Origin of the sequence: Haloferax elongans ATCC BAA-1513 (assembly GCF_000336755.1) — an archaeon.
GTDB lineage: Archaea > Halobacteriota > Halobacteria > Halobacteriales > Haloferacaceae > Haloferax > Haloferax elongans.
The window spans coordinates 54,187-165,796 of sequence record NZ_AOLK01000012.1 but is presented as its reverse complement, the minus strand read 5'-3'; the positions used below and the strand labels follow the sequence as shown (position 1 = coordinate 165,796).

At 63.8% G+C, this 111,610-nt stretch carries 120 protein-coding genes (1 of these 120 cut by a window edge); 58 read left to right on the top strand and 62 right to left on the bottom strand.

Annotation, left to right across the window (positions count from 1 at the left end):
- The 4 genes from C453_RS06215 to C453_RS06200 all read right to left on the bottom strand — a co-directional run.
- Window positions 1-566, bottom strand: the 5' portion of a protein-coding gene (locus C453_RS06215) for a glycosyltransferase family 4 protein (RefSeq protein WP_008323392.1). It extends 493 nt beyond the left edge of the window; 566 of the gene's 1,059 nt are visible here — the first part of the coding sequence; its start codon is at window positions 564-566; the stop codon falls past the left edge of the window.
- A 91-nt stretch (window positions 567-657) separates the two neighbouring features.
- Complete coding sequence (locus C453_RS06210) at window positions 658-1,287, bottom strand: DUF420 domain-containing protein (RefSeq protein ID WP_008323390.1); 630 nt, start codon at window positions 1,285-1,287, stop codon at window positions 658-660.
- 78 nt (window positions 1,288-1,365) lie between these two features.
- Window positions 1,366-1,830, bottom strand: coding sequence for a GNAT family N-acetyltransferase (locus tag C453_RS06205; RefSeq protein WP_008323389.1), 465 nt, complete (start codon window positions 1,828-1,830; stop codon window positions 1,366-1,368).
- A 230-nt stretch (window positions 1,831-2,060) separates the two neighbouring features.
- On the bottom strand, window positions 2,061-3,107 hold the full coding sequence (locus C453_RS06200; RefSeq protein WP_008323388.1) for an NAD(P)-dependent glycerol-1-phosphate dehydrogenase: 1,047 nt from the start codon (window positions 3,105-3,107) through the stop codon (window positions 2,061-2,063).
- Window positions 3,108-3,264: 157 nt separating this feature from the next.
- Here C453_RS06200 and C453_RS06195 point away from each other — a divergent pair, with 157 nt between their 5' ends.
- Entirely contained in the window at window positions 3,265-4,137 is an 873-nt protein-coding gene (locus tag C453_RS06195; RefSeq protein ID WP_049907546.1) for an alpha/beta hydrolase, read from the top strand.
- A 71-nt stretch (window positions 4,138-4,208) separates the two neighbouring features.
- Here C453_RS06195 and C453_RS06190 read toward each other — a convergent pair whose 3' ends face one another.
- The 4 genes from C453_RS06190 to C453_RS06175 form a co-directional block, all read right to left on the bottom strand.
- Window positions 4,209-4,856, bottom strand: a complete 648-nt coding sequence (locus C453_RS06190; RefSeq protein ID WP_008323386.1) for a LysE family translocator — start codon at window positions 4,854-4,856, stop codon at window positions 4,209-4,211.
- A 99-nt stretch (window positions 4,857-4,955) separates the two neighbouring features.
- Window positions 4,956-5,651 carry a TMEM165/GDT1 family protein gene (locus tag C453_RS06185; protein ID WP_008323384.1) on the bottom strand — a complete coding sequence of 232 codons (696 nt, stop codon included), beginning with the start codon at window positions 5,649-5,651 and terminating at the stop codon, window positions 4,956-4,958.
- Window positions 5,648-6,352 carry a metal-dependent transcriptional regulator gene (locus tag C453_RS06180; RefSeq protein ID WP_008323383.1) on the bottom strand — a complete coding sequence of 235 codons (705 nt, stop codon included), beginning with the start codon at window positions 6,350-6,352 and terminating at the stop codon, window positions 5,648-5,650. Before C453_RS06180 ends, C453_RS06185 begins: the two co-directional genes overlap by 4 nt.
- A gap of 100 nt (window positions 6,353-6,452) precedes the next feature.
- Complete coding sequence (locus C453_RS06175; RefSeq protein ID WP_008323382.1) at window positions 6,453-7,622, bottom strand: threonine synthase; 1,170 nt, start codon at window positions 7,620-7,622, stop codon at window positions 6,453-6,455.
- Between the two features lie 94 nt (window positions 7,623-7,716).
- Here C453_RS06175 and C453_RS06170 point away from each other — a divergent pair, with 94 nt between their 5' ends.
- From C453_RS06170 to C453_RS06160, 3 genes are all read left to right on the top strand, one after another.
- Window positions 7,717-8,997, top strand: coding sequence for an NAD(P)/FAD-dependent oxidoreductase (locus C453_RS06170; RefSeq protein WP_008323381.1), 1,281 nt, complete (start codon window positions 7,717-7,719; stop codon window positions 8,995-8,997).
- A 167-nt stretch (window positions 8,998-9,164) separates the two neighbouring features.
- Complete coding sequence (locus C453_RS06165; RefSeq protein ID WP_049907545.1) at window positions 9,165-10,136, top strand: glycine betaine ABC transporter substrate-binding protein; 972 nt, start codon at window positions 9,165-9,167, stop codon at window positions 10,134-10,136.
- Window positions 10,133-12,472, top strand: coding sequence for a methyl-accepting chemotaxis protein (locus C453_RS06160; RefSeq protein WP_008323379.1), 2,340 nt, complete (start codon window positions 10,133-10,135; stop codon window positions 12,470-12,472). The genes C453_RS06165 and C453_RS06160 overlap by 4 nt, the downstream gene beginning before the upstream one ends.
- A gap of 56 nt (window positions 12,473-12,528) precedes the next feature.
- On the opposite strand, the gene C453_RS06155 is transcribed toward C453_RS06160, so the two are convergent.
- Window positions 12,529-13,221, bottom strand: a complete 693-nt coding sequence (locus tag C453_RS06155) for a metallophosphoesterase (protein WP_008323378.1) — start codon at window positions 13,219-13,221, stop codon at window positions 12,529-12,531.
- Window positions 13,222-13,332: 111 nt separating this feature from the next.
- Between C453_RS06155 and C453_RS06150 the strand changes: the two genes are divergently transcribed.
- Window positions 13,333-14,112, top strand: a complete 780-nt coding sequence (locus C453_RS06150; RefSeq protein WP_008323377.1) for a DUF7839 domain-containing protein — start codon at window positions 13,333-13,335, stop codon at window positions 14,110-14,112.
- A gap of 81 nt (window positions 14,113-14,193) precedes the next feature.
- Here the strand turns inward: C453_RS06150 and C453_RS06145 are convergent, their stop codons facing one another.
- Window positions 14,194-14,793 (bottom strand): J domain-containing protein, encoded by a 600-nt coding sequence (locus C453_RS06145; protein ID WP_008323376.1) that lies wholly within the window; start codon window positions 14,791-14,793, stop codon window positions 14,194-14,196.
- 383 nt (window positions 14,794-15,176) lie between these two features.
- Here C453_RS06145 and ppsA point away from each other — a divergent pair, with 383 nt between their 5' ends.
- The 8 genes from ppsA to C453_RS06105 all read left to right on the top strand — a co-directional run bounded on the left by ppsA (window position 15,177) and on the right by C453_RS06105 (window position 24,026).
- Entirely contained in the window at window positions 15,177-17,444 is a 2,268-nt protein-coding gene (gene ppsA / locus C453_RS06140; RefSeq protein WP_008323375.1) for a pyruvate, water dikinase, read from the top strand.
- Between the two features lie 111 nt (window positions 17,445-17,555).
- A complete protein-coding gene (locus C453_RS06135) occupies window positions 17,556-18,293 on the top strand; it encodes a CPBP family intramembrane glutamic endopeptidase (RefSeq protein ID WP_008323374.1) in 738 nt (245 codons plus the stop codon).
- 86 nt (window positions 18,294-18,379) lie between these two features.
- Window positions 18,380-19,453, top strand: a complete 1,074-nt coding sequence (gene mfnA / locus C453_RS06130; protein ID WP_008323373.1) for a tyrosine decarboxylase MfnA — start codon at window positions 18,380-18,382, stop codon at window positions 19,451-19,453.
- A gap of 44 nt (window positions 19,454-19,497) precedes the next feature.
- Complete coding sequence (locus C453_RS06125) at window positions 19,498-20,064, top strand: YqaA family protein (protein ID WP_008323372.1); 567 nt, start codon at window positions 19,498-19,500, stop codon at window positions 20,062-20,064.
- 142 nt (window positions 20,065-20,206) lie between these two features.
- Complete coding sequence (locus tag C453_RS06120; protein WP_008323371.1) at window positions 20,207-20,884, top strand: LiaF transmembrane domain-containing protein; 678 nt, start codon at window positions 20,207-20,209, stop codon at window positions 20,882-20,884.
- 264 nt (window positions 20,885-21,148) lie between these two features.
- Entirely contained in the window at window positions 21,149-23,221 is a 2,073-nt protein-coding gene (gene metG / locus C453_RS06115; protein ID WP_008323370.1) for a methionine--tRNA ligase, read from the top strand.
- Between the two features lie 79 nt (window positions 23,222-23,300).
- Window positions 23,301-23,606, top strand: a complete 306-nt coding sequence (locus tag C453_RS06110; RefSeq protein WP_008323369.1) for a hypothetical protein — start codon at window positions 23,301-23,303, stop codon at window positions 23,604-23,606.
- A gap of 114 nt (window positions 23,607-23,720) precedes the next feature.
- Window positions 23,721-24,026 carry a hypothetical protein gene (locus tag C453_RS06105; protein ID WP_008323368.1) on the top strand — a complete coding sequence of 102 codons (306 nt, stop codon included), beginning with the start codon at window positions 23,721-23,723 and terminating at the stop codon, window positions 24,024-24,026.
- Between the two features lie 10 nt (window positions 24,027-24,036).
- On the opposite strand, the gene C453_RS06100 is transcribed toward C453_RS06105, so the two are convergent.
- Window positions 24,037-24,855, bottom strand: a complete 819-nt coding sequence (locus C453_RS06100) for a cytochrome b family protein (RefSeq protein WP_008323367.1) — start codon at window positions 24,853-24,855, stop codon at window positions 24,037-24,039.
- Window positions 24,856-25,017: 162 nt separating this feature from the next.
- On the opposite strand from C453_RS06100, the gene pyk reads away from it, so the two are divergent.
- The 8 genes from pyk (at window position 25,018) to C453_RS06065 (ending at window position 33,129) form a co-directional block, all read left to right on the top strand.
- Window positions 25,018-26,778, top strand: coding sequence for a pyruvate kinase (pyk, locus tag C453_RS06095; RefSeq protein ID WP_008323366.1), 1,761 nt, complete (start codon window positions 25,018-25,020; stop codon window positions 26,776-26,778).
- A gap of 90 nt (window positions 26,779-26,868) precedes the next feature.
- The gene (locus C453_RS06090; RefSeq protein ID WP_008323365.1) at window positions 26,869-27,084 is read left to right on the top strand and encodes a DUF7312 domain-containing protein; all 216 of its coding nucleotides are present in this window, start codon (window positions 26,869-26,871) and stop codon (window positions 27,082-27,084) included.
- Between the two features lie 150 nt (window positions 27,085-27,234).
- Window positions 27,235-28,965, top strand: a complete 1,731-nt coding sequence (locus C453_RS06085) for a DUF7282 domain-containing protein (RefSeq protein ID WP_008323364.1) — start codon at window positions 27,235-27,237, stop codon at window positions 28,963-28,965.
- Complete coding sequence (locus C453_RS19900) at window positions 28,962-29,159, top strand: hypothetical protein (protein ID WP_152418022.1); 198 nt, start codon at window positions 28,962-28,964, stop codon at window positions 29,157-29,159. The genes C453_RS06085 and C453_RS19900 overlap by 4 nt, the downstream gene beginning before the upstream one ends.
- Complete coding sequence (locus tag C453_RS06080) at window positions 29,159-30,301, top strand: DUF4352 domain-containing protein (protein ID WP_008323362.1); 1,143 nt, start codon at window positions 29,159-29,161, stop codon at window positions 30,299-30,301. The genes C453_RS19900 and C453_RS06080 overlap by 1 nt, the downstream gene beginning before the upstream one ends.
- A gap of 78 nt (window positions 30,302-30,379) precedes the next feature.
- Complete coding sequence (locus tag C453_RS06075; protein WP_008323360.1) at window positions 30,380-30,976, top strand: NfeD family protein; 597 nt, start codon at window positions 30,380-30,382, stop codon at window positions 30,974-30,976.
- Window positions 30,977-31,096: 120 nt separating this feature from the next.
- On the top strand, window positions 31,097-32,356 hold the full coding sequence (locus C453_RS06070; RefSeq protein ID WP_008323359.1) for an SPFH domain-containing protein: 1,260 nt from the start codon (window positions 31,097-31,099) through the stop codon (window positions 32,354-32,356).
- 152 nt (window positions 32,357-32,508) lie between these two features.
- A complete protein-coding gene (locus C453_RS06065) occupies window positions 32,509-33,129 on the top strand; it encodes a winged helix-turn-helix transcriptional regulator (protein ID WP_008323357.1) in 621 nt (206 codons plus the stop codon).
- A gap of 146 nt (window positions 33,130-33,275) precedes the next feature.
- Here C453_RS06065 and C453_RS06060 read toward each other — a convergent pair whose 3' ends face one another.
- On the bottom strand, window positions 33,276-33,545 hold the full coding sequence (locus C453_RS06060) for a DUF7123 family protein (protein ID WP_008323355.1): 270 nt from the start codon (window positions 33,543-33,545) through the stop codon (window positions 33,276-33,278).
- 242 nt (window positions 33,546-33,787) lie between these two features.
- Here C453_RS06060 and aglD point away from each other — a divergent pair, with 242 nt between their 5' ends.
- Window positions 33,788-35,656, top strand: a complete 1,869-nt coding sequence (gene aglD / locus C453_RS06055) for a flippase domain-containing glycosyltransferase AglD (protein WP_008323353.1) — start codon at window positions 33,788-33,790, stop codon at window positions 35,654-35,656.
- 70 nt (window positions 35,657-35,726) lie between these two features.
- On the opposite strand, the gene yjjX is transcribed toward aglD, so the two are convergent.
- Together yjjX and C453_RS06045 are read right to left on the bottom strand one after the other, a co-directional pair.
- Entirely contained in the window at window positions 35,727-36,251 is a 525-nt protein-coding gene (gene yjjX, locus C453_RS06050; protein WP_008323351.1) for an inosine/xanthosine triphosphatase, read from the bottom strand.
- Between the two features lie 20 nt (window positions 36,252-36,271).
- Entirely contained in the window at window positions 36,272-37,066 is a 795-nt protein-coding gene (locus tag C453_RS06045) for a helical backbone metal receptor (RefSeq protein WP_008323349.1), read from the bottom strand.
- 236 nt (window positions 37,067-37,302) lie between these two features.
- Here C453_RS06045 and C453_RS06040 point away from each other — a divergent pair, with 236 nt between their 5' ends.
- The 4 genes from C453_RS06040 (at window position 37,303) to C453_RS06025 (ending at window position 40,799) form a co-directional block, all read left to right on the top strand.
- Complete coding sequence (locus tag C453_RS06040) at window positions 37,303-38,307, top strand: transcription initiation factor IIB (protein ID WP_007545220.1); 1,005 nt, start codon at window positions 37,303-37,305, stop codon at window positions 38,305-38,307.
- A gap of 149 nt (window positions 38,308-38,456) precedes the next feature.
- Window positions 38,457-39,566, top strand: a complete 1,110-nt coding sequence (locus C453_RS06035; RefSeq protein ID WP_008323347.1) for a DNA-methyltransferase — start codon at window positions 38,457-38,459, stop codon at window positions 39,564-39,566.
- A 111-nt stretch (window positions 39,567-39,677) separates the two neighbouring features.
- A complete protein-coding gene (locus tag C453_RS06030; RefSeq protein WP_008323345.1) occupies window positions 39,678-40,373 on the top strand; it encodes a type I 3-dehydroquinate dehydratase in 696 nt (231 codons plus the stop codon).
- A 27-nt stretch (window positions 40,374-40,400) separates the two neighbouring features.
- Window positions 40,401-40,799 carry a DUF7575 domain-containing protein gene (locus C453_RS06025; protein WP_007545217.1) on the top strand — a complete coding sequence of 133 codons (399 nt, stop codon included), beginning with the start codon at window positions 40,401-40,403 and terminating at the stop codon, window positions 40,797-40,799.
- A 9-nt stretch (window positions 40,800-40,808) separates the two neighbouring features.
- Here C453_RS06025 and C453_RS06020 read toward each other — a convergent pair whose 3' ends face one another.
- The 7 genes from C453_RS06020 to trpC all read right to left on the bottom strand — a co-directional run bounded on the left by C453_RS06020 (window position 40,809) and on the right by trpC (window position 47,319).
- The gene (locus C453_RS06020; protein ID WP_008323343.1) at window positions 40,809-41,984 is read right to left on the bottom strand and encodes a 3-dehydroquinate synthase II; all 1,176 of its coding nucleotides are present in this window, start codon (window positions 41,982-41,984) and stop codon (window positions 40,809-40,811) included.
- Between the two features lie 556 nt (window positions 41,985-42,540).
- Window positions 42,541-42,735 (bottom strand): hypothetical protein, encoded by a 195-nt coding sequence (locus C453_RS06015; protein WP_008323342.1) that lies wholly within the window; start codon window positions 42,733-42,735, stop codon window positions 42,541-42,543.
- A 396-nt stretch (window positions 42,736-43,131) separates the two neighbouring features.
- Entirely contained in the window at window positions 43,132-43,554 is a 423-nt protein-coding gene (locus tag C453_RS06010) for a methylated-DNA--[protein]-cysteine S-methyltransferase (protein ID WP_049907549.1), read from the bottom strand.
- A gap of 104 nt (window positions 43,555-43,658) precedes the next feature.
- Window positions 43,659-44,459: a 2-amino-3,7-dideoxy-D-threo-hept-6-ulosonate synthase gene (locus C453_RS06005; protein WP_008323338.1), complete on the bottom strand. Its 801-nt coding sequence runs from the start codon at window positions 44,457-44,459 to the stop codon at window positions 43,659-43,661.
- 24 nt (window positions 44,460-44,483) lie between these two features.
- Window positions 44,484-45,317, bottom strand: a complete 834-nt coding sequence (trpA, locus tag C453_RS06000; protein ID WP_008323336.1) for a tryptophan synthase subunit alpha — start codon at window positions 45,315-45,317, stop codon at window positions 44,484-44,486.
- Complete coding sequence (gene trpB / locus C453_RS05995) at window positions 45,317-46,555, bottom strand: tryptophan synthase subunit beta (protein WP_008323334.1); 1,239 nt, start codon at window positions 46,553-46,555, stop codon at window positions 45,317-45,319. The genes trpA and trpB overlap by 1 nt, the downstream gene beginning before the upstream one ends.
- The gene (trpC, locus tag C453_RS05990) at window positions 46,552-47,319 is read right to left on the bottom strand and encodes an indole-3-glycerol phosphate synthase (protein ID WP_049907544.1); all 768 of its coding nucleotides are present in this window, start codon (window positions 47,317-47,319) and stop codon (window positions 46,552-46,554) included. The genes trpB and trpC overlap by 4 nt, the downstream gene beginning before the upstream one ends.
- Before the next feature lie 151 nt (window positions 47,320-47,470).
- On the opposite strand from trpC, the gene C453_RS05985 reads away from it, so the two are divergent.
- Window positions 47,471-47,926: an MGMT family protein gene (locus C453_RS05985; protein WP_008323327.1), complete on the top strand. Its 456-nt coding sequence runs from the start codon at window positions 47,471-47,473 to the stop codon at window positions 47,924-47,926.
- 27 nt (window positions 47,927-47,953) lie between these two features.
- Here the strand turns inward: C453_RS05985 and C453_RS05980 are convergent, their stop codons facing one another.
- The 4 genes from C453_RS05980 to lonB form a co-directional block, all read right to left on the bottom strand.
- Entirely contained in the window at window positions 47,954-48,445 is a 492-nt protein-coding gene (locus tag C453_RS05980) for a DM13 domain-containing protein (protein WP_008323325.1), read from the bottom strand.
- 90 nt (window positions 48,446-48,535) lie between these two features.
- On the bottom strand, window positions 48,536-48,874 hold the full coding sequence (locus C453_RS05975; protein WP_008323323.1) for a hypothetical protein: 339 nt from the start codon (window positions 48,872-48,874) through the stop codon (window positions 48,536-48,538).
- A 50-nt stretch (window positions 48,875-48,924) separates the two neighbouring features.
- Window positions 48,925-49,869 (bottom strand): CPBP family intramembrane glutamic endopeptidase, encoded by a 945-nt coding sequence (locus tag C453_RS05970; RefSeq protein ID WP_008323321.1) that lies wholly within the window; start codon window positions 49,867-49,869, stop codon window positions 48,925-48,927.
- Window positions 49,870-49,875: 6 nt separating this feature from the next.
- Entirely contained in the window at window positions 49,876-51,957 is a 2,082-nt protein-coding gene (lonB, locus tag C453_RS05965; RefSeq protein WP_008323319.1) for an ATP-dependent protease LonB, read from the bottom strand.
- Window positions 51,958-52,126: 169 nt separating this feature from the next.
- Here lonB and C453_RS05960 point away from each other — a divergent pair, with 169 nt between their 5' ends.
- From C453_RS05960 to C453_RS05950, 3 genes are read left to right on the top strand one after another with little or no spacing between them, the layout of a single operon-like run.
- A complete protein-coding gene (locus tag C453_RS05960; protein ID WP_007545193.1) occupies window positions 52,127-52,672 on the top strand; it encodes a nicotinamide-nucleotide adenylyltransferase in 546 nt (181 codons plus the stop codon).
- A gap of 1 nt (window position 52,673) precedes the next feature.
- A complete protein-coding gene (locus tag C453_RS05955; RefSeq protein ID WP_008323317.1) occupies window positions 52,674-53,456 on the top strand; it encodes an SAM hydrolase/SAM-dependent halogenase family protein in 783 nt (260 codons plus the stop codon).
- Window positions 53,456-54,070: a trimeric intracellular cation channel family protein gene (locus tag C453_RS05950; protein ID WP_008323315.1), complete on the top strand. Its 615-nt coding sequence runs from the start codon at window positions 53,456-53,458 to the stop codon at window positions 54,068-54,070. The genes C453_RS05955 and C453_RS05950 overlap by 1 nt, the downstream gene beginning before the upstream one ends.
- A gap of 25 nt (window positions 54,071-54,095) precedes the next feature.
- On the opposite strand, the gene thsA is transcribed toward C453_RS05950, so the two are convergent.
- The 3 genes from thsA to C453_RS05935 form a co-directional block, all read right to left on the bottom strand.
- A complete protein-coding gene (gene thsA, locus C453_RS05945) occupies window positions 54,096-55,658 on the bottom strand; it encodes a thermosome subunit alpha (RefSeq protein ID WP_008323313.1) in 1,563 nt (520 codons plus the stop codon).
- Between the two features lie 134 nt (window positions 55,659-55,792).
- The gene (locus C453_RS05940; RefSeq protein ID WP_049907543.1) at window positions 55,793-56,074 is read right to left on the bottom strand and encodes a HalOD1 output domain-containing protein; all 282 of its coding nucleotides are present in this window, start codon (window positions 56,072-56,074) and stop codon (window positions 55,793-55,795) included.
- Window positions 56,075-56,199: 125 nt separating this feature from the next.
- On the bottom strand, window positions 56,200-56,877 hold the full coding sequence (locus C453_RS05935) for a helix-turn-helix domain-containing protein (RefSeq protein ID WP_008323310.1): 678 nt from the start codon (window positions 56,875-56,877) through the stop codon (window positions 56,200-56,202).
- A gap of 148 nt (window positions 56,878-57,025) precedes the next feature.
- Between C453_RS05935 and C453_RS05930 the strand changes: the two genes are divergently transcribed.
- Window positions 57,026-57,850 carry an amidohydrolase family protein gene (locus C453_RS05930; protein WP_008323309.1) on the top strand — a complete coding sequence of 275 codons (825 nt, stop codon included), beginning with the start codon at window positions 57,026-57,028 and terminating at the stop codon, window positions 57,848-57,850.
- A 94-nt stretch (window positions 57,851-57,944) separates the two neighbouring features.
- On the opposite strand, the gene C453_RS05925 is transcribed toward C453_RS05930, so the two are convergent.
- Together C453_RS05925 and C453_RS05920 are read right to left on the bottom strand one after the other, a co-directional pair.
- On the bottom strand, window positions 57,945-58,847 hold the full coding sequence (locus C453_RS05925; protein ID WP_008323308.1) for a glycosyltransferase family 2 protein: 903 nt from the start codon (window positions 58,845-58,847) through the stop codon (window positions 57,945-57,947).
- Between the two features lie 69 nt (window positions 58,848-58,916).
- The gene (locus tag C453_RS05920) at window positions 58,917-59,675 is read right to left on the bottom strand and encodes a class I SAM-dependent methyltransferase (RefSeq protein WP_008323307.1); all 759 of its coding nucleotides are present in this window, start codon (window positions 59,673-59,675) and stop codon (window positions 58,917-58,919) included.
- A 95-nt stretch (window positions 59,676-59,770) separates the two neighbouring features.
- On the opposite strand from C453_RS05920, the gene C453_RS20380 reads away from it, so the two are divergent.
- From C453_RS20380 to C453_RS05900, 5 genes are all read left to right on the top strand, one after another.
- The gene (locus C453_RS20380) at window positions 59,771-59,932 is read left to right on the top strand and encodes a hypothetical protein (RefSeq protein ID WP_169316543.1); all 162 of its coding nucleotides are present in this window, start codon (window positions 59,771-59,773) and stop codon (window positions 59,930-59,932) included.
- A gap of 121 nt (window positions 59,933-60,053) precedes the next feature.
- Window positions 60,054-60,326 (top strand): winged helix-turn-helix domain-containing protein, encoded by a 273-nt coding sequence (locus C453_RS05915; protein WP_049907542.1) that lies wholly within the window; start codon window positions 60,054-60,056, stop codon window positions 60,324-60,326.
- Between the two features lie 100 nt (window positions 60,327-60,426).
- Window positions 60,427-61,224, top strand: a complete 798-nt coding sequence (locus tag C453_RS05910; RefSeq protein ID WP_008323306.1) for an MBL fold metallo-hydrolase — start codon at window positions 60,427-60,429, stop codon at window positions 61,222-61,224.
- 45 nt (window positions 61,225-61,269) lie between these two features.
- Window positions 61,270-61,995 (top strand): YkgJ family cysteine cluster protein, encoded by a 726-nt coding sequence (locus C453_RS05905; RefSeq protein ID WP_008323304.1) that lies wholly within the window; start codon window positions 61,270-61,272, stop codon window positions 61,993-61,995.
- Window positions 61,996-62,057: 62 nt separating this feature from the next.
- Window positions 62,058-62,462: a TRAM domain-containing protein gene (locus C453_RS05900; protein ID WP_008323302.1), complete on the top strand. Its 405-nt coding sequence runs from the start codon at window positions 62,058-62,060 to the stop codon at window positions 62,460-62,462.
- Between the two features lie 197 nt (window positions 62,463-62,659).
- Here C453_RS05900 and C453_RS05895 read toward each other — a convergent pair whose 3' ends face one another.
- Window positions 62,660-64,357, bottom strand: coding sequence for a radical SAM protein (locus C453_RS05895; RefSeq protein WP_049907541.1), 1,698 nt, complete (start codon window positions 64,355-64,357; stop codon window positions 62,660-62,662).
- 155 nt (window positions 64,358-64,512) lie between these two features.
- Here C453_RS05895 and C453_RS20375 point away from each other — a divergent pair, with 155 nt between their 5' ends.
- Window positions 64,513-64,671 (top strand): DUF7559 family protein, encoded by a 159-nt coding sequence (locus tag C453_RS20375; protein WP_008323299.1) that lies wholly within the window; start codon window positions 64,513-64,515, stop codon window positions 64,669-64,671.
- Entirely contained in the window at window positions 64,668-65,159 is a 492-nt protein-coding gene (locus C453_RS05890; RefSeq protein ID WP_008323298.1) for an Hsp20/alpha crystallin family protein, read from the top strand. Before C453_RS20375 ends, C453_RS05890 begins: the two co-directional genes overlap by 4 nt.
- Window positions 65,160-65,189: 30 nt before the next feature.
- On the opposite strand, the gene C453_RS05885 is transcribed toward C453_RS05890, so the two are convergent.
- Together C453_RS05885 and C453_RS05880 are read right to left on the bottom strand one after the other, a co-directional pair.
- Entirely contained in the window at window positions 65,190-66,314 is a 1,125-nt protein-coding gene (locus C453_RS05885; RefSeq protein WP_008323295.1) for an NAD(P)/FAD-dependent oxidoreductase, read from the bottom strand.
- Window positions 66,315-66,615: 301 nt separating this feature from the next.
- Window positions 66,616-67,398, bottom strand: coding sequence for a DUF7388 family protein (locus tag C453_RS05880; protein WP_008323289.1), 783 nt, complete (start codon window positions 67,396-67,398; stop codon window positions 66,616-66,618).
- Between the two features lie 390 nt (window positions 67,399-67,788).
- Here C453_RS05880 and C453_RS05875 point away from each other — a divergent pair, with 390 nt between their 5' ends.
- Window positions 67,789-68,319, top strand: a complete 531-nt coding sequence (locus tag C453_RS05875) for a DoxX family protein (RefSeq protein ID WP_008323287.1) — start codon at window positions 67,789-67,791, stop codon at window positions 68,317-68,319.
- 192 nt (window positions 68,320-68,511) lie between these two features.
- Here C453_RS05875 and C453_RS05870 read toward each other — a convergent pair whose 3' ends face one another.
- The 3 genes from C453_RS05870 to C453_RS05860 form a co-directional block, all read right to left on the bottom strand.
- Entirely contained in the window at window positions 68,512-69,108 is a 597-nt protein-coding gene (locus C453_RS05870; RefSeq protein ID WP_008323285.1) for an NUDIX hydrolase, read from the bottom strand.
- Between the two features lie 29 nt (window positions 69,109-69,137).
- Window positions 69,138-69,626, bottom strand: a complete 489-nt coding sequence (locus tag C453_RS05865; RefSeq protein WP_008323283.1) for a DUF7109 family protein — start codon at window positions 69,624-69,626, stop codon at window positions 69,138-69,140.
- Window positions 69,627-69,779: 153 nt separating this feature from the next.
- Window positions 69,780-70,943 (bottom strand): MFS transporter, encoded by a 1,164-nt coding sequence (locus C453_RS05860; protein ID WP_008323282.1) that lies wholly within the window; start codon window positions 70,941-70,943, stop codon window positions 69,780-69,782.
- A gap of 135 nt (window positions 70,944-71,078) precedes the next feature.
- On the opposite strand from C453_RS05860, the gene C453_RS20370 reads away from it, so the two are divergent.
- The gene (locus tag C453_RS20370) at window positions 71,079-71,249 is read left to right on the top strand and encodes an HVO_0758 family zinc finger protein (RefSeq protein WP_007545159.1); all 171 of its coding nucleotides are present in this window, start codon (window positions 71,079-71,081) and stop codon (window positions 71,247-71,249) included.
- A 26-nt stretch (window positions 71,250-71,275) separates the two neighbouring features.
- On the opposite strand, the gene C453_RS05855 is transcribed toward C453_RS20370, so the two are convergent.
- The 12 genes from C453_RS05855 to C453_RS05800 all read right to left on the bottom strand — a co-directional run bounded on the left by C453_RS05855 (window position 71,276) and on the right by C453_RS05800 (window position 84,850).
- Window positions 71,276-72,367, bottom strand: a complete 1,092-nt coding sequence (locus C453_RS05855) for an aldo/keto reductase (protein WP_008323281.1) — start codon at window positions 72,365-72,367, stop codon at window positions 71,276-71,278.
- Between the two features lie 76 nt (window positions 72,368-72,443).
- Window positions 72,444-73,628 (bottom strand): DHH family phosphoesterase, encoded by a 1,185-nt coding sequence (locus C453_RS05850; RefSeq protein ID WP_008323280.1) that lies wholly within the window; start codon window positions 73,626-73,628, stop codon window positions 72,444-72,446.
- A gap of 100 nt (window positions 73,629-73,728) precedes the next feature.
- The gene (locus C453_RS05845; protein WP_008323279.1) at window positions 73,729-74,625 is read right to left on the bottom strand and encodes an SDR family oxidoreductase; all 897 of its coding nucleotides are present in this window, start codon (window positions 74,623-74,625) and stop codon (window positions 73,729-73,731) included.
- A complete protein-coding gene (locus tag C453_RS05840; protein ID WP_008323278.1) occupies window positions 74,622-75,041 on the bottom strand; it encodes a DUF5791 family protein in 420 nt (139 codons plus the stop codon). Before C453_RS05840 ends, C453_RS05845 begins: the two co-directional genes overlap by 4 nt.
- Before the next feature lie 78 nt (window positions 75,042-75,119).
- Window positions 75,120-78,212 carry a DUF7286 family protein gene (locus tag C453_RS05835; RefSeq protein WP_008323277.1) on the bottom strand — a complete coding sequence of 1,031 codons (3,093 nt, stop codon included), beginning with the start codon at window positions 78,210-78,212 and terminating at the stop codon, window positions 75,120-75,122.
- Window positions 78,200-79,078, bottom strand: coding sequence for a DUF7284 family protein (locus C453_RS05830; RefSeq protein ID WP_008323276.1), 879 nt, complete (start codon window positions 79,076-79,078; stop codon window positions 78,200-78,202). Before C453_RS05830 ends, C453_RS05835 begins: the two co-directional genes overlap by 13 nt.
- The gene (locus tag C453_RS05825) at window positions 79,075-79,473 is read right to left on the bottom strand and encodes a DUF7285 family protein (protein WP_049907540.1); all 399 of its coding nucleotides are present in this window, start codon (window positions 79,471-79,473) and stop codon (window positions 79,075-79,077) included. The genes C453_RS05830 and C453_RS05825 overlap by 4 nt, the downstream gene beginning before the upstream one ends.
- Window positions 79,451-80,005, bottom strand: a complete 555-nt coding sequence (locus C453_RS05820) for a DUF7283 family protein (protein ID WP_008323274.1) — start codon at window positions 80,003-80,005, stop codon at window positions 79,451-79,453. Before C453_RS05820 ends, C453_RS05825 begins: the two co-directional genes overlap by 23 nt.
- Before the next feature lie 60 nt (window positions 80,006-80,065).
- A complete protein-coding gene (locus tag C453_RS05815; protein ID WP_049907539.1) occupies window positions 80,066-81,799 on the bottom strand; it encodes a hypothetical protein in 1,734 nt (577 codons plus the stop codon).
- Window positions 81,793-83,811, bottom strand: coding sequence for an ATPase, T2SS/T4P/T4SS family (locus C453_RS05810; RefSeq protein ID WP_008323272.1), 2,019 nt, complete (start codon window positions 83,809-83,811; stop codon window positions 81,793-81,795). Before C453_RS05810 ends, C453_RS05815 begins: the two co-directional genes overlap by 7 nt.
- Before the next feature lie 89 nt (window positions 83,812-83,900).
- Window positions 83,901-84,341 (bottom strand): DUF7311 family protein, encoded by a 441-nt coding sequence (locus tag C453_RS05805; RefSeq protein ID WP_007545147.1) that lies wholly within the window; start codon window positions 84,339-84,341, stop codon window positions 83,901-83,903.
- A complete protein-coding gene (locus tag C453_RS05800) occupies window positions 84,338-84,850 on the bottom strand; it encodes a DUF7310 family coiled-coil domain-containing protein (RefSeq protein ID WP_008323271.1) in 513 nt (170 codons plus the stop codon). Before C453_RS05800 ends, C453_RS05805 begins: the two co-directional genes overlap by 4 nt.
- 170 nt (window positions 84,851-85,020) lie before the next feature.
- Here C453_RS05800 and C453_RS05795 point away from each other — a divergent pair, with 170 nt between their 5' ends.
- The gene (locus C453_RS05795; protein ID WP_008323270.1) at window positions 85,021-86,103 is read left to right on the top strand and encodes a tubulin/FtsZ family protein; all 1,083 of its coding nucleotides are present in this window, start codon (window positions 85,021-85,023) and stop codon (window positions 86,101-86,103) included.
- A 92-nt stretch (window positions 86,104-86,195) separates the two neighbouring features.
- Here C453_RS05795 and C453_RS05790 read toward each other — a convergent pair whose 3' ends face one another.
- Both C453_RS05790 and C453_RS05785 read right to left on the bottom strand, forming a co-directional pair.
- Window positions 86,196-87,545 carry an alkaline phosphatase family protein gene (locus C453_RS05790; protein WP_008323269.1) on the bottom strand — a complete coding sequence of 450 codons (1,350 nt, stop codon included), beginning with the start codon at window positions 87,543-87,545 and terminating at the stop codon, window positions 86,196-86,198.
- Window positions 87,546-87,721: 176 nt separating this feature from the next.
- Window positions 87,722-88,570: a hypothetical protein gene (locus C453_RS05785; RefSeq protein ID WP_008323268.1), complete on the bottom strand. Its 849-nt coding sequence runs from the start codon at window positions 88,568-88,570 to the stop codon at window positions 87,722-87,724.
- Window positions 88,571-88,721: 151 nt separating this feature from the next.
- Between C453_RS05785 and C453_RS05780 the strand changes: the two genes are divergently transcribed.
- The 3 genes from C453_RS05780 to C453_RS05770 are packed head-to-tail and all read left to right on the top strand — an operon-like array spanning window position 88,722 to window position 91,455.
- Window positions 88,722-89,162 (top strand): DUF5788 family protein, encoded by a 441-nt coding sequence (locus C453_RS05780; RefSeq protein ID WP_008323267.1) that lies wholly within the window; start codon window positions 88,722-88,724, stop codon window positions 89,160-89,162.
- Window positions 89,159-90,907, top strand: a complete 1,749-nt coding sequence (polX, locus tag C453_RS05775; RefSeq protein ID WP_008323266.1) for a DNA polymerase/3'-5' exonuclease PolX — start codon at window positions 89,159-89,161, stop codon at window positions 90,905-90,907. The genes C453_RS05780 and polX overlap by 4 nt, the downstream gene beginning before the upstream one ends.
- Window positions 90,904-91,455, top strand: a complete 552-nt coding sequence (locus tag C453_RS05770; protein WP_008323265.1) for a Mut7-C RNAse domain-containing protein — start codon at window positions 90,904-90,906, stop codon at window positions 91,453-91,455. Before polX ends, C453_RS05770 begins: the two co-directional genes overlap by 4 nt.
- Window positions 91,456-91,510: 55 nt before the next feature.
- On the opposite strand, the gene C453_RS05765 is transcribed toward C453_RS05770, so the two are convergent.
- Entirely contained in the window at window positions 91,511-92,587 is a 1,077-nt protein-coding gene (locus tag C453_RS05765) for a DUF7139 domain-containing protein (RefSeq protein WP_008323264.1), read from the bottom strand.
- Between the two features lie 146 nt (window positions 92,588-92,733).
- Between C453_RS05765 and C453_RS05760 the strand changes: the two genes are divergently transcribed.
- The 4 genes from C453_RS05760 to C453_RS05745 are packed head-to-tail and all read left to right on the top strand — an operon-like array spanning window position 92,734 to window position 94,792.
- Window positions 92,734-93,015 carry a DUF5789 family protein gene (locus tag C453_RS05760; RefSeq protein ID WP_007545131.1) on the top strand — a complete coding sequence of 94 codons (282 nt, stop codon included), beginning with the start codon at window positions 92,734-92,736 and terminating at the stop codon, window positions 93,013-93,015.
- A gap of 2 nt (window positions 93,016-93,017) precedes the next feature.
- Window positions 93,018-93,689 (top strand): CPBP family glutamic-type intramembrane protease, encoded by a 672-nt coding sequence (locus C453_RS05755; protein WP_008323263.1) that lies wholly within the window; start codon window positions 93,018-93,020, stop codon window positions 93,687-93,689.
- Window positions 93,686-94,279, top strand: a complete 594-nt coding sequence (locus C453_RS05750; RefSeq protein WP_008323262.1) for a GrpB family protein — start codon at window positions 93,686-93,688, stop codon at window positions 94,277-94,279. Before C453_RS05755 ends, C453_RS05750 begins: the two co-directional genes overlap by 4 nt.
- Window positions 94,280-94,336: 57 nt before the next feature.
- Window positions 94,337-94,792, top strand: coding sequence for a DUF302 domain-containing protein (locus C453_RS05745; protein ID WP_008323261.1), 456 nt, complete (start codon window positions 94,337-94,339; stop codon window positions 94,790-94,792).
- 24 nt (window positions 94,793-94,816) lie between these two features.
- Here C453_RS05745 and C453_RS20365 read toward each other — a convergent pair whose 3' ends face one another.
- From C453_RS20365 to C453_RS05735, 3 genes are all read right to left on the bottom strand, one after another.
- On the bottom strand, window positions 94,817-94,990 hold the full coding sequence (locus C453_RS20365) for a hypothetical protein (protein ID WP_008323260.1): 174 nt from the start codon (window positions 94,988-94,990) through the stop codon (window positions 94,817-94,819).
- An 84-nt stretch (window positions 94,991-95,074) separates the two neighbouring features.
- The gene (nreA, locus tag C453_RS05740; protein ID WP_008323259.1) at window positions 95,075-96,337 is read right to left on the bottom strand and encodes a DNA repair protein NreA; all 1,263 of its coding nucleotides are present in this window, start codon (window positions 96,335-96,337) and stop codon (window positions 95,075-95,077) included.
- 88 nt (window positions 96,338-96,425) lie between these two features.
- Window positions 96,426-97,403 carry a transcription initiation factor IIB gene (locus C453_RS05735; protein ID WP_008323258.1) on the bottom strand — a complete coding sequence of 326 codons (978 nt, stop codon included), beginning with the start codon at window positions 97,401-97,403 and terminating at the stop codon, window positions 96,426-96,428.
- Window positions 97,404-97,522: 119 nt separating this feature from the next.
- Here C453_RS05735 and rnhA point away from each other — a divergent pair, with 119 nt between their 5' ends.
- Window positions 97,523-98,116: a ribonuclease HI gene (rnhA, locus tag C453_RS05730; RefSeq protein ID WP_008323257.1), complete on the top strand. Its 594-nt coding sequence runs from the start codon at window positions 97,523-97,525 to the stop codon at window positions 98,114-98,116.
- Window positions 98,109-98,672, top strand: coding sequence for a DUF7108 family protein (locus tag C453_RS05725; protein WP_008323256.1), 564 nt, complete (start codon window positions 98,109-98,111; stop codon window positions 98,670-98,672). Before rnhA ends, C453_RS05725 begins: the two co-directional genes overlap by 8 nt.
- Before the next feature lie 20 nt (window positions 98,673-98,692).
- Here the strand turns inward: C453_RS05725 and C453_RS05720 are convergent, their stop codons facing one another.
- Window positions 98,693-99,052: a PadR family transcriptional regulator gene (locus C453_RS05720; RefSeq protein WP_007545115.1), complete on the bottom strand. Its 360-nt coding sequence runs from the start codon at window positions 99,050-99,052 to the stop codon at window positions 98,693-98,695.
- 391 nt (window positions 99,053-99,443) lie between these two features.
- Between C453_RS05720 and C453_RS05715 the strand changes: the two genes are divergently transcribed.
- The 5 genes from C453_RS05715 to C453_RS05700 all read left to right on the top strand — a co-directional run bounded on the left by C453_RS05715 (window position 99,444) and on the right by C453_RS05700 (window position 103,040).
- Window positions 99,444-99,977, top strand: a complete 534-nt coding sequence (locus C453_RS05715; protein ID WP_008323255.1) for an inorganic diphosphatase — start codon at window positions 99,444-99,446, stop codon at window positions 99,975-99,977.
- A 173-nt stretch (window positions 99,978-100,150) separates the two neighbouring features.
- Window positions 100,151-100,273 carry a hypothetical protein gene (locus C453_RS20800; protein WP_258303422.1) on the top strand — a complete coding sequence of 41 codons (123 nt, stop codon included), beginning with the start codon at window positions 100,151-100,153 and terminating at the stop codon, window positions 100,271-100,273.
- Between the two features lie 127 nt (window positions 100,274-100,400).
- Window positions 100,401-101,324, top strand: coding sequence for a rhomboid family intramembrane serine protease (locus C453_RS05710; RefSeq protein ID WP_008323253.1), 924 nt, complete (start codon window positions 100,401-100,403; stop codon window positions 101,322-101,324).
- Between the two features lies 1 nt (window position 101,325).
- Window positions 101,326-102,135 (top strand): endonuclease V, encoded by an 810-nt coding sequence (locus C453_RS05705; RefSeq protein ID WP_008323252.1) that lies wholly within the window; start codon window positions 101,326-101,328, stop codon window positions 102,133-102,135.
- Between the two features lie 62 nt (window positions 102,136-102,197).
- The gene (locus C453_RS05700) at window positions 102,198-103,040 is read left to right on the top strand and encodes an SDR family oxidoreductase (RefSeq protein ID WP_008323251.1); all 843 of its coding nucleotides are present in this window, start codon (window positions 102,198-102,200) and stop codon (window positions 103,038-103,040) included.
- 18 nt (window positions 103,041-103,058) lie between these two features.
- Here C453_RS05700 and C453_RS05695 read toward each other — a convergent pair whose 3' ends face one another.
- On the bottom strand, window positions 103,059-104,288 hold the full coding sequence (locus C453_RS05695; protein WP_008323250.1) for an ArsA family ATPase: 1,230 nt from the start codon (window positions 104,286-104,288) through the stop codon (window positions 103,059-103,061).
- Between the two features lie 162 nt (window positions 104,289-104,450).
- Between C453_RS05695 and C453_RS05690 the strand changes: the two genes are divergently transcribed.
- Both C453_RS05690 and C453_RS05685 read left to right on the top strand, forming a co-directional pair.
- Complete coding sequence (locus C453_RS05690; RefSeq protein ID WP_008323249.1) at window positions 104,451-104,975, top strand: CinA family protein; 525 nt, start codon at window positions 104,451-104,453, stop codon at window positions 104,973-104,975.
- 84 nt (window positions 104,976-105,059) lie between these two features.
- Window positions 105,060-105,584, top strand: coding sequence for a metal-dependent hydrolase (locus C453_RS05685; RefSeq protein WP_007545108.1), 525 nt, complete (start codon window positions 105,060-105,062; stop codon window positions 105,582-105,584).
- Between the two features lie 27 nt (window positions 105,585-105,611).
- Here the strand turns inward: C453_RS05685 and C453_RS05680 are convergent, their stop codons facing one another.
- The gene (locus C453_RS05680) at window positions 105,612-106,346 is read right to left on the bottom strand and encodes a PHP-associated domain-containing protein (protein WP_008323248.1); all 735 of its coding nucleotides are present in this window, start codon (window positions 106,344-106,346) and stop codon (window positions 105,612-105,614) included.
- A 128-nt stretch (window positions 106,347-106,474) separates the two neighbouring features.
- Between C453_RS05680 and C453_RS05675 the strand changes: the two genes are divergently transcribed.
- Entirely contained in the window at window positions 106,475-106,777 is a 303-nt protein-coding gene (locus C453_RS05675) for a DUF7565 family protein (RefSeq protein WP_008323247.1), read from the top strand.
- Window positions 106,778-106,868: 91 nt separating this feature from the next.
- On the opposite strand, the gene C453_RS05670 is transcribed toward C453_RS05675, so the two are convergent.
- From C453_RS05670 to C453_RS05650, 5 genes are all read right to left on the bottom strand, one after another.
- Window positions 106,869-107,321, bottom strand: a complete 453-nt coding sequence (locus C453_RS05670) for a transcription elongation factor Spt5 (protein ID WP_007545105.1) — start codon at window positions 107,319-107,321, stop codon at window positions 106,869-106,871.
- A gap of 1 nt (window position 107,322) precedes the next feature.
- Window positions 107,323-107,496, bottom strand: a complete 174-nt coding sequence (locus tag C453_RS05665; RefSeq protein WP_007545104.1) for a protein translocase SEC61 complex subunit gamma — start codon at window positions 107,494-107,496, stop codon at window positions 107,323-107,325.
- 255 nt (window positions 107,497-107,751) lie between these two features.
- The gene (gene ftsZ / locus C453_RS05660) at window positions 107,752-108,942 is read right to left on the bottom strand and encodes a cell division protein FtsZ (protein ID WP_008323246.1); all 1,191 of its coding nucleotides are present in this window, start codon (window positions 108,940-108,942) and stop codon (window positions 107,752-107,754) included.
- A 140-nt stretch (window positions 108,943-109,082) separates the two neighbouring features.
- Entirely contained in the window at window positions 109,083-110,402 is a 1,320-nt protein-coding gene (locus C453_RS05655; RefSeq protein ID WP_008323245.1) for a D-aminoacyl-tRNA deacylase, read from the bottom strand.
- Between the two features lie 99 nt (window positions 110,403-110,501).
- A complete protein-coding gene (locus tag C453_RS05650) occupies window positions 110,502-111,473 on the bottom strand; it encodes a calcium/sodium antiporter (RefSeq protein ID WP_008323244.1) in 972 nt (323 codons plus the stop codon).
- Window positions 111,474-111,610 lie beyond the last annotated feature (137 nt).

Sequence of the window (111,610 nt, the reverse complement as noted above, 5' to 3'; positions counted from 1 at the left end):
TGTTCGTCGAGGTCGCGGGCGTAGACCACGTCTGCGACCTCCTTGACAGGGGCGTCGCGGACGAGGCCCATGTTGAGCGGTTCGGGAACGAGGCGCGTCGCGTCGGCCGACGCGCCCAGTTCGCGGACCTGCGTGCGAATCATCTCGGAGGGAACGATGACCGCGTCGGGGGACTTCGCGGCCCGCCGATACGCCCGGTTTCCACCCCGGTCGTCGCGGTTCCACCAGTCGGCGACGACCGGTGTTCGGAGGAATCGTGCCGCGGTCTTGACCGCCGAGACGTGCGACGGCGGGTAGCTGGTGACCTGAATCACGTCGGGCGCAACGTCGCGGAGAACGAAGGGGACTTTCGAGGCGAACGCACCCACCGACGGCGACTCGGTCACGCGGCGGTAGGTCACGTTCTGGTGCTCGAACTCCGGCACCTCGCCGTCCCACCACTGCGAACAGAGGACGACCACCTCGTGCCCCCGGTCAGAGAGCAGTTCGGCAGTCCGTCGCGTCCGTCTCGTCGCCCCCGTCTCTTCGTGGTGCGTCGTGTACATCGAGACGAGCGCGACTCTCATATTCGCCGCCACTACGCGATGCAATAAAAATCCACAGCTTTCGGTTCTGGGCGGACCGTCGCTGTCGGGTCAGGCGACCGCCGGAACCCACTCAGACGACGACGGGAACGACGAGTGCGGCCGCCCGCGAGACGACGTACTCCCAACCGTAGACGTGGTTGAGAAGCAGGTACGTGACGACACCGAGCGCGAGCGAGAGCAACCACGCTCCCGCGGCGATACGGCCGACTTTCCGGTGCGGCGTCTCGGTCCTGAGTTCGCGCTCGGAGTGCGTCAAGCCGAGGACGAGCGCGTGGAGGACCACCGGTACCGAGACGATAGAGAGGATGATGTGAATCGCCAGCATCGCCAGGTACGGGTATTTCGCGAACGCCGGGCCGACGAACTCCTTGGTGCCGCCACCGCCGATTTTTGTGAGGTACATCACGAGGAACACGAGGATGAGCGTGAACGACGTTATCATCGCCAGCTTGTGCTTTCGGACCTCGTTGCGGCGAATCCAGCGCCACCCCATCGCGATGACGAAGACGTTCAACGTGTTCACCGCAGCGATAGCGTCCGAGAGGCGGTTTACCTGTTCGAGCGACAACTCTGGGAAGACAGTGCCGGGGACCCACCCGAGGAAGGTGCCGACGACGACCGTGTACCCGACGACCGAGAGGATGGCGGTCACAGCCGTGGCGTGTTCCTTCAGCGGATTATCGGCGCTCGCAGTTGCCATAGCCGGGGGTTAGGAAGGGGCCGTCTTGCCTCTTCGGGTTCGGGACGGTGTTTGAGAGTAGTACCAACAAGACTCGACTCACTCCAGCGGCTGTGCGAAGTCGACTTGCTTCGGTCGGAACCCCGTGTCACGGTAGAATCGGCGCGCACCCCCGTTTTGCCATTCACAGGAGACTTTGAGGTGGTCGCACCCTCGGTCGCGGGCGATGTCTTTCACTCGTTCAACAATCTCCGTGCCGTGACCCCGGTCTCGGTACGCTTCATCGACAGCGAGATTCACGATGCGAAGGTACTGTGAGTACTGCCGGGACGGGTGGTTGCCCTCGCGGAGCGTGACGAACCCGATGGTCTCGCCCTCATGGACGACGAGATAGTCGGTGACTGCCTCGTCGTCGAGATGAGCGCGGAAGCCACTGTCGGCGTTTTCGGTGACATCCGCGACGAGAGCGTTCAGTTCGTCGTGTGCTTCCATCGCTTTCGCGAGTGAATACCAGCGCTCGACGAGCGCGTCGAGGTCCGACGCGGTGGCTTCGACGAGTTCCATACTGTGTGCCCTCGACGCTCGCCCTTTAGACTTCACCCGGTCACGAGAGCACCACGTCGTGTGATACGAAAGCGCTGTACCACGAGCGAGGCCGGAGGCCGAGTCTCGTGGCTTTTTCCCTCCACCGTGAGACGCGCCGCGTCTCACGAGCCTTCGCTCGCTGACGCTCACGAAGACAGGTTTTTGCGCCGAGTGGTCGCTCCGCGACCCGAGGCGTAAAAAGGTGGGTTCTAGATAACGCCCGTAATCGTCGCCGCCTCGATGGCCGCGTCCTCGCTGACGCCGTCGCCGAGGATGGTGTAGCGGTCGCGAATCTCGTGGGCGGTCGTGAGCGCGTCGATGACCGTCTCGTCGTCGATACCGAGTTCGTTTGCCGTGGTCGGCGCGCCGACTGTCGAGAGTGCGTCGCGGATGTCCTGCCACTCGCCGCGGGGGCCGCTGTGGAAGTACTCGGTTAGAATCGAGCCGACACCGACCTGATGCCCGTGGAGTGCTCGGTTGGGGGCGATGCGGTCGAGTTGGTGCGAAAAGAGGTGCTCTGCGCCCGACGCGGGGCGGGACGACCCGGCGATTGACATGGCGACGCCGGAGGAGACGAGCGCCTTCGTCACAATCCACGCGGACTCTTCGAGCCCGGGTTTGATGGAGTCGGCGCTCTGGACGAGCATCTCGGCGGTCATCTGCGAGAGCGCGCCCGCGTACTCGGAGTACTCGACGTTCTTCAGCCGGTGGGCGAGTTCCCAGTCTTTGACCGCCGTGTAGTTCGAGATGATGTCGGCACAGCCGGCGGTCGTGAGTTCCCACGGCGACTCCGCGAGGAGTTCCGTGTCGGCGACGACCGCCAGCGGCGGGTCGGCAGCGACCGAGTGGCGAGTGTCGCCCTCGGGAATCGACGAGCGCCCGGAGACGATGCCGTCGTGGCTCGCCGCGGTCGGAACCGAGACGAAGCCGCAGTCCAGTTCGTCAGAGGCCATCTTCGCCACGTCGATTGGCTTCCCGCCGCCGAGGGCGATGAGGTAGCCCGCGTCGTGCTCGCGGCCGACCTCGACGACTCGTTCGACCGACTCGAAACTCGCACGGTCCAGAGAGACCGTGGCGACATTGTCGAACTGCGCCCGCACGCGGTCGCCCGCGATGCGTTCGGGCGACGGACTCGTGACGAGAAGCGGGTCGCCCGAGAGGTACAGGTCGGCGACCGCGTCGGCGAGGTCGTCGAGCACGCCGTGGCCCTGCAGGACGTTCCGCGGGAGCTTGATCCACGTCGATTTGTCGAACATAGCCGAGAGTCGGCCACGATGGTTCATAGTGTTTCTCGTCTCGGGAGGGTATCCAGCCGCGCCCATGTGTGTATTAGTCAGTGTATCAGACCGTAGTTTGATTTATCATGTTCCGGTGTGCACAGAAGATATCCGCTATCATACGGGTAAGCATACCATGGCAAGCAGACGACGATTCCTCAAGACGACAGCAGCAACGATTTCAGGATTGACCGTCTTCGGTGCCACGTCCGGGGCGGCCGCGTCGACGCCGTACATCTCGACTCGCGACCACTTCGACGACGACGCGAATCTCGCGTCCGGCCACACCGCACGGGGATACGACACCTCCGGTGACGTTCCGGTCGTCGACTACGGGAGCGCATCCGAGATTTTCGTGTTCGCTCACGGGTGGGACAAAAACAGCGACAACCCCGAACAGGACGCCCTCGAAAAGATAGCGAAGGCCGACACGCAACTCACTGACGCCGGATACGACTATGAAGTCGTCGGGTACACGTGGGACAGCGACAAGGGCGACGGCTGGGAGTTCGGCTGGTTCGAAGCCCAAGAAATCGCCCAGAAGAACGGTTGGAAACTCGCGCAGTTCGCACTCGACGTGAAGCGTGCCTCTCCCGAGACGACGATTCGGTTCACCAGTCACTCACTCGGCGCACAGGTCATCTTCAGTGCGCTTCGGACTCTCGACAGTCGCAGCGCGTGGGCCGACTCGGGATACAAAATCGAGACGATGCACCCCTTCGGAGCCGCCACCGACAACGAGGTGCCTGGAAAAGAGGAAGGCCGTGACACGTACGAGGCAATCCAAGAGAGCGCCGGACACGTCTACAACTACTACAACGCGGCCGACAACGTTCTCCAGTGGGTTTACAACACCATCGAGTTCGACCAAGCACTCGGAGAGACCGGCCTCGAAAGTGGCGACACGCCAGCCACGAACTACACTGACCGCGACGTCGAGAGTCAAGTCGGCGACGACCACGGAAACTACCTCGACACCATCGCTGACGACATCGTCAGCGACACGTAACCTCGCGGAGAAGCAACAGACGGCTCTTCTTTTGGAGCAAAAGACGCTCTTTCGAGCGCGAAACGCGCGCCTCAGAGGACGAGCGACTGCATCGCGTCCCAGAGGAAGAAGACGCCGAACCCGCCGAGGACGACGGCACTGAGAGCCGCGACCGCCGGTGCGAACGAATCGACACGCTGCTCGGCCGCGACGAGTGCTGCGGGGAAGCCAGTCGCCCAGATAGCGATTCCACCGAAGAAGCCGACGATGAGCGCTGGCGTCCCGGTCTCGACAATGAGGAGATTCGTGAGCGACGCGCCGACGTAGGGCATGTGCGAGAGCACGTCGACCGTACCGGTTTCGAGCAAGCCGACACCGATAGTGAGCCAGAAGAGAATCTGGTAGGGGTTCGTCAGTGCGAGCACGAACGCTTTCGTGAATCCGGCGCTGTCGGCGTCGTGGTCGGCGGCCTCGCGGAAGGTCGTACTCGTCTCCTGTGCAGCACCGTACGCGAAGTAGAGCATGAGAACACCGCCAGCGCCGACCATCACGCCGCGAATGGTCGGAAACTGTTCGACGAAGGCGACGAGACCGAGCGCAGCGAGCACGAAAAACAGCGCGTCGGCACTCATTGCACCGAGTCCGGCACGCGCCCCGGCAGCCCAGCCGCGGACGACGCTCTCCTCGGCGATGACTGCGTTCATCGGGCCGGGAGGCGCCGCGAGGGCGAGGCCGAACACTAACCCGGCACCGAGTGATGGGAGCGTTGACATCGACTATTCTTGGGCGCGAAACCGTGAAAAATGACGCGAAAGCAATGGAACCGGCCCGTCCGAGCGTCAGATGAGCGAGAGAATCACGTCAGAGACGGTTCCGACGAGCGTCTCCCACACCGAGAAGTCAGTGACGATGGCGAGTACCGTATCGGCGGCGAAGAAGGCGAACAGCGCTGCGGCACCGAGGTAGGCCTTGCGCTCGTCGAAGCGGTCCGAAAACCGATGGAAGAAGTACGCGTTGGCGATGCTCACAGGGATGATTGCGAGCATCTCACCGAACCAGATTGCCGGGTGTGCGCCGTACTGCACGGCGAGTCCGATAGTTACCAACTGCGTCTTGTCACCGAACTCACCGGCGGCCATCATCGCAAAGATGGGGAAAAACCCGCCGAACCGGGTGCTCGTGAGTTCGTGACCGAAGACAGTCGGCGTGAAATCATCGTCCACCAAACCGCCGTCAGTCGCCGAGGCAGAGCCAGAACCGGACGGTGCAGCCCGAAACAACAACACGGCAAAGAGCCCGAACAGTATCGCTGTAATCGAATCGAGAACGACCGGTGGGAGAGCGTTTTTGAGAGCCTGTCCGAGCACGATTTCGAGTGCGGTCCAGAGGGCGAACGCCGACGCCGCCGCCGCGACGACGACCTTTGGGTCGAATCGCGTCGAGAGTCCGGCGATGATAAACTGGACTTTCTCACCGGGGAGCACAGCCAACTGAGCGACGAGCGCGACGACGAGAATCTCTCCCCACGAGGTCACGCCATAGACACCTCTTCGTCCTCGCCCTGACAGTCGCCGTCAGGTTCTCGGACGCGAATCGTGCGAGCGACGGATTCGGGAAGGCTCTGTTCGGATTCGGTTTCGACCACGCGTACCGTGACCATCCCAAAGGGTGCGATGTCGGTCACGTCGATGGTCGTCCCCGGAGTGATGCCCGCCTCGGAGAGGTACTCCAACTCCTCTGGGTTGCGGTCGCTGACTCGGCAGACGACGACCGTGTCGCCGACCCCGTGGTCGGAGAGCGTCGAAAGACCCGACGAGTCGGGGGGAGTGAGGTCGGCACTCGGAATCGGGTCGCCGTGAGGGTCCACTTTCGGATTCCCGAGCGCGGCCGCGACGCGCCGCTCGAACTCTTCGCTGATGTGGTGTTCCAGCGCGTCGGCCTCCTCGTGAACCTCGCTCCACGAGTAATCGAGGTGTTCCGTGAGATACGCTTCCAGCAGGCGGTGGTGCCGAAGCACTTCGAGCGCGACGGTCTCTCCTTCGTCGGTCAACTCGACCCCCTTGTACTTCTCGCGTTCGACCAGCCCCCGTTCTTCGAGTTTTCCGACCATGCTCGTCACCGTCGGGGGCGTCTTCCCGAGGTACTCCGCGATATCTGACGTGGATACCGGCGGGCCGTGTTCCATCTGAAGCGAGTAAATTGCCTTCAGATAATCCTCCATCACGTCGCTCAACATACCCCGGATTAGACGCGTCTAAAACAAATACCTGATGGAGAAGTGTGACGGGAGAAACCCCGGTTTGAAAGCCTGATTCGAGGAGTTTCCGTCGTAGTCGTTAGATGCCCTGCCCCATCAGGTGACTCCGAAGAATGTCGGCGTTCTTCGACCCCGACTCGGTGTTGACGACGACCACGGTGTCTTCGTCGTCGAACTCGTCTGTGAGGTCCCAGACGGCCGCGAGCGCGACACCGCCTGCTGCGCCGACCTCGACGCCCGCTTTTTGGGCTGCGGTCACTGCCGATTCGAGGGCGTCGTCGTCGCTGACGGACGCCGCGAGACCGCCTGTCTCCTCGATAGCGCGGAGTGCGAGCGCCCCACCTTCGGGGTCGGGAATCTCCAGTTCGCCGACGATGGTGTCCGGGTGGTTCCACGCCTCGGTGTCGTCGTTTCCTGCCTCCCACGCGGTGGCGATAGGTGCACAGCCAGCAGACTGCGCCGCCACCAGTCGGGGAACGTCTTCTACGAGGCCGAGGTCGGCGAGGTCGCGGAAGCCCTTGGAGATGCCGTAGACGAGTTCACCCGTCGCGGCCGGGACGACGACCCAGTCGGGGACCGACCAGTCGAGTCGCTCGGCGATTTCGTAGGCGATAGTCTTCGCCCCGTCGTGGCGGTACGGGTTGTCGAACTCCTGAAGCGTGAACCAGTCGCTTTTGAGTTGCTCGTGGAGCGCCGAGAGCGCGTCCGGGTAGCGCCCGCCGACGACTTTCATCTGGCCGCCGTGGACGTTCACCATCGCCTTGTTCGGGAACGGCGTCCGCGAGGGGACGAACCCATAGGAGCGAACATCGACGAGGCCAGCGTAGGAGGCTGCCGACTGGGCACCGTTGCCGGGAGAGGCGTGCGCGACGACCTCGGCCTCGGCTTCGCGGGCTGCGGTCGCCGCAAGAGAGAATCCACGGTCGAGGAACGTTCCCGTGGGGTTTCGCCCTTCGTCCTTGATGAGCAGCGTTCCCACTTCGGCCTCGTTGCCGAGAGCGGACGCTTCGACCAGCGGGGTCGCCCCCTCGTTCGCGGTCACGGGGTCCGAAAAGGGAAGCAGTTCGTGGTATCGCCACATCGAGTCGAACGCTCGGCCAGAGAGCGTATCGGCGTCCCAATCGACCGCATCGAGGTCGTACGTTGGGTCCAGTGGCGCACCGGCCTCGCTGCGACCGGTCACGTCGGCGTCGTACTTGGTGCCGGTCTCCGTACACTCCAGCCCGGAGAACGTGTCGGACGGTTGCATAGGCGGCCCTTACGGGGGGAGGGACTAAGCCCTTCTCGTCGGCCGACGACGGGGACCCGCAGGGGCTTTGTGTCGTCCGTCCAAGAAACGGGGTATGGACGATAGCCACATCGTGGTTGTTGGCGCGGGACTCGCGGGACTCGTCGCCGCACGCCACCTCGCCGCCGACGGGGCAGACGTCACCGTCGTCGAACGTCGTGACGACGTCGGTGGTCGCGTTCGAACCCGGACCAAGGACGGCTTCACACTCGACCGCGGGTTTCAGGTCCTCTTGACCGACTACCCGTCGGTTCAGCGTGAACTCGACCTCGACGCCCTCGACCTGCGGCGGTTCACCCCGGGTGCGACGCTCTGTCGGCCGAGTCGGCGCTCGGTGCTCTCGGACCCGCTTCGGGACATCGAAAGCGTCCTCGACTCGCTTCGGAACCCGGAAATCACGACGAGCGACAAACTTCGGACGCTCGCGCTCAGACAGGACGTGAGCACCCGCGACGAAGCCGAGATATTCGACGGTCCCGACCGGAGCACCCGGGCACACCTCCGCGACTGGGGCTTCTCCGAGGACTACATCGAGCACTTCGTCGCACCCTTCTACGGCGGCATCACGCTCGACCGGTCGCTCTCCACGTCGAAGCGCGTCTTCGAGTACACCTTCAAGATGCTCTCGACCGGGTCGACCGCCGTTCCGGCCGCTGGAATGCAGGCTATCCCCGAGCAACTCGCCGACAGCGCCCGCGACGAGGGGGCGACATTCCGCCTCGGCGAGCGCGTCGAGTCGATTCAGAGCGACGCCGACGGTGCGGTCGTCACGACCGGGCGAGAGTCGATTGAAGCCGACGCGCTCGTCGTCGCGACCGACCCGAAAGAGGCCCGGCGACTCACGGGCGTCGAGTCGATTCCCACCGACGCGCGCGGATGTGTCACCCAGTACTACACGCTTCCGTCTGACAGCGGTCTCGACGCCGGGAAACGCATCATGCTCAACGCCGCCGACCCCGACCCCAACACCATCGTCCCGCTCTCGACGGTCGCCCCCGAGTACGCACCCGGGGGGACAGAACTCCTGAACGCGACGTTCTTGGGCTCTGCTGTGCAGGACGAGTCGGAAGACGCGCTGTTCGAGAAGACGCGCCGGACGCTCGAAGCGTGGTACCCCGAGCGCTACTTCGACGACCTCGAACTGCTCCACACCGACTACGTCTCGTTCGCGCAGTTCTCCCAACCGCCGGGCGTTCACGACTCGCTTCCCGACGCCCGCGACCCGGCAGGCCGAACCTATCTCGCGGGTGACTACACCGCGTGGTCGTCGATTCACGGCGCAATGCGAAGTGGCCGGGAGGCGGCCGACGCGATTCGTCGAGACCTCCCGAACTGACCCCGAAACCGGTTTCTCGTCGTACAAACCGAACGACCGTTACCAGTCTGACCCTCGAATAAACTTTAAATTAGTTTTTTGTAGTTGTTGCCTTATTGTACAAAAGGTTATCGGTTTCGATAACCGCCGCCTCGGTTTTATTTACCAGATATTTTTACCCCTTCTGTATGCGGGTTACTAGGAGACAGACGCTTCGTGGGGGTGGTGCGCTGTGTGCGGGTGCATCGCTCGCTTCGATTACGGGGTGTCTCGGAAGTCGGGGAGACACGTCCTCGTCAGGAGACGGGACAGCGGTCACGATTGGTTCGAAATCGTTCACCGAGAACGTCATTCTCGGCTACATGGCGTACGAAGCCATCACCGCGACGACCGACGTGCCACTGGTCGACGAAACGAGGTACGGTGGGTCGAGTGCCGTCTGGGGCGGGCTTCTCGAATCGGCGCTGGACCTCTACTGGGACTACACGGGGACGATTTGGAGTTTCTACCCACCGCAACACGAGTCGTCGCCGTCGGACCCGGCGACACTCTACGACGAGATGAAGACCGAAATCCGCGACGAACACGGGTTAGAAGCACTCGACCGCGGACTGTTCGACAACACCTACGCGCTTCTCGCGTCACCGGAGTGGATGGACAAAACCGGCGTGCGAAGCATCAGCGACCTCGCCGAGCACGTCAACTCCGGCAATATCGAAGACAAAATCGTCCTCGGCGAGGGGTTCTTCGGGCGCTCTGACGGCTGGCCGGGGCTCGCCGACTACTACGGGTTCGAAGACGACGCGCTCGCAGCGTGGGAAGACAACATCGAAGTCGTCGATTCCGGGTTGACCTACGAGTTCCTTCGAACCGATATGGCCGCCGTCGGAATGGGCTTCGCCACGAACCCGCAGATTCTCGTCTACGGGCTGGAAACGCTGGATGACGACGAGAACTTCTTCCCGGTGTACAATCCCGTCCCGATTGGGCGCAAAGAGACGTTCGAGAAGCACCCCGAGATTCGGACGGTCCTCTCGAAGATTGGTCCCGCGTTGAAGGACAACGAGACGATGCAGGCCCTGAACAAACAGGTCGCCCTCGACGGTGCCGACCCACAGGTCGTCGCCCGCGAGTTCCTAACCTCGGAGGGAGTCATATGAGCAGACTCGACCGTGTTCTTCCGAGTCGAATCCGGGAATCGTACCTCCTGAAGTTCGCGCTCGCGTTGCTCGTCATCGTCGTCCTCATCGCCGCCGTTGGCGTCGGTGTCCAGGGACAGACAGAGAGTACCATCAAAAGTGACGTGCGTGCCGACCTCACCGCCCGCGCCGAGGCGGAGTCGTCGTCTATCGGGCAGTGGCGCGAGCGCCACGCCGCAGTCACGCGAATGCTCTCCGACCATCCGACGCTCCGCACCGGCGACAACGCGGCAATTCAGTCGCACCTGCGAAGCGAGATGTCGAAGAAGCTCCCAGCCGGGACGCAGTCCGTCCACTACATCGACACCCGTGAGGGGACTGTCGTCACGAGTACCAACGACGCCGCCGTCGGCAAAGACCTCTCGTCGCAACCGTGGTTCGGACGCCTCGGATTCTCGAACTTCGAGACGGTGTTCGTCTCGGACCCGTACGTGAACGAAAACGGGAAGACTGTCGTGGCGTTCGTCAGCCCCGTCAACCGCGTCTTCAACGGTGCTGTCGTCATCACCGTCGACGTCAGCGACCTCTCGTCGCAGTTCAACGCGGCCGACAACGGGAGCTTCACCTACGTCGTCGACTCCGGCGGCAAGGTGCTTTTCGCTCGTAACGAAGACAAACGCCTCACGTCGTACCTCGCCGACGACAACGCGTCGTCGACCGCAATCGAGCAGGGTGCACGCGGCGAGTCGGGATTCATCACTGACGGCGCGAAAGAACAGGAACTCGACGCTGACTACGTGGCTGCCTACGCGCCCATCCAAGGCACCGACTGGATTCTCGTCAAGCACACGCCGACGTCGAGCGCGTACGAAGTCGTCTCAGACGTGCGAAACGGTATCCTGCTCTTCATCGGCATCGCGCTCGGAGGCGTCATCGTCCTCGGCGGCACGATTGGACGCGGGACCGCATCGTCGCTCTCGAAGCTCTCGGACCGCGCTCGCGACATCGAAGCCGGTGACTACGACGTGACGCTCGAATCTGACCGCGAGGACGAACTCGGCGTCCTGTACGATTCGATTGCAGGGATGCGTGACTCACTCGTCGAACGCATGTCCGCCGCGCGCGAGTTGAATGAGACGCTGGAGCGCAAAGCCGAGGCGTACGAAGACGCGATGCAGGAGGCCGCGGCAGGCGACCTCTCTCGTCGAGTTGATACCGAGTCCGAAAACGAGGCGATGGAAGCGATTGGCATCGCGTTCAACCAGATGCTCGACGACCTCGAAGCGACGGTCGCGCAGGTCCAGACCTTCGCTGACGACGTCGTCGAGGCGAGCCAGCAAGTGTCCGACGGCGCTGACAGAGTGACCGAAGCCACCTCGGAGGTCAACCAATCGATTCGAGAGATTTCCGACGGGACGGTCGAACAGGCCGACAAACTCGACGGCGTCGCCAACGAGATGAGCACGCTGTCGGCCACTATCGAGGAGATTGCCGCCTCGGCGAACGAGGTCGCAGACACCTTCGACCACGTGGCGAGTCGCGGCCGCGTCGGCCACGACCTCGGACAGGACGCGCTCACGAAGATGAACACCATCGAGGCCGCGAGCGACGAGACCGCTGGCGCAATCGAGGAACTCGACGAGCAGATGGCCCAAGTCGGTGAGGTCGTCACGCTCATCGAGGACATCGCCGACCAGACGAACATCCTCGCGCTCAACGCGTCTATCGAGGCCGCACGGGCAGGAGAGGCCGGTGAAGGCTTCGCTGTCGTCGCCGCCGAAGTCAAGGACCTCGCCGAGGAGACGCGTGAAGCGACCCAAGAGATTTCCGAACTGCTGGCCGGGCTCAGAGACCAGACGAACACGTCTGTCGACCGTATCCACGAGATGAGCGACCACGTCTCCGAAGGGAGCGACAGCGTGGACGAAGCGGTCGACGCCTTCGACGAAATCGTCGATGGTATCGAAAACGCCCACGACGGCGTCCAAGAGATTACCCACGCAACCGACAGCCAAGCAGACTCCACCCAGCAGGTCGCAGAGATGGTCGACCACATCTCTGCTATCTCCGAGGAGACGACCGCCGAGGCCGAGACCGTCGCCACCGCGGCCGACGAAGGTGCATCGGTGACCGAAGACGTTGCCTCGCAAATCGACCGCCTCGCGGCCCGCTCCATGGAGTTGCAGTCCATGCTCGAACACTTCGAGTCCAGTGTAGACACCGGCGAGAAGGGACTCGGCGCGGACGAGTCTACGGCGTCAGAACAAGCGCACGCCGACGAACCCGCTTCCGTCGCGGCCGATGGTGGCGAGGGTGAGGCGGATACGGCCACAGAGGCACCCGACGAGCAGCACTGAGCAGTCGCCTCAAGAGCCACATTCCCGGCCAACTTCTCGGTCGTCAGCCCGCCAACTCAGAGCATCCGGCGCAGTTTTTGTAGCGGCGGGAACGTGAGCGTCTCGCCAGCGTCCTCATCGCGGACGAGTGGCCGAAACACGTCCGCGTCTTGGACCAGTGGGGATTGAAAATCGTCGGCACGCATCTGATTGACTTCGACACCGCCAGCCAATCGGGTGAACGACGGAAGTAGCAGCACGTCCGCGCCGCGGTACGCGTCGGGACCGTAGAGCACACAGGGTCGCGTCCGGCCGTCGATAGTGATTGTCGGGTGGTCGTGTCCGATGACGTGGAGGTGCGACGAGCCATCGGGGTGGCGATGGCCGTGCGAAACCAGTGTGTCGTCCGAGAGTCTGTACTCGTCGTGGATGTTGCCCGGCCACGCGTCGGCGAGGACAGTGTCGTGGTTCCCCGCGACGAACACGGGGTTCGACCCGGCGTCGCGGCACGTCTCGGCGAGTGATTCGACCGTCTCGGCGACGCGGTTCGAGACGTGAGTGAACTGGTGGAGTACGTCCCCGGCGAAGACGACTTCTGCCGGTTCGAACTCGGAACACAGCGCGTCGAGTCGCTGGCTGAGGTCTGCACGCTCACCCAGCGGGAACGACACGTCTGAGGCCTCGGCGCGCCCGGCGTGGAGGTCGGCGACGACGACAGCGTCGGCTGCTGGGAGGTAGACAGCGCGGTCACGCACGGCAACACTGAGCACACGGGAGATAACGGGGGTGGTGACAAAGCATCTCCGCCACGCCAGACTGGGGACAATCCGACGCCACCGGAGCGCGGGCCTTTTTTATGAAACCGGTCCTTCTACCGGATAATGAGCGGTGCCCTCGAGGACAAGCGTACAGCGACGAGACTCCGCATCCTCGCCGAGATTGCCGAGCGCCAGCCGGCCGTGAGTCAAGGCGAGATTGCCGAGGCCGTCGGCGTGACGAGTCAGGCCGTTTCGGAGTACATCCGCGGCCTCGTCGAAGACGAACTGGTCGAAAAAGAGGGTCGCTCGCGGTACCGCGTCACCAAGGAAGGCGTTGATTGGCTCTTCCGCGAGGTTCGCGCCCTCCAGCGATTCGCCGACCACGTCACCGACGACGTACTGGAGAGCGTCAACGAAGACGCCGCCATCGCCACCGGCGACGTCTCGGCTGGCGAGACGGTGACGCTCTCGCTCCGAGACGGTCTTCTCCACGCCGAACCGGGCGAAGAAGGTCCCGCCGTCGGCGTCGCAACCACCGACGCCGAAGCGGGCGAAGACGTGAGCGTCACTGGTTTCGAGGGCGTCATCGAGATGGAACCAGGTGCCGTGAGCGTCCTGCAAATCCACCCGGCCCGACTCGGCGGCAGTTCAGAAACCGACCTCGACGCGTTCGCAGAGCGGTGTGCGGAGGCAGATATCGTCGTCGCGAGCGGCGTCGAGGCCGTGGTCGCCTGCCGGAAAGAAGACGTCGAGGTCGCCACGTGGTTCGCACCGGGAGAAGTCGCAGCGGACGCCGCCGCGCGCGGCCTCGACGCTGTGGTCGTCGCCAGCACCGACACCTCTGGGCGTGTGACGGACGCGCTCCGAGACGCGGGCGTAGTGTTCGAAGTCACGGAGCCGTAAGGGAGGACGCGCTCAGCGGGGGTGCCACAGTGTAGTCCTCGGCACAGGCATCCAGCGTAGTCCTCGGCGTAGAAAGCTAGCTTAGTCCTCGGCGTGGTCGCGCGCCATCGTGTAGGCTTCACGAAGCTGTCGGAAGCTCTCTCTATCGCCGCCGTGGTCCGGGTGCACGTCTTTCACCTGTTTTCGATACGCGTCGCGGACCGTCCCCGACGACGCGTTCGGCGAGACACCGAGTCTGTCGAACGCGGCTGAGACGGGGTCGTCGAGGTCGGCCAGTTCAGGTTCGATAGTGGGTACGTCGAACGGGAGCCGTCGCCCGAGTTGGTGGCCCGGCATCTCGTGTTCGCACAGAACGGTATAGACACCAGCGCGTTCGAGTCGGAAGAACGCCTGTGCGTCGAACGTGATGGCGACGCCACGCTCCGGAAGGAAAAACGCGACCTCTTCGTCGTTGATGCGCTGGTCCTCGACGAATCGCTCGCCGATGGCTGTGAGATAGTCGCGGATTTCGTACCGGCGGCGACCCACACCATCGACGCGAGTCGCAGACGAGACCCGCGGCTCCGGAAAGAGGCGATTGCCGACGACGAAGATTCCGGCGACCACGACCGAGGCCACCGCGCCCACGACGAGCCCCACGACGAGCCACGACGGGAGCAGAAAGACCCACTCCGGAAGCACGCTAGCAATATGGTGGCGAACGACCAAGAACCCCTCGCTACCCGTCCCGTCTTGTCGCGTCTATCGCGTTTCCCGCTCCCGAATTACGTCCCCTGATTCGCTTTCGAATTACGCCCTCAGACACGCACTCAAATTCACACGCCGCGTCTCCCAACGAGAACTCGGTTTCGGCTGCTGTTGGTCGAACCCGAAGATACATTGGGGTTCCAAACAAACATTCGAGAAGTATTCCGCCACCCCTGCATTGTCGCCTGCTGTGAGGGCTGAGGCCCCTAAATTACGGTTCCTGCAACAATTTCATACTCGCCCGCGAGTTATTTTTTATTCATAGATGTGACGTTCGCAAACTTCTTTATCGGTGTGTGGGACCATACGAACACCACATGGCTGTAGTCTGGCTGGACGACGTACGGGCCGACGACCTCGACTTGGTCGGCGGCAAAGGCGCGTCACTGGGCGAACTCACGAGCGCGGGGCTTCCGGTCCCGCCGGGGTTCGTCGTGACGGCGGGCACGTACCGTTCCTTCATCGAGGACTCCGGAATCGACGACGAACTCTTCTCCGCGGTTGACGTCGACCACGAGGACTCTGCGGCGCTGAAAGCGGCTCACGAGGCAGCACACGAACTCATCATGGAGACGCCGATGCCCGAGAGCGTCCGTGAGGAGATTCTCGACGCATACGGAAGTCTCGGCGAAGGGGACGCGTTCGTCGCAGTTCGCTCCTCTGCGACGGCGGAAGACCTCCCTGACGCCTCCTTCGCGGGACAGCAAGAGACGTTCCTCAACGTCACCGAGGAAGCCCTCCTCGAACGCGTCAAGGAGTGCTGGGCCTCGCTGTTCTCCGAGCGCGCAATCTACTACCGTAATCGGAAGGGCTTCCCCCACGACAAGGTCGATATCGCGGTCGTCGTCCAGCAGATGGTCGACTCCGAGAAATCCGGCGTGATGTTCACTCGCCACCCCTCGACGGGTGACGAGCAGATTATCGTCGAAGCCGCCTGGGGCCTCGGCGAAGCCGTCGTCTCCGGCACCGTCTCGCCCGACAACTACGTCGTAAGCCGCGAGACCGGCGAGGTGGAGACGGCCACTATCGCCGACAAGAAGATGATGTGCATCCGCGACGAGGAGACCGGCGAGACGGTCGACCGCGAGGTGCCGAACGAGAAGCGCCACGCCCGCGTGCTCTCGGACGCTGAACTCGACAGACTCGTCGAACTCGGCGAGTTGGTCGAGGACCACTACGAGACCCCACAGGACGTCGAGTGGGCTGTCTACGACGGTGAAGTCTACATGCTCCAGTCGCGCCCGATTACGACCATCTCGGGCGACGGTGAGGGCAGTGCCGCCGAGACTACGAGCGGTTCCTCGTCCGGGAACGGCGACGTCATGCTTCGCGGCCTCGGCGCGAGCCCCGGCATCGCCTCGGGACGCGCCCGCATCGTCACGAAACTCGACCACCTCGACCAGGTCGGCGAAGGCGACATCATCGTCACCGAGATGACGATGCCCGACATGGTGCCCGCGATGAAGCGCGCCGCCGGCATCGTCACCGACGAAGGCGGAATGACTTCCCACGCCGCCATCGTCTCGCGCGAACTCGGCGTTCCGGCCGTCGTCGGCTCCGGCGACGCCACGAAGACCATCTCCGACGGCGAGGTCATCACCATCGACGGCGACAAGGGGACCATCCGCGAGGGCGAAGAACCCGAAGAGAAGCAGCGCCAACCCGTCGAAGAAGCGCGTCCGAAGACGCCAGTCAAGCCGATGACCGCGACAGAAGTCAAGGTCAACGTGTCGATTCCAGAAGCCGCAGAACGCGCTGCGGCGACCGGCGCAGACGGTGTCGGCCTGCTCCGCATCGAGCACATGGTGCTGACGCTCGGCAAGACGCCCGAGCGCTACATCGAACAGAACGGCGAGCGCGCCTACGTCGACGAAATCATCTCCGGCGTTCGCGAGGTCGCAGAAGAGTTCTATCCGCGACCCGTCCGCGTCCGCACGCTCGACGCTCCGACAGACGAGTTCCGCCAACTCGAAGGCGGCGAGAACGAACCGCGCGAGCACAACCCGATGCTCGGCTACCGCGGTATCCGCCGCGGCCTCGACAATCCGAACATCTTCCGCCTCGAACTCGACGCCTTCCGGCGACTGTTCGACATGGGGTACGACAACGTCGAAGTCATGTTCCCCCTCGTCAACGACGCCGAGGACGTGCTCCGCGCCAAAGAGCACATGATAGAAGCGGGTATCGACCCCGACAAGCGCGAGTGGGGTGTCATGATAGAAACTCCCGCCGCGGCGCTCGGCATCCGTGAACTCGCCGACGCAGGCATCGACTTCGCCTCCTTCGGGACGAACGACCTGACCCAGTACACGCTCGCGGTCGACCGCAACAACGAGCACGTCGCTGGCCTCTATGACGAACTCCACCCGGCCGTGCTCAAACTCATCGGCGACACCATCGAGACGTGTCGCGAAGAGGGTGTCAAAACGAGTATCTGCGGCCAGGCCGGTTCGAAGTCGAAGATGGTCCAGTTCCTCGTCGACGAGGGCGTCAGTTCCATCTCGGCGAACATCGACGCCGTCCGCGATGTCCAACACGAGGTCAAGCGCGTCGAACAGCGCCTCATCCTCGACTCGGTTCGCTAAGTCGCGGACGCTGTTTTCTCGCCTCCGCGCTACAGCATCCGAAACGAGCCGACGCGCGCTTTTTTGTCCGACACCGTCGTCTCTCTAGGCTGACCGATTCGTCTGTCTCCCATGCCCTCCATCGCAGCGGTCCCCTCCCGCACGGGTGTCCTCGCTCGCGTGCGCGCCGTCGCCGTGGCACTCGCCATCGTCGTCGCCGGTCTCGTACTCGGGGTCGTCCTCACTATCGCCGCGTTCGTTCCCCTGTTAGCACTCGGAATCCCGCTCGCCGAAGAGCCATCAGTCGTGCTTCTGGTCGCGTTGATACCCTCTCAGCTCGGATTTGCCATCGTCGGGGTGCTCGCCGCCATGACACTCCTCGATGGGGTGCCGATTCGCGTCCCCACGCGGCGCGACCTTACGTGGGTCGCAGTCGGACTCGTTGGTAGCTTCGCCGCCGTCGCCGGCCTCCTCGTCGCGTCGACGGTTGTCGACCTCAGTCCGCTTCGGTCGGTCTTCGGTGCATCCGGGACCGCAGACTCTCGGCTGCTCGTCGCGCTCGCGCTCCTCTCTATCTTCGTCATCGCGCCCGGCGAGGAACTGCTCTTTCGCGGCGCGGTTCAGGGGCGACTCCGTGCGACGTTCGGCCCCGTCAGTGCGATTGCACTCGCCAGCGCCATCTTCGCGTCGCTCCACGTGTTCAACTTCATCGGCGGCGGCGTCCTCGTGGTCGTCCCACTCACGACGCTGTTTCTCGTCGGTGCGGTCCTCGGGACCGTCTACGAACGGACCGGCAATCTCGTCGTTCCCATCGCGGTTCACGCACTGTACAACGCGACGCTGTTTCTCTCGACGCTGGCCGTGGGATGAACGTGAACTCGACATCGAGTTCGTGGTGAGCCACTCCGTCGCAATGGAGCGGAACCGATATACTGGGTGCCCATATACAGGGATGCATGCAGCGCGCGGCACCGCAACAATTCGACCGCGTCCTCTCGTCGATGTGCACGAAGCCACATCCGGCCGCCCGCGAGGCCGCAGAACGATTTCTGGCGACGAATCCTGGCGACCCAGCCACCTACCAAGCGGTGGCTGCCCAGGAGGAGGACGCCCTCGCATCCCTCGGGGAGATAACCGGCCTCGACGAGCCACACGGCTACATCGCCAGCGGTGGCACAGAGGCGAATATTCAGGCCATTCGGGCCGCGCGAAATCTCGTCCGAGACGACAACCCGAACGTCGTCGCACCCGAGAGCATCCACTTCAGTTTCCAGAAGGCCGCAGACGTACTCGGCGTCGAGTTGCGAATCGTCCCGGTCGACGGCGATTACCGAGCCGACACCGAGGCGGTTCGCGAAGCGGTCGACGACCATACGATTCTCGTCGCGGGCGTCGCCGGGACGACCGAGTTCGGTCGCGTCGACCCGATTCCCGAACTGACCGACATCGCACACGACGCCGGCGCGCTCATGCACGTCGATGCCGCGTGGGGCGGCTTTATCCTCCCCTTTACCGACCACGAGTGGTCGTTCGCCCACGCACCGGTCGACTCCATGACTATCGACCCGCACAAGTACGGGCAGGCGGTCGTCCCCGCTGGCGGGCTCTTATTCCGCAACAAGGAGGTTCTCGACGCGCTCGCGGTGGACACACCGTATCTCGAATCCGCGTCGCAGGCGAGCCTCACGGGCACGCGAAGCGGCGCTGGCGTCGCATCCGCCGCGGCCGCGATGCGCGAACTGTGGCCCGACGGCTACCGCGAGACGTACGAGCGCCAGCAGGCGAACGCGAACTGGTTCTACAACGAACTCGTCGCGCGCGGGTACGACGCGGTCGAACCGGAACTCCCGCTTGTCGCCGCGCGCCTTCCCGAACCCGAATTCGACTCGCTTCGGGACCTCGGGTGGCGAATATCGCGGACTGCCTCCGGCGAACTCCGCGTCGTCTGCATGCCGCACGTCACCCGCGAGTCGCTTCGGGCGTTCCTCGCCGACCTCGACGATATCGCACGCGGGCCGGCGCGCAACTGACCCGAACCTGAAAGCTTACAACCGCCTAGTTGTGACCCTCTGGTGTGACTCTGGACGCACTCGTGTCGCTCGCTGACCTGACACTCGGTGTTTTCCCCGACTTCGCGTGGCTCTCGTCGCTCGTCGAGACGGCGACCGGGTGGGTCGGTTTGGCCATCATCTTCGTCTACTCATTTCTCATTGCGTTCGCGCTCCCGGGCGTGAGCGAAATCGTCCTCGCGGCACCGCTCGACCTTGGGCTGTCCCGTGGTGCCCGCCTCGCACTCATCATTCTCGTCAGCGGCGCTGGTAAGTCGGCTGGCAGCGTCTTCGCGTTCCACATCGGCCGCGAGACGAAAGAATCGGGCTACTTCGAGCGATTCCTCGCACGCCTCCCAGTAGACGTGATGGGATGGTCAGAACGCAAAGCGGTCGAAATCGCCCAGAACTGGGGCTTCGCCGGACTTGCCGCCGCCCTCTGTGTCCCCGGATTCCCCGACACGCTCTCTATCTACGCCTTCGCCGTCCTCGAAGACGACTACCTCAAGTTCGCCGCCGCAACGTTCGTCGGCTCTTGCGGGCGACTCATCGTGACGCTCGTCGGTATCGAGGCCATCGCAGCGGTTATCTGAGTCGCGACAGAGCGGCCGCGAATTCTCTTCTCGGCCGCGAGTCTGACTGTTTCCCCTCAAGCGCCGAATCTGACTGTCCCCCCCCCCTCAAAATGTGAGAATCGGCTGTTTGGGTTATCTCTCCGTGCCGTGTACTAGAGCCATGGCCTACAGACGCATTTCGAATCAGGTCGTCGTCGGGGGCGCAATCGTCCTCGTCGGCCTTGTACTGCTCGCGAACACCACCGGCCTCTACGACACGACCGGACTCCTTCGGTACGTCCCGTCGCTGTTCGTCCTCGCGGGCGTCTACGCGCTCGCCGCCAGCGGCTTCCGAAACGTCGGCGGCCCGCTGGTCCTCATCGCCGTCGCGGGAGCGTGGCAAGCCGTCGCGCTCGACGTCGTAACCGGGTCGCAACTCCTGTCGTTCTGGCCGGTCCTGCTCGTCATCCTCGGCCTCTCGATGGCACTCGGTCGGTTCCGCTCGTCCGTCGAACCAATCACGGGCGACCGTGTCGACCTCGTCGCCGTCTTCGGCGGGCGCGAAGCACGCGCGACGACCGGTCGGTTCGCCGGTGGCGACATCACCGCGCTCTTCGGTGGCGTCGACCTCGACCTCCGCGACGTAGTCGAACTCGACAGTCCGGTTCGGGTGAACACGACGTGCCTGTTCGGTGGCGTCGAAGTCGTCGTCCCGCGCGACTGGAACGTCCAACTGGACGTGCTGCCCGTCCTCGGCGGGGTCGAAGACGAACGGCCGAGACAGGAACCGACCCACGACTCGGTGGACCTCGTCCTCTCCGGGTTCTGCGCCTTCGGCGGCGTGACCGTCAAAGACTGAACTCGGTGTCGCTGGCCGTCGACGATAGTAAGCCCGACATTTTATATTCGCCCTCTGCTTTCGTTTCGGTGTGACAGCGACGGGCCTTCCCGACAACATGCGCATGTGCTCTTCCTTTTAGCCACGGGTGGACCCGTTCTCGGTGCTCGCCGCGGTAACACATGGCGAGTCCGAACCCGGCGAACCCCGGGCCGTCTCCGCATCGACTGACAGACACATCCGTACCGGCGGGCTTTAGGCCCGCATCCGAGATACACGACACATATGAGCCACGAGGACTTCCCCACACAGAACCCAGCGGTGGTGACGTGCGGGTTGCCCTACGCCAACGGCGACCTGCACATCGGCCACCTTCGAACGTACGTCGGCGGCGACATCTACAGTCGCTCGCTGCGAACACTCGGTCAAGAGACCGCCTTCGTCAGCGGTTCGGACATGCACGGCACCCCGGTCGCCGTCAACGCCGAAGAAGAGGGCGTCACGCCCGAGGAGTTCGCACTCCGCCACCACGAGAAGTACGAAGCGACGTTCCCGCGGTTCAACATCGACTTCGACAACTACGGCCACACCCACGACGAGACGAACACCGAACTGACGCAGGAAATCGTCCGCACGCTCGAAGCCGAGGGCTACGTCTACGAGAAGGAGATTCCGGTCGCCTACGACCCCGATGCGGACCAGTGGCTCCCCGACCGCTACGTCGAGGGAACCTGTCCGTACTGCGGCGAACACGCCCGCGGCGACGAGTGTGACGAAGGCTGTGGTCGCCACCTCGAACCCGGCGAAATCGAGAACCCAACTTCGGTTCGCACCGGCAACCCCGCAGAGTACCGCGAGCGCGAACACAAGTTCTTCGCCGTTTCGGACCTCCAAGAGTACCTTCAGGAGTTCATCGACCGCCTCGAAGGCACCTCGAACGCGCAGAACCAGCCCCGCGAGTGGATCGAAGGCGAACTGCAAGACTGGTGTATCACCCGCGACATGGACTGGGGTATCGACTACCCCGACGACGACGAGGGCGAACTCGTCCTCTACGTCTGGGTGGACGCCCCTATCGAGTACATCGCCTCGACGAAGCAGTACACAGAACGCGTCGGTGCCGACACCTTCGACTGGGAAGCGGCGTGGCGTGACGGCGGCGACATCGTCCATATCATCGGCCGCGACATCATCCAGCACCACACCGTCTTCTGGCCAGCGATGCTCAAGGGCGCAGGCTACACGGAACCGCGCGCCGTCATGGCCTCCGGTTTCATCACGCTCAACGGCAAGGGCTTCTCGACGTCACGCAACCGCGCCGTCTGGGCCGACGAGTACCTCGACGAGGGCTTCCACCCCGACCTGCTTCGCTACTACCTCGCCACCAACGGCGGGTTCCAGCAGGACGTGGACTTCTCGTGGTCGAAGTTCCGCGAGCGCGTGAACAACGAACTCGTCGGCACCCTCGGCAACTTCCTCTACCGCTCGATGCTCTTTGCCTACCGCAACTTCGAGGGGACGCCGGAAGCAGACCTCTCCGCCGAAGTCCGCGACCGCATCGAGGAAGCCATCGAGGAGTTCGAAGCCGGTATCAACGACTACTCGATTCGCAAGTCCGGCAACGCCGCGGTCCGCCTCGCGCAGTTCGGCAACGAGTACATCCAGCGGAACGAACCGTGGAAGCTCACCGACGAGGACCCCGAGACCGCCGCGCAGGTCATCCGCGACTGCGTTCAGATTGCGAAGGCCGTCGCCGTCCTCTTCCAGCCCGTCGCGCCCGACAAGATGCAGGCACTCTGGGAGCAACTCGGCGAAGACGGCGCTGTCGCGGACGTGGGCGTCGACGCAGCCTTCGAGGCTCCGGCGGCGTCGTTCGACGAACCCGAGGCACTCTTCGAGAAAATCGAAGACGAGCGCGTCGAGGAACTCAACGAAAAGCTCGCCGAGCGCGTCGCTGCGACGGAATCCGAAAGCGACGAGGCGGAGGAGGACGCAGACGACGATATGGAAGCCGACTCTAACCTCGAACCCATCGCCGACGACCGCATCTCCTTCGAGGAGTTCCAGGACCTCGACCTTCGCGTCGGCGAGATTATCGACGCCGAGGGCATCGACGGGGCCGACAAACTCGCCAAGCTGACCGTGGACATCGGCGTCGAAGAGCGCCAAATCGTCGCCGGTATCAAACAGCTCCACGACCTCTCGGAGCTGGCTGGCAAGAAGGTCATCATCGTCGCCAACCTCGAAAAGGCCGAACTGTTCGGTACGGAGTCCAACGGCATGCTTCTGGCTGCCGGTGAGCAGGCCGACCTGCTGACGACCTACGAGGACGCCGTTCCCGGCACCAAGGTCCAGTAAGTCTCCCGAGCGGGATTTCACCCTCGAATCCCAGCACAGTTTCGCAGCCGATATCTGTCCTGACTGCCGAGCGATGGCTATGGAACTCGATGGCCGAACTGTCGGTGGAGTCGTCGTCGTGGCCGTCGTGGCCGTGGTCGCGTTCGGAATACTGGGCGGGTCTGCAGGAACGCTGACCGTCGAACAGGTAGACGACCTCCCGCAGGGACAGGGTGCAGTCTCCTTCCACAACCTCGACCCCGACCAACGTGAGGCCTTCCGAGAGGCGCTCCAGACGGGAGGCGGCGTCGAACTACCGAACGAAGCCGCGCGTAACGAGTTCATCGACCCCGGCTACGTCCGTTACGACGGGGGCATCTACAAGACGACCGTCACGTCGAACTGAGTCGTCGCACGCGGCTTTTCTGCCGGTCGTACCTCGAATGTCGTAGCATGTTCGCGTCTCGAATGTCGCGCCGCAACCGGAGTCACTTTTATTCCTACCGGCGGACCGTCGGGCATGCGACTCACTGGTTCGTTTACCGTTTCACTCGTCGTCGTGCTCGTCGTGCTCTCTGCGGGCTGTCTCGGCGGGAGCAACGGGACGGGCCAGTTGACCGTCGAGGTGGTTGACGAACTACCAGCGGGCGAGGGTGCCGTCTCGTTCGAGAACCTCTCGTCGAAGCAGCAGTCGGTGTTCCAGCAGGCGCTCGAAACAGACGGGAGCGCGACGATTCAGAAGGGAACCGACCGAAACGAGTTCATCGACCCCGGCTACGTCCGCTACGACGGGAACATATACAGGACCAGCGTCGCGGTCCCGTGACCAAAAGCCCCTATCGTGGCGGTCTGAGCCGGTAGTAACGGCGGTTGAGGTTGTACATGTAGCCCTCCTGCATCGTCTTGAGCACCGCGTAGGTGACGATGCCGAGGACGATTGGGAGCAGGAACGTCAGGTCGAACAGCAGGTCGACGTTCATCGGCATGAGGTTCTTCACTGCCAACAGCGAGATGGTCAGCGCGAAGACCACACCGAAGACACCGACGGCCGCCCAGAACGGCTCTTCGACCGGGCGTCTAGCGCTTCCTTTGTTGAGGAAGGGGACGATGGCGATGAAGCCGACGACGACGCCGTTCGCGAGAACGCCGTAGGTACGGTCAGCCATGATTTTCTGCCCGCCGAGGATGGCGAGGTCTGGATTCAATGGACTGAGTTTGAGCAGCCCGAACGACCAGTAGAGGTACCAGTCGGGCAGGATAATCGCTGGCGTCTGACTCGGATTCGCGGGCGCGCCAATGTGTGGCGGCATCGTCGCCGAGAGGAACAGAATCATTCCGACGAAGAACGACGCAATCGAGAGGTTCCGAACCGTCTCGTGCGGCCACGTCGGGAACGCCAGTACGTCGCGCTCGACGTAGTCTGACGACTGTCTCAGCTCTTGGTCCTCGTAGCGAGAGCGTTCGAAGTACTCGTACGTGAGCCGAGCGAGTCCTGTCTTTCGTTCCTTTCGTTCGCGCCACGTCGGCGTCTCGTCGTCCGGTGGAATCGGTCCGGTCGGAAGACCTCCGTCGGCTTCAGGTGAACTGTCCGCCCCGGACGTGTCGCCCGCACCGGTTCCCCCATCGGTCCGAAGTGGGCCGTCAGTTCGGCGCATACCCCTATGTTGGTTTCTGAGAGCAAAAACAATGCGGCACGTTCACAACCACCAAATAGAGAAAACGCCGGGACTGCGTCTCAATAGCGTACGTATGTGAACCAATTACTCGACACCGAGTTTATCATTGGGCTTTTTTATTTCTCGGCCGTAGGTCGCGCTATGCGAAACGCGAAAATCGTCTGTACTCTCGGTCCGTCTTCCTTCGACCGAAAGACGATTCGTGGGCTCGCCGACGCTGGAATGAGCGTCGCCCGGATGAACGCGAGCCACGGAGACGTCGAACACCGGTCGGAGGTCATCGACAGCATCCGCGCTGTCGACGACGCGACCGAGGAACCGCTCGCGGCCATGCTCGACCTGCAGGGCCCTGAAGTACGAACCGCCCCTATCGACGACGACATCTACCTCGAAACGGGAAGCGAGGTTCAGTTCTACGAGGGTGACGAGGCGACACCCGAAGCAGTTGGTCTCTCGTATTCTATCTCCGCCGCAGAACCCGGTGCCCGAGTGCTCCTCGACGACGGTCGTATCGAAGCGACCGTCGAGCGCGTCGAAGACGACTCCGTCTACGCGAAAATCGTCTCCGGCGGCCAACTCGGCTCCCGGAAGGGCGTGAACGTCCCCGGCGTCGACCTCGACATCGACCTCATCACCGACAGCGACTACGAGAACCTGAAACTCGCCGCCGAGAAGGAAGTCGATTTCGTCGCGGCCTCGTTCATCCGCGACGCGGCCGACGTGTACACCATCAGCGACACGCTGGAAGAACTCGGTGCCGACATTCCCATCATCGCCAAAATCGAGCGCGTCGGCGCTGTCAACAACCTCGACGAGATTATCGAGGCGGCCCACGGCGTGATGGTCGCCCGCGGCGACCTCGGGGTCGAGTGCCCGCTCGAAGAGGTCCCAATCATCCAGAAGCGAACTATCCGAAAGGCGCAGGCCGCTGGCGTCCCGGTCATCACCGCGACCGAGATGCTCGACTCGATGGTCCGCGCTCGTCGGCCCACCCGTGCCGAGGCCTCCGACGTCGCAAACGCCGTCCTCGACGGCACCGACGCCGTGATGCTCTCCGGCGAGACGGCCGTCGGCGACCACCCCGTGCGCGTCGTCGAGACGATGTCCCGCATCGTCAAGGAAGTCGAAGCCAGCCCCGAATACGACGAGAGCCAAGAACAGCGCGTCCCGACGGCCGACGAAAACTCACGAACCGAGGCACTGGCCCGCTCTGCGCGCTACCTTGCCCGCGACGTGAACGCCGCCGCCGTCGTCGCCGTCTCCGAGTCCGGGTACACCGCCCGGAAGACCGCGAAGTTCCGCCCCGGTGTCCCCGTCGTCGCGGTCACTCCGAACGACCGCACTCGCCGACAACTCTCCCTCTCGTGGGGTGTCTCCGCCGAGTACTCCGACTACAGTGATAGCGTCGAAGCCGTGATGGACGACGCCGTCACGGCCGCCATCGACGCTGGCGTCGCCGAGTCCGGCGACACAATCGTCGTCCTCTCCGGGATGATGACGGAACTCGAAGGGACGAACACGACGAACATGCTCAAAGTCCACGTCGCCGCCGAATCCGTCGCCAACGGCCGGAAAGTGGTCGGTGGTCGCGTCGCCGGCCCCGTCTACCGGACGAGCGACGGCGACCTCTCGGACGTGCCCGAGGGTGCGATTCTCTCGCTCGCTGCCGACTTCGACGGCGAGTTCGACGGCGACGCCGACAAGCTTGCAGGTATCGTCGATGCCCGCGCCGGGATGACGGGCTACCCTGCACTCGTCGCCCGCGAACTCGATATTCCGATGATTTCTGGCGCACCCCTCCCGACCACGGTCAGCGACGGGTCGCTCGTGACGCTGCACGCCGAACGTGGTATCGTCTACGAAGGCGACGTCATCGGGTTCGACCGCTCAGAGCGGGACTAGTTGGGTCGCCCACGTCGGACACGAGTTCGGTCGTCTGCTCCGACCACGAGTGCGGTAGCCCTTTCAGAACGCATCGCGTATTCGAAACTGATGTCACGTTCCCCCAGTTCCGAAGCCGACAACGACGGTGACTGGCGATTCGGCGTCGACGAGGTCGGACCAGATGGCCTCATCGAAGACCAGCCCCCGGAGGAGGAGCCAATCGAACCGGGGTCGCCGAACGCCGAAAACGTCCTATTCGTCGTACTCGGGGTTCTCTTGACGGTCGGGCTACTTCTGGCCGCAGTGTTCCCGAACGCGCTCTGACTGTCGGCCTCGCTGGTCACACCAACACGACCGCTCCAGAGCCGTGTGAACCGAGCCGCCGCCCATCGAATTTCCGATTTTGATAACCGAGCCTCTTGATTTATAACCTCCCGGTTGAAATCCTCGTCAACCCCCAACCGGGCATACGACATGAGTTACGCAGTCCGCATACCCTCGCTACTCGTCGCCGTGATGGTCCTCGTCGCGTCGTTCTGGGTTCCGGTCTCGGTAGTCGCGGCCGACGGACCGAGTGCGTCGTTCGACAAGGATGTCACGACTGTCACCCGTGGTGACGAAGTCGAGATACAAGTCTCCCACTCCGAATCCGGCACCCTCCACATCGGTGGTGACGACTACGGTTACCATCTGACGGTCGAGCTTACCGGGTCAGGAACGACCACCGTCACTATCGACACGTACAATTCGACCGCCAACAACGCGTCTGATTACATCAGCGGCGGCGGTGCGAAGAACCTCACGACCGCTCCACTCGACGAACCCATCGAACCCTCGACGTACCTGATGAACGTGACCATCGGTGGTGTCGAGCGGGCAATCGGCCAGCTCAAAGTGACGCCGCGTGGGAACACCTCCGCAGCGACCCACGTCGCACCAGCGAGCCTCAACGAATCCGACGACGGCATCTCGGCCGACTCACTTCCGGGTTCGATGACGAAACGCCAGGTGGTCGCAAAAGGTGACTACGCGGTCATCAAACTCAACGAGAGCGGCCTCGAATCGGCGTTAAAACCCGATGACATTTCCGGTGGCCCGACAGCCAACGGTATCGAAGTCTCGATGAATCAGCTCGAAGTGCGACCAAATCACGAGCAAGAGACGTTCCTGGCGACGCCAGAAAACGGGGCGACGGTCGTCGAGGACCTCGAAAATGACCTCATTTACGTCGTGTGGGACACGTCTGACCTCCCGCTCGAAGGCGACACAGAAGAGTACGAGGTGACGGTCACGCTCGAAGGCGAGAACAACAGTCTCGTCGAAGAAGACACCATCACTGCGCGGTCGCGTGTCGAACTCGTCGAGCCGACTATCTCTATCGACGTCCACAACGAGACGACCTACCCGTGGGAAGCCCTGCAAGTCAACGTCACCGGCGAGACGACGATTGCACCCAACAGCGTCCTCGAAATTCGTGCCCGTGCACCCGGCCAACCGTTCTTGAAACTCATCCCGGTCACGGTGAGCAAAAACGGGACGCTCCGCAAGAACATGACCTTCGCCCCTGAGGACCGCGGCCTCTCGTTCCCACTGTGGATTCGTGGGGATTACTACGACCTCCGCGACCAGACCGAAACGAAGCTCGAACTCCTCGAATCCGACGCCGGAATGCGCTTTGTCGACCAAGAGACCGACGGGACGTACGTCACCGTCAGTGAAGTGACGCTCTCTGTCGGTGGCTTCGTCCGCGTCGAGACAGCGGACGAAGAGCCGCTCGGGACCAGCGCGTACCTGCCACCGGGAACTCACGAGAACGTCATCGTCGAGTTCGACCGGCGGCAGTTGGCCGACAGCGAACTGCTCGCTGTCGCTCACACTGACCAGAACCGCGACAAGAACTTCTCGGTGAGCGACGACCCACCGTACCGAACGAACGGAACGAACGGAAGCATCGTCGCCGACGACGCGATGGTGCGCCTCGAACCGGACGCGAAGACGCCGACGCCGAACCCGACGACGGCGACCAGTACCGAAGAAGCGGCCGAACAAGTGACGGCGACGGCGACGGCGACACCGTACCCCGTCACCGAGCGGACGCCGTTGGAACCCTCGGGGTCGGCGACGAACACGGGTATCCCGCTTTCGCCCGGCTTGGTCGTCGTCGCGCTCGTCGTCACGGGACTTCTCGCACGGAGGCGGCAATGAACGACACGACGCATCACAGCAGGCTATCGAGGATGAACGAACGAATCGAGACCGACTCAGACGAACGCGTCGAGCACGGTGACTGCGACGGTAGTTTTAATCTGAATCCTGCTCGTCACTCGAACAGATACGAACGTGACATGGCCGGACACGACGAACATCCCGACCGTGCAGGTGGCGAGGTGAACTGGTAATGCCGCGGTTGGTCGAACTCGGGTCGAAGCAGTTCGTCCGCTTCCTGTCGGACCTCTGGACCCAACGCAATTGGCAGACCAAGATTCAACCTCGTGGCGAAGGTCGATTCCTCGTTCAGGGACAGCGCGCGGACGGGACGAAGGGGATGATGCTGGTTCTCCCAAGCGTCGACACAGAGGTGACGGAGGACCACGTTCGCGGGTTTATCGCACACGCCAAGAAGCGACAAATAGACGTCATCGTCGTCGCGTCACAGGGTGAGTTCGCAGACGAGGTTCGCGGACTCGCCACGAATCACGACGTGAAGCTCCTCGACCGCGACGAACTCGGTGAGACCGTCGAAAACGAGGGCATGGAAGAGTCGGTCAGACAGTACACCGACGGCGACGTGTACGAGACCGCAGAAGTCGAGTTCGGACTGCCGTTCGACCTCCCCGAACCAATCGAAAACGCGCTTTCGTCGCTTCCGTTGGAGACCATTCAGGAGCGCATCAGTGAACTAACTGGCGGTGGCGATGGAGATGGTGGTTCGGGCGGCGGTTCCGACGGTGGCTCGTTCCGTGACCGCCTACCGTCCTCGCTCGACGACCTCAAATCGAGCTCGCCGCCGAGCGTTCGCGTCGTCGTCGTCGCCGTGCTGCTTCTCGTTCTCGCTCTCGGGTCAGTCGCCGCACTCGGCCCCGTCGTCAACGGGTCCGGTGGGTCCGGCGGTCCGAGTGGCGTGGCTATCTCTGCAGTCTCGACCGCGCCATCGTCGTCCGCAGACATGACTGCCCGGTGGAACGCCCAGACGACGTCGTCGATAACGGTCGGAAACAACACGTTCACCGCCCCCGAGGGAGAGCAGTTCGTCGTCGTCGCGTTCAACGTGACGAATCAAGGGTCTTCGCCGGGGTCGCTTTCGCAGTCAGCCGTGGTCTTAGAATCTGATGGGGTCCGCCACGGCCACCAGCCGCTTCGAAACGTGAGTGCGTTCGGTGGCGGCCTCTTCGCACCGAACGACTCGAAGACAGTCTGGACCGTCTACGCCGTGCCCGAAGACACGAAGACCGGCACGCTGGTCGTCCAGCCGTCGAACGAAGACACCGTCGTGTTCATCTACGACGACTCGCTGGCGGCAGAACCACAGACCGAGTCGTAAGCCGGCCGCTGGTTTTTCTGACGCGACTCACGCAGTTCGACCCTCAACCCTTAATCAGGTCACGTCCCTAGGGCCTGTATGGTTTACCCGCCGTTCCCGTTGCAGGCTGGTCTCATCGGCCCCGAGACACTTCCGTTGCTCTTAGTTCTCGCCGGGCTCGGCCTGTCACTCGCCGAAGCAATCGTTCCCGGTGCGCACTTCGTCGTCGTCGGGGTTGCCCTCCTCGCTGCGGGTCTCGTCGGGTTGCTGTTCCCGCCGCTCGCAGCACCGTTCGTCCTCGGACTGCTGGTGTTCGCCTTCGGTGCCCTCGCACTGTATGGCTACCGCGAACTCGACATCTACGGCGGCAAAGGAGAGGGTCGGACGAGTGACTCCGACGCGCTGAAAGGAAAGACCGGCCGCGTCACAGAGCGCGTCACCCCGACCAGCGGCGAGGTAAAACTCGACGAAGGTGGCTTCAATCCCTTCTACGCAGCGCGCTCGGTCCACGGCGATATCGAAGTCGGAAGCGAAGTCGTCGTCGTCGACCCCGGCGGCGGCAACGTCGTCACCGTCGAAGGGTTCGACGTCGGGCAGGACGAAATCGACCGCGAACTCGCCAGAGAGCGCGTTCGGCAGGCGGAAAGTCGAGAACAGGAGCGCGAGAAAGAACGCGAAGGCGCAGAAGAGGTCTAACCGACGCACCCCGGGGACCTCGGCAGGCCGAGTGTTCCACCCTAACGGAGAGCAGAAACCGTCCGACGTGGCGGGGCTGGCACACGAATACTTATCACATGGCCAACCCTAGACCGGGATATGGACCTACTTGCCCTCCAGGCGGGGCTTGGGTTTGGGAGCGTCGCTATCGGCGTTCTCGTCCTCGTGCTCGCCATCGTGACGGTGTACCAGATGGTCGAAATCGTAGACGCCTACGAAAAGAAGGCCCTCACCGTCTTCGGTGAGTACCGGCGTCTGCTCGAACCGGGTATCAACTTCATCCCGCCGTTCGTCTCGCGCACGTACGCGTTCGACATGCGTACCCAGACGCTCGACGTGCCGCGGCAGGAAGCAATCACCCGCGACAACTCGCCGGTGACCGCCGACGCTGTCGTCTACATCAAAGTCATGGACGCCAAGAAGGCGTTCCTCGAAGTCGACGACTACAAGCGCGCCGTCTCAAATCTCGCCCAGACGACGCTCCGCGCCGTCCTCGGCGACATGGAACTCGACGACACGCTCAACAAGCGCCAAGAAATCAACGCACGCATCCGCAAGGAACTCGACGAGCCCACCGACGAGTGGGGTGTCCGCGTCGAGTCCGTGGAAGTCCGCGAGGTCAACCCCAGTGCGGACGTGCAGCAGGCGATGGAGCAACAGACCTCTGCCGAGCGCCGCCGCCGCGCCATGATTCTCGAAGCGCAGGGTGAGCGTCGCTCCGCCGTCGAGAAGGCCGAGGGTGAAAAGCAGTCGAACATCATCCGCGCACAGGGTGAAAAGCAGTCGCAGATTCTCGAAGCGCAAGGTGACGCTATCTCGACTGTCCTGCGTGCGAAGTCCGCCGAGTCGATGGGCGAGCGCGCCATCATCGACAAAGGAATGGAGACGCTCGAACGCATCGGCCAGGGCGAGTCGACGACGTTCGTCCTGCCGCAAGAGCTCACGTCGCTGCTCGGCCGCTACGGCAAGCAGCTGACCGGCTCGGACGTGAAAGACGCAGAGAGCCTCTCCAGTCTCGAATTCGACGAAGAGACGCGCGAACTCATCGGCCTCGACGACATCGAACAGATTCTCGGTCAAATCGACCAGGCGGCCGAGATGGACGTCGAGCAACTCGAACAGGAGGCAGAGGCCATCAAATCGGGTGCCGAAGTGAACAACATCAAGTCGCCCGACGAGGTTATCGCCGAGGCCGACGAAGAAGACGAACAATCCATCAAATCCGCCGACGAAGTCGTCTCGGAAGCTGACACCGACGAGACTGCGGCCACGTCGAACAACCAATCTGGCAGTGACAGCGGCGGCGCAGACAGCAGCGACGACGAAGAAGCGATGGAGTTCGAGAAAGACCTCGAATAGTCGCTGTCACCGTCGCCGTCGGTATCGTTGTTATTGTTTTTATTGCCGTTATTGTCGTCGGATACAGACTCATTCTAATGACCGACAGTCATCGTTTCAGGCGAGTGAAATGCCGAAGCGCTTTTCTTCCGTGCACGTCCTACTTCGGGTAGATGTCGGACCGCCGGATAGATGAAGACAAGCGTGCGACGCTTCGTCGCTTCGCCGCGCTCGGGGCTGCGACGCCGCTCGTCGGCCTCGGAGGTGGCAACGGAAGCGACGACTCGTCGAAGTCGAGCGACGCGCGCGACGCCATCGTCGGCTACGTCGCGGCCACGCCCGGCGCACACTTTTCGAAAGTTCGAGACGACCTGCAACTCGGAACTGGAGAGACGCAGTACCACCTTCGAAACCTCGTCGACGACGGCACCCTCGACGTGCGGCGCGACGGTGATTACAAACGATTCTTCCCCGCAAAACGGTTCTCGGAGTTCGAACAGGTCGCGCTCGGCTATCTCCGGCGCGACACGCCGCGCGGAATGCTGATTCACCTCCTTCAAGACCCAGACGCGACCGGGAGCAAACTCGCCGATACACTCGACGTCTCGCGCGCGACAGTGAGCACCTACGCGAAAGAACTGGATTCGGTCGGCCTCCTCTCGCGGGAGGACGGCTACGCAGTCAGCGAACCTGAGACGGTTATCACACTCTTGATTCGGTACGCCGACTCCTTCGGCACCGACGCCGCGGCGTTTGCGAACGACGCCGCCGGGTTCATCCGATTCGACCCCTGAGGCGGCAATCGCTCGTTTTAGCGCACACTGGCCGGTGAGCGACGAGCCTCGACTGCCTTCGATGTCACTCGACGGTAGCAGGCGACAACAACTCCGAACGAGAAAGGAGGAGACGACGGCGTCAGCGGTGGCAGGCTAGTGGGCAGTCAGACAGTGACTTTCCACGTCGTTCCCGAGGAGTACCCCCACTTTTCGACGTTGACGTCGAAGTTCCCGTCGAGAAGCGGGCGCATGTTGGCTCCGACTTCCTTCGCCGAGAGGCCGAGGTCGTCGGCGATGAGACGAGATTTGAAATACGTCTTCGTGGCCGCGTTGCGGCGGAGATACTGGAGGATGCGGTGCTGCTTTTCGGTGAGGTCGGTGGGAACCTCCGAAACGTCTGCTTCGACGGCAGTTGCCGTGGCGGTCGTACTCATACTTTCAGAGAGTACCGTATCGCCTATCAGGGGTTTGGTACAGGAACTTAACACGGCGCTGTCTTGCGATTAGGTGCCGTCACTGAGGGTTCGGAGTGCCGTCAATAGGGGTTCGGGTGCGCTGTTCGGGCCGCCGCAGGTACAGTCAGCTAACACTCGGGGAAACCGGAGAATCCAGCAGGGAGACACGCTCCCGGGGCAAGACAGAAAATACATACGCCGATAGCGGCCATAGGACGATAATGGGTCGCCCGACAGATGGGCGCTCGGCCACCGCTACGCCGGCCAGCGTCGACGTGAGTGTCGTCCTCCCCGCGTACAACGAGGAGCGGACCATCGAAAACACCGTTCGCGTCACCCTCCAGACGCTCGAATCGTTCCTCCCCGCCGACGCCTTCGAGGTCATCGTCGCCGAAGACGGCTGCGACGACCGCACGCCAGAGATAGCCGACCGCATGGCTGCCGAAGACTCGCGCGTGCGGCACTTCCACAGCGACACGCGACTCGGGCGCGGCGGCGCGCTCGAACACGCCTTCGCGGCCGCACACGGCGAGACACTCGTCTACTTCGATACGGACCTCGCGACGGACATGCGACACCTCGAATCGCTCGTCGAACGCGTTCGATCGGGAGAGTGCGACGTGGCCACCGGGTCGCGGTGGATGCCCGAGAACGTCGCCGACAGACCAGCCAAACGCGGCTTCCCGAGTCAAGTCTACAACAGTCTCGTTCGCGTCTTCCTCCGGTCGGACCTCCGCGACCACCAGTGTGGGTTCAAAGCGTTCAGCCGAGAGACCTTCGAGACGCTCCGCGACGACGTCGAAGACGAACACTGGTTCTGGGACACCGAGATGCTCGTACGCGCCCAGCGCGCCGGGTTCCGGGTCGCCGAGTTCCCCGTCGATTGGGAACCGAAAGGCGACACGAAAGTCGACCTCGTCCGCGACGTACTCGGGATGGGCAGTCAGATTCTTCGGACGTGGTGGCAACTCTCGGTTCGGCCACGTATCACCCGCGAGGTGACAATCGTCTCCGGGTTGCTGTTGACGCTCGTCGCAGTGGCGCTGATGACGCTCTACATCGACCCCTCGGAGGTCCTGAGCGTCCTCGGCGACGCCGAACCGACGCTCGTCGCGGCCGCCGCCGCCATCTACGTCCTCTCGTGGCCGCTCCGTGGACTTCGCTACGGCGACATCCTCGGCGAACTCGGCTATCACGAGAAGACGGGCTTTCTCACGGGGGCGATATTCATCAGTCAGACCGGGAACCTCGTCTTCCCGGCCCGTGCCGGTGACGCGGTGCGCGCGTACGTGGTAAAAGCACGACGCGACATTCCGTACCCCTCCGGATTCGCTTCACTCGCCGTCGAGCGCGTCTTCGACCTGCTCACAATCGCGGGTCTCGCGGGCGTCGTCCTCGTCGGACTCGCCGCCACCGGCGGTCTCAACGACATCGCGTCGGTGCTCGCGACTGGCGTGAGCGGCGGCAACGTGGACGTGTCGGCCAGTGACGTACGTACCGTGGCCTACGTCGCTACGGGCGTCGGCGTCGTCGCCATCGCCGGAGTGCTCGCTATCGCCCTGTCTGCCCGTGCCGACAGCAACCTCGTCCGCGCCGTCGTCGGTCGGTTCTCCTCCGACTCGTACGTCGAGTACGTCGCGGGCGTCATCGAGCAGTTCGTCTCCGACCTGCAGGCCGTCGCCGGAAACCGCGCCGCATTCGGCCGCGTCGGTGTGTCGAGCCTCGTCATCTGGACGATAGACGTGGTGACTGCCGTCGTCGTCCTCTTCGCGCTCGGCGTCGACATCGACCCCGTGGTCCTCGTCGGCGTCTCCTTCTTCGCGGTGAGCGTCGGCAACCTCGCGAAGGTCCTTCCCCTGTCGCCGGGTGGCGTCGGTCTCTACGAAATCGCCTTCACCGTGTTCATGGTCGCGCTCGCGCCCGTCACACCTGCGATGGCACTCGCCGCTGCCGTCCTCGACCACGCGGTGAAAAACGCCGTCACCATCGTCGGCGGCGTCGCGTCGATGCTCTCGCTGAACGTCTCGCTGACGACTGCTGTCGAAGAGAGCGCAGACGTCCGCGAGCGTGAACTCGCCGAATCGGAGTAGGCAGAAAACGGGAGGTTTCGCGGCGTTTCGCAGTTTTCTGAGTTCAGTAGAGGTCGCAGTTGTCCACCGGTCAGTAGAGGTCGCAATTGAACGGAGCGAGCGCGGCCGTCACGGCCGACTGGAGCGCATCCGTCCGAGTGACTTGTCCATCGGTGAACACGCCCGCGGCACCCTCGTTCGTCGCGATATCTTCGGTCCCGAGCACGTCGTCCATCACCGGCCCGAGTTCTTCGCCGTCGTGAATTCGGTCGGCGATGCGGTCGGGGAGGAGGAAACTCGGCCCAGCACCGTGGCCAACTTGGGTGCCGTCGGTCGCCGCGGCCCACATAACCAAATAGAGGTCGCTGTCACTGGCTGTCTCGGTGTCGGTCGAAAACGACGCGACGCCGCCTTCGATACCGACGCCGAAGTGGTAGTCTCCGGTCTCGAAGACGCGCTCAGCGCGCGTGATAGCACCAGTCAGTGTCTCGTCGTGGCCGACGGGTTGCTCCGAAACGCCCGAATCGACGGCAACAGCTGCGACGCGGGCGTCGGGACAGGCCAACTCGACAGCGCGCCGCTTTACCGGATTTCCGCTTCCGACTGCGATGTCCATATCCGCAAGCGATTGGGAACTCATATCGCTCCATCGGATTCTGTCTCGGCGGTCGGAACCCACGGTTCGGGGAGGTCGGCGTCGGGGTGGAACAGTCGGGCAAGCCGGTCGACACCGCCGACGAGCGCGGGACTCGGTTGATTGAGAAGCGAGTCGTCGACAGCGTGGACGGCCGCATCGACGTTCCAGCCGCGAGATTCGAACGCTTCGGGGTCGCCGCGTTCGCCCTTGCCGCACGGGTGGAGAACGACGTGGTCCGGGTCTTCGGCGGCAACTTCGTCGCCGGAGACTTCGGTCGAGCGCTCGCCCGCATCGACGAGTGAGTACGACCCACCGGCGGCGCGAACCACGTCTGGAACCCAGTTTCCGGCCGCCATCGGCGGGTCGGCCCACTCCTCGCAGTAGACTTCGGGAGCGTCGCGGCTGGAGACAGCGTCTGCGACACGCGAGAGGTGCGCTCGGCAGTCGTCGGCGAGTCGGTCACCGGCGCTGGCGTCGCCCGCGGCCGCACAGATTCTCGGGAAGGTCTCGAACACCTCGTCGAGTGTCGATGGTTCGACGTGGTGTACCTCGTAGCCGTGGTTACGGACCTCGGTAGCGACGTCCTGCTGCAGTGGGTCGCTCGTGCAGACGACGTCCGGGCCGAGTTCGTCGAGACGCTCGAAGTCGGGGTTCAGCCATCCCCCCACGAGGGGTCGGTTGAGCGGAGAGTGAGCGGTCGCGCCGACGATTCGAGCGGCGAGACCGGCCGCGTCGAGGATGGCCGCCGCACTCGGGGCCAACGAAACGACTCGGGGCGGAGAGTCCGTGCGCATAGTCCGCAAACGCACCTGCGAGAAAAATATGTATCGTGTCCCCTGTGTCCGGAGGAGACACGAGTTCGGGAGGCGAGTAAATGGTCCGTGTGGGGCGTCTACACACAAAAATTGTGGACAACCGGCGGGCGATACCAAACCATTTATGCGTTCGTCTGCGGTCGTACGTGTTACGGACCGCCTCCGGGTTCTAGCCGAATCTAATCCCCCCTTCCGGAGCACCCGCCGTCGTAGCCATGAGTGAACGAATTTGGACCCGAAACCCCGGCGCACAGGAGCAGAAACAGAAACAGCGAGGCCGACGACAGAGCCAAGAGGAAGAAGAGACCACCAAGGGAGACACGCTCAAGTGTCCCGAGTGTGGCGGCCACGTCGTCACCGACGACGAACACGGTGAGACTGTCTGTGACGACTGTGGTCTCGTCGTCACCGCCGATTCGGTCGACCGCGGCCCCGAGTGGCGCGCGTTCGACGCTCGCGAGAAAGACGAAAAGTCCCGCGTCGGTGCACCGACGACGAACACGATGCACGACAAGGGTCTTTCGACCAACATCGACTGGCGCGACCGTGACGCCTACGGGAACTCGCTGGGCGCTCGCCAGCGCCAGAAGATGCAGCGCCTCCGCAAGTGGAACGAGCGCTTCCGCACCCGCGACTCCAAGGAACGCAACCTGAAGCAGGCACTCGGTGAAATCGACCGGATGGCCTCCGCGCTCGGTCTTCCCGAGAACGTTCGCGAGACGGCATCTGTCATCTACCGCCGCGCACTCGACGACGACCTGCTTCCCGGCCGTTCTATCGAGGGTGTCGCCACCTCGTGTACCTACGCCGCTGCCCGCATGGCCGGCGTCCCCCGTTCGCTCGACGAGATTGCGGAAGTCTCGCGCGTCGAGAAGAGCGAAGTCGCCCGTACCTACCGCTACATCGCCCGCGAACTCTCGCTCGAAGTCAAGCCCGCCGACCCCGAGCAGTACGTCCCCCGCTTCGCCAGCGAACTCGGCCTCTCGGACGAGTCGAAGATGCGTGCTCGCAAACTCCTGAAGAACGCCAAGGAAAAGGGCGTCCACTCGGGTAAGTCGCCGGTCGGCCTCGCTGCCGCCGCCGTCTACGCTGCCGCACTCCTCACCAACGAGAAGACGACGCAGGCCGCAGTCAGCGAAGTTGCCGACATCTCGGAAGTCACCATCCGCAACCGCTATCACGAACTCCTCGAAGCCGAGGAGAACCTCGGCCTCGTCTAAGGTATCACTCCGCGACGGCACTTTCAGACCGGTCGCGACATATCCTCGCTTATTCGATAGCTGAGCGGCGGCGCTGTCGGCTGATTCCGGTGTGGTTTCGAGCTCAGTCGGGGAGAAACGTTTTGACGTGAGAGCGACACGTCCGTACGATGCGCACGGAACACGCCCTTCGCGTGGGCGACGCCGCCGACACCGAACTCGACGACGGGAGCGTGGACCTCGTCGTCACCTCCCCACCGTACCCCATGATAGAGATGTGGGACGACCTCTTTTCGGCTCGCGACGACGCAGTCGCCGACGCGCTCGACGCGGGCGACGGCCAAGCGGCGTTCGAGGCCATGCACGACCAACTCGACGCAGTGTGGGACGAACTCGAACGCGTCCTCGCACCAGGTGGCCTCGCGTGTATCAACGTCGGCGACGCGACGCGCAGCCTCGGCGGGTCGTTTCGGTTGTATCCGAATCACGCCCGCATCCTGACGGCGCTCTCCGAGCGTGGCCTCTCTCCGCTTCCCGATGCACTCTGGCGAAAGCCGACCAATCGCCTCACCAAGTTCATGGGGTCGGGGACGCTCCCGACCAACGCCTACGTCACGCTCGAACACGAGTACGTCCTCATCGTGCGCAAGGGCGACTCGCGCTCGTTCCCACCGGGCGACGATGACCGCTACGAGAGCGCCTTCTTTTGGGAAGAGCGAAACGAGTGGTTCTCCGACCTCTGGGAGTTCACGGGCACCGAACAGCGTCTCGATTCAGGGGACAGAGAGCGCTCGGCCGCGTTCCCGGTCGAACTGCCGCTCCGACTCATTCGGATGTACTCGGTGTACGGCGACACTGTGTACGACCCGTTCGTCGGAACCGGAACCACCACGTTGGCAGCGATGCTCGCCGGGCGAAACTCGGTCGGCTACGACCTCGATGCAGGGCTCGTGGACGCGTTCGAAGACCGGCTGGCGGATATCTGTGACCGCTCGCGCGCTGCGGTCGAAGCCCGACTCGACGCACACCGTGACTTCGTCGCCGACAGAGACGACGAACCGGGCTACGACGCGACCTACTACGACTTCCCAGTCGTGACCAAACAGGAACGAGACATCCGTCTGTATGCCGTCTCGTCGGTCACGAAGACCGAGTCGGGTGACAATCGCCGGTTCGTGACCGAGCACGAACCGGTCGACGACACGGACGCACGCAGTACGCACGGTGACGCGGTCGCCGACAGCGACGCGACTGAGGAACTCGACGCGGACGACGACTGACTGCGCACTCGTCGGCGACGCGCCACTCTCTTTCGCCGCCGACGCCTGACTGTCCCACGGACGTTTGCAGGCACGGACACCGATTTAGTCCCCGCCGACACAGTTTCGAGTATGGACCTCTCGTTCGATTCGTTCGTTCTCGCAGCGAGTACCGCCGGCCTCGGCGACGAACCCGCCGCCAGAGCCGACGCAGACGCCATCGAATTCCGGATGGACCTCGCCGACGACCCCCTTTCGGCGCTCGACGACTACGACGGGGACCTCCCGATTATCGCGACGAACCGCGCGGAGTGGGAAGGCGGTGAGGCCGATGGCGACGAAGTCGACCGCCTCGATGCACTCGTCGCGGCCGCGGAGACCGACGCCGTGGCCGCTGTCGATATCGAACTCGAAAGCCTCCACAAAGCGGTCGGCGTCGACGCCGCGACTCGCGCCCGCGCAGTCGACGTCGACGTCATCGCGTCCGTCCACGACTTCGACCGAACGCCAGCTCGGTCGGAACTCACACGACTCCTTCACGAGGCGGCCACGCTCGGCGATGTCGGGAAACTCGCCGTCACCGCCCACACCGACGCAGACGCGCTTCGCCTGCTGGACGTGACACGCGCGGCGACCGAGTGGGATGACACCGTCGCGACGATGGCGATGGGCGAGGCGGGCAGACACACCCGCGCCGTCGCACCAGTGTACGGGTCGAAAATCGGCTATGCGCCGGTCGACCCCGAAGACGCGACCGCGCCGGGACAGTACGACGTCGCGACGCTCCGAACCCTCGTCGGCGACCTGTCCAGCAAACCGGACGTTTAAGGCGGCAGACAACGACCGCCACGCACGATGGCCGATGCTCGTCGTCGCGCGCTCGTGGCCGCCCTCGTCGGGATTCTGGGTGCATCGCTCGGAATCGCCGGCGCTGGGCACGTCTACCTCCGCGAGTGGCGACGCGCTATCGCGTGGTTCACGTTCGTCGTCGGTGCCGGGCTGGTCTTACTGTCGGCATTTGCCGACCCGGCGACGGCGACGCTCAGCGAACTGCCGACCGAAGTGACCGTCCCTATCGTCGGACTCCTCTTCCTCAGCGCGCTGGACGCCTATCGAATCGGAATGCGAGGACCGGGGCACCAGCAGAACGACGGGCAACCAACCTGTCCTGCCTGCGGCGGTGGACTCGACCGGAATCTCGACTTTTGTCCGTGGTGTGCCGAAGAACTCGAATGGCACACCGAAGAGCAGTAAAACGGCGCGTTACTTCTCGATGATGCTCTCTTCGACCGCTTCGCCGAAGTGCCGAGCAGTGTCTTCGTAGTAGATGAGTACCTCGTCACCGGGTTCGAGGTCGGTCACTGCGGTTCGTCCCTCTTTGGTGGGAACCTTGATGGTCTCGGCGTTCTGGAGGAGCGTCGCGACTCGGTCGCCCTCGTAGTCGGCGACGACGCGGAACATCGGCCGCTTTTCTATCTTCACGCGTCCGACGATGGCCTCGCGGGTGTGGCCGTCAGTGTCGATGAGTTGTACCTCGTCGCCGCTTTCGAGTTCCGAGAGGTACGTCGTCCCGCCGTCGGGGGTTCGGGCGTACGCGTGGACTGCACCGGCGTTGACTCTGAATGGCCGAGACGCGACGTACGGGGACTCCGCCGTCTCGGCGTGCACAAAGAAAAGGCCGCGAGCCATCGACCCGACGAGCATCCCCTCGTCGTGTTCCATGAGCGAGCCAGTGTCGACACAGACCCGGTCGGCCATGCCCGTGCGTTCGACTTCCTGAATTTCGGCCCACACGAGGTCGAGCGACTCACGCTCTGCCTCGTCGCGGACCTCGACGGTCTTTCGAATCTCGTCGTGGTCATCGCTGTCGAGGAGGACGCCGTCGGACCCAATCTCCAACGTCTCGAAGGCAGTCTTCGCTTCCTCGGCGGTCGTGACGCCAGCGATGAGTTCGGTCTCTTCGCCGATGCGGGCGATGAGATTCTCCAGCGGGATGATAGTCCAGTCCTCGCCGACGACGATTGTGTGGTCGCCGTCGCGGGCGGCCTCTTCAGCGAACGATTCGTAGTCCTTGCTCAGAATGCGGATGTACGACCCGTTTGCGTGGTCGTCGCCGCGGCGGAGCGTCGTCAGATCTGCAGACCCAGAGAAGTCAGAGGGGAGGTCGACTGTCGCGTCGCCTTCGCCGTCTTTGCCGACGATGTAGGCGTCGGCGAGCGACCCGCCGTCTTCGTCACCTTCTGCTTCCATCACGTGGACGTCGGCGTCGGTGCGGAACGCGGCGACTTTCACGTCACCGAGTTCGCGCACCTTCTTGACGTCGTCCTCGTCGACGAGGACCCAGTCGACACCGGCTTCGAGGCCCGCCGTGATGCGTCGCTTCCGCGTCTCCCAGTCGCCGACCGTGTCGTCGGCTTTGAGCCAGACGCTGCGTGTCATTATCGACTCCACTCGGTGGTCAGGCTTGAACGTGGCGGATGAATCAACAGCGGGCGGGCAGAATACTCACTTCTCGTTGAACCGAGAATGTCGATTTTATATCGTGGTATATGATTTATCGAGGCGATATGGCACAAAAATCGGCTCAGTTGAGGGCTGAGTACAGTAGAGATAGACAGCGACGCTGCTACCCGGAGAAGACCGTCACCGAGACCCACGAATATTCGCAGCGAGATGGAAACCCAGGTTAGGGTAAGACCGAGGATTGAGATGGAGAGGAGGGTTGAGATGGAGAGGGGTTCGCTATCGCAAGAGCGAGTTTACGATTCGAGTTCCGCTATCGGGAGCCTCGCTGATGGGGCGATTCGTTTGTATCCCCCAATGTCACACCCACGTTGAAGACGCCCGGTCGGGTGACTCGTGAGCACTGTAATCCAGTACGCAACTCCGGGGGGTTCACACCCAGAAGAAGTCATTCCGCGTGAGGTGCTTCGTACGAGATACTGGTTCGTCAAAGCTAATTGCCGTCCTACAGGGAACTCGATTTCGGGGTATGCTATTTTGCGCGACGCTCGGCAATCCACCGAACGGCGCCGATAGAACACAACACGATGGCGTACACACTCGTCGAGACCACGTCGACGAATCCCAAATAGTCTGCACCCGCGAGTAGTATTACTGTCAGGCCGACGAGTTGCATCCACCTGCCGATGGTCGTCTCAGAGGCGAACCGTTCGACACTGAGTGTCATCAGACTCGTGTATTCGACAGGGGTTCTTTAATTTTCAGTTGGGTGGTGTCGTAGACATCTCGCTCCGCCCCGGCACCGGGCAGACGTGTCTCGAAGCAGCACGGCGCACCGTGTCCTACGCTCAGATGCGACTCTGTTTTGGAACAGAACGTCTCCAGCCCACCTAATTGAGTTAACAGCAGAAAACCTTCGGTAGGACCGTTGAGAGTGTATTTCTTCATCTTCAGAGGCATCCCAGCCCCGAGGTGTAAATCCTATACTGCGATATGAAATCTCAAAATTGTGCTACTGACCCGCCTTTGTGAGTGAAACGTGGATAGACTCGACGTCGAGCGCGAGAATCGCCAGGGCGTCAGTTAGCGTGGTGGAGGAGGATGCGTCCCTCTCGCGTGTCGATTAGGAACGATACGCAGACAGGTCTGACTGTGTCGTCTCCCGGTCGCGTTCGTGTTCGAGGAGTGCACGCTTTAGGTCGGTCCCACCGGCGGCAGAGAACCCACCAAGAGAGTCCGAACCGACGACACGGTGACACGGAACGACGACCGGGACGGGGTTCCGCCCGCAGGCCTGTCCGACGGCGACAGCGTGGCCGCCTACCGACTCGGCAATCTCCCCGTAGGTTCGCGTTTCACCGTACGGGATGTCGAGCATCGCTCGCATCACCGCACCGGTGAACGAGTCGGGGATGCAAACGTCGGCGGCGAACGACCGGCGCGCGCCCGCTTCGTACTCAGATAGCTGTGTGCGCAGGTCGTCGGAGGAGGTGTCGACCAGTTGCTCGTCCAGTTCCACGTCGAACCCCCACATCGTCACGTGCATCGACCACCGTTCGCACTCGGCGACCATCTATCTATGGCGTGTGGATGCGGACGATGCCGATATGCGATGCGAGAAGAGGAAACAGCCGTGACAGAAACGCGGCGTTACGCTTCGAGGCTCAGTCCGGCGCGTTCGAGCGCCGAATCGATGTCGGCGTCGTCGTGGATGACCGCGCTCACGGCGCGGGTGATGGCTTCGGGGTCGTCGTGCTGGAAGATAGACCGTCCCATCGAGACACCGGCAGCACCGGCGTCCATCGTCCCGCGGACCATCTCGACCGTCTCGCGGTCCGTGCCGCGACTGCCGCCAGCGATGACGACCGGGAGGCGCGTGGCTTCGACGACGCGGCTGAACGACTCGGCGTCGCCGCTGTAGGCCGTCTTGACCACGTCTGCGCCGACTTCTTCTGCGAGGCGGACGGCGTGGGCGAGTGCTTCGGGGTCCTGTTCGTCGATGTCGGGACCGCGCGCGTAGGACATCGCGAGGACGGGGACACCGAAGTCAGCAGCGCGAGAACAGAGGTTTGCGAGTTGCGTCATCTGGTCGGGTTCGTGTTCCGACCCGACGTTGATGTGGAAGGAGACGGCGTCGGCACCGACGCGCAGCGCGTCTTCGACGGTCCCGGTGAGTCGTTTATCGCTTTCGTCCGGGCCGATAACCGTCGAGCCGTTGACGTGGACGATGTATCCTTTGCCGTTTTTATTCGGGTGTACTCTGGGTGCTGTCCCTTTGTGTGTGAGGACGGCGTCAGCGCCGCCCCGTGTGATACCGTCGATTGTCGATTCGATGTCTACGAGGCCTTTGACCGGGCCGAGTGTGATGCCGTGGTCCATCGGGACGACGAGGTATCGTCCGTCAGTGGAGATGCGTTCCAGTCGTGCCGAGATTCCAACGTCAGTGTTCATGTTTGTGAAAGGGTGACAGAGCAGTTATGTGCGTTCCGAATGCGGTGGGCGTTGCGAGACGCCATCTACCGCACCTGATTTGAGTTCGCGAGCGAGCGTTTCGAGGCGTTCTGCGGTCGTTTTCGCGGAATCACCGTCCTCGTATCCTTGGGCGACGATGTCCACGAGTGCGCTGCCGACGATGATACCGTCAGCGCCGCCTCGGACGATGCGTTCTGCGTGTTCACCGCTACTGATTCCGAATCCGACGGCCTTGGGTACGTCGTAGTCGGACAGGCGGTCGAGACTGGACCCGGTCTGGTCGGACACGTTCGACTTTGCGCCCGTCGTGCCGAGACGTGCCTGCACGTAGACGTAGCCCGAAACCTGCTGCATGATGCGGTCGAGGCGGTCGCCGCGCGTCGTCGGCGCGACGATGAACACGAGGTCGAGACCGAACTCGTCGCAGGCCTCACGCAGCGGGTCAGCTTCCTCGGCTGGGAGGTCAGGAACGACGAAGCCTTCGATACCGACTTCGGCCGCTTTCTGGACGAACGGGCGCGGTCCCTCCGCGTCGCCGTAGCGGTAGATGAGGTTGTAGTAGGTCATGCAGACGACCGGAATCGACACGTCGAGGTCTTCGACGAACTCGAAGTAGCGCTCCGGCGTCATCCCGCCTTCCAGCGCGCGGACGATGGCGTTCTGGATGGTCGGCCCTTCCGCGATTGGCTCCGAGAAGGGCAATCCGAGTTCGATAACGTCGGCACCGCCGCGTTCGAGCGCCTCGACGTATTCGAGCGACGATTCGTAATCCGGGTCGCCAGCGACGAGGTACGGGACGAACGCCGGGCCGTCCGCGAAGGCGTCTGCGAGCGACATCACAGTCCCCCCGTGAACTCGTCCATGTTCGGTGCGATATCGATGTCGCGCTCGTAGGTCTCCTCGATGGCCGATTCGAGGTCCTTGTCGCCGCGACCGGAGAGGTTGACGACGACGAACTCGCCGAGTTCCTCGGAGTGTTCCTCCAAGTAGCCGAAGGCGTGTGCCGACTCCAGTGCAGGGATGATACCCTCTAACTGTGAGAGGCGGTGGAAGGCGGTCAGCGCGTCGTCATCGTCGACGTTGACGGCGGTGACGCGCCCGGTATCGACGAGGTGAGCCAATTCCGGTCCGACGCCCGCGTAGTCGAGGCCGGAAGAGATGGAGTGTGATTCCATAATCTGCCCGTCGTGGTCCTGCAGGAGACGCGTGCGAGCGCCGTGAAGCACGCCCTCGGACCCGGTCGTGAGCGACGCGGAGTTCGGCGCGACGCCCGCCCCCTCGTCGACGTCGAGCGTCGAACCGCCCGCTTCGACGGCGTAGAGTTCGGTCTCGTCGTCTTCGACGAACTCCGCGAACGCACCCATCGTGTTCGACCCGCCACCGGCGCAAGCGAGGACGGCATCAGGGAGACGACCCATCTTCTCGCGGGCCTGTGTTCGCGCTTCTTCGGAGATGACAGATTGGAAGTCCCGAACCATGCTCGGGAAGGGGTGCGGACCGACCACAGAGCCGATGACGTAGTGGGTGTCTTCGACGTTCGTCGCCCAGTCGCGCATCGTCTCGGAAATGGCTTCTTTGAGCGTCCCGCGGCCGACAGTGACGGGATTGACCTCGGAACCGTTGAGTTTCATTCGGAAGACGTTGGGGCGCTGGCGGTTGATGTCGCGCTCGCCCATGTAGACTTCACAGGGCATGTCGAGGTGCGCGCAGGCCATCGCTGTCGCCGTCCCGTGCTGGCCAGCGCCGGTCTCGGCGATGATGCGGTCCTTGCCCATGTACTTCGCCAAGAGGACCTGACCGAGCGCGTTGTTCAGCTTGTGTGCACCGCCGTGGACGAGGTCTTCGCGCTTGAGGTATACCTCGCGGTCGTATCGCTCCGAGAGCCGGTCTGCACGCTGAAGCGGAGTTGGCCGCCCGCCAAAGTCCCGCAGTCGCGCCCGAAACTCGTCCATGAAGCCGTCTTCGTTGTTCAGGACGTATCGCTCGTACGCGTCTTCGAGTTCCTCGATGGCCGGCATCAGGGCCTCGGGAACGTACTGTCCGCCGTAATCGCCGAATTTTCCGTCTACACTCATGTCGATGTGGTCAGTCTTCGTGTGTTTTGTCGTACGTTACCATCCATGATGGCGGTTCCGACGAGGAGGGCGTCGGCCCCGGCCTCGCGCATNCGCATCCGCTGAACGTCCTCGGTGGTGTGGACGCCGCTCTCTGCGACGAGAAGTACGTCGTCGGGAACCTCTGGAGCCAACTTCTCGAAGGTTCCGAGGTCGACTTCGAGCTTGCCGAGGTCACGGTTGTTGATGCCGACGATGTCGGCACCGGCGGCGAGCGCCGCAGTGAGTTCCTCTCGGGTGTGGACCTCGATGAGCGGTTGGAACCCACGGTCGCGTGCTGCTGCGACGAGGTCTGGGAGGTCGTCACCCACGAACCGGGCGATGAGAAGCACGAGGTCCGACTCGACGGCGTCGAGTTGCTCCTCGCGCAGGATGAAGTCCTTCCGAAGCACGGGCACGTCGACTGCCTCGCGGATGCGAGAGAGCGATTCGGTCGACCCGCCGAAGTGCTCGGGTTCAGTGAGAACCGACAGCGCTGTCGCGCCGCCAGCGACCATCTCACGAGCCAACTCTACCGGGTCGTCCTCACGGACGCCGTCTGTCGTCGGACTGGTCGGCTTTACCTCGGCGATAAGCGGAACGCGCCCGTCCGCCTCGGTGGCCGACACGGCGTCCGGGAACGACCGCGCCTCGACCGAGACGCGAGCGTCGCCGCCGGGTCGCTCCCGCGCGGCGTCCAAAATGGAACGCACCTCCGGGGCCAATTTATCTCCACTAGCGTTCATTGATGTTCACTAACGGACGTATCTGTACATAAGGCTTGTGTCAGAGGTACGTATTTCTTTGTCGTGCGTGCGGGCAGGCACGGCGGGAGCGCACAGCCACGCGGCAGCAGACGCCGGAAGGGTCAAGCGTCCGGCCCGGTGAGGCGAACACATGGACCTCGCCGGAATTTACGCCCGCGAATCGTCGGCACTCGACCGCGCCGTACAGATTGGCGTGGTCAGCAACAAACTCATCAGCGTCTCGTTTCCCGAGACGGTCCCCGACGACGCAGAATCGGACCACGAGTACCTCGATTCGATTCTCGCTGCACTCGACGGCGAGGAGGCGAACCTCTCGGAAGTTCCCATCGGTCTCACTGTGCCGACGGACCAGCGAAGCGTGCTCGAAGCCCTCAGAAACGTCCCTCGCGGCGACACCATCGATAGCTCACTGCTCGTCAGAATGGCCGGTCTCGACCCCGAAGACGACGAGTCGGCCCGGACCGTCAGGACCGCACTCGTAGGGAATCCCGTCCCGGTCGTCGTCCCCGACCATCGGGTGACAGATGGCCCGAGTGCTGCACCCGAGTCTGTCGTCCGGGTGCTGCAGCGGGCAGAAGGAATCTAGTCGGTGTGAAGCAGACTCTCGGGTCTTCTACTCGACGGGGTCGAGCGTCGCCGCTCCGAAGGGGGTCGAGAACCGGTCACACCAGATTGCGACGCCGCGGAAGCGCGTGGGGTCGCCTACGTCTTCGAGTCGCTGTGTGAACGTCCCGAGTTTCGTGCTCTCGCCCCCGTCTTCTCCGCCGTCGATGAGGACTTTCACCCCATCGTCGACGGCGGCTTTCGTGTCTGGGTCGGCTTCGGGCGTTAGGTAGACGAACACGTCCGGGCCTTGTGTCTGCTCGTAGTCTTCGAACTGGAGGAGATGGCCGTCGTCGTCGCGGGCGAGCGTGACTGTGCCACTGACATCGTGGCCCGCTTTCCCAACGAACGACCCACGCGAGAATGGTGTCGCGTCGGCAGCCTCTCCTTCGTCAGTGACTCGGGTCGCCTGCTCTGGGAGGAACAACTCCGCGGCGGCCGCCCCACCGACGGTGAGGGCGACACCGCCACCAACCAGCCCGAGCAGTGTTCGACGTTTCATACCACAAAAACGGTCGGCTCAAAGCATAACCGCTGTGCCAAGTTGGTGCAAAGTCAGTACCAAATCTCGGCACAGCGTCCCGTGTTTCGCTCAGAACGGCGCAGCGTCGGTCTGTCGCCGCAAGACGAGGTAGCCGAGAAGCCCGCCGAGGAGGAACAGCGTGCTCGCGAGTCCGATTGTCGGGTCGCCGACGACCAGTTCGGCAAACTGAGCGAGTCCCGCGAGGAGGAAGCCACCGCCTGCGACGTACTTCAACTGGTTGTCGACGGGTATCCGAAGCGTGACGACGCCGAGGAGGAGAGAGACGACGCCGAAGGCGATGTCCACAGCGAGTCCGACCGTCGGATTTCCGGTGACGATGGACGCGACGACGAGCGCGACGTACCCGATGAGTCCCGCCTGTGTCAGCGTCCGTGTATCGATATCCATACTGGATACCCGGGGGCAGGGGACTTGAACACCCTGCCTCGCAGGACAGTTTACCAGCCGAACACGTCGTGGCCGACGAACTCCAGCGCGTTCACGAGATAGTGGGCCACGATGACGACGAGCAGGCTCTGTGTGAGGACGAACGCCGCCGCGAGGGCGAACCCAAGTAGTCCAGTGACGACGATACCGAGTCGCCCCTGCGCGCCGTGGCCGACGCCGAACGCGACAGATGAGACTGCGGCCATGAGCCACGGCGACACGTCGAATCCGACAGCGATGGCACCGATGAGCGCCCCGCGAAAGAGGAGTTCCTCGAAGCCCGCGATGAGCGGTAGCACCACGAACAGCAACAGTGCCCATCCGGTCGTCGTCTCCGGCGTGAGCGCGTCCCGCAGCGATTCGTCGGGGACGAGACCGAACTCGCGGGAGACCGACGACCCGGCCCGGTTCACTGCGTAGAGGACGCCACCGAGGGCGACGCCCACCGCGAGTTTCGACGGGAGCCCCGAAAGCGAGAGCCCGAGCGCCGACAGCGGGACGGACGTGTACCACGCGCTCGTGACGAGAAACGCACCCAACAACCCCTGCGAGACGGCGACGTTGGCGAGCAACATGTGCGGCGGGATGTTCGCAGACGATGGCTCGTGACTCTGGTCGGGTGCTGGCTGGGGGGCGTGAGTCGTGTCAGTCGCCGCCCGCGACTCGTGGTCCTCGTCTGGGGTCGGCGCTGGCGAGAGAGACGCGAGCGACGGGCCGTGTTCAGTTGCGTCGGTGGTCTGTGGACTGTCGTCGGAAATGCGGCTCTCGTCTTTACCGTCGAGAACGTGCTCAGAATCAGTATCGTCGTCGACAGCGGTCGCTGCCGAATCGAGGTCGTGTGCAAAATGTGTGTCGCCACCGTCGGCGTGGGGAATGCCACGCGAGAGGTGTGCGAGCGTGAGGAGGACGGCAAGGATGACGCCAGTGAACCCAGCGAATGCCGCCCAGTCTGTCATTCGGCGTTACTGCGGACTCGGGCTGGAGGGTCCGACGCCCTTGCCCTTGTTGAGTGCAGAGCCGGTGATGCTCTTGAGACGGTCGACGAGCGAGTCCTTCTCTGGTTCGCCTTCGAGGGCGACGTCGAGGACTTCGCTGATGTGCGAGACGGGGATGATGTCCACCATCTCCTTGTACTCGTCTTCGATCATGACGTCCTGCTCGTTGGCGGCCGGGATGATGACCGTATCACAGCCAGCCTTGGCGGCGGCTTCGATCTTGTGGGTCACACCACCGACCGGGAGCACGTCACCGCGCACCGACAGCGAGCCGGTCATGGCGACCGACTGGTCGATGGGGATGTCCTCTAGCGCCGAGATGACGGCCGTCGCGACCGTGATAGAGGCGGAGTCGCCGTCGACGCCCTGCTGGCCGGTCTGGACGAACTGCACGTGCACGTCCATCTCAGAGAGGTCCTGGTTGGAGAACTTCTTGATGATGGCCGAGACGTTCTGGACGGACTCTTCGGCCATCTCCTTGAGTTGCCCCGTGGCGATGACCTGACCGGGGCCCTGCGATGGCGTGACTTCGGCCATCACGGGGAGCATGATACCGGAGTCCTGACCCATGACTGCGAGGCCGTTGACGCGGCCGGTGACGAACCCCTCGTTGACGGAGAGTTCGTAGTCCTTGCGGCGCTCGATGTACTGGTCGGCAATCTGCTGCTCGATGGAGCGCGCGCGGCGCTTTGCCTGCAGCACGTGGTCGCGGGTCGTCGCCTCGGCGCCTTCGCCGCGGGCGATGTCGCCTGCGACGCGGACGAGGCCACCGAGGTTACGGAACTTGAGGGTCAGGTGGCCCTTGCGGCCAGCGCGGCGGCGGGCTTCGAGGATGATTTCCTCGACCGCTTCCGCGGTGAACTGCGGCAGGCGACCGTCGTTGGCCACTTCCTGCGCGACGAAGCGCGCGTACTTGCGGCGCATGTCGGGCGTGTCCTCGATGGTGTCGTCCATGTACACCTCGTACCCGTACCCCTTGATACGGGAGCGGAGTGCGGGGTGCATGTTCTCCATCGCGTCGAGGTTACCCGCAGCAATCATGATGAAGTCCGTCGGGACGGGTTCGGTCTGGACCATCGCACCCGAGGAGCGCTCGGACTGGCCGGTGATGCCGAACTCGCCTTCCTGAATCGCCGTCATCAGGTGCTGCTGGCTGCGCACGTCGAGCGTGTTGATCTCGTCGATGAACAGCACGCCCTTGCTGGCCTTGTGAATCGCACCGGGTTCGACGCGGTCGTGGCTCGGCGTCTCCATCCCACCGGACTGGAAGGGGTCGTGGCGGACGTCGCCGAGGAGTGCACCCGCGTGGGCACCAGTCGCGTCCTGGAAGGGCGCGGCCTTCTGGTCTGCGTTGTTCACGATGAGGTTCGGAATCATCGCGTCGCTGCCGCGCGACCCATAGCGGAACGCGAGGTAGATGATACCTGCAGCGAGGATGCCGAGAAGAACCTGCTGGGCGATGATAAGCGAGTAGCCCAGCACGATGGCGATGATGATCCACATGAGGAACGAGCGCATCTGGTTGCGCTTGCGTGCCTCTTCTTTGTGCGCCTCGACGATTTGGTCACCCTTGCCCGCGGGGACAGTGCGGACCTTGGGTTGGTTCCCGTCGTCGGGGTTGTGGTAGACGAGAACGTCCTGTAACTCCTCGCGGGGGAGGAGTTCGGACATCGCTTTCGCGAGCATCGACTTCCCCGTACCCGGAGAGCCGATCATCATAACGTGGCGGCGCTGTTTGGCCGCCTTCATGATGACGTCGCGGGCGTGTTCCTGCCCGATGACCTGGTCGACAAGCCGGTCCGGGACGGAAATCTCGTCGGTAGACTCGATATCGAGTCCGCCGAGGAGATCGTCTTCGCCCACGTCTTCGCGGATGTCGGCCTCGATCTCGACGTCGCTCCCGAGGTCGTCGATAGTCTTCTTGTCGACCTCATCGGCCTCCTCGTGCTGGTGGAACGACCCGCTGTCGCCGCCCGTGTCCTGGGGCGCGTCGTCGGGTGAATCCTCCCGCTCGCGGAGGCTGTCGTCGGTGTTCGTATCGTTACTCATAGAACTGTCGTCGCTACTTCTAACGTAGGCCCTACGCCTGATATACTTTCTCCCCGATTGCATCACACGTACCGGGCCGTATTATCCGGTTTCGACAGTCCTACCACCAGAATACCGAAATTAAGCTAACTCGGCGTATTTATAAGTGGAGCAACCGAAGCCCTGACCAATGCGGGGGTTCTACATCGGCCGGTTTCAGCCGTACCACAACGGCCACCACCGGATGGTCGAAGAGATAGCCGCAGACGTCGACGAACTCGTTCTCGGTATCGGGTCCGCTGGCGACTCGCACTCGCCGCGGAACCCGTTTACCGCCGGCGAGCGCATCATGATGGTCACGAAAGCCGTCAAGGACTTCGACGTCACAACGTACGCGGTTCCAATCGAGGACTTAGACCGCAACTCGGTGTGGGTGAGCCACGTCCAGTCGATGTCGCCGGCGTTCGACGTCGCCTACTCCAACAACCCACTCGTTATCCAACTGTTCAAAGAGGCGGGCGTCGAGGTTCGCCAATCGCCCATGTTCAACCGCGACGTGCTGGAAGGGACCGAAGTCCGCCAGCGGATGATCGAAGACCGAGATTGGGAGTCGCTCGTCCCCGATGCGGTCGTGGACGTCGTCTACGAAATCGGCGGTATCGAGCGCATTCAGCGCGTCACCGCCTCCGACGGGTCAGAGCACGTAGCGTCCGACGACGACCCGAACCCGTGCTGAGATGATTACGCTCGCGTCCGACTTCGGGTCGGCGTACCCCGCGGCGATGAAAGGCGTCGTGCTCTCGCGAACTGACGCCCGCCTCGTCGACGTGGCGCACGACCTGCCCAGACAGGATGTTCGAGCCGCTGCGTTCTGGCTTCGTGAGACGCTTCCGTACTTCCCACCGGCAGTCCATCTCGTCGTCGTCGACCCCGGCGTCGGAACCGACCGTCGAGCAATCGTGCTCCGCGTCGGCGACCACGTCCTCGTCGGGCCGGACAACGGCGTGCTTCGACCCCCAGCGCGCCGCATCGCCGACGAAGCCGACGGCGGTCCGACCATCGACGCCTACGAAATCCGCGTCGAAAATCCGGCATCCACCACGTTCCACGGCCGGGACGTGTTCGCCCCGGCCGCCGCGGACGCCCACGACGTGGCACCCGACGAACTCGGCGACATCGAGCGATTTTCGCCCCTCGATACGGACGACCTCGTCGACCTCACGCTCCCGACTGCGACGGTCGATTCTGAAACTGGAGTCGCAACCGGCGACGTGCTCGTCGTCGACGACTTCGGCAACTGCATCACGAACGTGCCGGGCGAGTTCGTCCGCGGATGTGACCACGTCACGGTGAACGGCGAGGACGTACCGGTCGGCCACACCTTCGAGGCCGTCCCGCGCGGTGAGCGACTCGTCACCGTCGGGAGTCACGGAAACGTCGAGTGCGACGTGAACCACGGCCGCGGCGACGAGGCGTTCGGTCTCGCTCCGGGCGACAGCGTTCGCGTGGTCCGCGACTGATGGTCGACCTCGCCCCCTTCGCGGTGATGAACGTCGTCGGCCTCCTCGCGTTCGCCGTTGCCGGGTCGCTCAAGGCGGCCGACGCCGGGCTCGACGTGTTCGGCGTGGCCGTCCTCGGCGTCGTCACGGCGCTCGGAGGCGGGACCACCCGCGACATTCTGGTCGACCGCGTCCCGGCGTCGCTCGCGACGACCGGCGATATGTCGGTCGCGCTCGTCGGCGTCGGCCTCGCTATCGTTCTCATCCACATGCTGCAGGGTCGCGTCCGCGACCACCCCGCGTTTCTGACGTCCGACGCAATCGGTCTCGCAGCATTCACTGCCACGGGCGCGCTGGTCGGTGTCGAAGCCGGAGTCTCGCCGTTTGGCGTCGTCATCCTCGGAACTATCACGGGCGTCGGCGGCGGTTCTATCGCCGATATCCTCATCGGTCGCGTGCCGGTGGTCCTCCGCGACGACTTCTACGCGACACCTGCTGTCGTCGGCGGTCTCGCGTTTCTCGCCGCGCAATGGGTCGGTGCGCCGACGGGGATTCCGTCCGGGCTGTGCGCCGCGATAGTGTTTCTCGTTCGGATGGCGGCGCTTCGGTACGAGTGGCGACTCCCGCGGGTGTGATAGTGAAAAGTTTGGGCGTCGAACGTTATTCTGCGGCGATAACGTCGTCGATGCGGACAATCATCGTCGCGGCTTCGGTGGCGGATTCGATGGCTTCGCGCTTGACCGCCGCGGGGTCGATGACGCCGTATTCGATTGGGTCGCCGATTTCGCCCGCCCGGCCGGTCGAGATGATGCCTGCGATGCCTTCGCTGTCGTAGCGGGCGCGCAGGTCGACGAGTGCGTCGATGGGGTCCAGACCAGTGTTTTCGGCGAGGGTGCGCGGGAGTGCCTCCACGGCGTCGGCGTAGGCCTCGACGGCGAGTTGCTTGCGGCCCTCGATACCGGCGGCCTTCGACCGGATGCGGTCGGCGATGGCGATTTCGGTCGCGCCAGCACCGGGGACGACACCGCCCTTGTCGACGGCGGCGACGACGACATCTACAGCGTCGTTGATGGTGCGTTCGAGTTCGTCGACGACGTGTTCAGTGCCGCCGCGGAGGAACAGCGTCACAGCCTTGGCCGCCGCACCGCCCTCGACGAAGGTGAGTTCGTCGTCGCCGAACGTGCGGAGACTGACGGAGTCGACGTGGCCGAGGTCGTACTCGTCGATGTCTTCGAGCGAACCGAGGCGCTTCGCACCCGTTGCACGGGCGATAGCGCGGGCGTCGGTCTTCTTGACGCTCTCGAACGCGAGAATGCCAGCATCGGCGAGATAGCCAGCGACGCGGTCGTCGATGGACTTCGTACAGAACACGACGTCGACACCGGCTTCTTTGAGCGACTTCGCGTAGCCGCGGAGTTCGGCGTCTTCGGCGTCGATGGCTGCGGTGAGCTGGTCGACCGAGGTGATGTTGTACTCGGTGTCCATCTCGCTTTTGCGTACGTCGAGCTTCATGTCGAGGACGGCGACAGCGGCGTCTTCGACCGACTTGGGCATATTATCGCTGGCGGGGTCTTTGTCGAGGACGACACCCTCGACGAGTTCGGTCGCAGACGAGGAGGCACCCGTACGGGTGAGGACGCGAACGTTGTCGCGGTCGAACGCGCCATCGTTGTCCTCGTGGACCATTCTGACACCCTTGACGACGTGTTTCGCGAGTACGTCGGCGGTCACGTCACCGGTTCCTTTGCCGGTCATGGACGACTCGGCGACCTTCTGGAGGAGGTCGTCGTCGAGTTCGGCGTCGAGAACACTCTCGTCGATGGCATCCTGTGCGATTGCCGCCGCTTCGGTGTAACCTTCGACGATGACAGTCGGGTGAAGGTCGTCGTCGAGGAGGTCCTCGGCGTGGGCGAGGAGTTCGCCGGTGAGGACGGCGGCGGTGGTCGTGCCGTCGCCGACCTCCTCTTCTTGGGTCTGAGAGACTTCGACGATCATCTGGGCAGCGGGATGTTCGATGTCCATCTTCTGAAGGATGGTCGCTCCGTCGTTCGTGATGACGACCTCGCCCGAAGAGTCGACGAGCATCTTGTCCATCCCGCGCGGTCCGAGGGTGGTTCGGACGGCCTCGGCGACCGCCTTCCCGGCACGGATATTCGAGTCCTGCGCGGACCGACCGCGTGTTCGTTGCGAACCCTCTGCCAGGATGTACATCGGTTGCTGCATTCGTGATGCCATGTTGAAACCTCAACCGCTATCAACGATTGCAGTTCTATAAATATCTTTCCCCAGTGAATGCGCAGTGTAATCACGCGACAGAGCGCCGCTTACGTCGATTATTCTCCGATCGCCAGAACTAGCTAGCCTCCTTCTTGGTCGACGGTGAGAGAGCCATCGCCAGCGAGTGTGACGAGGTGTCCTGCGTATCGAAACGTGAAGGTCAGAGACTGGTCGTGAGTGGTCCCGAAAAGTGTTTCAAGTGCTTCAGGGTCGACTCCAACGTCTGCCAATGGTGGAAGGTCGAGTGGGTTGAGTTCTGCTGCCGTCGCCACGGCCGAGGTAACCGCGACCGCAACCTCTTCGTACCCGTCGAGAGACACTGAGACCACGGACCCAGCATTTCCATCGCGCTGGTTATCCATACTGTGTTAACGAAGATTGGGTACCTATGCGTATGGGTTGACTATGAAAGATATTACACTCTGCCTTCACTATCGGGGGAAATCCTGTTCCTGTGTTGAATAAACTAGTGAGTAGTTAGAGAAGTTCAATAGTCGACATCTCGATTGCGACGTTCGCTTTGGACCGTCTCCTCATGCACCTGTTCTGCGAGTGTCCGATATGCCCGGCGAAGTCGGCCGGAGACGGCCTGCCGCGAGATATTCAGTTCGCGGCCGAGTTCGTCGAGTGACGTGCGCCGGTGGTCGTCGAAGTAGCCGCGTTCGAGTGCGAGCACGAGCGCTTCGCGCTGGTCGTCGGTGAGTCTCGTTCCAAGCGGTGCGGACTCCTCTTCGACCGACGTAATGCGGTCGAATTCGAGTGAGATGTCATGGGCCTCACAGCGTGTTCGGAGGTCACTGAGAGACGTATGTGACGGTGCACGGAGTCGCAGTTCCCACGACTCGTTCGTGCCGACACACTCCAAGAGCGTGATATCGAGGTCCGTCAGCGCCGTAAGGAGTGTATTTTGTGCGGCGTCCCACTGGAGTCGGTACAACGCCCCACCGGGAATTGACTCGAGACACGAAACGTCGCCGAGGCTGGAGTCGAACACAGCGTGTGCGTCGAAGTTCGACGCCCCCGGTCCCCACACCCACAGACGCTGCTGTCGCCGCTCGGCCGTCGGTACCGTCCGTTCGAGTTCGAGCTCGAGGTCACCGAGCGCGTCTGCCTCGACGAGTGGAAGCGCCGAGAACGGGGCGATTGCCTCTGCAATCAGACACACACTCTCTCTCTACGTGAGATTTAGTCAAAAACCTGAGTCGTTGTGTACCACCGAAGAAGAAAGGTAGAAATGAATGTTTTCTCGTCTTACAGGACTCTTGCGCTGTGGTTTCTAAACCTATTTGGCGCTCACCGATGAGCAACAGACGATGTTGGAGTTGGAACACGGGTTCAGGGTCGTCGACGTGAACGCCCGCCTCGACCCCGACGAACACTCGGTGGCGACGCGGGGCAGGGAAATCAGTCCAGAACGGTTAGAGCGCGAACTGCACCAAGCGGGTGTCGTCCGCGCACTCGTCTCGCCGGGGACACAACCCGAGGGGCAGAGTTACCTCCGACCGAACAACGCCGTCGCGCGGATGAGCGTCGATAGACCGTTTCTGGCGTTTGCCCGCATCAACGGGCCGCGCGACCCGAGCGCCAAAGCGACCGCCCGCCTTCGCAACTTCACGTCCTCGCGGGCCGACCACCACGCCGACCCCGGCGACATCGAGCAGTACGCCTACGACGACCGATTCCACGGCTTCTGTCTCGCCCCCTCGGTCGACGGTCTCCCGGACGAAGAAACGTTGGCGATGCTCGAACAGGTCGGACTTCCCGTGTTCGTCCACGGCGGCCAGTCGTTCGAACCGTCCGCTGTCGAGTCGTCGCTTCTGGGTCGGTTCCCCGTCATTCTCTCGAGTTTCGGCGGCTACCCACTCGACCGAGACCTGATGCACGAAGCTATCGACCTGCTCGACGACCACGACGACCTGTATCTCGAAACAGGGTTCGTTCGGTATCGAAGTGTTCTCGAACGTGCGCTACTGGAACACCCCGACCGCGTGCTCTTCGGCAGCGGTGCCCCCGAAACGCACCCGAACGTAGGCATCATGGAGATACTGACACTCGACGTCTCGGAAGACGCGATGGCGAAAGCGTTCTCGAAGAACGCCGCCCGCGTCATCGACGCGCTCGCGCCTGGTGGAGAGTAAGCGAGTCGCTCTCGTGAGCGTCGTCAGCGGCGACCCTGAGCGTCACCAGAACCAACAGTCGTGAGCGCCGCCAGAACCAGCATCCGCCGATGCCTTACCGCCAATCGTAGCGCGCGACTGCGCGGTCGGCCCGCTTCGAACACCCGTGTGGGTTCCGTGTCCGCGACCGGTCGCGGGCCCTCGCAACGAGACCGTCGGACGCCCCCGTCGCGATTCCACCGAGGACATCGCCGCCGGTTCCAACCCACCCAGACGGCGTGACGTCACCCGTGAGTACACCGTAGGCAGCATCAGCAGCGTCAGAAAGAGCGTGTTTGAGTGTTCGTTTCGCCATCGCAGGTCGGGGGCCGTAGTTCTTCACGAGTCGATATGTGAGCGCTCGATACTTCCAGCCCCAATCTCGCTCCGAGATACCGCCGTCGGCCTCGAACTCCCGGCGAACGCACATCTCAGGTGCCCAGACGACCTCTTTTCCGAACGCAGCGAGTCGGTGAGCAACGTCGCGCGCGCCACCAGTCTCCAGATACTCGTCGAAGCCGTCGAGCGACTCGATAGCCTGTCGGCGGAACGCGACGTTCCCGCCGTTGAAGTACGTGACCGTGCGTCCGGCAATCGTGTTCTGTTCGAGTGACTCGGTCGTCATCCCGTTTTTGAGTGTCTGGTGGAGCGGTCCGGTGACAACGTCGGCATCTTCGATGCTTGCTTCGAGCGCCGAGAGCCACGACGACTCTACAGAGAGGTCGTACCGAAGTAGTGCGATGACCTCGCCGCTCGCCACTTCGAGACCGGCATTGCGGGCGACGTTGAGATTTCGGTCGGAGAGTTCGACGAGTACGTCCACGTCGTCGCGTTCTCGTACCATCCCGGTCGTCCCGTCCGCCGACGGGCCATTGACGACGATGACCTCGGCGTCAGGGGCGTGGGCAGCCAGCGCGTCGAGGCTGGCCGCGAGACGGTCCCGACCATTGAGGGTCGGGAGCACAACCGAGAGGTCCATACCCGACACTTGCGGTGGACGTACTTAAATGTAAATCGAGAATCGTGGTAATTTCTCCCGCAGCGAACGTCACTCGGCGTCACTCGCACGGTCCGTCGCACGAGTGTCGGCGGCGGCCGACTGGGTGACGTGCGCGTTCCAGTACGAAACCGACGCGACGTCGTCACCGACAGTGGAGTCGCCGATTGCCAAGTCGATGCCGCGGAAGGGTCGTGCGACGCCGTTGGGAATCTTTCGGTAGAATCCGAAGGGGAGGACGAAATCGTGCGCGGCGTCGACGAGGTCGAGACCCGCGTCGTCGAGGAGTCGCTGCACGTCGCGCTCCGAGTAGAGGTGCGAGCCCATCGGAAGCAGCCAGTTGTAGGCGACCCGAAGGCTCTGGTCGTTGAACGTATCGAAGAAGACCTGCTCTTTCGAGACGCGCGCCATCTCCGCGAGGAACTTCGCCGGGGTGTCCGCGAGGTGGAAAAACCGCATCGCGAACACCGCATCGAAGTGGTCGTCCGGGAACGGAAGGCGAGCAGCGTCACCGCGGAGGAATTCGATTCGGTCAGCTACACCTGCTGCACGAGCCTTCTCCCGTCCCTGTGCCATCATCGCCCGCGAGATGTCCAGTCCGACGATGTTCGCCCCCTCCTGTGCGAGCATCACGGTGAACCGACCCGTTCCGCAGGCGATTTCGAGAATGTTCTTGTCCTCGACTGGGCCGAGCGCAGCTAGGACTGCCTCTTTCTCGCGCCGGTCGATGAGCCGACCGCCCTTGGAAAACCGCTTCGAGTCGTATTCCTGGGCGACGTCGTCGGCCTGGTACCACTCCTTTCCTTTCACGCTACGGGTAGTCGCGGGGGCGACCCTAAAACGGTACTGGATACGTCTCGCCGTCGGGGGATACGTTTTCACCGCCAGAGACCGTAGCATGGCATATGCCAACGTGCCGAGTGTGTGGGGCGACTCACGACGCAGAAGACCTGGTTCGCCACACCCGCGGTGAGTGGTTGGTGGTTCACTGTCCCGACTGTCACGCGGGACTGGGCCGGTATCGAACACAGACGCCAGCCGTCGATACGATGCAAGAATCTGCATAACCTCACCGCCAGTTAGTATCCATATTGTTTCTTCATGATGATTATATGTGTATAAGGTGTCTGGATTGTTTTGACACACTTGAAGCTAACCCTTAACACAGAGGAGGTTGCTGTGATGGATATGAGCACCACCACTGCAGAGCCCGATACTGAAGACTTGCTCTCGGAAGCCGAGTTCCGTGAGCGCCTCCGTGAACTCCCACCGAGCGCGAAGCTCGTCGCAAAGGTCCTCGAGAGCGATGCACCCCTCTCGCAGGGTCAGCTCGCGGACGAGTCGCTGCTGCCGGACCGCACCGTCCGCTACGCGCTCAACCGTCTCGAAGAGTCGGACCTCGTCGGCTCGCGTTACTCCTTCAAGGACGCGCGCAAGCAAGTGTACTTCCTCAACACGTAAGCTGCCGACACAACCGAACACCGCCCGTGGGGGCGTACTCCCACAGACCAAGCCACCATTTTGCGAACCGGATAACTTCCCCCCGAGCGTAGCCGCCGCCATGCAGGTCACGCGCGTCTCCGTTCCGGTCGCGACTCGCGCTCCAACCGGTGCCACGAACGCCTATGTCGTCGCCAGCGGCGACGGGAGCGCCACAGACGGCTCGCTCCTCGTCGACCCGGCCGCACGGACGCCCGAACTCGACGCGGCGGTCGAGGAACAGCGGGTCTCGCACATCGCCGTGACGCACACCCACAGCGACCACGTCGGCGCGGTTGCCTCGTATGCGCGCGAGACTGATGCGACCGTCTGGTGTCGTCGCGGGCGAGAAGCAGCGTTCACGGCCGCAACCGGCATCGAACCAGACCAGACGTTCGTCGAGGGGACCACCATCCCCGTTGGGACTGGTGTTACCGTCCTCGACACGCCCGGCCACGCCCGCGACCACGTGACCTTTGTCGCCGCCGACGACTACCTGTGCGGCGACCTCGCGGTTGCCGAGGGGAGCGTCGTCGTCGGTGCGCCCGAGGGCGACATGCGCGCATACTTGGTCGCGCTCCGGCGACTCCACGCTCGCAACCCGCAACGCTTACTTCCGGGCCATGGACCCGTCATAGACGACCCGTGGGCAGTTCTTTCCCGTCTCATCGACCACCGCCGTGCCCGTGAGCAGTCGGTTCTCGACGCAGTTCGCGCTGGTCACGAGACGCCCGAGACAGTGACCGACGCCGCCTACGACAAGGACATCTCCGGCGTCCGCGACTTGGCGCAGGCGACGGTCGTCGCGCACATCGAGAAACTCGCTACCGAGGGGTCGGTCCGGTGGGACCCCGAGACAGGCCGCGTCGAGCCAGTCTGACTCCGAAACCGCGCCCCTCTTGGGCGTCGCGCTCGCAGGACGTGTATGGACCTCGAAGCCGAACTCGACCGCGCCCGCGACCTCGACGTGTCGGAACTGGCCGACGCCATCGAGTCCATCGGCTTCGAATGCACTCGCTGCGGAGCGTGCTGTAAGGGCTACGAGACCGACGACGGCTCCGAACCTCATACGGCCACGGTGTTTCCCGACGAGGTGCGAAGTCTGCAGGAAGCGGCCGACGAGAACGACGACACTGGCGGCGACGATGTCGCCGCGGCCTCCACCTCGGACACCTCGATGGAGTGGAGAGACGTCGCCCGCCCGATGCCCTACGGACTCGTCGACGGCGACGACGGCCCGGAAGGAGAGACGTTCGAGTGGGCGCTCCAGACCACCTCGTGCGGCGATTGCCGATTCTACGAGGAAGACGACGCGGGAATGGGTGCCTGCACAGTTCACGACGCCCGGCCACTCATCTGTGAAACCTACCCGTTTAGCGTCGCACTCGGCGGGACGAGCCAACCGATGGGCGAAGCAGTCGACGAAGAGGGAGTAGTTCGCGCCCACGAGTGCGAAGGACTCGGTCGCGACATCTCGCGGGAGGACGCAGAGGAACTGGCCCGGGCGCTGAAGACGCGTGCTATCAAAGAAGTCGAAGAAGCGATACGTCTCAGCGAGTCCTACGCGCCGGTCGAGACGGACCCAGGCGAGGTCGTCGTCCACGACTCCGAGGGTGCCAAGCAACCGGACGGAACACCGCTCGAACAGTAGAATCTGCCTGACGGCGGTACATCTTTAAGACTTCGAACTGACCTATATGTGGAGGTCTAACGGTGGAAATCTCAGATAAACTCCTGTGTCTGTTCAACGCGGATGTTCGCGCCGAGGACGACCGATACGTCGTCGAGATTCCTCGCCGCGAGGTCGATACCGGGACGGTCGAACCCGGCGAGACGTATCGCGTTGCTCTCATCTCTCGTACCGACTCAGAGACGACGGCGTCAGAACCGAGCGACGGTGCGACACCGTCTGCCGAACCACAGCCCCCCGTCGAAACCGGGGAACTCCGATACGTCGAAATCGAGGATATCGGCAAGCAAGGTGACGGTATCGCCCGCGTCGAGCGTGGCTACGTCATCATCGTCCCCGGAACCGAAATCGGCGAGCGCGTGAAGGTCGAAATTACGGAAGTCAAATCCAACTTCGCCGTCGGCGAAGTCGTCGACGAAGACTTCTAATCCGTCGTTTCTTTCGGAATTGGCGTCTGTACATCTCGTCGACGATTATTTCTCACACCGTCTCGTCCGGCAATCACACTGGACAGACCACCGGTACAAGTGAACAGCCCCCGCAACGGACGAACACCCCACCACGATTTCGAGTGAACACAGAGCACCGATTCAAGTGAAGAAAACAGGGAGAAGACCTCAAACAGCTATCGAACGTACTTCGAGAGGTTCGCCTTGGTCGGGGCTTCGTCGGGCGTCTCGTAGGGGCGATTAACGACGATGTCGCCTGCTGTCGACCGACCAATTCCCGGAATCGCAGTGAGTTCGTCCATCGACGCTTCGTTGAGGTCCATCGGGAACGGGATGCCCGTCACAGACCGGTAGCCGTGGTCGACGACGGCGGCGTCGATGGTCTGGCCGAGTTCCAATTCGCCCGGAATTCCCACGAGGAGCGGGTAAGTTCCGAGTTGGCGACCGAAGGTTCGGCCGTCTTGGTGGTACTCCAAGTGGACGTTGGGAAGGACGGTTCCCGGCGGTGCGACCCGACGGAGCATCGGCCGGTCGATTTCCTCGCGGACCTCCTGTTTGTACTCCTGGAACAGTTTCTTGTGGTCGCGGGCGATGTCTGCACCGGTATCGGACATATCGGTCCCGTCGAAAGCCATGACCTGCCGGATGTTGATACGGCGGACCATCAGCCCCTCGTCGTAGACACGCTGGAGGAACTGTTTGTTGTGCTCGAATGTCTCCTCGCGTTCGCCTTTCAGACCGTGGAGGAGGTTGATTCCGGGGAGGAGTTTCGGCAGTCGGTCGGCGGCATCCGGGCCGTGTGTGGGGGCGTCTGCCGGGTCGTCACCGGGTCGCCAGCCAGCGACCTCGTTGACGATTTTGACCGCCTGGAAGCACTCCTCGGCGGAGACGTTGAGGTTGTTCTCCTCTTGGACCACGGGGTCGGCCGATTCGAGGCCGAACGCCGCGGTGTCGCCTGCGGTGTTGTGCTCGGCGATGATGCGCAGTGCCTCGCGGGACTTTTCTGGCCACCCGACGATAGTGATGGGGTTGACGTTGTCGAGGTGGAGTGTTCCGAGGTCGGGTGCGACTTCGCGAATCCCGCCGTAGAGTCGGCGGAGAGCGTCCGGGTTCGGAGCTTCGCCGTCGCCGCCGAACGCGAGGATGTCGGCCTGTCGGCCGAGACGGAAGTGTCTCGCACCGCGGTTGTAGAGGTTCTCGACCTCTTTTACCACGGAGTCGGCGGTGCGGAACGCAGGATTCCCATACAGCGGTTCGGTACAGAACGAACACCGGTAGGCACAGCCCCGGGAAGTCTCCATCTCGCAGATGAGGTGGTCGGGGTGGTTCGGGTGTTGTTCGACCACGAACGCGCCTTTGGCGGCCCAGCGGTCGAGTTCCTCGTTGTCGCGCATCCGGTTGCCGAAGCCTTCGAGGCCGGAGTCGACGAGGTCGTAGGCGGCCGCCTCGATGTCGCCTTTGGCGACGAAGTCGTAGTCGAGGTTCTTGCGCTCCATGTCCTGTGCGCCGGCGTTCTCCTCGCCGACGCCGAAGCGAATCGGGCCACCCATCAACGCTGTTCCCTCGGCGACCCACGCGAGTTCCCGGACTTCGTCGGGTTCGGCCGGGGTGCCGCCGACGTACTTTCCGGGGACAGTCATCCCGCCGATGTAAATCATCAAGTCGGCGTCGGCGACGTCGCGCCACTTCTGTCGGTCCTCGCGGAGTTCGTCGATGGTGTGGTAGACGACGTTGGACTCGGAGACGCCCGCGTCGACCAGCGCACCGGCAGTGAATCGCGGGTACGTCGAGATGTACGGCGGCACACCGAAGTGCGCCGGTTCGTCTACGTACCCGTCGACGATGGTCACAGTGAGGTCGGCGGGGTCAGTCATTGGTCGCGATTCGAGTTCGACGCTGAAAACGGAACCGGTCGCGAGTCGCCGGAGCGGCCGAGTCACACGCCGGAGCGGAGCGTCCCGACATCGACCGACAGCACGCACCTTCCGCCTCCAGCGCGTTTATGGGTGTGGGAGCGCAACCAATTCCTATGCCCGCGACCCTCGAAGTCAAGTGCGCCAACGCGGACTGCGAACTCGACATGTTCGAGTTGCACTACACCTACGATATGCCCGACGACACGACGGTGGCGGACTTCTCCTGCCCGTACTGTGGTGAGGGGCAGTTCCTGGAGGAGATAGCGCTATGAGCGACCTCCGAAAGTTCGGTGAGTCGGCCGCCAACGCCGTCCTCGAACGCGTCGGCCGCGGCGTGAGCCAGATGCAAGAGCGAAAGCCGCTCGCGTACGACCTCCTCGAATCCGAAGACGCCTATCTCGTCGTCTTCGACGCCCCCGACGCGCGCAGCGAAGACGTCCAAGTTCGATTCCTCGAAGGGGAAGTCGAGATTCGAATCGACCGCTTCCGCGACTTCCACGAAGGGTTCGAAATGCGCTTCCCCGGCCGCGGCCTCACGCTCTCCGGCAGTGCCAAACTCCCCTCCGACGCCAACGTCGAAGCCGCCGAGGCGACCGCGACCGTCAAGAAAAACGGCACGCTGCAGGTCGAAATTCCGAAAGACGGCTCGGCGAGCGACATCCACGTCACCGAGGAAACCGACGAAGAAGTCGAGGCGGACGGCGACGACCACTCAGACGTCTCGCGTCCTGACGACGACCTCGACGACCAAGACGCCTAAGAAGCCCCGGCCCCGGAATCTGACTGCGACTCACTCGTCGAACGTCATCCCTTCGACCACCTCGAACTCCTCGTCCCCGTCGAATCGGCGAGGGTCGAACGTCTCTGGAACTGACTCGTCAGCGCCGAGCACGTCGGCTGCGAGCAGTTCACCGATTGCGGGTGCCCACATGAATCCGTGGCCGTGCCAGCCGGTGGCGACGTAGACATCCGACGCGACGGGACCGACCAGCGGATTTCGGTCTGGCGTCGCGCCGCAGAGCCCCGCCCACGCTCGTTCGACCGTCGGGTCGGTCTCGGTTCGGTGGCGGACGGCGGCAGTCGACTCCGTGACGAACCAGTCGTCTGCGGCCGGGTCCCAGTCGTCGAAGTCGGCTTCGACCGCTTCGACGCCGTCGCCCGCGAGAACACCGGCAGGGTGCGGCCGAAGGTACGACCCGTCGGTGGCGTCGTAGACAGTCGGCCCGTCGTACTCACACTCGGCAACGAGCGCCTGTGCTCGGTAGGGCTTGAGTGCGATTGGATGCCCGACCGCAGCGAGCAGCGCTCGCGAGTGGACGCCCGCCGCGACGACCACTGCGTCGTAGTCGACGGTCTCGCCATCCCCTCCAACGACACCCGGTGGGTCAGTTCGAATCGAGACCGCCTCGCCGACGCGGAACTCGACGCCTTCGTTTTCGCACTTGTCGACGAACAGGTCGACGTACGCTTTCGGGTCAGCCCAACCGGCACTGTCGCTCACACCCGCGAGGCCCACGTCGTCGGTGTGCATGGAGAACCGCTCGCCCAACTCGTCGGCGTCGACGAGTTCGACCGACCGGTCGTGGACCTGCATTCGGTCGACCGCTTCCGAGAGGGCAGTCGCGCCAGCGTCGTCGCCCTCGCGCGCGAGGAAGACGTACGGCACTTCGTGAAACTCGAATTCGTGGTTGCCATCCAACTCCCGGAATCGACGCATCGCCCGGTCTGCAACCGCGACGTCCACGTCCTCAGCATAGGCGTCGTAGCAGATGCCAGCCGCGCGGCCCGTCATTCCTGACCCCGGAGTGCCTCGTTCGAAAACCGTGACAGCCGCGCCGCCGGCGGCGAGGTCGTACGCAGTCGTGAGACCGACCGCGCCCGCACCGACGACCGCGACTCGCTCGGGAACGTCCATACCCGGTTTGGGTCCGCGAGTGACTTGAATAGCTGTTGCTCACCGGTCGTGTCGGAGCATCGTCGAGCGCACGTCGCAGTCGCTCACGGTTTTAGAGAGACGGGGTAGGTTGACCAGCAGTAACCCGCGTGGAAACCACGTGGGTCGAAAGGAGCCGTCCAACCGTGCCGTCACTTGTCTTCTCCGGTGGCGGCGTAAAACACCTCCGGTACTCGAACTGGCAATTGTCTGAACACACTGAACGCAGCCCGGTGCGAGCAGCGGAAAAACTGAATCGGGTGCGTGCGAGCGACGTGCCCAACTACCCGACGAATTCGTCGACCCCGCGAGCCGGGTAGCCGACGAAGATATCGACACCCGTCTCGCGCAGTTCGTCGACACGACCGCGGACGTCCGCGACCGAGCCGATGAGGGCGTAGTCTTTCGCCGCTTTCAGCAGTACCTCGCGAGCGCGTCCGTCAGCCGACGAGTCGGTGGCGGCGTCGTCGGGAAGTGCCCGAGCGACGGGTCGCCGACGCGAGACGTAGGCACCGACAGCGTCGAGGATGTCGTCCTCGTCGTCGGTGAGAACCGTCGGCGCGTAGACGGCGATTTCGCCGTCGAATCCGGCCGAGCGGAGCGCACGAACGTCTCGGCGCGTCGACCGCGAGAGGAGTTCGTACTGCGTGCCGCCCGCGGCGAGCGCGATGCGCTCGATGCCTTCGGTGCCGACCCACGCGTCCGGTGCGCGCTCTCTGGCCGCCCGGAGGCGAGGTGCAATCGGCCGTCGCGCCTCGTCATCGGTCAGGTACGCGCTGTGGCCAGCGACGAGCACCTGCCGAACGCCATCTGGGAGCCCCTCGAACAACGAGTCGTCACCGAGCGGGTCGAACCCGTCTGCTCGGACGGGCGTCGTCAGGCGGACCTCTTTTTCCGTCGCGAGTTCTTCGAGGACCGACGATGCCGGGAGGTGCTGTCGGCCCTCGTAGTCGATGGCGACGACATCGAGCGGGATGTCGAGCGCCCGACGCACGTCGCACTCTTTGGGTTTGAGTGCGACTGCGTCCAATCCTGCGTTCGAGACCGCACGCTCGGCGGTCAGCATGCTATCACCACAAAAATTTCAGTACCGTCGCGGAACGCGATCCATCGTCTGTGCGACCATGTGATACCGGATAGCGCAGATGACGGCAAAACCCTATCGGTGACGGCATCGCTGGCGACTCCAATGACTATTTATATACCCGAGTGGGGCAGTCGAGGGCTGCTACTCCAAACACCATGAGATCCACAACCACACAATAGACCAGCTAGTACAGGACTTGAAACGCCACGATTCGGCATCGAACATATTCGGAATAGAGTAAAAACCGGCCGAGTTCGAAACACGACCTTCGAGAATCAATTTCGCTCGTTCCCAGTTCCATGGAGTCGAAAACCACACACCCTTTATATAGTCCTCTCGGCCGACGCTTCAATTGTAAGGTGAACTACGATGGCTGAACCCGCACAAATCGAGATGATGGGGAACCGCATGGAATTCGACTACTCAGAGGGCGTCACCGGCTACGTCCTCGTCCTCGTCCGTCTACTGACGGGCTATTGGTTCCTCCACGCTGGCTGGACCAAGCTCGTCGGCCCCGAGGCGTTCGACGCTTCGGGCTGGATGATTCACGGAGCCGAGGGTGCACCGATTCACGGCTTCCTCGTGTGGGCCGCCAACACGCCGTGGATGCTGGAGCTCACGAACTTCATGATTCCCGCCGGTGAGTTCCTCATCGGCCTTGGCATCATGGTCGGCCTCCTGACCCGCCTGGCCGCCTTCTTCGGCGGCTTCCTGATGGTGTTCTTCTACCTCGGGAACGCCGACTGGGCGCACGGCTACGTCAACGGCGACCTGTTCGGCCTCCTGCTGTTCGTCATCGTCGGCACCCTCGCCGCGGGACGAATCTACGGCCTCGACGCCATCGTCGAGAAGATGGAGTTCGTCCGGCAGCGCCCCATCCTGAAGTACCTCCTCGGCTGAACCGGGGACAAGACCTCCCCGGCTTCGCGGCCGGGAGGTCGCGGGCGCAGCCGTGACGAAGCGACTTTTTACGTGAATTTCACCGAGACTGGCGAGGCGATAGCTCACTCTGGGTCTGACGATGTGATTACTCACTCTGAGACAGGCAGGACGAACCTCTGAGAACCTGACTGAGCGACCGGAGTCGAGACGCTACACCCGAAAGTCGGCGTCCGGGTCGACCACGCGGTCGACCTCTGGCGGTGCCTCCCACTCTGTCGTGAGTTCGAGGAGTTGCACGAGCATCCGGCCGGTCGCACCCCAAACGGTGTAGCCGTCGACGTGGAAGAAGTGGAGGCGAATCTCACCGTACTGTGGGTGGTCGCGGAGTTCGGATTCGTAGTTCGGTCGGTCGGTCAGGTCGTCGACCGAGAGGACGGCGATTTCCGCGACTTCGCGGTCGTCAGGCTCGTACTCTCGGTCGGGGACCGTGGCGACGAACGGCGAGACTGCGTAGTCCGTCACCGTGAGGATGTCGTCGAGGCGGCCGTAAAACGAAGGTTCGTCGGCCCGAAGTCCGATTTCTTCGTTGGCCTCGCGGAGTGCGGTCGCTCTGAGGTCCACGTCACTGGGCTCGCGCCCACCGCCGGGAAAGCTCATCTGCCCGGGATGTTCGCCGAGGTGGTCGGCTCGCTTCGTGAACAGCACGTGCGGCCGGTCGCCGCGCATCACGACCGGCGCGATGACCGCTGCGTGCCGCCCCGCCTCGACAGTCACCGGGTCGTGTTGGGCGACTCTCGCGAGGTCCATCGTCACGACAGAAAAAGCGGCGACACGACTTAGGCCTGCCCCTCTTCCGCCAATGCTGCGTCCAGACGCTCGCGAATCGAGGCGACATCGGTGTCTGCCCACGCTTCGAGGTCGTATGTGATATCGAGCAGTCGAGCGGCCTCGTCGGTGTCTCCCGACGAGACGGCTTTCGCCGCCGCGGTGCGAAGACGGCCTTCGACCTGCTCGACCAGTTCGTCGCGCGGGACCGTCCGCGTCGGATAGTCGAGAATGTGCGGGAGGTCCTCCGCTCGCGGCGGCAGCGTCGGGAAGGCCACCGGGCCGACCGTCAGCAACTCGGCATCCGCCTCGTCCGACTCGTACGGGACGAGGTAGTACGCGTCCACAGCGTCCGAAATCGCACCAGAGAGTGCGTCAGTGTCGGTCTCGTGTCCCTGTTTGAAAGCCAGTTCGTCCAGCGCGTCTTCGAGTTCCTCGCGAGTGAGTGCACCAAAGAGGTCGACGACGCCTGCCAAATCGTCGTAGGTCTCCTCGCTCATCTGTCTCCTCGAATCGTGCTCGGTCGTCGCCTGTGTGGTGTTCGAGTGTCGCCTGTGTGGTGCCCGTGGGTCGTCATTAGCCCGGTGGTCACACGCAGCGAATAAAAGTGCGATGGGCGTCAGAGCTGGTTCTCAGCTCGGCCGTTGTGGGAGTCAGGCGCCACCGTTCGGAATCCGTCCGGCGCGTTGCAGGACGAGGAGTCCAGCGACGATGACGCCAAGTCCGACCGCGAAGCCGACGAACACCTGGTCGAACGTGTACGCGATGTCGGTCAGGTACCCGACCGCACCCGCGCCGGTGGCCTGGAAAATCATCATCCCGAACGAATACACCGAGTAGGCGCTGCCGCGACTCTCGTCCGGGAGCGTGTCGAGCAGGTAGGCGTCGAGTGCCGGAAAGAGGCTGTGGATGACGTACCCGAGGATAGCCGTGACGACGAGTAACGGAACGAGCCCCCGCGTCTGTGTGAGGACGAGGACCGACGTGACGAACGCGACGAGAACGCCGAGGATGTACGGAACGCGCGGGAGTTTGTCGGCGAGGCGGCCGGAGAGGAAAAACGCCGGAACGCCCGCGCCGAAGACGACAGTGAGCATGTTGCGCGCCGTCGCCTGTGGCAGTCCCTTCGAGGTCATATACAACTCGTAGAAGTTGAACACGCCCTGCCAGACGAACCCGGTCGCGCCGAGGATAACGACGCCAGTGAGGATGACGCGCCACTCCTTGCGGACGGCCCCGAGCAGGTCGCGGTCGTCGGCCCCGGCGTCCGGCAACTCGGTCGAGCGAGCCGTCAGATAGAGCACGACAGTGACCACGGCGGCCGCGAGGCCGACACAGACGAACACGAGTTGCCACGACGCCGAGATGAAGGGAACGTCGAGGTCGGCACCGACCGCGAGGACGAGGGTGACGAAGGGAGCCACACCGACGGCCGCGAGTTGGCTCGCAGTGCCGTGAATGCCCATCGCGCGACCGACGCGCTCCGGGTAGAGTTCGCTCACGAGCGGGTTCGCAGCGACGAAGTACGCACCGGAGGCCAGTCCCATCGATGCGGCACCGACCATCAGCATCTCGATGGACCGGGCGCTGGCGGTGAGCGCGGATGCGAGAACGAGAACGATACCGGTTCCGAGGACGACGCGATGACGCGGAATTCGGGTGAGGAGCCACCCCGTCGGAACGCGAAGGCTGGCGCTGCCGAGCCAGACGAGCGTCGCCACGAACCCGACGGTGGCCCGGTTTACGTCGAAAAAGACGATGAACTCGCCGAGAAGCGGCGCGAAGACGACGCGGGCGAGGTTGACGAGCAGCACCATCCCACAGAGCGTACCAAAGAGACGGCCACGAGACACGGTCGGAGACGCGCACCGCGTGGTGACAACCCTTTCGAACGGGGATTCGGTTGCCGGGTCGGCGGCGGCTTTTTATGTTCGTTGGACAAACCAGCCGGTATGAAGACAACGCGGAAAGGGCTTCGTGACGGGGAGCTGAAAAAGGATACCTACGGGCGATTGACCTGCTCCGAGTGCGGGGAGTCACTGAAGAAGAAGAACGACCCCGACGAAGTGTTCTCACTCCGAATGTGCCCGAACTGCGGAAGCGAGTGGAAGGAACTCCGATAGCGGTACAGCAGCAACTAAGCGGACACTCACTCGAAGACAGCGTCGAAAGACCGCGCCCCAAGCGGGTCGAACGTCCCGGCGGCGACGTTCTCCGCGACGTGCTCGGGCGACGCCGCACCGACTAACGCCGCGGTCACACCGGGCGCGCTCCGCGAGAAATTGAGTGCCCGTTGCGCAAGTGTCTCACCCGTCAGTAACTCGTTTACCGATTCTGGAATTTCTCGTGAGAGGTCTCCCTGTGCGAGACTCGCGCTCGTGAACACGTCGAGGTCGTGTTCGTGGGCGTACCACAGCGCGCTCGTCTGTTCTCCGTCGTCGGTTTCGTGTGCGTCCACCGTGAACGCGTCCGCCATCACGACGTTGAACGGGAGTTGAACCGCGTCGAGGCTGGATTCGTCGTTGCCGACGGTTTCAGCCGCCTGTTCAGCCCGCCGGACGACTTCTGGAAGCGAGAGATACGAGTCGTGGTCCGCAGGGACGCGGAACGCCTCCCACGTGGCGATGCCGTACCGACCGATGTCGTCGGCCGCGACGCGCCGTTCGAGCACTTCGAAGGCGGCTTCGATGCGGTCGTAGACGGTTTCTCTGTCTGCGATTGCGAGTTGCGTCTCCGGGTTGTGGAGGTAGTACAGATCGATGTGGTCGAGACCAGTCAGGTCGAGCGAGCGGTCGACCATCTCGTCGATGAACGCCGGGGCGATGGTGTGGCTGCCGTGGGCGAGTTCGTCGCCAGTGGCCAATCCAGCGTCGAGGACCGTCTCTCGGACGTACTGGGCGGGATTCTCCGGGCGAGTGCGGTCGAACGGGACGAATCCGGCTTTCGAGGCCACGGCGATAGCGTCGCGGTCGATGTCGGCCTCGCGAACCGCCTCGCCGACGACGCGCTCGGAGCGCCCGTGACGGTAGTTCGACGCGGTGTCGAGGAGGTTGATTCCGCTCTCCAGCGCGAGGACGAGCGACTCGCGGTACTGCTCGTCGACTTCGTCGGTCGGGTCGCCGAGGTACGTCCCGATGCCGATACTGGAGACGACGCCCGGCCCGAAGCGTCGGAAGAACGTGCGGCCGAAACTGTCGCCGAAACGGTCGCGGTACGCCCACGTGCCCCGTGCTGTAGCCATAAGCGGGCGTTGGAACGCGGACGGTTAAGGCTCACCGGTCGCTGTCGGGGAGTCACGACAGCAGACAGAACGAGCCTCAAATATCGCCAGAGAGCGCTTCGAACACCCGCTCGACGAGTTCGTCGCGCGGGACGTGGTTTCCGTTGCCGCCGTCTGTGACGGCGTCCGGGCGGAGAATCTGGCCGCCGCCCATTCGGGCGTGGCCACCGGCGCTCGCACCGCGATAGTCTTCGAGTGCGGCTTCGAGCGTTCGACCCATGTGGACGCGGTCATCGCGGGAGCGACCGGAGAGATAGACGTTGTTGTCTCGCTCGCCGCAGATAACCGCGGCGGTGACGCCTTCGAGTTGGATGAGTTCGTCGGCCGCCTGTGGGATGGCGTCGACGTTCGAGATGGTTCCGATGTCGGCGACGGCGAAGGGGCCACGGACGTCGCGTCCGGCGATTGCGCGGGCTTTGGCTTCGAGCACCTCCCGGGACACCTCGGGATTGGCGATGCGGTCGAGGTGGTCTTCGTTGACGCCCGGGAAGAGATAGCCCGCCGCGTCGAAGTCGGGGGCAGAACACCCGGCAGTGAGCTGTTTCGTGTCGGTGAGAATCCCGTACACGAGGCCTGTCGCGACCTCCGAGGGAACGGTGTACGAGGAGTTGACTTCACTGGCGTGCATGTCCGGGGGGACGGGTTTCGCACCCACGTCGCGGAAGTACTCCGCGATGATGCTCGAACAGGCCCCGTAGTCGGTTCGGACGTCAGTGAACGCCTCGCCGGTCCCGTCTCCGGGGTGGTGATCGACGACCGCGTAGGGAAGGATTCCTTCCGCACCCGCGAATCCGCGAGGGGTGTTGTGGTCCACGAGGATGACCGCTTCCGCAGCGAGGTCGCTTACGTGGTCGATAGAGTCCAAATCAAGGTCGAGAACGGTCCGAAACGCGCGATTTTCCTGATGTCGAATCTGCCCGGCAAATTGAATTGTCGGTGTTGTACCGACCTGTTCGGCGAGACACGCGACACCGATTGCAGCGGCCATCGCGTCCGGGTCCGGGTTCGGATGCATGAGCACCGCGACTTCGTCGACGTCTGCGAGCGCCTCGGCGAATCGCGCACCCATCGGGCGTTTGAATCGAATCGCCGCGTACGCCGCGAGTACGAAAGCAGCGAGACCGACGACGACAGCAGCGACTACCTCTGGATGGGTATTGACGAACGACCCGACAGACTCGGCTACCTGTGCCGAGTCGACTTGTCCCACCGAACCAGCCATACCCAACACGTCCAACCCCGGTGTCATCAATATTCCCCCTAATCTATCGTTTCCGTGTGACAAAAAATCGGGGACCCAGCGCCTTTCGGTTGCAGGCGTCTCAGGCGTGGTCGTCGCGGTAGGCGTCGATTGCGGCGCGGTATCCCTCCCGATACGTGGGATACCTAAATCCGTAGTTGAGTTCGTGAAGGCGGTCGTTCGAACAGCGCTTACTCGTCAGAATGCGCCTCCGAGCAGCCTCAGAGAGACCGTCATCCGCCAGTCGCTCTTCTTTCGAGCGCTTGTCCGGCCGTGGGACGCCGCACTCGTCGGCCAGCCAGTCGGCGAACTCGTGTTTCGAAACCGGTTCGTCGTCGACGACGACTACGACCTCGTCGCGAGCACAGTCTTCTTCGAGGACGAACCGGACTGAGCCTGCCGCGTCATCTCGGTGGACCATGTTGAGATAGCCTGCAGTGACGGGGCCGGACAGATACCGCTCCAGCCGGTATCGGTCGGGGCCGTACAAGCCTGCAAACCGGGCAACTGTTCCGTCGATGCCCTTCTCTGCGGCGTACTCGCGGGCGACACGCTCGGCCTCGGCGAGGACCTGCGTCTTGTCTGTCGTCGGTTCGAGTGGCGTCTCTTCGTCGACGAAGTCGCCGCCGTGGTCGCCGTAGACGCCCGTGCTGGACGTGTAGACGAGTCTGTCGGGGGCGTCATCGCGGGCGGCGAAATGGTCGATAGCGGTTCGGAGTCCTTCGACGTAGACGGTGCGGGCTGCCTCTGCTCCGCGACCGCCCGAACTGGCGGCGAAAACGACGTGGTCTACATCGGGCACCGACGACAGCGATTCGGAATCCGTCACGTCGGCGCGGACTGCTTCGGCCCCGGTCTCGGAGACAGCGTCGAGCCCCTCGTCAGAGCGCCTGACACCCCAGACCTCGTGACCGTCGGCGACGAGGTCGCGGGCGAGTTCGAGGCCGACGTATCCACACCCGAGGATGGCGACTCTCATCGCTCGTTACGGACGGCGATAGCGTGGTGGATGGCAGCCAGTTCGTTCAGCGTGACGGACGTTCGGCCTTCGATTGCCTGTTGAACTTCCTGTCCGCTGAGGTCGAGGTCGACCGCGGACGCGAGGCTGTCCACGTCGAGAATGCCCGTCGTCATCCCCATGAGAAGGTGGTCGCGGAACTCCCAGACGATGGCGTCGGCGTCCGGGTTCTCGTCGGTCAGCGCGAGGATTTCGGCTGCCTGTTCGAGCGTCAGTTCCAACATCCCGTTGGAGAGTGCCTGTTCGGAGACGTCAGCCGCCGCTGCGGCCGCGTCAGCGCCAACCGTCTCGACCGCCGCGCGAAGTTCGTCCTCGTAGGCGGCTCGAAGCTCGTCGGCCGAGACTGCACCGGGTTGCTCCACGGCGTCGTACAACATATGCCGGGTGTGAGGCGTGGGGCGGGAAAACGATTGTTACTCGAACAGCACCGTGGTGACAACAATGGAATCCGGTTATCAGGACTGCCGACAGTCCCCGACAGCGGTACAGCCGGGGCCGCCAGCCCAGCCAGCGGAGCGTTCGTCGGCGTTGCCGTCGATGTCGCCGACACCGATTCCCGACGGTGGGACGGCGACCACGATAGCTGTCTCGACAGTGAAGTTAACGCGCTCACCGCGTCCAACGGCTTCGCTGGTCCCGTCGCCGTCCCAGTCGAGTGCCACAGAAGCCCCATCGCGGGCGTAGGTCAACGACTCCGTGTCACCGCGAGCGTGGACACGGAACTGCGCGAACTCGCCCGCGAGTTCGACGTCCCACACGTTGACCGTCGCGTACCAGTATCCCGGCACGGGCGCGACCGGGAATCCAGCGGGAACGCGCCGGAAGTTCTTGCCGAGTCGGGACGAGAGCGTCTTGTTCACCCGCTTCGACACTGCCTTTTCGGTTGCACTCATCGCGGCGTCCGTCGCAACGGTCGCGACTGCGTCTTCGCGGACCGACCGAGTCGTGTGGACCGTCCGGTTCGTGAGTCGCTGCGGGACCGTCGCGCCCGTCTGCTTGCGGGCGGCCCGAAATGCCTCATCGAGGCGGAGTTCGAGGAGGTCGGCCTCCGTGGTTCCCGCGCCTGCGGCTTCGATAGCAATCGCCCGTGCCGCCGACCCGTTCGTGACGGCGAGCGCGCGGTGAGCCGGACTCTCCCAGCGGCCGAGTGCGGTTCGAAGGACGCGCCGACGTTCGGTGTTCGAGAGGTCGGTGTGTTCGGTGAGCGTCGTTGCGGCTGCGGTCGTGGGGGGCCGCATCGCTCGGGTGACCGCGGCTTCGAGCCGGGTGTGGCGGGTTTCGAGACGGTCGTGACGTTTTTCGAGGCTCTCGTTGGATGCGTTCGACGCATCGAGCGTCGCATCCGCGGCGAGAAGTGTCCGCGCTGCGACTCGGAGCGGGACCCGACGACGAGCGCCGAACACGGGTTCGAGGACCGTGTCGGTCGCATCGCCGTAGGGGAGCGTGAACAGATTGGTGTTGCGGGCGACGAGCGGGTGATAGGTCCCCGACGAGTCGACAGCCGGGAGCGACGAACCAGCCTGGCCGTCGAGCGAGAGATACATCGGGTCAGCGTCGGGGACGTACCGAACGCCATCAGCCGACTGGGTCGCGTTCGCGGAGCCGAGCGTGTCGCCTGCTGCTCGTTTCGCGGCGACGGCCGCAGAGAGTGACCCGACGTTGGAATCCTGCGACGCATCGTCTGCGGCACCGGTCGCGTCGGCGGTTCGGTTCGCGCGCCGGTCGAGTTCGGCGAGGACGTGATCGAGGTAGGCTGCACGGACTGCGACGCGGGCGCGGTCGGCGACGCCGTCGTAGGTGGTCGGCGCATCGAGAAGTTCGTCTTTGTCCGCTCGGATGTCGGCCGCGAGTTCGGCCGCGGGGTTAGATTCACTCGCCGCGAGCGACTGCGCCGAGACGGTCACAGTCCGGTTGCGGACGCGCTGGTGAAGGTCGAGCAGGTCTCCGCGAAGCCACGTGTCGAGCTTCGATGGGCGAGTCACAGCAATGGAATCCGGGGTGGGTTCGTCACTGGCAGCCACGTCGCGTGCGAGTCCGTCGAAGCCGCCGCTCGTTTCCAGCGTGTCGGTTGCGACATCCGCCGCAGACTCGTAGTTCGCGCCATTCAGTGCGCCGCCGCGGGAGAGTGCAGGAGAGATGTTTTGGTCTGGGCCGGGCACGCTTTGCGGGTCGACGACGACAGCCAGGTCGACGCGAGTTTCGGTGGTCGACCGCGCTTGCGACGAGAGCGTTTCGTTCCCGCGACGCCACGTTCGCGTCGACGTCTCGGTCGTCGTGACCAGACGGGATGCGGAATCGACGACGACAGTTTCCACGTGCGTGTCCGGCGTCCGGGTCGGCAGCGACGTGACCGTCGTGTTCGACTCGGTCTCAGTGCCGACGAGTTCCCAGCCGTCGCCCGGCTGAGTCATCGGGGTCGTCGTTTGCTCGACTGTTCGCTCCGCGACGACTGCAGCGTCCGCACGATAGGCATCGGTGACGACGCTGTCGAACGATTCTGCGTGGTCGCCATTCTCGCTACCGCGTCCGTCGCCGTCGAGCAGCGCGACGAGCGCGTGGTCTGCGGCTGGTCCGACAGACGAGTTGATGCTGCGGTTCTCTGGGTCGGTCGGTTTCGGGGTATCCGAGCTTTCAGATGGATTCGGTTCGGGAAGCGCGTTGGCCAGCTTGGGTGCGGCGGGAGACCCGGTCAGCGTCAAGAGGTCGCGTGCGCCGGTCTTGACGGCCGCTCGGCCGAGTGCGCCAGTCGCGTCGCGGTCGGTCGCGCCAAATGCCTGCTTCTCGGCGAGAAGGACGCCCGCGTTCGCTGCCAGCGCGGCGTGGTCGTTCGTGACGACGTTGTCGATTGGTGCGCCCGCGTACTGTCCCCAGCCGCGAGTCCACGCGGAGGCCCAGAGTGCGGTCGTGACCGTCGCGTCCATGGTTCCGCCGTCAGTAATGCCCGCGTCGAGTCGGTGTTCGAACCGCTCGGTTCGGTCGTGGAGCGCGAGTACCGGCGTCTGGACGCCGACGGTCGTCGTTATCGTGTCGTCGACCACGTGACGACCGTCGCGCCACGCATCGACCGAGACGTTCTCGACAGTGACGACGAGCAGCGTCCCGTTTTCTCGTTCCTCGATTGCGACGCGGTCGAGTGCCGCCCGAAGCGCAGATTCGTTCGGCGTCGACGGGAGCGACGCGGTCGCACACACGCCGCCACGTTGGACGGCAGTCGTTTGCAGATGCTCGGACGCGGCGAGTGCGATTCGGAGTCGGAGGTAATCGCGGAACGTATTGTTCGCCGAGAGGAGTCGGCCGACGGTCGTGTTCGACCGTTTCGTGACCGGATTCGCGGCCGCCTCGCGCGCAGCGTCTCGAACTGCAGCGCGGACTGCGGTATTCGTCTCGGCAGTGACCGTCTCGACTGCCTCGTCGACGCGTCGGTCAGCAACCGGGTTGTGGGTCGAGAGCGCGCCGGAGAACGTCGCGCTGGCGACGAGCAGAAGGATGCCGAGGAGTGCGAAGGGAACGCGTCCCCGGTCGTCGTCCGCGAGTCTCACAGCGACCACGTCCTGACAACGATGTCTACGTGGCCGACCGAGATGGCTTGTGCGGCCTCCCTCGGTGTCTCGTAGTTCGCCCGCATGTCGGCTGCGAGTTTGGGCGCGAGCGCCGCTTCGAGGTCGGCGTTAGCGGCACGAGGCTCGACACTCGCGACTTCCGGTTCGACAGACGCATTCAGAAGCGTGCCCGCCCGCTCGTAGCGGTGGGCCATCAGCGTCGAAACCGGCTCGTCGCCGTGAAGCGCCAACCGAGCCTGTTCGGGTGGGAACAAGCCCGCAACCGTCCGTTGTGCAACCACTCGCGCCACAGCGTCGAAGCCGTCGTCGCTTGCGGTGACCGCGTCTTCACGTGCTGATGGGAAGCCACTCGGAACGCGAAGCGACGCCGAGTGAACCGTCGCGGCCTCGGAAGGGCGAGGACCGAGTGTATCGGTCGCTTGCACCGGTGCACCGGGGTACGGTGCCCACCGAACGGCGACGTTGACACCGCGGACAGGAAGTTCCGAAGCGATGCGTTCGGCGACGCTCCGACGCATGTCGTCGCGGGCGTGAGTGAGTCGAACGCCATCGATAGCGACTGTCCCGAGGGTACTGCGGGCGAGTAACCCGGCGAGACTACCGTGAGCAGTGCGGTCGAGTTCGCGCGCATCGACGCCACCAGACTCCAGAAGCGACGGGTCCGCGGCTTCGACGCCGGGTTCGAGGTCGTAGTAGACTGTCGCCGTGCTGGTCGCCAGCGACGTTGCGATACCGTCTGCGTCGAGCGCGTTGTCAGCGCCCGTGAGGCTACCTTCGTCTGCGGTGACGACGACGCCGACGCTCGCACTCACGAGGAGCAGACAGAGCGTCACGTCGAGGACGAGGTCGGTCACGCCCAGACCTCCACGCGAAGCGTCCCGAAGCCAACGTGACCGGGTTCGGAGCGAACACTCACCTGCGTACTCGCCGTGTCGGTCGTGGCACCGTCCGGCACCTCCGCGCCTGCGACGCGTCGCTCGTCCCCGACCGCTACGACGAGACGGCACGAGTATCCGGTCGGGCACGCATCGAGGCCCGCCGAGAGACGTGCGAGTTCGACGACGCCGGAATCGTCGGCGAGGGCCGACTCGACAGCGGTCAGCGTCGAGGGTTCGAGGTCACGGTCGGCGGTCGGAAGCGACCGGTCGAGAACCGTCGCATAGCCCGAGATGGCTGCACACACGACGACGAGACCGACGAGCGCAGACATCGGCGACAACTGGCCTCTACGCTGCGACGATAGTGACATCGACTCCCTCCCAGGTGACGTGACGGACGACGAGCGATTCAGGCGCAGAACGCCACGAGCGACCGGTTTCGTGGGTCGCGGCCGTGGCGTCACGAGTCGCGGTCGCAGTCTCACGGGTTGCGGTCGCGACCTCACGGGTTACGGTCGCGACCTCGCGGGACTCGGCAGCAGCCTTCCGGAATGCGGCTGGCGAGTCGAAGACAGTACTCGGGGCTGCGCCCGTGGCGACAGCACCGAGCCGCGAATCCAACGTCGCGGGGGTGACGGGGCCGAAGGCGAGTGTCGCGTGCGCGACACCGCCGTCGTTCCGCAGGCCGATTCGCTGCGGGTCGAGCCGAATTTCGGCTGCGCCGAGCGGAACCTCGGCCGTCGCGTCGTACTCGGCGACTGCGACGTCGTCGATGGTCTCAGCGACCCCCTGCGCATCCGGTGCTGGTGTCGTCGGGAGCCCTGCCACGACGCCGACGAGGAGCGTGGCACCCACCGAGAGCGCGACCAGCGTGTACATCGATTCGAACGGAACGTCCAACATAGGACGGGGTGGTCCCGTTCGAGTATTTAAACCTCAGCACCGGGTGGGCCGGGCGGGGTATCAGAGCAGCGTCCCTGCGGCGACGAACGCAGCGAGGAACGTCACGGTCGCCGAGAGGAGCGCGCGTCCGACGCGGGCCGCGACGAGGTGGCGATCCAGTCCGTTCGCCACGCCGACCGAGAGCGTCGTCAGGAGCACCGCAGAGAGTAAGACGTAGACGCCGACGGCCAGCCCGAGGTCGGCAGTCGCGAGCGGTGCAGTGACGGCAGCCTGGTCGAGCGTTCGCGCCGGAGCCATCCCATCGGCGAGAGCGACCGTCGCGCCAGCGACGAGCGGCCCGAAGACGGACGCCGTGTTCGACAGCGTCTCGGTTACAGTTGCGAGTTCGCGGCGAGCCTCGGCGTCCAGCCGAGCGAGTGCGTCGAGTTGGTCAGCCATCGAGACGATGGCGCGGCCCGCGGGTCGGCCCTCGTGTGCGGCGAGTCCGAGGAGTGTCACGACGCTGGCGACGCGCGGGCTCGGCAGCGATTCGAGAACGCCGTGGTCGCCGCAGAACGAGTCGACGACGCCAACCCGGAGTCGGCGCTGCACGCCGACAGCGTCGGAGAGCAGGTCGCCAGTCGCGCCGGGTGTCGTCTCCGCGGCACGGGCAAGCGCCGATTCGACGGCTTCGCCCTCACCGACAGCCCTGCCGACGAGGTACATCGCGTCCGAGAGACCGTCTTCGACCGCTCGAACCTGTTCGCGGAGTTTGACGACCGGCCGGGAGCCGACGACGAGCGCCGCACCCGACGCGAGTCCGACTGCGCCGAGCGGGGCCGCCCACGGCGCGACGAGCGTGTTAGCACCGACGAATCCGGCACCACCGGCGACGAGGCCGGAGACAGCAGCCAGTAGTCGGGTATCCTCGACTGCCGGATTCGAGGCGTCGATAGAGAGCGGTGCGAACGCGACAGGACGGCGAACTAACACCCACGCGACAGCAGCGAAGAGGCACGCCGGAAGGACGACATCGTAGAGCGCGACGACGTGAGCGAAACCAACCCCGACGCCAGCGACACGGGCTGCTGGGAGCGCCCCGACCAGTGCGAGCGGGAGCAAGACGCCGAACGCGTACACGGCGGTAATCGGTCCACGAATCTCGCCGACGAACGCGGCAAGTCGGTCGCGCGTCTCGACGCGAACGACCTCGTGGGCTCGTTCGAGCGTTCGGTCGCGTTCGCCAGCAGGCACGTCTGCTGCGGTTTCGACGAGCGCGGTCGCCCGGTCGAGCGCAGGGAACCACGAGCGCCACGCGGCAGCGAACTCGCTGAGGCCGCTGGTCGGCGTTCCACGGGCACGTTCGACGTGTGTGTCGAGCGAGTTCGCCAAGGCGTCGTCGCCGGCGTTCGCCGCGAACACCGCCGCGCGCTCGACAGACGGTTCGAGTCGCATCCGAAGCACGAGTCGCCCGACGAGTTCCGGGGCGCGGCCGAGTGCCCGCGTTCGGTGGAGTCTCGCGAGCCAGACTGGTGCGGTGTGAATCGCGTGCGTCGCACCCATCGCCATGGCGAGGAAGACGAGTCCGATAGTCAGAGGCGGAACGCCGACGAGCGCCGCGAGCAGCCCGCCGACGAGACCGCCCGGAACGCTCGCGCCGTATCCCGCGTCGACGACGGTCTGGGCGTCGAGGTCGGTGGTGAGAAACGCCAGCGATTGCGTCAGTTCGTCGCCGGGGTCGACAGAGACTGGCGAGAGGCGTGCGAGCGCCGGGAGGACGGTGTGAACCATCGTTCGCGTCGCTGTGGTCACCATCGGGACACACCCCCTGCGCGGGCGTCGGCGAGGTCAGTTGGCGTCGTTCTGCCCGTCGCGGCGAGCGATTCGAGTCGGCGAGCGCGCTCGTCGATTGTGTCGAGCACGTCGGCGTACGACTCGCCCGGTCGGGCAAGCGTCTCGATTGCGGCGCTGTTGCCGCGAGAGACACACCCGGTCGGCGTGAGCGACGCGCCATCGTGAGAGAACAGCGTCTCGAACGTCGCGTCGCCGTCGGTCGGGCGCACCTCTTCGATTCGGGCGACGCGATGCTCGTCGGCGCGTTCACAGGTGACGACGAGGTCGGTCGCCGCGAACGACGAGGCCGGAACGCCGAGGTCCGACACGACCCGCTCGCGTACGTCGGTCGCACCGTCGCCGTGAATCGTTCCGAGGACGGCGCTCGCGTTCGCGCCGACGCGCATCGCTTCGTAGAGCACTGACGCCTCCTCGCCGCGAACTTCGCCAACTGCGAGCGCACCGTCGCCGAGCCTGAGCGCGGCGTGGAGCGCCTCCTGCGGCGTCGGTTCTGGCCCGCCAGTCGTGTCGGTTCGAAGCGTCTGCACGTCTCTGTCCGCGGCTCGAAGTGCCGCCGCCGGAAGCTCGGGCGTGTCCTCGATGAGAACCGTTCGAACCGAAGCGGGCAGTTCCCAGACGAGCGACCCGAGGAAGGTCGTCTTCCCCGCTCCGCGTGCGCCAGCGACGAGGACCGACGCACCGCGCTCGACAGCAAGCGAGCAGAGGGCGGCGGCGTCGGCCGAGATGGTTCCGTTTTCCACCAGCGCGGGGAGCGTCAGTGGCGTCTCGTCGTGTCTGCGGAACGCGAACCCGAGACTATCACTTGCCGGTGCGGTCACGCCCGCGACGCGAACCGTCGCCCCGCCGGCCTCGACGACGGTGTCGAGCGTCGGGTCCGCGCGGGAGAACGACGCGCCACTCACGCGACGGAGGCGCGACGCCAACGACTCGGCACCGCCGGGCACGAGTCGGACGTTCGTCGGCATCGATTCGCCATCGACGACGACGCGAATCAGGTTCTCGTCGGCTGGCGTCGAGACGTACACGTCCGACACCGCCGGGTCGGAAAACAGATCGTCGAGGACGCCGTGACCGTGGGTGTGCTTCGCCAGAATCGACGTGAGCACGTCGACCGGGTCGTCAGCGTCGGCAACGAGACGCACCGCGCGTCCGGGTGCTCGCTCACCGGCCTCGACGCGGCCCTGTGCAAGCGCGTCGTGGGCGTCTGCGAGCGTCTGCGCCGAGTCGGCATCGAGCGTCGACGCCAGTGGGTCGAGGTGGTAGACGGGGCCGTTCGGGGCCTCGTACCGGCGAGCAACCGCACCCGAGTCGAGTTCGCTGGTGGAGACGAGTCGCGCGTCTGCTGGCGGTTTCGGGTCGATACGCGAGCGGGCAATCGTCGGTCCGACTACAGCGCGGAGTGCGTCGTCGTAGTCGGCAGCGCGGGCCGCTCCCTCGGTGAGTCCGGTTTCGACGGCGGCGCGCTTGACCGGCCCGGCACGGCCAGTTGCTTCGTGTGCGGCGGCGAGCGGGTCGCGGCGAGCGCGTTCGGCCAGTCGGTCGTCGCGGAAGCCGACGCGTTCTGCAAATCTCCCGGCAGCGACGAGGAGGGCAGTCGCGGCGTCGTCGTACCGCCACTCCCGGCCGCCTTGGCGGACGACGACCGAATCGGCGTCGCGGTCCTCCAGCGCACCGATTGCTGTCGCCCGACACGGCGGCGAGGTTGCGAGCGACCCGCCGTACGGGCACGTGCTCGCGTCGACGAGAAGCACCGCATCGTCGTCGTGCAGGTCGTCGGTCGGCGTCGAGAACGTCGGCGCACAGCCACACGCCGGGGACGAGTCGGCGTCGCTCGAAGCGACGAGCGAATCTGGAAGGGAGTCCGCGACGGGAGAATCCCCGAGGTAGTCAGACACCGTGCGCGAGAGAGACCGTCCGACATCGGGCGACGAGGAGTCGTCCAGTCCGAGTGCGGCGGCGAGGTCGAGAGGCATACACCGGCGTGATCCCGTTCGGGTATTTGAACCTACGCCCGGGGATTCGAAGGTGAAAACGGTCGATAAATGGGGTTGCAAACGCCGATTCACGCCGGTTCGACCACGACGACCGAGCCACGCGAATCGGACTGGAGCGTGAGGTCCAGCGTGTGCGTGCCGGGACCCAGTGAGAGTCGTTCGCCGACCACGTGAACGCGTGGCCCGCCGACGCGACGAACGACAGTCGGACCCCCCGCTGTCGTCGCCGTGAGTTCGACACCGTCGCCGCCGCGAATCGTGAGCTGAGAGACGCGGGCCGACCGCCACGACCCAGACGGAACGTCGAGAACGACACGTCTCCGGGCACCGTCGAGGCCGACCGGGGGCGGGTCTTCGGTCGTCGCGAGCGAGGTTGCCGCCTGCGCGAGTGTGTCTGCCATCGACCCGACGCTGACGGCAGTCGCGTCCGCTCTGGCGGCGTCGGCTGCTGGGAACGCGACGCCCGCAATCGCCACGGCGAGACAGCACGCGATGACGACGCGAATCACAGCACGTCGCGGAGACGAGCAGCCAGACCGCTGTTCGTGGCGTCCGCGTTGTCGCCAGCCGCGGAATCGACTGGCTCGTGTTCGACACCATCGGTTGGCTCGGGAGACGCCGTCGCCTGGGCTATCGACGACTGCTGACGGGCAGCATCGGATTCGTCGACGAGCGCTTCCTCCAGCGACTCGGCTTTAGCGAGTGCCGCGTCCGCCCGGCGCTCGACCGACTCGTTGACCGCGCGAACGCCGCCGAGGTACCCGCGGATGGCCTGCGTCGCAGCGTCGATATCGTCCATGCGTTCGGTGAGGGTCTCGACGGTCGATTCGAGATCCGAGACGCGTTCTTCGACCGCGGCGAGGTCTTCGAGGTCTGAGACGGGCGCGTCGGTTCCGGTCAGTGTCCGTTCGACAGCGTCAAGGCGAGCGACGAGTTCAGCTGTTCGGTCGGCGGCCGCAGCATCTGACGTTGCTCGGGTGTTCTCCTCGGTGGTCGTGCGACCGGTGGTGCGTGTCATACGCCGGGGTGGTCCCGTCATATGGCATAAACCTGCGCCTCGATTGGGTGTCGTCACGGCACCACAGACAGGTGCGGTCGCCCACTTTTGAGAAGAGCGGTCACTCACTTTCGAGCGGGGGCCGACTCGCGTGGGGAACGTTGAAGAGCAACCCAATAGTGGTGTTGGATATGAAGACAGTCCTGATTGGTCTCGGCCAAGCGGGTGGGAAGCTCACGGCGGCCCTCCAGTCGTTCGACGAGCGAATGGGATTCGGTGCTGTCCTCGGTGCAGTCGGGGTTAACACCGCAAAGGCTGACCTCAAGCAACTACCGTTCGAGACGGTTCTCATCGGACAGGACCGTGTCAACGGCCACGGCGTCGGCGGCGACAACGAACTCGGTGCCGAAGTCATGCAAGCGGACAAGACGGAAGTACTCTCGGCGCTCGACGGCCGTGTCACGGCCGAAGCCGAGTCGATATTCATCGTCGCCGGACTCGGTGGGGGGTCCGGTTCCGGTGGTGCGCCCGTCCTCGCGAAGGAACTCCAGCGAATCTACAACATCCCGGTCTACGTCCTCGGCATCCTTCCCGGCGAGGACGAAGGCGCGATGTATCAGGTGAACGCCGGACGGTCGCTCAAGACTGTCGCCCGCGAATCAGACGCCGTCCTCCTCGTCGACAACGACGCCTTCCGGTCGTCTGGCGAGTCGATGAGCGAAGGATTCGACGCGATAAACGAGGCTATCGCCCGTCGCGTCGGCCTCCTGCTCGCCTCCGGCGAGGCGACCGAAGGCGTCGGCGAGAGCGTCGTCGACTCGTCCGAGGTTATCAACACCCTCCGTGCCGGGGGTATCGCGGCACTTGGCTACGCAAGTGCCGAAGCGGCACCGAAGGCAGAAGAGAACATCAATGCCGTGATGAGTATCGTCCGTCGAGCCGTCCTGACGGGGACGAGTCTCCCGGACGCGAGCAACGCGGACTCTGCGCTCGTCGTCGTCGCCGGAAAGCCCGATTCGATTCCGCGAAAAGGTGTCGAGCGCGCCCGACGGTGGGTCGAGGAAGAGACCGGCAGTCTACAGGTCCGCGGTGGCGACTTCCCACTCGAAAGTAACCGACTCGCGTCACTCGTCCTCATGGGCGGCGTCGAGCGCTCTGACCGCGTCGAGTCGTTCATGGAGCGCGCCCGCGAGGCCATCGACGAGGCGAAAAACGAGACGCGCGAGGACCCGAGTGAGATGTGGCAGAACGACAAGATAGACGACCTTATCTGAGCGTCGTGCTCGCGCTGGTCGGCAGCTGAATCGGCGAAAGAAAGACTGGTTTTCGACGGAGTCGCGTTCGACTGAGAGACGATTCGCTCGCGTTACTGGTGGACGAGACTCGCGCCGTCGAGTTCGGTGCGCGCGTAGTCGATTTCCATCAGGTCGAGGATGGTCGGTGCGATGTCGTAGAGGTCGGCGTCTTCGATTTCGGCGTCGGGGTTGTCGATGAGCAGCGTCGCGTTGTCGAAGCTGTGCATCCCGTTTCGCGGGCCGACACCGAAGACTTCGTCGTGGCCCTTGAACCCGGACTTGAGGTCGAATCCGTGGTTCGGGACGACGACGAGGTCGGGTGCGATGTCGTCGTGGTCGCCGCGGAAGGCTTCTTCCTTGACGACGACGCGGTCTGCGACTTTCTTGCCGTCTGGGCCTTCGAGGGCTTCGAGTTCGGCTTTCAATTCGTCGCGGACTGCCTCGTATTCGTCCTGCGGGACGGAGCCGCGAGGTTCGCGACCTTCGAGGTTGATGAAGAAGCGACCGGGGATAAGCGAGTACGCGCGAGACTCTTCGGCGATGTCCGAGAGTGCCTCGTGGTCGTCGTCTTCGTAGGAAAGCCAGCCGTTCTCTTCGAGCCACGTGTTGCAGTGGACCTCGTAGTCGAGCGACGTGAAACCGTGGTCGGACGCGACGACGAGCGTCACGTCCTCGGGAAGGCTGTCACGAATCTTGCCGATGTAATCGTCGACCTTCCGATAGAACTCCATGAAGGCGTCTTTGTTCTCACCGTCGCGCTCGTAGTCCTTGAAGAGGAAGTGGTTGAGGCGGTCGGTCGTCATGAAGACGCCGAAAAAGAGGTCCCAGTCGTCTTTTTCGAGGTAGTGTGTGAACGCCTCGTACCGCTTGTCGAGCGTCTCGTGGGCGTCCTCGACGAAGTCGGACTTGTCGTCTTTGTGTCCGAGTTTGGCGTTGACGTCGATTTTGTAGCCGATGTCCTGAAGCGTGTCTCGGAGTTCGTCGGGGAACGCCGCCTTATCGACGCCCGGCGAGAGGAAGCCAGAGACCATGCGCTGGACGTTTCGCTGCGGTGGGAACGTCACGGGCACGTTCATCACAGTCGCGTCGCGGCCAGCGTCGGTGACGCGGTCCCAGACGCGCGTGGCCTGGACGTCGCGACCCATCGGGACGTACGTGTCGTACGACCGAACTTCGCGGTCCTGGAAGCCGTACACGCCGGTCTCGCCGGGATTGACACCGGTCGTGAGCGCCGGCCAACACGCGCTGGATTCAGGAGGGACGATGCTGTCGATGGCTCCGGCAGCGCCTTCGTCGGCCAGTGCCGCGACGTTGGGGAACTCTTCAGGGTGGTCAGAGAGGAGACTAAAGGGCACCCCGTCGATGCCGATGAAAGCGACACGCGGATGGTCCTTACCGCGGAGTCGGTCGAACAAACCCATACTTCACGATATCCAAGATAAGCATAAGAAGGTTCGTCTCTGCACGCGCGTTTGCGGCGATATACGACGGACTCCGTGTGCCGACCGAGACTGCGGCGAGTTTCGCCGGGCGAAGAGAAACATGCCGAGAAATCGCCGAGCGAAGGGAGTCTCTCCGAAACGACTGCTCGTCTGTGCTACTCTGGCGTCCGAGGGCTCCCCGGCACCGTCAGCGGCCGTTCCTGTGCGAGTGAGGTCCGACCGCTCACGCGGAGTTCGCTCGTAGCGACGAACGCCACCCCCCACGCAACGAGTGCAACAGCCCAGACGGCATCGATACTCGACGCTTGCGCCGGGAACGTCAGCGAGAGCGCGCCGAAGTAGACCGCGAGACCCGCAGAGAACCACGCGACGATGCGGTGGCCGGGTGCGCCCGCGGCGGCGACAAGCCCCGTCAAGAGCAGCACGATGGACATGACCGCCATCTCCATGTAGTGGCCCATCATGGCGTGGCTGTCGCCGGTGCTCTGAAGCCCGAACTGGTTCACTGCGTAGGCCAACACGGGAACCGATGCGACGGCGACGAGGCCGAGCAGTGCCGGACTGTATTCATCGCCGACCGAGAGGATGTCGCGTCCCGCCGGGTGGAACAGCGTCATCAGACCGGTCAGCACGAAGAACGGCACGACCTCTTCGACCGGACCGTTTCCGATAATCGTCCCGGCGAGGACGAGCGTCGTCACGACGAACGCGATTTGCATCAGTGCCACACGCTTCAGCGGGCGGTACAGTTGCGTCGCGACGCCGAGGATGATTATCCAGACTGTCGAGGCGATGACCATGATGTGCAGGCGATGTATCCCGAGTTCTTCGCCGCCTGCACCCCACCCAACTATCGAGTACGACAGCAGTTCAACGACGAACGCGGCCGCCATTCCGAGCGTCACGAGCGCGAGAAGATAGAACGTATAGAGGCGTGCCCGAGCGAACGTCATCGGCGTTTCATCGTCCGATGCCTCTCCCCCGTTAATAGTCTCACCAGACATGATTCGTGTTGATAATACAACGGAGCGCCGCATAACCATTTTTCAGCAATTACAGACAGTCTGGCAAACAGTTGAACAATGGTGAGTACTCGACTGACGCTGTGAGGGTGGCGGCGAAGGAGCGAAGTGCCACGCACGGCAAGGTCAGGTCGTGAAGGAGTTCGAGCGCAAGCAACTGTTAGAACGCGTCAATCGGGAGGGCGCGACGGTAGGCGTACAGATTCCCGAGACCATCGAGATACAGGGTGAGATGATAGACCTCCGGGAGTTCGTCTTCGAAATCAAGCGTCGAGACACCATCCCTGCAGGTGAACGCGAGCGCGTCGACCAAGCGAAGCGGAACCTCCGGCGGGAGCGACTGGAGCGTCTCCAGCCTATCGAGGACAACGAGGTGAGCTACGAGGAGGGCCGTCGTCTCATCGACGACATCGTCGGCATCGACCGAGCGTTGAACGCGCTCGAACAACTCCGCCCGGTCGACCTCGAACAGGAGTCGAAACTTCAGAACGCGGCCGATCAAAAGCGCTGGATGAGCTTCCTGAAGAAGGCGCTCGGCCGCGAGGGAGGCGCAAGTAAGCGAGGCGGTCGATGAGCCGGAACGACGAGATTGCGACACTCCTCGAAGAGTTCGCAGACCGCCTCGACGCGACGGGCGTCGAGTACAAACCGTCGAGTTACCGTCGCGCAGCGGAGAACATCCGCGAGCATCCAAAGCCCATCGAAGACCTCGCCGCCGAAGGCGAAGACGCGGTTCAAACAATCGACCGCGTCGGCGACGCCATCTCCTCGAAGATTGTCGAGTACTTCGAGACGGGCCACATCGAGGAGTTAGACGACCTCCGAGACGAGTTGCCCGTGGACATGGCCGGGCTGACGAGCGTCGAGGGTGTCGGCCCCAAGACAGTCGGCACGCTCTACGAAGCGCTCGGCATCACCGACCTCGACGAGTTGGAAGCTGCCGCCCGCGACGGAGAGATTCAGGAGGTCAAAGGCTTCGGCGCAAAGACCGAGCAGAACATCCTCGACGGCATCGACTTCGCCCGCAAATCGACCGGCCGAGAACTCCTCGGAAAGGCGCGCCCCGTTGCCGACGACCTGCTGGCCTATCTCAGCGAGAACAACGCCGTCGAGCGGGCCGAACCCGCCGGGTCGATGCGTCGCTGGCGCGAGACGGTCGGCGACATCGACATCCTTGTCGCGAGCGACCACCCCCAATCGGTCATCGACTCCTTCGTCGACTTCGAACTCACCGGCGACATCATCGAAGCGGGCGAGCAGAAGGCGAGCATCCGGGTGAACGCGATGCGGGTCGACCTCCGCGTCGTCGACCCCGACGAGTACGGGGCCGCCCTCCAGTACTTCACCGGGAGCAAGGACCACAACGTCCACCTCCGCAACATCGCCATCGACCGCGGCCTCAAGATGAACGAGTACGGGATGTTCGACATCTCAGCTGTCTCCGACGCCGACGACGGCCCCCGCGTCGGTGAGCGAGTCGGGGGCGACACCGAGGAGTCGATGTACGCCGCGCTCGACGTACCGCTCGTTCCGCCCGAGATGCGCGAAGACACGGGCGAGATAGAGGCCGCGACCGACGGAGAACTCCCGAGTCTCCTCGAAGAAGGCGACGTTCGCGGCGACCTCCACACCCACACCGAGTGGTCCGACGGCGACAACACCATCGCCGAGATGGTCGCCGCGGCCGAAGAACGCGGCTACGAGTACCACGTCGTCTCCGACCACGCGACCGGCCCCGGCATGGTCGGTGGCGTCGGCGTCGAAGACGACGAGTTACTCGAACAGGCCGAGGAAGTCAGACGCGTCGCGGAAGACGCCGATATCGCAGTCTTCCACGGTGTCGAAGCGAACATCGACGCCGAGGGCGGTATCTCCGTCGCGGACGACGTGCTCGACCAACTGGACGTGGTCGTCGCCTCGCCCCACAGCGCGCTCGACCAAGACCGCGAGACAGCAACCGAACGGCTCGTACGTGCGATTGAACACCCCGCGGTCGATATCCTCGGCCACCCGACCGGCCGCCTCATCAACCAGCGTCCCGGGCTTCCGCTCGATTACGAACGAATCGCCGAGGCGGCCGTCGAAAACGACGTTGCACTCGAACTCAACGCGAGTCCGTACCGACTCGACTTGAACGGCGAAGCGCTCAAAATCGCTGCCGAGGCGGGCGCGACAATCGCCATCAACACCGACGCACACCGGCCCGCCGAACTCGACCACGTCCGGTACGGGGTTCACACCGCCCGACGCGGATGGGTCGAAACGGCGGATGTGCTGAACGCCCGCCCGGTGGAGGAACTTCGAGACTTCGTGCAGTGACCGACGAGCGCGAGACCACCGCTACCGGCAGCGACGAGGTCGGACCTGACCATCCGGGGACCATCGCCTCGGGTATCGAGGGTGGGTGCCCAGACAAAACGAGATTCCTTCTGGACGTGATGCTCGGCAAGCTTGCCACCTACCTGCGGATGTGCGGGTACGACACGGCTTACGCGCTCGACGAACACGACACCGACCCGGGCGATTCGACCCTTCTCGACCGCGCCGCCGAGGAATCTCGGGTGCTCCTCACGCGCGACGTGTCGCTGGCCGAACGAGCGTCCAGAAGCGTTCTGGTGGCGTCGAAACGCCCACTCCACCAGTTACGCGAACTCGAATCGGTCGGCTTCGACATCGCGCTGGACGAGGAACCAACCCGCTGCGGCGTCTGCAACGGGCCTGTCGAAGAACTCGGCGACGACGCGCCGATTCCCGAATACGCCCCGAGCGACGGGGAGACGAGGTTGTGGCGCTGTCGCGACTGCGGACAGGTGTTCTGGCGCGGAAGTCACTGGCGAGACGTCGAGTCGAGGTTGAACGAATTGTGAGAAGTGAACCGCCCAGTCGAGAAGAAAGAGTCGTGAGAACGGGTCCGGCGTCGTTCTACTGACGCCCGCGCGGGAACCACGCGTCGCAGGCTTCCATGTCCTGCATCATCTCGTCGTGGATTGCGCAGTAGGGTTTGAGTCCGTCAGAAGTGCGGACGTATTCGAAGTACGCGCAGTTACCACAGTAGCGGTCGCCGACCGTCGCGTTCTCCGGGCGGTCTGCGGCGGGATGTTCGGAGGCGTCCGAGGCCTGCATGTTCTGACCCTGTGAGGGCGACGAGGCACTGGCGCTCGCGGTCGTCGGCCCAGATGGGCTCTGGGTTTGGCTCGGCCTCTGAGTTTGGTTCGGATTCCGTGTTTGGTTCTGACTCTGAGTTTGGTTCTGACTCTGGTTCTGGGCTTGGCGCTGGCCGTCGAGCGGAGACGAGATTTCCTGAGTCGATGCGCCGCCGTCGGTGGCTCCGGTCGTCGTCGCCCCGAACGAATTCGACTGCGAGTTCGAGGGCTGCTGGTTCTGTTGCGACTGTGCGTTGGTTTGGGTATCGACGTCGCCGTCGGGCGTGCCGCCGAGGAAGCCGATGCCGCCGAGTCCTCCGCGAACGCGTTTTTCGACTTCGACGACGCGCGTCTCACCCTTCTTTGTCACCTGGACCGTCGCGGTGCCGCCGGGGTCGTTCCGCGTCTTGAAGTTGGCGACACCGACGAACAGACACCAGAAGGTCGTGATGGCGCCGAAGAAGTAGACGCCGACGGTCTCCAGTGTCAGGTCTCTGAGCCCCTCGCCGCAGGTGGCACCCGACCACTGACACGGGTACGCGTGCGAGAAGAGCGCGACCCCGAGGATGGCGATGCTCGCGCCGATGATGGCAGCAGCACGGGTCCGACGGCTGGCGGGGAGGACGGTGAACACGCCGAGGAAGACGGCGGGCACACCCACACCACCGAGGATGCCCCCGAGTTCCCGTGCTTCGCCGAGCGTCGCGCCACCCGACGTGTACACGTCAGTCGTGGCGACTACGATGCCCGCGATGACGAGCAACGCGCCGGAGAGGAACACCCCGAACCCCAGGGAGAGCCGTCGGAGACTCGGGCCACCACGGCCACCGTGATACGCCTCCGAAAGACTGGTCATGAGACCGTATATGGAACGAGTCCCTAAAACGATGCGTCAGACGATTGTCTGTTCCCCGACACGTAGCGGGCTATTGATTTCGGCGGTGACGCCGAATCGATGCGAATCTCGAAGGGATTATCATGCGCGGTAGCCAACCGTCGCCCATGGCTGACGAGGAAGCAGACGAGGAACCTGTGGTCGAACTGGGTGAGGGCGAATCCGTCGAAGGAGCGCCGCTCGCACGCGTCGCCTCTCGGCTGACGTGGCCCCAAGAAAAGAGCAGCATCCTGAACAAAGAAGGCGACGCGGTCATCCGCACGCCGTCCGGTCCCCAGACCCTCGAAGCGATACTCGAAGACGCTGACGAGACGTACTTCGACACCCGCCAGACGTTCGTCGAGGACGTGCTCGACATCGTCGGTCGGGAACCGGTCGCAACCGAATAACGGTGCTTCGCCGCCGGTTCGCGCGACTTCCGTGGCTCCATCGCGCCCTCCTCGCCGGGGGCGTCATCGGGGCCGCATGGAGTCTCTGGCCGATACCCGGCGGTGACCTCACGTACCGTGCGGTCCACGACGCGCTGCTCTTTATTCTCCTTCCCGGCGCGCTCGCCGTGTCGCACGGCCGCAACCTCGGTTGGACAGTGGACCGAACCGCGCTTCGAAACACGGTCCTCCTCGCGTTGTTCGTCCTTCCGTTCTATCTCGTCGGGTCGTCACTGCCGTCGATTCGGACGTACTACCCGATGTGGCACACCTCGACGGCGCTCGCGGAGTTCCTGCCGCACGCTGCACAGCAACTCCTCATCGTCGTCGCCGCCGAGACGTACTATCGCGGCTTGCTCTGTGTCGGCGTCCGCGACATCGGCCGCAAGAGCGCGCTCATCAGTCCCATCCTCTATGCGTTCCACCACGTCGGTAAGCCCCCGATAGAGCTTCTCCTGTCGGCTCCGACGGACGTGCTGTTCGGTCTCGTGGACTACGAGAGCAACTCGATTCTCCCCTCTATCGTCGCCCACGGGTTCGGACTCATCCTCCTCGACTGGTTGGTGCTCCACCCGCCGATTTTCCCCCCGGAGAAGGTCGTCGCGGCGCTTCAGTGGCTCCCGATACCGATATGACCCGAGACGAAAATAGCGACAACTCCTCCGAGACACACCCCCATCTCGGCCTCGCCCGCGGAACAGTCGAACTCGTCGAGTACGACCCTGCGTGGCGCGAGGCGTACGAATCCGAAGTCGCTCGACTCCGCCCGCGACTCGGCGAGAGCGTCCTCGGCTTCGAGCACGTCGGCAGCACCTCGGTTCCAGGACTCGCCGCCAAGCCAATCGTCGATATGCTCGTTCTCGTCTCCGACCTCGACGCGACTGAGGACGTTGCTCGCGTCCTCGCCGATGCGGGCTACGAAGAGCGCCCGAACGACGACGTTCCAGACCGGCGGTTCTTCGCCCGCGGGCCGCCGTCGTGCCGGACGCACTACCTCTCCGTGACCGAACGCGGAAGCGACTGCCACCGCGAGCAGGTCGCGTTCCGCGATGCACTCCGGGAAAACCAGCCACTCGCCGCAGCGTACGAGGAACTGAAACGCGGCCTCGCGTCGGTGCACCCGGACGAGCGCGACGTCTACACCGAAGCGAAGTCGTCGTTCGTGCAGTCAGTCCTCGACGGGACGGACACCGTGGTGGACGAGCAGAACCACTCCGGCCAGTGAGTGCGCGAACTGCACAATACAGGTAGCTTTTCCACGCCGGGGCGTGAAAGGGAATCCATGACACTCCCAATCGACCCGACAGCCATCAAACCGGAGGACATCGGCGAGGAGAGCGTCGTTCTGGACATGGAACACGAGGCGGCAATCGAGCACGTCCGCGAGGCCTTCACGGACGCCGGGTTCGGTGTCGCTACCGAATTTTCGCCTTCAGAGCTACTCAACGAAAAGGTCGACGCCGACCGCGACCCGTACTACGTGCTCGGCGCGTGCAACCCCACGATGGCCGACCGCGCCCTCGACGCCAGCGACAACCAACTCGGCGCGCTCTTCCCCTGTAACGTGGTCATCTGGGAGGAAGAACCCGGCACGCAGGTCGTCTACCACGTGAGCATCATGCGCATCGCTCGCCTCGTCGGTATCGCCCCCGACGACGAGGAGATGGCCGATATCGTCGCCGACACGGGCGAACTCGTCGACGCGGCACTCGCCAATCTCGACGCTGTCGAGGCGTAAGGACCGCGTCGCCGACACCGTTGCTTACACCGAGTCTAGTTCTTCGAGCGCATCAGCGATTCGCTCGATATCGCCGCGAATCTTGTAGAGGAGATAGATGCCGACGACTGCCGCGACGACCGGCAGGAGGCCGACGACGGCGTATAGGAGGAAGATAATGAGCAGTTCTGGACCGCCGGGTACCTGTAACGGGAGCATACGCTAATTTCCCACTCGGCTGTCAAAATACTTCACTCGGCCGAAGTCGAAGTCGCTCGCTCACCCGGCGGCGACGGCCGCCGTTCAGCCGAAGTCGAAGATGTTCGTCTGCAACCCGGCCGCCATCGTCGACTTTCGCTTGAGGTCGGCCAGCGAGATAGGAAGGTACTCCGTCACGTCGCGCACGGCGTCGCCGAACGTCTCGGCCTCTGCTTTCTCGCCGTCGAAGGCGTTGCGGACGGACTCGCGGACCTGCCAGACGCCGACCGGCCCCCAGTACTCGTCGGAGACGTGTCGCAGGACGATTGCCTTCGCCTGTCGGCCCCGGTCGTGAAGGTGTTCGAGCACTCCGAGCCGTGAGGCGTGGTACGCGCCGGCCGTCTCGTCGACGTATCCGGACCGACCTTCGTAGCCCTCGCTGTCGGCGGCGAGGTACATGCCTGCCTGCGGGTCGGGGTTCCAGACGCTCCCCGGTGCTTTCATCTCCACCAGTTCGAACTCCCAGCGACCCGGCGCGAGAATCACCCAGAAAGCGTTGCCGAGGAACTCGTTGCGGTAGATTTCTACGCTGTCGATAGACGGTGCGTGCTTCACTTGCCCGCGGATGTACTTCCCGACAGTGTCGTCAACGGCGGTGATAGACCACCGGGTCGGGACGAGTCGGCGCTGTTCGGTCTGACCGAGCGCCCCAGCCGAGAGGATGGTGTTGATGTCGTACACGTCGAATCCACGGCGGTAGAGAAACGCCATCGCGCCCTGTGCGTTCCAGTCGTCGTCTTCGAGCGTCTTTTTCACCAATTTGGGGACGTGCGGATTCTCCGCGAGGTCGGCCGAGCGAGCGCGGGCGCGCGGCCCGACCGGTGTCGCCACGTCGTCGGCGCTGGCGTCGAGGTTCAGGTCCGGTTTGCCGTCGAGTCCGATTTCGACGGTGACGGGTCGGTCGGCGATGGCGACTTCGCGCTGGGTTCCGAGAAAGCCGTCCCACGAGTCGGCGACGTTCGTCACCTTCGTCCCGCGGTTCGAGTTTAGGAGCGACGTTCGGCGCTGGAACACGTCTTCGATACTCACGCCCTCGTCGTACCACGCGGCGCTCGTCTCGAACGCGGCGGCGTCCTCGTCGTGGCCGACCGGCGAGAGGATACCTGTCGAGACACGCGGGTAGTTCGAGCGCCCGACGAAGATGGACGGTGAGACACCACCGTACAGCGAGTCTCCCTGCACGGTCTCCTCGAAGCGGTCCTGAAACGTTTCGAGGTGGTCGAGGATGCCGTAGGACTTCTCTTCGGCGAGGCGGCGGCGCTCGGCGCGCTCGTCTCGCTCGATGTCCATGTACTCGTCGAGCCGCATCACCGGAAGTGAGTCGTCCGGCGGTATGAACCTTCGGCGACGGCGCAGAAAATGGAGTCTGGTGTGTGAACTCGAAACGACGGCCCGCTTAGGTGTGGATGCCCATCGCTTCGATTTGTTCTTGGTAGCGATTGCGGATGGTGACTTCGGTCACCTGCGCGACGTCGGCGACTTCGCGCTGGGTTTTCTTCTCGTTACAGAGGAGCGAGGCGGCGTATATTGCCGCGGCGGCGTAGCCGGTCGGTGACTTGCCCGAGAGCAAGCCCTGCTCGGCCGTCGTCTCGATAATCTCGTTGGCCTTCGACTGGACCTCCTTCGAGAGGTCGAGTTCCGACGAGAATCGCGGGACGTACTTCTTCGGGTCGACCGGACGCATCTCCAGGCCGAGTTCCTGTGAGACGTACCGATAGGTGCGGCCAATCTCCTTTCGCTCGACGCGAGAGACCTCGGCAATCTCTTCGAGCGAGCGTGGAATCCCTTCCTTCCGGCAGGCGGCGTAGAGACAGGCGGTTGCGACCCCCTCGATAGAGCGCCCGCGAATCAGGTCTTCGTCGAGTGCGCGGCGGTAGATGACCGACGCGACCTCACGGACCGACCGCGGTACCCCGAGCGCCGACGCCATGCGGTCGACCTCACTGAGTGCGAACTGTAGGTTACGCTCACCGGCGTCTTTCGTCCGAATCCGCTCTTGCCACTTGCGCAGGCGATGCATCTGCGACCGCTTTCGGGACGAAATCGACCGCCCGTAGGCGTCTTTGTCCTTCCAGTCGATAGTCGTCGTCAACCCCTTGTCGTGCATCGTCTTGGTCGTCGGCGCGCCCACGCGCGATTTCTCTTGCCGCTCCGAGTGGTTGAACGCGCGCCACTCCGGGCCGGGGTCGATTCGGTCTTCTTCCAATACGATACCAGTCTCCTCGTGGATCAACTCACCGTCTGCCGTGCGGACGACCTCGTCGGAGTCCAAATCGTCGATATCGATGTCCGTCTCGGCTTCGTCGTCCGCTGACTCGTCTCCCCATCGAGTCCGTTCGTGCTCGCGCTCCCGCTGGCGGGTGGGCCGTTTCATCGCATTTATATACTGTCTGGAGCTTTCCACTTCAAACTTATCCCGGGAGAGGATAGTTTCCAGAAATCTATAGAGGAGCGAACGAACCGACTTTACCCTCCCACCGGCGAGGTGTGGATATGCCGACGGTCGAGTGTGACTCCGACGAAGCGCGACGACGGCTCGAAGAGGCGGGTGTGACCGTTACTCCCGGAAATACCGACCACGAGCGGTGGCGAGCCGAACGCGGCGATGCGACCGCGGTCGCCTACGACGGAAAAGTCGTCGTGCAAGGCGGGTCACCGACGGACATCTTGCCTCTCTTGGAACCCGGTGGTGGCCGTGCACACGTCTACTTCGACGGAGCGAGCCGGGGGAATCCCGGTCCCGCGGCGATTGGGTGGGTTATCGTCACCAGCGACGGTATCGTCGCCGAGGGGTCGAAGCGAATCGGAAAGACGACGAACAACCGCGCGGAGTACGAGGCACTCGTCGAGGCGCTCACCGCCGCGGCCGAGTACGGGTACGACGAAGTCGACGTCCGAGGCGACTCGCAACTCATCGTCAAGCAGGTGCGCGGCGAGTGGAAGACGAACGACCCCGGACTGCGCGAACACCGCGTGACGGTGCGCGAACTCCTCGACCGGTTCGACCGCTGGTCGCTCGAACACGTACCGCGAGAGATAAACGACCACGCCGACTCCTTGGCCAACGAGGCGCTCGACAATGCCTGAGTCAGACGATATCCCGGAAGACGTGCAACAGGAGGCCGAGCGGTTGACGAGGCTCGCACGCGACGCCGTCGACCCCGACGAGCGTGCGACGTACCAGTCGGCGCGCGACGAACTCGTCGAACCGCACGGCTTCACCGCGCGAGTCCGCGAAGAAGACGACGTACTCGTGTTGCATCCAGAGTCGTGGATTGACGAGGACGGACTCGTCCACCCGGACCAAATCGACAACGTCGACCGCGGCATCGAACGGCCGCTTCGCGGAACAGGCGAAGACCACGAGTGGAGCGCAGTCGAGTCGCACAACGCCGAACTCGTCGAGTCGGTCGCGGAGGAACATGGTCCAATCCACGCGGCGAACGCCCGTGCGTTCGCAGACTTCCTCGGAAACCACTACGTCCGACGAATCGAGACAGCAGGCGCTCCCGAAGTTCGTGAGTTCGTCGAAGAATATTATCCACGCAATGCGTGGCCGACCGATGAACAACGGTCGTTGCTTCCCGAGTCGTTACAGTTGCTCTTCGACGCCGCAGGCGCCGAAGTGCCCGAGTACAACTAACGAGCCCGGTGTATGCCAGATTACAGCTTGGCGTTTACGCGTTCGATGACCTTCTCGGCGCGTTCGTCGTCGGTGACGAACTTCGCGAACATCCAGTCGAAGCGGTCGAGAACGGCCTGGAGGCCGTCTTCGGTCAGTTCGTACTGGTTGGTACGCTTGTCGAGTTCGCTTTTCTCGACGAGACCCATCTCGACGAGGTCGTCGAGGTTGGGGTACAGGCGCCCGTGGTTCACTTCGGTGCCGTAGTACGTCTCGAGGTGACGCTTGATTGCCAGACCGTACATCGGTTCCTCGGCCAGGATGACGAGGATGTTCTGCTGGAACGCGGTAAGGTCGCGAGCCGCGCCAGATTCGTTGCCAATTGTTTGTGCCTCTGACATGGATGTGGAAATGTCACCTATCTATTTAAACTTTGTCAACGCAGGGCCTTTTTTCCAATGTGATAATAGGCATAGCACCGGCAAAATCAGGGTGGAAACCTAGTGAATCGGTTATTATACTGTAAAACCACTCGGTGGTATATATTTCGCCAAGATAGGTGGTATGCTCTCGACATTCCCCAAAGAATACTTGGATGCTGTTGTGTGTGGCACCCAGATAATATCTCAAGAACACCTCTGATTCTGGATACGTCTAGAACAGTACTTTCTCTACAAAATTAGCCTTGTTAGTTCCTGACACACCTAGTGCGGGTGTGGCATCAGTCGTGCAATTATGTCACCGGCGACCGATGCCGAAAGGACTTTTGCTCGTATCGCGGATGGGTTCGATATGGTGAACCTCTGGGAAGATATGGAGACCGGCCCGAACGCGCCGGACGAAATCTACGCAGTTGTCGAGTGCCTCAAAGGCGAGCGCAACAAGTACGAGTACGACAAGGACATCCCTGGCGTCGTCCTCGACCGCGTGCTCCACTCCAACGTCCACTACCCGTCGGACTACGGCTTCATGCCGCGGACGTACTACGACGACGAAGACCCCTTCGACGTGCTCGTCCTCGTCGAAGACCAGACGTTCCCGGGCTGTGTCATCGAAGCCCGTCCCGTCGCCCTCATGAAGATGGACGACGACGGCGAGCAGGACGACAAGGTCATCGCCGTCCCCACCGAGGACCCACGCTACGACCACATCGAAGACCTCGAAGACATCCCGCAGCAGACGCTCGACGAGATTGACGAGTTCTTCGCGACGTACAAGAACCTCGAAGCGGGCAAGGAAGTCGAGACCCTCGGTTGGGAAGACAAGCAGGCCGCGAAGGACGCCATCGAACACGCGATGGACCTCTACGAAGAGAACTTCGCGTAAGCGACTCCCGAGTTATTTTTTCGACCGCGAAACCGAGAGCGACTGCGTTCTCACCGTCCCCCGACGAAATCGACAGCCGTCGTCACCGAACATACACACCGGTTATCGGACCCCCACGAGGGGATGAATTATGCGCATGGGTAATTATTAGTCACTTCGACGGGTAGCAACTGATGAGAATGGCAGCCAAACAACCCCGCCTCGGTCTCCACCACACGACCGTCGTTCCGACGAACTTCACGCCCGCATCCGCGGAGAACGGAGACGCCGACGAAGCGTCGTCCGACGACGAGTAAACCATCTGTTTTCTCTGGACACCCGCAATTTGAGCGGTTGCGCCGGTCTGCGTCGCCCACGAAAGGTGTGTGACATCGACGCGCAGGAGGCAACCCCTTTTTATCTCGCCGCTGCAAGTCGTCACTAATGGCTACCTGCGACGAGTGCGGTCGGCACGAGAACTTGCCGTACCGCTGTTCTCGATGTGGCGGGACGTTCTGTTCGGAACACCGCCTTCCGGAGAATCACGAGTGTCCGGGGCTTTCGAACTGGGACGACCCGTCCGGTGTCTTCGAAAGTGACTTCGACGACTCGGTGAGTTCACAGCGTGGCCGCGCGAGCGGTCTTGTCGACTCGCTCACCAGCACGGGCGGGTTACTTGGATACTTCCGCGGGAATATGGCCTACGTCTTCCTCGGGGTCATGTGGATTATGTTCGCGCTGGAGTGGGCCGTCATCCTCGGAACGCAGGCTGGCATCTTCCCCCGCGGGACGTTCAGCGCGCTGTTTACGCTGAGTACGGAGAACCCACTCTTCGTCTGGACTTGGGTCACCTCGGTGTTCTCACACAGCCCAATATCGTTCTTCCACATCGTCGGCAACAGCATCGTCCTGTACTTCTTCGGCCCGCCAGTCGAACGCTACATCGGGTCGCGGAAGTTCACCGCTCTGTTCGTCATCGCCGGAATGGCCGCAGGACTCGCGCACATCGGGAGTAGCTTCGTCCTCACGCCGGGTGTCACCACGTCGGTCCTCGGCGCGTCAGGTGCCGTCTTCGCCATCCTCGGGGTTCTCACGGTCCTGAACCCCGGGCTTCGAATTTACCTGTACTTCGTGATTCCAATCCCGCTGTGGCTGTTTACCTTCGGCTTCGCGGCTCTCTCGGTCGTGTTCTTCCTCTCGCCCAACTCTGCCGCGTCGGTCGGACAGGGCAACGTCGCACACTTCGCCCACCTCGTCGGCCTCGTCATCGGCCTCGCGTACGGCCAGCGCGTGAATGGAAAGCGGAATATCCCCAACCAGATGTCGCTCGGTGGCGGGCGTCGCGGTGGTCCCGGCGGCCGCTTCTAAGATGCGACCGGCCAACCCGGACCTCGCACCGCGCCCCGGCCTCTCGCGCGACGAGATGGAGGCGCTTCAGCGCCGCGTTGCCGAGGCAGCGGTGTTCGAAGACGAACTCCCATTCGACCCGGCAAGCGTCGCGCTCGACGACCCCGGTGCCACGACGCTCACGGGGACTGACGCAAGTTCGGACACCGGCCCACCCCTCATCGCTGGCATCGACCAAGCGTTCCTCGATGACCGCGCCGTGAGCGCCGTCGTCGTCCTTCGGGGCGGCGAGGTCGTCGAGCGCGCTTACGCCGTATCGGACCTCGATTTGCCCTACATCCCCGGCCTGCTGTCGTTCCGCGAGGGCGGCCCTATTCTCGACGCACTGGCCAAACTCGAACACGACCCGGACCTCCTCGTCTTCGACGGCTCCGGGCGCATCCACTTCCGGCAGGCCGGACTGGCGACTCACGTGGGCGTCGTCTGCGACGTGCCGAGCATCGGCGTCGCCAAGTCGCTCCTCTGTGGCACCCCCGACGAAGACGTGGACGGACACCCAAAAGGATGGAACACGCCAATCCGCGCCGACGACGCTGTCGATGCGGTCGGTGGCCACCCTGCCACGCCGGAAACCGTCATCGGGTACGCGTTCCAATCGCGGCAGTACGACTCACAGCCCATCGTCAACCCACTGTACGTCAGTCCCGGCCATCGCCTGTCGCCGGAGACGACCGTCGACCTCGTCTCACGACTCGGCGGCGACTACAAACTCCCCGAGCCAACGCGCCTCGCGGACGCCTACGCCGACGAAGTGAAAGCACAGTACGAGTGAGTTCGGGGATGTTCTCGTGGCGAACCGCGTACACTTAACAGCGCACAGTTCGACCACCCGACGTGCATCAGAAGTCGGTCCTCATCACCGGTTGTTCCTCGGGAATCGGGCGCGCGGCCGCGCTCGAATTCCTCGACGAGGAGTGGGAGGTCTACGCCACCGCGCGAAACCCAGCAGACATCGAGACGCTGGGCGAACGCGGTGCGACCATCGCGACGCTCGACGTCACAGACCAGTCGGACGTCGACCGCGTCGTGGACCGCATCATCGACGAACAGGGTCGTCTCGACTGTCTCGTCAACAACGCTGGCTACGGCCAGTTGGGTCCCATCGAGGACGTACCGACCGAGATGGTCCACGACCAGTTCGACGTGAACGTCTACGGCCCACACCGCCTCACACGCGCCGTGCTGCCGCACATGCGTACACAGGAGGACGGGACCATCGTCAACGTCTCCAGCGTCATCGGGCGCGTCTCGCTGCCGGGAAGCGGCGTCTACGCGGGGTCGAAGTTCGCGCTCGAAGCGATGACCGACGCGCTCCGCAGCGAGGTTGAAGAATACGGCATCGACGCCGTCCTCGTCCAACCTGGCCCGGTCGAGACGAAGTTCAACGACCGCGTCGACGCCGAGGTCAACGGTGGCGAGAAGTCAGACGGTATCGAGCGCTCCGGCGCGTACGAGACCATCTACAAACTCCTCGATGACACGGCGGCCCTTGGCGGGAGCGGACCGGGGGCGATTCCGCCGGAACGAGTCGCAGAAGACATCGTCGACGCCGCGAGTTCGACGAAGCCGCACGCTCGCTACCAACCCGGTGCAGTCGCCCGAATCGGCGTGCTCGGTCGATTCGTTCCCGACGCGTGGCGCGACGCACTGTACGGGTTCGTCCGAAAATTAGTGTAAGCGGCTTCCGTTCTCCCGTCAGTCGAGACAGGCGGCGACGACACGGAGCGCGTCTTCACCTTGCACCTGGTCTGCGAGCAGCGGGACGCGTTTGACGTCGCGGCCGCGGAACAGGTCGGTCGCGGAGCGAAGTGCCTGTTGTTGGACGTCCCAGCGACGCTGGCAGAACGAACAGTCGTCGAGGTCGGGCGAGACGAACCATCGGGGGTCCACGTCGGCCACGTCGTCGACGGGTTCCATGACGCGATTGACGACGAGCGTCTGGACCGGAATTCCGAACTCATCGAGGCGCGACACGAGGCGGTTCGACTCGACGACGCTCATCTCCTCGGGAATCATGACGACGCGGAAGTCCGTCTTCGCCGGGTCCCGAAGGATGGCCCGAAGGCGCTCGATGCGCTCTCGAAGGTCGTCGAGGTCGGCCATCCCCGCCTGTGGGTCGTCCGGGCCGCCACCGAACATGCCTTTGATGTTGTCCATCATCCCCGAGAACTTGTCGCGCATTCGGACGATGCGGCCGAGCATCGAGTCCATTATCTCCGGCAGTTCGAGCAGTCGCAGGGTGTGACCGGTCGGCGCGGTGTCGATGACGACGCGGTCGAATCGCGGGTCGTCGAGATATTCGAGGAGCTGCTGCATCGCCGCCGCCTCGTCGGCACCGGGCATCGGGCCACCCATCCCGAGCGGGCCGTCGCCGCCGAGCATATCTTCGAATCCGCCCATGGCGTCGCCCATCCCGCCGAACGGTGAGTTCGAGCCGTCTCCGTTGCCGACGAACGGGTTGTCGGCGTCGTACTCCGAAGTATCGTACTCGGTTTCGTCGGTCGTGTCCGCTACATCTCCCGCTCCGGCGTCCGCGAACGGGCCTTCCATCACGGAGTCGGGGTCGATTTCGGCCGCGTACAGTGGCATGTCCTCGTTAAGGCGCGTTGGTTCCGCGGGAATCGAGACGCCGAGCGTGTCCGAAAGCGAGTGTGCGGGGTCGGTCGAGACGACGAGCGTCGCAGTGCCGTCGGCCGCGCTGGCGAGGGCCGTCGCCGCGGCCATCGTCGTCTTTCCGACACCACCCTTCCCACCGTAGAGGACGTACTCGGGCGCGTCGATACCGCGCGGGAGGTCCGCCCCCTCGGTCGTCGCCGTCTCAGGGTCGGTGACCTCGACTTCGATTTCGGCAGGGCCGCCGTCGTCGCCGGTGTCGCCGTCGCTGTCGTCGTCCGGGTGCTCGGTCGGTTCGACGTCGATATCCATGTCGGACCCTGCACGGCCCGCACTTGTGTACTTCTCGGTCTCGGAAGCCCGTGCGGGCTAGTGGTGGCCTCGGCGGTCGAGTGCTCGCGACGACCTCGACGGTCGAATGGCCGGGAACCCTCAGCGGCCGGATTTTTGTCCCGTCCGAGCGTCGGCGTACCTATGCGCGAATTCGCATCCGACCCGCCCGAAGAAGAGCGCGTTGGCGACGCCCTCCGCGACGCTGGCCACACTGTCGCCACCGCAGAGTCGTGTACGGGCGGCCTCATCGGGTCGCTCCTCACGGACGTCCCGGGGTCGAGCGACTACTTCGACCGCTCGCTCGTCACCTACTCCTACGACGCCAAGCGCCACGAGCTGGCCGTCTCACGCGAGGCGCTCGACGAAGACGGGGCAGTCTCCGAGGCTGTCGCCCGCGAGATGGCCGCTGGCGTTCGCGACGTGGCGGACACGACGTGGGGCGTCGCCACGACCGGAATCGCAGGGCCAGAAGGTGGTCTGCCGGGGAAGCCAGTCGGGACCGTCTTCGTCGGCATCGCCTACGCCGCCCCGTGGGGGTCCGGTGACTCCTACACCCGCGTCAAGCGATTCGAGTACGATGGGTCGCGGACGCAAGTGAAAGAACAGATTGCGCGCGGCGCGCTCAGACTGCTCGCCGAAGAAGTTGCATCGGTCGGCGGCGACTAACAGCCAGCAGTCTCCATCGCGGTCGGAACACCATCGGCAGACCGCGTGGGAAACCTTTGTATCACGTGCGGCCACTTTCAGCCTATGAACAAGAAGGGACACGTGCTCAACGCCATCCTGTTGGCGCTCGGGCTCGGCGTCATCCTCACTGTCGACCCGCGGTCGTTCGAACCGACTGTCGACTCGCTGTTTCTCCTCGCGCAGAAAATCGGCCAGTTGTCGCTTCCGGTCGTCCTCGGCGCGCTCTTTCCCGACGTCGACACCGCCTTCGGCAAGCACCGCAAGACGCTCCACAACCTTCCGGTACTGATTGCGTTCCTCGCGTTTCCCATCGTCTTCGGCAACCTCCACTTCGTCTGGATTGGCGTCGCCACCCACTACGTCCTCGACATGGTCGGTTCCAAGCGCGGTATCGCGCTGTTCTACCCGCTGTCGCCACAGGAGTACGACTTACCGACCGGCGTGGCGACGAGTTCGAAGTACGCCGACATGGTGACTGTCGTCGTCACCGTCGCGGAGCTCGGCGTCCTCGCGGGCATCCACTACTACCTGTTCTCGCTCGACGTGTCGCTGGCGGCGGCGACGGCGTCGCTCGTCGGGTCGTTCTAACGCAGGCACAGACATCGGGCAGTTCTCTTAATAGACGCTCACGTCGTCGAACCGGCCGTCGTACGCGATGTGTCGCGGGTGTGTGGGTTCCATCCCGGACAGCAGAAGTCGGTCGAGTTTCCCCCACGAGTTCTCGTAGCCGAGGTGAGCGAACTCGGCTGCACCGCGAATAGTGTGCGAGAGACCGGAGCGGCGCATCGCCCGGCGCTCGACTCCCTCGCGAAGTGCTTCGACGAGGTCGGCTTCCGAGTCGATAGCCCGGTCGAACTCGGTCCACGCCTCGCCGAGCGTCCAGCGGACGTGGGCATATGACGAAGCGAATCCGGGGAGTCCCGTCTCGGCCGCGATTTCGCGTCCTCGTTGGTTCTGTCGCGAGAATGCCTTCGCGTTGTACGTCTCGACGCCGTGGATATCGTCGCGGTACTGCTCGATGTCGGACAAACTCAGGCTCACGTTGAGCAGTTCAGGGTGGGGGATGAGAACGGCAGCACCCTGTCGGTCGAACTCGGCCATCGTGCCGTCGAGGGTCAGGAAGTCGGGGACCGGTTCGGAGAGGCCGACTGCGAGTACGTGTTTGCGGTCGCGCCACGAGCCAGTGAACACCTCACGGCCGGGGACGACGAGGAGGTCGTCGTCAGAAAACCGGGCTGCACGGGCGCGAATGTCGGGGAGACGGACGAAGTGCGGGGCGTAAACCAACACGTCGATACCGCGGGCTTTCGCACGCGAGACGACTCGCTCGTCAAGAATCTTCACGTGCATGTCTACCCGAGTCGTCGTACTCGCGGTCACGCGAGAATCTCTGAACAGGCGACAGTTAGTGGTTGCTATTTCGCTAACGTCGGCTCCCCGAAGAAACGATTTTGTCCCCCACGGCCGTCGGGTCGCACATGTCCCGGTGGAAATGCGGTATCGAGGGGTGCGATGCGCGATTCGAAGACGTCGAAGGTGCCATCATCCACCAGACGACGGAACACACACGCCACGAGTGCAAGGTATGCGGAACGATTGTCCCGGACGGCTACTTCGCCATCCGTCACGCGTTCGACGAACACACCCGCGCCGAGTTCGTCCGCGCCTACGACGCAGACTCCTCTGCGGTCCGCGTTCGAGAGGAGATAAAATCGGACGTCGAGGAAGAAGCAGACCTCAACAGCGTCGTCCAAACGCTCCGCGAGCAGGGCGCGCTCTGAGCAAGATAGTACCTGTTCAACGTCGAGACAGCGAGACGCGCCGCTGGTGGGGAAAGCACAAAGAGAGAAGAGAGATATCGCAGGCGCGGTCTTACCGCTCTTCGGAGTCGAGGACGCGAATCTGGTCCCCGCGAACCGTGACCGGAATCGGAACCGTCGCCTCGTAGAGTTCGACAGTAACCTGGTCTTTCGTCTCGTCGATGCGCTGGACACGCGCCTTCTCGCCTTTGAACGGTCCGGCGATGAGTTCGACGATGTCACCCTCGGCGATCCCTTCGACGTCCGGCGTCGGCGAGAGGAAGTGCTCGACTTCGGCCATGCTGGAGGTACCGACCATCCCGCCGCTTTCGACCAGTCCGCGAGCGTGCGGAATCTCGTCGAGGACGCGAGAGAGGATGCCGTCGTCGTCGGCTTCGACCATCACGTAGCTCGTGAGCGAGTCAGGGGCCAACACGGCGTGTATCTCCGCGAAGTCCTTCGTCGCAATCATGTCCGCGACCGTTCGCTCTTGGCGAGCGGTCGTCTTTACGGCGAAGATTGGCATCTCAGATTCCCCCGGGGAGGAAGCTCATGACCGCGAAGATGATGAAGCCGACGAGGCCGATGAGGAAGATACCGGCGCCGGCAATCTTGGCGATTTGAGAGAACTCCTGCCAGGACGGGGTGCTCGCGAGCTTCAGCACGCGAATGTAGCTGGTCAGGTCGTACTTGACGTCCATGTTGTCGAGGCATAGGGGGTCGCCCTTTTTCTATCTATTGATGCCACGACGAGAGTACGCGCGCGTCTGCGGCGGCGCGAGTAACAGCATGCGGCACGCGAGTAACCATGCGGTAGCGCAAGTGACGGCATGCGACGGCACGAATAATGGAGACGGTGACGCGCGAGTCACAGCGATGCGACTCACGGCGCGGGGATGACAGGGCAAGAGCGGGCGGGGACCCAAACGGACCCTATCGACAGCGTGCGACCTCGATTACTCGACGTAGTCGATATCTTCGAGGCGGCCGCCCTGCTGTACCTGTTCCTGCGGTACTTGCTGTTGTTGCTGAGGCTGCTGTTGCTGCTGTTGCTGCTGTTGGTCCTCACCACGACCGCCGTAAATCTGGGGCGACTCGACACCCGTGACGACAATCATGGTTCGCATCATGCCTTCGAGTTCGTCGTCGACCGACGTCCCCCAGATGATGCGTGCGTCGGGGTCGATGCGGTCGTAAATCTCCTCGACGACGCCCTCTGCCTCTTCGATGCTCATGTCGGAGCCACCGGTGACGTTGACGAGCGCGGAGTTCGCGCCGGAGATGTCCACGTCGAGGAGGGGCGAACGGAGGGCAGACTTGACGGACTCTTGGGCCTTGGACTCGGAGTCGGACTCGCCGAGACCAATCATGGCGACGCCACCACGTTCCATGACGGTCTTCACGTCGGCGAAGTCGAGGTTGACCAAGCCGGGCTTGGTGATGAGTTCGGTGATGCCCTTGACCGAGCGCATGAGCACTTCGTCAGAGACCTTGAACGCCTGCCGAACGGGAAGCTTCCCGACGGCGTCGAGCAGGCGGTCGTTCGGAACGACGATGACCGTGTCGGAGACGTCGCGGAGGCGTTCGAGCCCCGCTTCGGCGTTCGTCCGCCGAACCTCGCCCTCGGCCGTAAACGGCGTGGTGACGATGGCGATGGTGAGTGCGCCGGATTCGCGCGCGGCCTTGGCGACGACAGGTGCAGAACCAGTTCCGGTCCCACCGCCGAGACCAGCCGTGACGAACACCATGTCCGACCCCTCGATGGCGTCGTAAATCTCCTCTTGGGATTCGAGTGCGGCCTCTTCGCCGACCTGCGGAAGCGACCCGGCACCGCGGCCCTGCGTCTTCTGTTCGCCCATGAGAATCTTCGTGTCCGCGTTGATTTCCACGAGGTGCTGTACGTCTGTGTTAGCCGCGACGAGCTTTGCGCCCTTGATGCCCTCTTCGTGCATTCGGTTGACGGTGTTGCCACCCGCACCACCGCACCCGACGACCGTGATATTGGTCTGGAGGTCTTTCAGGACAGCTTTCAGTTCGTCGTCGGTCATGGTTCCAGAGCGGTTAATCTCCGTCGGGTCGCCGACTTCAGGCGTCCCCTCCCCCATGTCCTCGGCCTCATCGATTGCGTCGTCGACGATAGAGTCCATATTTGTGGAGACGGTTTACGGAGGACCACTAATTATCTTTCTCCCTTTCGTCAGACATCTGTCCGACGACATGGCGGTGGGTTGGGAGGTTAACGCCCCAGTTGTACAAGATTATGGATAGATTATGGGCAGAAATTGCATCAAACCGAGAAATCGACGATTCGTTCCTTCGAAACCTCCGCGGGCGAGATAACCTCGTCATCGACCTCGATTTCCTGTCCTGCCGAGAGCTTTCCGAATGCCGGTCCTTCGGGCACCCCGCGCCTTTTGGCCGCCTCAGGGTCGAACGCGGTCATCGAGGCGACGACGCGGCCGTCGTCTCGCTCGACCGAGTCGTACTTCGCGCGCAGAATTTCGCAGAGTCGCGCGACGAGTTCGTCGTAGCTGTCGCCCGCGACTGCGGCGCGACCTCTCGCGCGCGTCCCACTTTCGACGGTCTGGTAGGCGACTGTCGTCTCTGCGACAGCATCGAGCGCAGCGTCGATGTCGATGCCTTGAGCTTCGGCTAACAGCGGGTCGGGGAGCGAGATGACGTCGTAGTCGGCAGCGTCGATGTCGGATCCGAACCGAAGACCGTCTTCGATGCGGACGAGCGTCGATTCGAGGTCGTGGACGCGTTCGAGTGGCACGCCAGCCGTCTCTCGAACCCACGTCTCGGAGACGACGCGGTAGCCTTCGTCGTCCAGTACGTCGGCGAGGTTCTCGCGGTCGCCATCGACGAGTGCGACGTCTGCGGCCGAGGCGTCGAACGCGCGGCGAAGCACGTCTCGGTTCTCGTCGGGGTCGCCCATCGCCTTCAGTTGCCAGTCGGCGGCGATGTGGCCGACCGACCAGTCTGTCTCGCGGAGGATACGCTCGAACCGGGGTGCGTAGTGGCCGCCGCCGAACCCGACGAGTTGGCGGTCGGAGTCGGGGTCGACACCGTCGATGTCGAGAACGGCCGCCGCGACGGCGCGCGCGCCCTCGGAGTCCTTCCACTCAGCTTCGCCACTGCCGAGTTCGACGAACATCGAGGGCACATCCATCTCTGTCGGCCCGTGGTGAGTCGCCTCGATGCCGACCTCGTAGCCGTCAGGCGCGTGGTCACGCAGGGCCGAAACGACGGCTCGCTGGGCGTTCGGGCAGGCTCGGGCGAATCGCCCGGGTTCACCGCCGTAGTCGGCAGGGCCGAAGTTCCCGGTGAAGTGTGCGGTGAGAAGCGGTCCGGTCTCACCAGAGTGCCGCGAGACGACAGCAACGAAGTCGGGCGTTTCAGAAAACGCCTCGGCGGGGTCGTCGAGGTAGATATGCAGGTCGTCGAACTCGCGGAGTTCGAAGCCAGCACGGCGGTAGTATCGGCCACCGCCCGCTCCGTCTGGACGCGTGTCGTCCGTCACTTCCTCCCACTCCACGAGGTCTCGCAAGTGCTCGCCGATGTGAACCGATGCGCTGTCGGCGCGGCTGACGACGATTCCAATCACGTTTCGAGGGTCGCCGAGACCAGCGAAAAGCGCGTCGGAAACGGCGAGGATGAGAGCAGGCGAATGGGCGTGAGAAACACCGCGCCGAAGACAGCCGAATTACGGGAGGATGAGCCAGAAGAAGACGAGATAGCCGACGACGAGGATACCACCATCGAGTCGAGACACGTCGCGGTTGCGGAGCATCATCGCGATGACACCGAACGTGAACACGAGGAGCGCAGGGAAGTCGAGAGTGATGGTACTCTCAGGGACCGACACGGGGACCATGATTGCGAGGATACCGAGGACGGCGACGACGTTGTAGATGTTCGAGCCGACGACGTTCCCGATACTGAACTCGGCTTCGCCGCGGACGGCACTGACCACAGAGGCAGCGAGTTCCGGCAACGACGTCCCGAACGCGAGGATCGTCAGTCCGATAAAGCGCGTACTGAAGCCGTAGGCTTCGAGCAGTCCTTTCCCACCCTGGATGAGCCAGTTCGACCCGACGAACAGAAGGAGTAGGCCGAGGCCGAGATAGAGCACGTCTTTGAACGTCGCCGACACCTCGTCTTCGTCTTCGATGTCGATCTCCTCGGTTGCGATGGCGTCTGCTTTGGCAGCCTGCGCCCGGTAGACGAGATAGCCAGTGAACGCGACGAGAATGATGAGGAGAATCCCACCGTCGAGCGGGCCGAGCCGTCCGTCCATGCCGAGCAAGACGAGCGCGAGCGCCGCCGCAATCATGAACGGAACGTGTCGCCGGAGCGTCGTCGTCGAGACGCCCATCGGTTGAATGAGCGCCGAGATTCCCAAGACGAGGCCGATGTTGGCGATGTTCGAGCCGACGATAGCGCCGAGTCCGAGGTCAGCGCTGTAGCCGAGGCCGCTCAATACGGCGACGAACAGTTCTGGCGTCGTCGTCGCGAACGCGACGATGGTCACGCCGACGATAGCCGCCCGAAGACCGAGGCCGATAGCGAGCCGGGACGCACCCTCGACGAGGGCCTCTGCCCCGAGGTAGAGTGCGACGATACCGGCCACGAGGACAGCGGTATCGAAGGAAAGTAAGCTTGCGAGTGCCGACATAGGCGGGAGTAGACCAACGGGAGACCAAAAACACGCCGGTACAGGAGGCGAGCGTCACTATGTACCACATTAAAAATAACCATCATTTTGCGCAGCCGCTTCGACGCTCCAACCCGGTTGATAGCTGCACCGAACAA

Coding starts and splice junctions, on each gene's coding strand:
- C453_RS06210 (WP_008323390.1), bottom strand. CDS start 1,287: ATGGCAACTGCGAGCGCCGATAATCCGCTGAAGGAACACGCCACGGCT.
- C453_RS06205 (WP_008323389.1), bottom strand. CDS start 1,830: ATGGAACTCGTCGAAGCCACCGCGTCGGACCTCGACGCGCTCGTCGAG.
- C453_RS06200 (WP_008323388.1), bottom strand. CDS start 3,107: ATGTTCGACAAATCGACGTGGATCAAGCTCCCGCGGAACGTCCTGCAG.
- C453_RS06195 (WP_049907546.1), top strand. CDS start 3,265: ATGGCAAGCAGACGACGATTCCTCAAGACGACAGCAGCAACGATTTCA.
- C453_RS06180 (WP_008323383.1), bottom strand. CDS start 6,352: ATGTTGAGCGACGTGATGGAGGATTATCTGAAGGCAATTTACTCGCTT.
- C453_RS06175 (WP_008323382.1), bottom strand. CDS start 7,622: ATGCAACCGTCCGACACGTTCTCCGGGCTGGAGTGTACGGAGACCGGC.
- C453_RS06170 (WP_008323381.1), top strand. CDS start 7,717: ATGGACGATAGCCACATCGTGGTTGTTGGCGCGGGACTCGCGGGACTC.
- C453_RS06165 (WP_049907545.1), top strand. CDS start 9,165: ATGCGGGTTACTAGGAGACAGACGCTTCGTGGGGGTGGTGCGCTGTGT.
- C453_RS06160 (WP_008323379.1), top strand. CDS start 10,133: ATGAGCAGACTCGACCGTGTTCTTCCGAGTCGAATCCGGGAATCGTAC.
- C453_RS06150 (WP_008323377.1), top strand. CDS start 13,333: ATGAGCGGTGCCCTCGAGGACAAGCGTACAGCGACGAGACTCCGCATC.
- ppsA (WP_008323375.1), top strand. CDS start 15,177: ATGGCTGTAGTCTGGCTGGACGACGTACGGGCCGACGACCTCGACTTG.
- C453_RS06135 (WP_008323374.1), top strand. CDS start 17,556: ATGCCCTCCATCGCAGCGGTCCCCTCCCGCACGGGTGTCCTCGCTCGC.
- mfnA (WP_008323373.1), top strand. CDS start 18,380: ATGCAGCGCGCGGCACCGCAACAATTCGACCGCGTCCTCTCGTCGATG.
- C453_RS06120 (WP_008323371.1), top strand. CDS start 20,207: ATGGCCTACAGACGCATTTCGAATCAGGTCGTCGTCGGGGGCGCAATC.
- metG (WP_008323370.1), top strand. CDS start 21,149: ATGAGCCACGAGGACTTCCCCACACAGAACCCAGCGGTGGTGACGTGC.
- C453_RS06110 (WP_008323369.1), top strand. CDS start 23,301: ATGGAACTCGATGGCCGAACTGTCGGTGGAGTCGTCGTCGTGGCCGTC.
- C453_RS06105 (WP_008323368.1), top strand. CDS start 23,721: ATGCGACTCACTGGTTCGTTTACCGTTTCACTCGTCGTCGTGCTCGTC.
- C453_RS06100 (WP_008323367.1), bottom strand. CDS start 24,855: ATGCGCCGAACTGACGGCCCACTTCGGACCGATGGGGGAACCGGTGCG.
- pyk (WP_008323366.1), top strand. CDS start 25,018: ATGCGAAACGCGAAAATCGTCTGTACTCTCGGTCCGTCTTCCTTCGAC.
- C453_RS06090 (WP_008323365.1), top strand. CDS start 26,869: ATGTCACGTTCCCCCAGTTCCGAAGCCGACAACGACGGTGACTGGCGA.
- C453_RS06085 (WP_008323364.1), top strand. CDS start 27,235: ATGAGTTACGCAGTCCGCATACCCTCGCTACTCGTCGCCGTGATGGTC.
- C453_RS19900 (WP_152418022.1), top strand. CDS start 28,962: ATGAACGACACGACGCATCACAGCAGGCTATCGAGGATGAACGAACGA.
- C453_RS06080 (WP_008323362.1), top strand. CDS start 29,159: ATGCCGCGGTTGGTCGAACTCGGGTCGAAGCAGTTCGTCCGCTTCCTG.
- C453_RS06075 (WP_008323360.1), top strand. CDS start 30,380: ATGGTTTACCCGCCGTTCCCGTTGCAGGCTGGTCTCATCGGCCCCGAG.
- C453_RS06070 (WP_008323359.1), top strand. CDS start 31,097: ATGGACCTACTTGCCCTCCAGGCGGGGCTTGGGTTTGGGAGCGTCGCT.
- C453_RS06065 (WP_008323357.1), top strand. CDS start 32,509: ATGTCGGACCGCCGGATAGATGAAGACAAGCGTGCGACGCTTCGTCGC.
- C453_RS06060 (WP_008323355.1), bottom strand. CDS start 33,545: ATGAGTACGACCGCCACGGCAACTGCCGTCGAAGCAGACGTTTCGGAG.
- aglD (WP_008323353.1), top strand. CDS start 33,788: ATGGGTCGCCCGACAGATGGGCGCTCGGCCACCGCTACGCCGGCCAGC.
- yjjX (WP_008323351.1), bottom strand. CDS start 36,251: ATGGACATCGCAGTCGGAAGCGGAAATCCGGTAAAGCGGCGCGCTGTC.
- C453_RS06045 (WP_008323349.1), bottom strand. CDS start 37,066: ATGCGCACGGACTCTCCGCCCCGAGTCGTTTCGTTGGCCCCGAGTGCG.
- C453_RS06040 (WP_007545220.1), top strand. CDS start 37,303: ATGAGTGAACGAATTTGGACCCGAAACCCCGGCGCACAGGAGCAGAAA.
- C453_RS06035 (WP_008323347.1), top strand. CDS start 38,457: ATGCGCACGGAACACGCCCTTCGCGTGGGCGACGCCGCCGACACCGAA.
- C453_RS06030 (WP_008323345.1), top strand. CDS start 39,678: ATGGACCTCTCGTTCGATTCGTTCGTTCTCGCAGCGAGTACCGCCGGC.
- C453_RS06025 (WP_007545217.1), top strand. CDS start 40,401: ATGGCCGATGCTCGTCGTCGCGCGCTCGTGGCCGCCCTCGTCGGGATT.
- C453_RS06020 (WP_008323343.1), bottom strand. CDS start 41,984: ATGACACGCAGCGTCTGGCTCAAAGCCGACGACACGGTCGGCGACTGG.
- C453_RS06015 (WP_008323342.1), bottom strand. CDS start 42,735: ATGACACTCAGTGTCGAACGGTTCGCCTCTGAGACGACCATCGGCAGG.
- C453_RS06010 (WP_049907549.1), bottom strand. CDS start 43,554: ATGCACGTGACGATGTGGGGGTTCGACGTGGAACTGGACGAGCAACTG.
- C453_RS06005 (WP_008323338.1), bottom strand. CDS start 44,459: ATGAACACTGACGTTGGAATCTCGGCACGACTGGAACGCATCTCCACT.
- trpA (WP_008323336.1), bottom strand. CDS start 45,317: ATGTCGCTCGCAGACGCCTTCGCGGACGGCCCGGCGTTCGTCCCGTAC.
- trpB (WP_008323334.1), bottom strand. CDS start 46,555: ATGAGTGTAGACGGAAAATTCGGCGATTACGGCGGACAGTACGTTCCC.
- C453_RS05985 (WP_008323327.1), top strand. CDS start 47,471: ATGGACCTCGCCGGAATTTACGCCCGCGAATCGTCGGCACTCGACCGC.
- C453_RS05980 (WP_008323325.1), bottom strand. CDS start 48,445: ATGAAACGTCGAACACTGCTCGGGCTGGTTGGTGGCGGTGTCGCCCTC.
- C453_RS05975 (WP_008323323.1), bottom strand. CDS start 48,874: ATGGATATCGATACACGGACGCTGACACAGGCGGGACTCATCGGGTAC.
- C453_RS05970 (WP_008323321.1), bottom strand. CDS start 49,869: ATGACAGACTGGGCGGCATTCGCTGGGTTCACTGGCGTCATCCTTGCC.
- lonB (WP_008323319.1), bottom strand. CDS start 51,957: ATGAGTAACGATACGAACACCGACGACAGCCTCCGCGAGCGGGAGGAT.
- C453_RS05960 (WP_007545193.1), top strand. CDS start 52,127: ATGCGGGGGTTCTACATCGGCCGGTTTCAGCCGTACCACAACGGCCAC.
- C453_RS05955 (WP_008323317.1), top strand. CDS start 52,674: ATGATTACGCTCGCGTCCGACTTCGGGTCGGCGTACCCCGCGGCGATG.
- C453_RS05950 (WP_008323315.1), top strand. CDS start 53,456: ATGGTCGACCTCGCCCCCTTCGCGGTGATGAACGTCGTCGGCCTCCTC.
- thsA (WP_008323313.1), bottom strand. CDS start 55,658: ATGCAGCAACCGATGTACATCCTGGCAGAGGGTTCGCAACGAACACGC.
- C453_RS05940 (WP_049907543.1), bottom strand. CDS start 56,074: ATGGATAACCAGCGCGATGGAAATGCTGGGTCCGTGGTCTCAGTGTCT.
- C453_RS05930 (WP_008323309.1), top strand. CDS start 57,026: ATGTTGGAGTTGGAACACGGGTTCAGGGTCGTCGACGTGAACGCCCGC.
- C453_RS05925 (WP_008323308.1), bottom strand. CDS start 58,847: ATGGACCTCTCGGTTGTGCTCCCGACCCTCAATGGTCGGGACCGTCTC.
- C453_RS20380 (WP_169316543.1), top strand. CDS start 59,771: ATGCCAACGTGCCGAGTGTGTGGGGCGACTCACGACGCAGAAGACCTG.
- C453_RS05915 (WP_049907542.1), top strand. CDS start 60,054: ATGAGCACCACCACTGCAGAGCCCGATACTGAAGACTTGCTCTCGGAA.
- C453_RS05910 (WP_008323306.1), top strand. CDS start 60,427: ATGCAGGTCACGCGCGTCTCCGTTCCGGTCGCGACTCGCGCTCCAACC.
- C453_RS05905 (WP_008323304.1), top strand. CDS start 61,270: ATGGACCTCGAAGCCGAACTCGACCGCGCCCGCGACCTCGACGTGTCG.
- C453_RS05895 (WP_049907541.1), bottom strand. CDS start 64,357: ATGACTGACCCCGCCGACCTCACTGTGACCATCGTCGACGGGTACGTA.
- C453_RS20375 (WP_008323299.1), top strand. CDS start 64,513: ATGCCCGCGACCCTCGAAGTCAAGTGCGCCAACGCGGACTGCGAACTC.
- C453_RS05890 (WP_008323298.1), top strand. CDS start 64,668: ATGAGCGACCTCCGAAAGTTCGGTGAGTCGGCCGCCAACGCCGTCCTC.
- C453_RS05885 (WP_008323295.1), bottom strand. CDS start 66,314: ATGGACGTTCCCGAGCGAGTCGCGGTCGTCGGTGCGGGCGCGGTCGGT.
- C453_RS05880 (WP_008323289.1), bottom strand. CDS start 67,398: ATGCTGACCGCCGAGCGTGCGGTCTCGAACGCAGGATTGGACGCAGTC.
- C453_RS05875 (WP_008323287.1), top strand. CDS start 67,789: ATGGCTGAACCCGCACAAATCGAGATGATGGGGAACCGCATGGAATTC.
- C453_RS05870 (WP_008323285.1), bottom strand. CDS start 69,108: ATGGACCTCGCGAGAGTCGCCCAACACGACCCGGTGACTGTCGAGGCG.
- C453_RS05865 (WP_008323283.1), bottom strand. CDS start 69,626: ATGAGCGAGGAGACCTACGACGATTTGGCAGGCGTCGTCGACCTCTTT.
- C453_RS05860 (WP_008323282.1), bottom strand. CDS start 70,943: ATGGTGCTGCTCGTCAACCTCGCCCGCGTCGTCTTCGCGCCGCTTCTC.
- C453_RS20370 (WP_007545159.1), top strand. CDS start 71,079: ATGAAGACAACGCGGAAAGGGCTTCGTGACGGGGAGCTGAAAAAGGAT.
- C453_RS05855 (WP_008323281.1), bottom strand. CDS start 72,367: ATGGCTACAGCACGGGGCACGTGGGCGTACCGCGACCGTTTCGGCGAC.
- C453_RS05850 (WP_008323280.1), bottom strand. CDS start 73,628: ATGGCTGGTTCGGTGGGACAAGTCGACTCGGCACAGGTAGCCGAGTCT.
- C453_RS05845 (WP_008323279.1), bottom strand. CDS start 74,625: ATGAGAGTCGCCATCCTCGGGTGTGGATACGTCGGCCTCGAACTCGCC.
- C453_RS05840 (WP_008323278.1), bottom strand. CDS start 75,041: ATGTTGTACGACGCCGTGGAGCAACCCGGTGCAGTCTCGGCCGACGAG.
- C453_RS05825 (WP_049907540.1), bottom strand. CDS start 79,473: ATGTCACTATCGTCGCAGCGTAGAGGCCAGTTGTCGCCGATGTCTGCG.
- C453_RS05820 (WP_008323274.1), bottom strand. CDS start 80,005: ATGTTGGACGTTCCGTTCGAATCGATGTACACGCTGGTCGCGCTCTCG.
- C453_RS05815 (WP_049907539.1), bottom strand. CDS start 81,799: ATGGTGACCACAGCGACGCGAACGATGGTTCACACCGTCCTCCCGGCG.
- C453_RS05810 (WP_008323272.1), bottom strand. CDS start 83,811: ATGCCTCTCGACCTCGCCGCCGCACTCGGACTGGACGACTCCTCGTCG.
- C453_RS05800 (WP_008323271.1), bottom strand. CDS start 84,850: ATGACACGCACCACCGGTCGCACGACCACCGAGGAGAACACCCGAGCA.
- C453_RS05795 (WP_008323270.1), top strand. CDS start 85,021: ATGAAGACAGTCCTGATTGGTCTCGGCCAAGCGGGTGGGAAGCTCACG.
- C453_RS05790 (WP_008323269.1), bottom strand. CDS start 87,545: ATGGGTTTGTTCGACCGACTCCGCGGTAAGGACCATCCGCGTGTCGCT.
- C453_RS05785 (WP_008323268.1), bottom strand. CDS start 88,570: ATGTCTGGTGAGACTATTAACGGGGGAGAGGCATCGGACGATGAAACG.
- polX (WP_008323266.1), top strand. CDS start 89,159: ATGAGCCGGAACGACGAGATTGCGACACTCCTCGAAGAGTTCGCAGAC.
- C453_RS05765 (WP_008323264.1), bottom strand. CDS start 92,587: ATGACCAGTCTTTCGGAGGCGTATCACGGTGGCCGTGGTGGCCCGAGT.
- C453_RS05760 (WP_007545131.1), top strand. CDS start 92,734: ATGGCTGACGAGGAAGCAGACGAGGAACCTGTGGTCGAACTGGGTGAG.
- C453_RS05750 (WP_008323262.1), top strand. CDS start 93,686: ATGACCCGAGACGAAAATAGCGACAACTCCTCCGAGACACACCCCCAT.
- C453_RS05745 (WP_008323261.1), top strand. CDS start 94,337: ATGACACTCCCAATCGACCCGACAGCCATCAAACCGGAGGACATCGGC.
- C453_RS20365 (WP_008323260.1), bottom strand. CDS start 94,990: ATGCTCCCGTTACAGGTACCCGGCGGTCCAGAACTGCTCATTATCTTC.
- nreA (WP_008323259.1), bottom strand. CDS start 96,337: ATGCGGCTCGACGAGTACATGGACATCGAGCGAGACGAGCGCGCCGAG.
- C453_RS05735 (WP_008323258.1), bottom strand. CDS start 97,403: ATGAAACGGCCCACCCGCCAGCGGGAGCGCGAGCACGAACGGACTCGA.
- rnhA (WP_008323257.1), top strand. CDS start 97,523: ATGCCGACGGTCGAGTGTGACTCCGACGAAGCGCGACGACGGCTCGAA.
- C453_RS05725 (WP_008323256.1), top strand. CDS start 98,109: ATGCCTGAGTCAGACGATATCCCGGAAGACGTGCAACAGGAGGCCGAG.
- C453_RS05720 (WP_007545115.1), bottom strand. CDS start 99,052: ATGTCAGAGGCACAAACAATTGGCAACGAATCTGGCGCGGCTCGCGAC.
- C453_RS05715 (WP_008323255.1), top strand. CDS start 99,444: ATGGTGAACCTCTGGGAAGATATGGAGACCGGCCCGAACGCGCCGGAC.
- C453_RS20800 (WP_258303422.1), top strand. CDS start 100,151: ATGAGAATGGCAGCCAAACAACCCCGCCTCGGTCTCCACCACACGACC.
- C453_RS05710 (WP_008323253.1), top strand. CDS start 100,401: ATGGCTACCTGCGACGAGTGCGGTCGGCACGAGAACTTGCCGTACCGC.
- C453_RS05705 (WP_008323252.1), top strand. CDS start 101,326: ATGCGACCGGCCAACCCGGACCTCGCACCGCGCCCCGGCCTCTCGCGC.
- C453_RS05695 (WP_008323250.1), bottom strand. CDS start 104,288: ATGGATATCGACGTCGAACCGACCGAGCACCCGGACGACGACAGCGAC.
- C453_RS05690 (WP_008323249.1), top strand. CDS start 104,451: ATGCGCGAATTCGCATCCGACCCGCCCGAAGAAGAGCGCGTTGGCGAC.
- C453_RS05685 (WP_007545108.1), top strand. CDS start 105,060: ATGAACAAGAAGGGACACGTGCTCAACGCCATCCTGTTGGCGCTCGGG.
- C453_RS05680 (WP_008323248.1), bottom strand. CDS start 106,346: ATGCACGTGAAGATTCTTGACGAGCGAGTCGTCTCGCGTGCGAAAGCC.
- C453_RS05675 (WP_008323247.1), top strand. CDS start 106,475: ATGTCCCGGTGGAAATGCGGTATCGAGGGGTGCGATGCGCGATTCGAA.
- C453_RS05670 (WP_007545105.1), bottom strand. CDS start 107,321: ATGCCAATCTTCGCCGTAAAGACGACCGCTCGCCAAGAGCGAACGGTC.
- C453_RS05665 (WP_007545104.1), bottom strand. CDS start 107,496: ATGGACGTCAAGTACGACCTGACCAGCTACATTCGCGTGCTGAAGCTC.
- ftsZ (WP_008323246.1), bottom strand. CDS start 108,942: ATGGACTCTATCGTCGACGACGCAATCGATGAGGCCGAGGACATGGGG.
- C453_RS05650 (WP_008323244.1), bottom strand. CDS start 111,473: ATGTCGGCACTCGCAAGCTTACTTTCCTTCGATACCGCTGTCCTCGTG.